Below are 115,055 nucleotides of genomic sequence, written 5' to 3'. Positions count from 1 at the left end.
CACGTAGCTTGGCAGTTCGCTGCGGCCACGTACGCCACCGAAGGCAGAACCACGCCAGACCCGTCCGGTCACCAACTGGAAAGGACGGGTGGCAATTTCCTGACCGGCGCCGGCAACGCCGATGATCACCGACTCGCCCCAGCCCTTGTGGCAGCATTCCAGCGCCGCACGCATCAGTTGCACGTTACCCACGCACTCGAAGGAGAAGTCGACGCCGCCATCGGTGAGGTCGACGATGACTTCCTGGATTGGACGGTCGTAGTCTTTCGGATTGACGCAATCGGTGGCGCCCAGTTGCTTGGCAATCTCGAACTTGCTCGGGTTGATATCCACGGCAATGATCCGCGAAGCCTTGGCCTTGACTGCACCAATAATCGCCGACAAGCCGATGCCACCAAGGCCGAAGATGGCCACGGTGTCACCCGGCTTGACCTTGGCGGTGTTGAGCACCGCGCCGATACCGGTGGTCACGCCGCAACCGAGCAGGCAGACCTTCTCCAGCGGCGCTTCTTTCTGGATCTTGGCCACGGAGATTTCCGGCAGCACGGTGTACTCGGAAAAGGTCGAGGTTCCCATGTAGTGGAACAGTTGCTGGCCTTTGTAGGAAAAGCGCGTAGTGCCATCGGGCATCAGGCCCTTGCCCTGGGTGGCACGGATGGCCTGGCACAGGTTGGTCTTGCCGGAGCGACAGAATTTGCACTGACCGCATTCGGGGGTGTACAGCGGGATTACGTGATCGCCAACGGCAACCGAGGTCACGCCTTCACCAATGGCCTCAACGATGGCGCCGCCTTCATGGCCGAGGATCGACGGGAAGATGCCTTCGGGGTCGGCACCGGACAAGGTGTAGGCATCGGTATGGCAAACGCCGCTGGCGACCACGCGCAACAGCACCTCGCCAGCCTTGGGCATGGCCACGTCGACCTCGACGATCTCCAGCGGTTTCTTGGCCTCGAAGGCAACGGCGGCACGGGACTTGATCATCAATCTTCTCCAGCAAAGGGACAGTTCAGGCTGGCAGTGTAATTCATCGATATTTGATGAATAATCCAGACAAAGACAAAACATTATTGCCGTACAGGGATAATCAATGAGCAATCGCTGGGAAGGCATCGACGAATTCGTCGCCGTGGCCGAGGCAGGCCAGTTCACCGCTGCTGCCGAACGGTTAGGGGTCTCCTCGTCCCATGTCAGCCGGCAGATCGCCCGCCTGGAAGAGCGCCTGCAAACCCGCCTGCTGTACCGCAGCACCCGGCGGGTCACCCTGAGCGAAGCCGGGCAGACCTTCCTGCAACACTGCCAACGCCTGCAAGATGGCCGCGAAGAAGCCTTGCGCGCCATGGGTGACTTGACCGGCGAACCCAAGGGCCTGCTGCGCATGACCTGCGCCGTGGCCTATGGCGAGCGCTTCATCGTCCCGCTGGTGACACGCTTCATGGCGGCGTATCCACAATTGCGGGTGGATATCGAACTGAGCAACCGCACCCTGGACCTGCTGCATGAGGGCATGGACCTGGCGATTCGCCTGGGCCGCCTGCAAGACTCGCGGCTAGTGGCCACGCGCCTGGCGCCACGGCGCATGTACCTGTGTGCGTCACCGGCGTATCTGGAACGCTACGGCCGGCCCCATAGCCTTTCGGAGCTGGCGCGGCACAATTGCCTGATCGGCAGTTCTGACAGCTGGGCTTTGCAACAGGACGGGCGGGAAATCAACCAGCGGGTACAAGGCAACTGGCGCTGCAACAGCGGCCAGGCGGTGCTGGATGCGGCGTTGCAGGGAATGGGGCTGTGCCAGTTACCGGACTATTACGTGCGCGAACACCTGCAAGGTGGCGAGTTGGTGTCGCTGCTCGAGGCCCATCAGCCGCCAAACACAGCGGTGTGGGCCCTGTATCCGCAGCAGCGACACTTGTCACCGAAAGTGCGGCGGCTGGTTACCTATCTGAAGGAGGGGTTACTTGAGCACTACGCGCAGTGACCGCTAGAGGCGTTTGCCGATACTCATCTACCCTGCCGCCAGACTGAGTCACCGACATGCGAGGCGCGGAAAAGCTGCCCACACCTTCAGCTATGACCAAGGTGGCTTTGACGCCCGTTGCCCCTGAGCCCATACCCGCTAATATCGGCTCCTTTCGTAAGGACGTCGATGGCGGCACACTTTGCATGAAGGTCAATTGCCCTTGAGTGAAAGGTTTGAACTGCGGGCTACTGATGGGTCCGGCCGCTGTAAGGGTTTGCTGTTTTCCATCCAGTCCACGAACCGGAAATGCATGATGAGATCCATGCTTTGGGGATGGCCCCGTCACTTGCACCTGCGTCAACGTGCCCACACCTGCATTTGGCTGACGGGAAGCGGGGACCATGGTCGAGAGTGGCCGCTTGAAGGCCGAATCTGAAATCGCTCGCCCATGCTGCTGCCCTGCAACTGCTCTCAGGGCTGACGTAGGTATACCATCGATCTGACTGTTCGTTGGCCCGGCTGCAATAGCGCGTTTGTGAGCCTCCAATTGCGCTGCTTGCCTCGACAGGGTAGCCCGCTCATAACTCTGCATGTTGAACGCCGCTGCTTGTGCATTGTGCTGCAGCTGTTCAGCCTTGCGTCGTTCATCTGCCGCGACATTGGCGAGAAACTCCGAACTTGGTACCGCGGCATCTTGCGCTTTGCGCTGTCTACGCTGCTCTGTGGCCTCTTCTAACCCGTGCCCAAACCGAGCAAGACTTTGCGCACTTTCCCGGTCAAGGCGTGCATTGCGCATCTTTCGCTCATGCTCCCGCGTGACGGCCTCACGTATTGGGGAGATCACAACACCTACCTGCGGCTTGCGATCCTCAGCGGTACGGCTTTCGAGCCAGTCGAGACCTAACGATGCTGGATCTGTTATTGATGGAGCAAGTTTGATCTTGAAATCCGGTGATTTAATCGCTTCACGCAATTGCACTTTAAGGTTGTCGAACTTGATTCTGGCATCTGCGCCGGGCCCGTTGTTTCCTCTCATATTCAGGGCAAAGGCTACTCCAGTGTCCGTTTGCCGTCCCAACAGACGGCTCAGGCCGCCAGGCTTTTTGGTCATACCCAACAACGTGGCAATTCTTCCCTGCTCTCCAGGCAGGGCCCATGCGCAGCTGTTTACCAAGTTGATCATAGCCAACACCGCTTTTTCCTGAGCGGGGTGCTGATGCTGCCTGGCAATTGCTACTGCCAGCGTATCCGAAGTTTCAAACAGCGACTCGAGAGCCCCCCTGGCCATACCTGCCCTCTCGCCGACGGGGGCATTGGCAATTAAATGAGACATGCGTTGCAGGGCGAACGCCAGTGGCGCACTGGGTTCAGTACGCGAGCAGTAGGAGGGCTGTTTCAGACACGAACTTAACAGGCGACGCAAAAGCTTGGTTTGCGCCAATGCCCTGAACTGAACGTCTGGCTGCTGGGCGTCCAGACTCTGCAGCATCGCCATCAGCCCTTCCGGCTGCCCACTCCCGGCCTCGACGCCCGGCTTTAGTGACGAGCCTGGCGCCGCACTAACTATGTTCTTCGTAGTGTCAGGGCCGATCACCACTGATGCCTGTGGCGCGGTATCCGGAATCGATGCCAAACCCAGGCGGGCCTCTGCATCCTCGAGCACGGCTCTGTCTGCCGAGGACAGCGCTCGGACAAAATCATCCCTCAGCGCCTGGCCGCTAACGTTTAAACCGTCAGCCAAGGCATCCGTGAAGCAGAGCCCGCTAGGGGCAATATTCACGACACGGGTCTGGCCCCTGTCAAGGTATATGCCTGTTTCACTGCTTTTGAAGGAAAATGAACCTTCACTCCCCGGACTCAGGCGATTGTAATGATTGCGATTGCCGGTATTTTCACGGTCGGATGCATTCACAAACTCAAGAACAATAGGCGTTCGGCCATCCGGAATGCGCAGCAGCGTGTCTACGCAGATCATCTGCCCCAATGGATCGATGGGGTCGGACATTAACCGACCTTGCGCATCGGTGATCACCACGAAGCTCCCGCTGTCGTGAAACAGCGGGGCCAGCGAAATCAGAGAGGGCACAGCAGCAAAACGGTCGTCGCGCCAGGCTGAGGGGTCGTTGATGGTGTTCAGTAACCAGGTCACGTTGTTGCCTGGATTTGGAAGCCCGGGCATCAGGACTGCAGAGACGACTGATGACGGATGGCGGCTTTGTGTTTTTCCTGGTATGACGTTCGGCTTCTCATCAGAGTTGACTGTACTTGACCTTAAGGGTGGAATCTCGCCCCATTGATAGCCTTCATGCTTCCCTATACAGAAAAATTCATGCTCATTATTGTTCAACTGATCCATGGCCGTTAACAGCGTGCACTTTTCCAGTTTGCCACTGCTTAGCAGGCGCCCTGCATGCTGCAAGATGAGTTGCGGGACTGAAATAAATTCTGGCTTGGAAACGTCAACCGCTACTTCTACCAGCACCTTATTATCAGATAAAAAACCCTTCGCGTTGGTGGCCTCTGAACTAAACGACATAACTGCGCCATGACTACCGTGCCCAGCTGTATGTTGAAAGAGTTTTACAAGATAATCATCGAAGCTTTCCGCATCATCACCGGACGTATTTCTTAACACCCCTCGTTCATTGACATCATTTTCTGAAGAATGATGAGCGCGGTAGAGACTGCCGCCCTTGACCTTGTAATCGACCTGCCTCAGCTTTTCTTCCGAATCGAATATCACATCTTTTGTTCTGGCCCCGCCCATCGTCGACTCATCATCTGCCAATTCTGCCTGCACAGCCTGGAACTCAATAACATCACGATCATTAAAGAACGAGGTTAACGACACTGGCCTGGCTTCGGGCTCAGGCAGCAACCCGATTGTCCGCATCGAATGCGCTGCAGTACCTACCATTTTATCCATAACATCCCTCATCACCGGCCATCAGCCATGCGTCCGCAACTGCTCAGAGGGAGGTACGGGCAAGCACTAGTTTCAGCGTCCGAAAAGTAGCGACATTATCGTAAGGTATTGAGCGCAAGAAGGAGGAAGCCATTCCTACTTGAAAAGGGGTGTCGCCAGTGGCCCGTACAGGCCACTAGTGATTCTATGGGGCGGGCTTGCACTGCAATCAGCGTTTGGCCCAACGCTGGCGCAGCCACTCCAGATCTTCCGGGCGGGTGACCTTGATGTTGTCGCTGCGCCCTTCGATCAGCCGTGGCGCCTGCCCCGCCCATTCAATGGCCGAAGACTCGTCGGTAATCGCCACATCGGCCACCAGGCTGTCGGCCAGAGCCCGGTGCAGGGCGCCAAGGCGGAACATCTGCGGGGTGTAGGCTTGCCACACTGTGCTACGGTCAATGGTGGCGCTCACCCGGCCATTGGCATCGGCGCGCTTGAGGGTATCGCGCGCCGGTACCGCCAGCAGCCCGCCGACCGGATCATCGGCAAGCTCGGCCAGCAGGCGGTCAAGGTCACTGCGTGCCAGGTTCGGCCGGGCGGCGTCGTGCACCAGCACCCAGTCGTTGTCTGCCGCGCCCTGGGCGTGCAGCAGCAACAGGGCATTGAGCACGGAGCCTGCGCGCTCACGGCCACCTTCGGCGCGTTGAATGCGTGTATCGCTGGCGCAGCGCAAACCGGGCCAGTAAGGATCGTCAGCGGCAACGCTGACCACCACCCCTTTGACACAGGGGTGATCAAGAAAACAGTCGAGGCTATGCTCGAGAATGGTCTGCCCACCCAGTTGCAGGTACTGCTTGGGACGGTCGGCAGCCATGCGGGCACCGACGCCCGCGGCAGGAATCACGGCCCAGAAGGCCGGCAAGGTCTGGCTCATTGGGCAAGCTGGTAGAGGGTTTCACCCTCCTTGACCATACCCAGTTCGTGGCGAGCCCGTTCTTCAACGGTTTCCATACCTTTCTTCAACTCCAGCACTTCGGCGTCAAGCACGCGGTTACGCTCCAGCAGACGCTCGTTTTCAGCGTGCTGGTCAGCGATCTGTTGCTTGAGTTCGGTGACCTGGGCCAGGCTGCCGTTGCCCACCCACAGACGATACTGCAGGCCACCGAGCAGCAGGAGCAAGACGAGGAACAACCAATAAGGACTGCGCATCAGGGTATCCAGTGGAAAAGACCGCCACATCTGCAGGTCGCTGATGGCACGAAGCCTGGCCGAAGCCAGGCTTTGTGTTCAGACACCTGCGGCAGGGGCTTACGAACGATCAGTATGACCGCTCGGCGCCGCTTTGCTGCTGTCTTTTTACCATCTCTTGCTTAGCCGCGAAACTCGGCACGGCCACGGTACACAGCCTTGCTGCCCAGTTGCTCTTCGATACGCAGCAGCTGGTTGTACTTGGAGACGCGGTCGGAACGGCACAGCGAACCAGTCTTGATCTGGCCAGCAGCAGTACCCACGGCCAGGTCGGCAATGGTCGAGTCTTCGGTTTCGCCCGAACGGTGCGAGATTACCGCGGTGTAACCGGCAGCCTTGGCCATCTGGATGGCTTCCAGGGTTTCGGTCAGCGAGCCGATCTGGTTGAACTTGATCAGGATCGAGTTGCCGATGTTCTTGTCGATGCCTTCTTTGAGGATCTTGGTGTTGGTCACGAACAGGTCGTCACCGACCAGCTGCACCTTCTCGCCGATCTTGTCGGTCAGGATCTTCCAGCCAGCCCAGTCGGACTCGTCCAGGCCGTCTTCGATCGAGATGATCGGGAAACGCTCGGTCAGGCCTTTGAGGTACTCGGCAAAACCTTCAGCGTCGAAGGATTTGCCTTCGCCGGACAGGTTGTATTTACCGTCTTCGTAGAACTCGCTGGCGGCGCAGTCCAGAGCCAGGGTCACGTCGGTGCCCAGTTTGTAGCCTGCGTTGGCCACAGCTTCAGCGATGGCGCCCAGGGCGTCTTCGTTGGAAGCCAGGTTCGGCGCGAAGCCACCTTCGTCACCCACAGCAGTGTTCAGGCCACGGGCCTTCAGCACAGCCTTGAGGTGATGGAAAATCTCGGTGCCCATGCGCAGGCCATCGGAGAAGGTCTTGGCGCCAACCGGCTGGACCATGAACTCCTGGATGTCGACGTTGTTGTCGGCGTGCTCGCCGCCGTTGATGATGTTCATCATCGGAACCGGCATCGAGTACTGACCTGGGGTGCCGTTGAGGTTGGCGATGTGCGCGTACAGCGGCAGGTCCTGATCCTGGGCAGCAGCCTTGGCAGCAGCCAGAGACACGGCGAGAATGGCGTTGGCGCCCAGGGTAGCCTTGTTCTCGGTACCGTCCAGCTTGATCATGGCGAGGTCGAGGGCTTTCTGGTCAACCGGATCCTTGCCCAGCAGCAGGTCACGGATCGGGCCGTTGATGTTGGCAACTGCCTTCAGCACGCCCTTGCCCATGTAACGGCTCTTGTCGCCATCACGCAGCTCCAGCGCTTCGCGCGAGCCAGTGGAAGCACCGGACGGCGCGCAGGCGCTGCCGATGATGCCGTTGTCGAGCAGCACGTCCGCTTCTACGGTAGGGTTACCACGCGAATCGAGAACTTCACGACCTTTGATGTCGACGATTTTTGCCATTGTTGTAAGCACTCCAGAATTGACGAAAACAACGCAGCTGAGAAAAATCTTGCCGCTCGCCGGGCAATTTGAAACAGGCAGGCCCAGCGAAAGCAGACCCCTGACCCGAGGGTCAGAGGTTGAACGGGGGGTACTTTACCGGAGAATCGAGGATTACGCGGTTTCTACCGTCGGAAAACTCTTCACCAGATCATCAAGTTGCTTGAGCTGGGCCAGGAAAGGCTCCAGTTTGTCCAGGCGCAGGGCGCATGGACCGTCACACTTGGCGTTGTCCGGATCCGGATGCGCCTCGAGGAACAGGCCAGCCAGGCCCTGGCTCAGGCCCGCCTTGGCCAGGTCGGTGACCTGGGCACGGCGACCACCGGCGGAATCGGCGCGACCACCCGGCATCTGCAGGGAGTGGGTCACGTCGAAGAACACCGGGTACTCGAACTGCTTCATGATGCCGAAGCCGAGCATGTCCACGACCAGGTTGTTGTAACCGAAGCTCGAACCACGCTCGCAGAGGATCAACTGATCGTTACCGGCCTCTTCGCACTTGCTCAGGATGTGCTTCATCTCCTGGGGTGCGAGGAACTGCGCCTTCTTGATGTTGATCACCGCGCCGGTCTTGGCCATGGCAACCACCAGGTCGGTCTGGCGCGAGAGGAAGGCCGGCAACTGGATGATGTCGCAGACCTTGGCCACCGCAGCAGCTTGCTCGGGCTCATGCACGTCGGTGATGAGCGGCACGTTGAAGGTTTTCTTGATCTCTTCGAAGATCTTCATCCCCTCTTCCAGGCCTGGGCCACGGTAGGAGTTGATCGACGAACGGTTGGCCTTGTCGAAGCTGGCCTTGAACACGTAAGGGATACCGAGCTTTTCGGTAACCCGCACGTACTCTTCGCAGACCTTCATGGCCAGGTCACGGGATTCCAGCACGTTCATGCCGCCGAACAGGACGAACGGCTTGTCGTTGGCGATCTCGATGTTACCGACGCGAATGATCTTCTGGGTCATGAATCAGGCCTTGTTCTTTTGAGCCAGTGCCGCCTTGACGAAGCCGCTGAACAGCGGATGACCGTCACGCGGGGTCGAGGTGAACTCCGGGTGGAACTGGCAAGCGACGAACCATGGATGATCCTGGGACTCGACCACTTCGACCAGCGCGCCGTCGCCGGAACGACCGGAAACCTTCAGGCCGGCGTCGACCAGCTGAGGCAGCAGGTTGTTGTTCACTTCGTAACGGTGACGGTGACGCTCGACGATCACGTCCTTGGCGTAGCAATCGTGGACCTTGGAGCCGCTTGAAAGCTGGCACTCCTGGGCGCCCAGGCGCATGGTGCCGCCCAGGTCGGACGCTTCGGTACGGGTTTCGACCGCGCCGGTTGCGTCTTCCCACTCGGTGATCAGGCCGACGACCGGGTGGCCGCTGTTGCGATCGAACTCGGTGGAGTTGGCATCTTTCCAGCCCATGACGTTACGGGCGAATTCGATGACCGCCACCTGCATGCCCAGGCAGATGCCCAGGTACGGGACCTTGTTCTCGCGAGCGTACTGCACGGCAGTGATCTTGCCTTCGACGCCACGCAGGCCGAAACCGCCCGGGACCAGGATTGCATCGGCGCCTTCGAGCAGGCTGGTGCCCTGGTTCTCGATGTCTTCGGAGTCGATGTAGCGCAGGTTGACCTTGGTGCGGTTCTGGATGCCGGCATGGCTCATCGCTTCGATCAGCGACTTGTAGGCGTCCAGCAGCTCCATGTACTTGCCGACCATGGCGATGGTGACTTCGTGCTCGGGGTTGAGCTTGGCGTCGACGACCTTTTCCCACTCGGACAGGTCGGCACCGTTGCATTGCAGACCAAAACGCTCGACGACGAAGTCATCCAGGCCCTGGGCGTGCAATACGGCCGGGATCTTGTAGATGGTGTCGACGTCTTCCAGGGAGATCACCGCACGCTCTTCGACGTTGGTGAACAGAGCGATCTTGCGACGCGAGGAGACATCCACCGGATGGTCGGAGCGGCAGATCAGCACGTCAGGTTGCAGGCCGATGGATCGCAGCTCCTTGACCGAGTGCTGGGTCGGCTTGGTCTTGGTCTCGCCAGCGGTGGCGATGTACGGAACCAGGGTCAGGTGCATCAGCATGGCGCGCTTGGAGCCCACTTCGACGCGCAGCTGACGGATAGCTTCGAGGAACGGTTGCGACTCGATGTCACCCACGGTACCGCCGATTTCCACCAGGGCCACGTCGGCGTCGCCAGCACCCTTGATGATGCGGCGCTTGATCTCGTCGGTGATGTGCGGAATGACCTGGATGGTCGCGCCCAGGTAATCACCACGGCGCTCCTTGCGCAGCACGTGCTCGTAGATACGGCCGGTGGTGAAGTTGTTGTTCTGGGTCATGGTCGTGCGGATGAACCGCTCGTAGTGGCCCAGGTCCAGGTCGGTTTCGGCGCCGTCGTGGGTGACGAACACTTCACCGTGCTGGAACGGGCTCATGGTGCCCGGGTCGACGTTGATGTACGGGTCCAGCTTGAGCATGGTGACCTTGAGCCCCCGCGCCTCCAGGATGGCCGCCAATGAAGCCGAGGCAATGCCTTTCCCCAATGAAGAAACAACACCGCCCGTGACGAATATGTAGCGCGTCATGAAAAACCCTAGAAGTCTGCGTTAAAGCGGTCAGTGCCGCCGGGGAAAGCGAAGGAAGGCCGAAGCCCCCGATCACCTGCGTCAATCACAGTGCATCTTAAAAAACTGCCGCGTCTGGTCACACCGGGGCTTGGATACCCGGTTAGGAGCTCGCTAAACATTTTTAGAATCGCCCAGCAAAAAACTGCTTGGTAATCGGCAACTGCTGTGATTTCGGGGAAGCCACAGAAGCTGTATCAAGAAGGGAGCGTAGTCTACCCGAAAGTGCCTTTCATCTCAAACCTTGCTCGCTCGTCGGCGCATGCCAGTGCAATTGCCAGTCGCCCTGGCTCAAACCCGGCAGGTTGGCCACCGCCAGCAATTGCTCGCCGCAATACAGCAACGGCAGGCGCGCGCGGACAAACGGCGGCAGCTGTGACTCGTTGAGCAGGCGCTTCAGATCACGCTGGCCACGGCCGTTGATTGCCAGGGTTTCGCCACCCTGGCGGTAGGCAATATGCAAGCTCCCCTGCGGCAACGTGCCGCTGAGGCTGACGCTGCCGTTACGGCTCAATACCAGCGGTTTACCTGGTTCAACCCAAAGCTGCTGGCCGCTCGGAACGCTCAGCCAATCACCGGCCAGCCACCAGATTCGCTCACTGCTGCGATGCAGCTCACCGTCGGTCAGGCGCCACACTGGCCGTCCGTCGGATGCCGCGTCGCGCAGGGCGTCCCAGCCAGCCCAGTGACGGCTATCGGGCAAGCGTGTGCGCTGGGCCAGCCAATGCTGCAGGGCGTTGCGCTGACGAGCCGGGGATAGCTGACGCAGCACCTCCAGATCAAGCAAGTCCAGGCCAAGCCAGCCGAACGGTGCCGCAGTTGCGGCCCGGGCCAGATCCTCAAGGGCCAGCTCATCGAGCAGGCCCTGGGCCTCACTCAGGTGTTCCGCGCTGCGTGCCAGGTTTTGCGCCGTTTGCGGCCAACGCTGCAACAACACAGGGAAAACCTGGTGGCGCAGGTAATTGCGGGAGAACTGCGTGTCGTCATTGGATGGATCCTCGATCCAGGTCAACTGCTGTGCTTGAGCGTAGCGCCGCAGTTCATTGCGCGAAACGCCCAGCAACGGCCGCACCAGCATGCCCTGGCCTAACGGTCGCTGCGCAGGCATGGCGCTCAAGCCGCGCAGGCCGGCTCCGCGCAACAGGCGAAACAACAGGGTTTCGGCCTGGTCTTCGCGGTGCTGACCGGTCAGCAGGATTTCACCGGCCCCCATGACCTGGGCAAAGGCTGCGTAGCGCGCCTCACGGGCGCCCTGCTCGATGCTGGGGCCTGGGCTGACCTCAACCCGGATGATCTGCAGTTCGACGCCCAGACCGTCACACAAGCGCTGACAATGGTCCGGCCAGGCGTCAGCCGCAGCTTGCAAGCCGTGGTGGATGTGGATGGCGCGGATCGGAGGCAAGGTTTGCTGACGCGAAAGCGTTGCCAGCAGGTGCAGAAGAACAGTGGAGTCCAGGCCGCCAGAGAGGGCGATGGTCCAGGAGGGGGCGTTCAGGTAGGGGGCAAGCTTGGTGTGAAGATCAATCATCAGCGTCGACCCGTTTGATCGCGGGGCAAGCCCACTCCCACAGAGCTCTAGGCAAACTGTGGGAGCGGCGGTGCGACGACTCGACTTGACCCGCGATTGTCAGATCAGAGCCCGTAGCTCATCAGACGGTCGTAACGGCGCTTGAGCAGCGCGTCGTTGTCGAACTTCTTGAGCATGTCGAGTTGCTCGATCAGCTCGCCGCGAACGTTGCCGGCCATCTTCGCCGGATCACGGTGCGCGCCGCCCAGAGGTTCGGCAATGATCTTGTCAACGATGCCCAGGCCTTTCAGGCGCTCGGCGGTGATACCCATGGCTTCGGCAGCATCCGGGGCCTTTTCGGCGGTTTTCCACAGGATCGAGGCGCAACCTTCCGGCGAGATCACCGAGTAGGTCGAGTACTGCAGCATGTTCAACTGGTCGCACACACCGATGGCCAGTGCACCACCGGATCCGCCTTCACCGATAACAGTGGCGATGATCGGGGTTTTCAGGCGTGCCATGACCCGCAGGTTCCAGGCGATCGCTTCGCTCTGGTTGCGCTCCTCGGCGTCGATGCCAGGGTAGGCGCCCGGGGTGTCGATGAAGGTCAGGATCGGCATTTTGAAGCGCTCGGCCATTTCCATCAGGCGGCACGCCTTGCGGTAGCCTTCAGGGCGCGGCATGCCGAAGTTGCGGCGCACCTTTTCGCGCACTTCGCGGCCCTTCTGGTGACCGATGACCATCACCGGCTTGTCGTCCAGACGGGCGATACCACCAACGATGGCAGCGTCATCGGAAAAATGACGGTCGCCGTGCAGCTCGTCGAACTCGGTGAAGATGTGCTCGATGTAGTCCAGGGTGTACGGGCGACGCGGGTGACGCGCCAGGCGGGCGATCTGCCAGCTGGTCAGATTGCCGAAAATGCTCTCGGTCAGGGTGCTGCTCTTGTCTTGCAGACGGGCAATCTCATCGCCGATGTTCAGCGAGTTGTCATTGCCAACCAGGCGCAGCTCTTCGATCTTGGCTTGCAGGTCAGCAATCGGCTGTTCGAAATCCAGAAAATTCGGGTTCATAGGCATCCGTCTTGGGTCTACGGCCAGGCGGCCGGCCGGTTGATCCGTTTGGCGCCCTACCTTAAGGGATCAGGCGCATTCAGGTCGAGATTAAAAATTCATCGATATTGCAAAAAGACGTTCTCACGTCCGAACTGGTCACGCAGGGCCTGAATCAGGCCATCGGCAGGGTCGATACGCCAGCTTTCGCCGAACTGCAACATGGCCTTGGCATCGCTACCGGTGTATTCCATGGTGATCGGGCAGGCGCCGCGATGGCGCTTGAACAGCTCGCCCAGCCAATTCAGCCGATCGCCCTTGAGGGCGTCGCTGTGTACTTTCAGGCGCAGGCTTTCAGCCAGATTGGTGCGCGCATCTTCCATGCTCATCACCCGTTTGACCCGCAGGCGCAAGCCGCCAGAGAAGTCATCGTTGCTGACCTCGCCTTCCACCACCACCATAGCATCGGTCTGCAGCAGCGCCTGGTTGGCCATGAAGGCATCGGCGAACAGCGACGCCTCGATGCGCCCGGAACGGTCGTCGAGGGTGACGAAGCCCATCTTGTCGCCCTTCTTGTTCTTCATCACGCGCAGGGCGATGATCATCCCGGCAACGGTCTGAGTATCGCGCGCAGGCTTGAGATCGATGATGCGCTGACGGGCAAAACGGCGGATCTCGCCTTCGTACTCATCGATCGGGTGACCGGTCAGGTACAGCCCCAGGGTGTCCTTTTCACCGCGCAAGCGCTCTTTGAGCGTCAGCTCACGGGCCTTGCGATGATTGCCATAGACATCGGCATCCTCTTCGACAAACAGCCCGCCAAACAGGTCGGCGTGGCCGCTGTCGGCGGTGCGCGCGGTCTGTTCGGCAGCCTTGATCGCCTCTTCCATCGCCGCCAGCAGCACCGCGCGATTGCGGTCGATGTTGGCCTGGTAGGCCTTGAGCTCGTCGTGGAAGTGCGGGCCCAGGCGGTCCAGCGCGCCACTGCGGATCAGTGCGTCGAGGGTGCGCTTGTTGATACGTTTGAGATCGACCCGCTCGCAGAAGTCGAACAGATCCTTGAACGGACCGCCTGCCCGGGCTTCGACGATGGCCTCGACCGGCCCCTCGCCCACGCCCTTGATCGCACCCAGGCCATAGACGATGCGGCCATCGTTATTGACGGTGAACTTGAAGTCGGAAGTATTCACATCCGGCGCATCGAGGCGCAGCTTCATGCTGCGCACTTCCTCGATCAAGGTCACGACCTTGTCGGTGTTGTGCATATCCGCCGACAGTACCGCCGCCATGAACGGCGCCGGGTGGTGCGTCTTGAGCCAGGCGGTCTGGTAGGACACCAGGCCGTAAGCGGCGGAGTGAGATTTGTTGAAGCCGTAACCGGCGAACTTCTCTACCAGGTCGAAAATGTTACCGGCAAGGTCCGGATCGATATTGTTGCTGGCACAACCTTCGATGAAACCACCGCGTTGCTTGGCCATTTCCTCGGGTTTTTTCTTACCCATGGCCCGGCGCAGCATGTCCGCACCACCGAGGGTGTAGCCAGCCATGACCTGCGCGATCTGCATCACCTGTTCCTGGTACAGGATGATGCCGTAGGTCGGCGCCAGAACCGGCTTGAGGCCTTCGTACTGGTAGTCCGAATGCGGGTAGGCAAGTTCGGCGCGACCGTGCTTGCGGTTGATGAAGTCATCCACCATGCCCGATTGCAGCGGGCCGGGACGGAACAACGCCACCAGTGCGATCAGGTCTTCCAGGCAGTCAGGCTTGAGCTTCTTGATCAGCTCCTTCATGCCCCGCGATTCAAGCTGGAACACCGCCGTGGTTTCGGCTTTTTGCAGTAGTTCGTAGGTCTTCTTGTCATCCAGCGGGATGAAGTCGATATTCAGGTCGTCCAGGCCTTGCTTGGCCTGCTCGCGGTTGATGGTTTCCATCGCCCACTTGATGATGGTCAGGGTCCGCAGGCCGAGGAAGTCGAACTTCACCAGGCCCGCGGCCTCGACGTCATCCTTGTCGAACTGGGTGACCAGGCCGCCGCCCTCTTCATCACAGGCGATCGGCGAGAAGTCGGTGAGTTTGGTCGGGGCGATCACCACACCACCGGCATGTTTACCGGTACCGCGACAGACACCCTCGAGCTTGAGGGCCATGTCCCAGATTTCCTTGGCGTCCTCGTCGGTCTTGAGGAAATCGCGCAGGATCTCTTCCTGCTCGTAGGCTTTGTCCAGGGTCATGCCCACTTCGAAGGGGATCATCTTCGACAGGCGGTCGGCCAGGCCGTAGGATTTGCCCTGCACCCGCGCGACGTCACGCACCACCGCCTTGGCCGCCATGGTGCCAAAGGTGATGATCTGGCTCACCGCGTTGCGTCCGTAGGCGTCGGCCACGTATTCGATGACCCGGTCGCGGCCGTCCATGCAGAAGTCGACGTCGAAGTCGGGCATGGAGACCCGTTCCGGGTTGAGGAAGCGTTCGAACAGCAGGTCATAGGCCAGCGGATCGAGGTCGGTAATCTTCAGGACATAGGCAACCAGCGAGCCGGCACCCGAACCCCGGCCCGGGCCGACCGGCACACCATTGTTCTTGGCCCACTTGATGAAGTCCATAACGATCAGGAAGTAACCGGGGAAGCCCATCTGGATGATGATATCCAGCTCGAACTTCAGCCGGTCGAGGTAGACCTGACGCTTCTCTTCGTAATTTGGCGTGGTTTCTTTTGGCCACAGTACCGCCAGACGCTCTTCCAGGCCTTCGTGGGAGACATGGCGCAGGTAGTCATCGATGCCCATGCCGTTGGGCGTCGGGAAGTCCGGCAGGAAGTGCTTGCCCAATTGCACCTGGATGTTGCAACGCTTGGCGATTTCAACCGTGTTGGCAATCGCCTCGGGCAGGTCACTGAACAACTCGGCCATTTCTTCGGGGCTTTTCAGGTACTGCTGGTCACTGTAGTTGCGCGAACGCCGCGGGTCGTCCAGGGCCCGACCTTCACCGATGCACACGCGGGTTTCGTGGGCGTCGTAGTCGGACTGCTTGATAAAGCGCACATCGTTGGTGGCTACCAGCGGCGCGTCCAGCTTGTCGGCCAGGGCCACGGCGGCATGCAGGTATTCTTCGTCACCGGCGCGGTTGGTGCGCTGAACTTCGACATAGAAGCGCTGCGGGAACATCTGCATCCAGTCGCGCAGCAAGGCTTGGGCTTCATCCGGGTTGCCGTTGAGCAACGCCATGCCGATGTCGCCTTCCTTGGCCGCCGACAAGGCAATCAAGCCTTCGCTGGCCTCGGCAATCCACTGGCGCTCGATGATCACCAGGCCATTGCGCTGGCCATCGACCCAGCCACGGGAAATCAGTTCGGTCAGGTTGCGGTAGCCCTGGGCATCCATGGCCAGCAGGCAGATACGCGACAACGGCGCATCCGGATCGCTGTTGGCCAGCCACAGGTCGGCGCCGCAGATCGGCTTGATGCCGGCGCCCATGGCGTTCTTGTAGAACTTGACCAGCGAGCACATGTTGCTCTGGTCAGTAACCGCGACCGCCGGCATGTTCATCGCCGCCAATGCCTTGGCCAGCGGCTTGATCCGCACCAGGCCATCGACCAGCGAGAATTCGGTGTGCAGGCGAAGATGAACGAAAGTGGCCGACATGGTGATCCTATAGCAGCACAAAACAACAAGGCCCGGATTGTACCGGGCCTTGATCAAAACAACAGCCAGTGTGGGGCAGTCCTGACGTGTGACGCCCGCCTCGCCCGGTCAGACCTCGGCGAACCCGCCACTGAGCGCATCGCGGGCCTCGAAAGCGGCACGCACCGGTGCGAAGGAGCGCCGGTGAATCGGCGTCGGTCCCAGGCGCGCCAGGGCTTCGAGGTGCACCGGCGTCGGGTAGCCCTTGTGCCCACCAATGCCGTAGCCGGGGTAAATCAGCTCGAAGGCGGCCATTTCCCGGTCACGGGTAACCTTGGCCAGGATCGACGCTGCGGCAATCGCCGGCACCTGGCTATCACCCTTGACCACCGGCGCCGCTGGCACCGACAACTGCGGGCAGCGATTGCCGTCGATCAGCGCCAGTTTCGGCGTCACGCTCAGGCCTTCGACCGCACGCTGCATGGCCAGCATGGTGGCATGAAGGATGTTCAACTGGTCGATTTCCTCGACTTCGGCACGGGCAATGCAAAAACTCAGCGCTTTTTCACAAATTTCGTCAAAAAGCTTTTCACGCTTGGCTTCGGTGAGCTTTTTCGAATCGTTGAGCCCCAGAATCGGCCGTTGCGGGTCGAGAATCACTGCGGCGGTAACCACAGCGCCACACAGTGGGCCACGGCCCACTTCATCGACACCGGCGACCAGGTCCTCGACCAGGTTGAAGTCCAATCCCATTTGCATCTATCAGCTTTCCAGCAGGGTCAGCACCGCGTCAGCTGCCTGGTTCGAGGCATCGCGGCGCAAGGTACGGTGGATCTGGTCAAAACCTTCGGTCTGTTGCACACCACCGCGCACCAGTGGCGCCAGGGTCTGGGCCAGGGCCTCGGCGGTGGCTGCTTCCTGCAGCAACTCGGGCACCAGCATGCGCTGGGCCAGCAGGTTGGGCAGGGATACGTACGGGCTTTTAACCAGGCGTTTCAAAATCCAGTAGGTCAGCGGCGCCAAACGGTAGGCCACCACCATCGGCCGCTTGAACAGCAAGGCTTCAAGGGTCGCGGTTCCGGAGGCGATCAGCACCGCATCGCAGGCGGCCAGGGCCTGATGCGAGCGACCGTCGAGCAGGGTCACTGGCAAGTCGCGGCCCTGGAGCATCTGCTCAAGCTGGGCACGACGCTCGGCATTGGCGCAAGGGGAAACGAAACGCACCCCAGGCACCAGTTCGCGCAGACGCTGGGCGGTATCGAGAAATAGCGCACCCAGGCGGCCAACCTCACCGCCACGGCTGCCGGGCATCAGGGCAACCAACGGCCCCTCTGGCAGGCCCAGCTGTTCACGGGCAGCGGCACGGTCAGCGTCCAGCGGGATGCTGTCGGCCAGCGGATGACCGACAAAGCGCACCGGCACGCCCTTCTCTTCATAGAACCGGGCTTCGAACGGAAACAGCGTGAGCATCAGGTCGCAGCCTTCGCGAATCTTCAGCACGCGCTTCTGCCGCCAGGCCCATACCGACGGGCTGACGTAATGCACGGTCTTGATCCCGGCCTTGCGCAGGTTCAGTTCGATGTTGAGGGTGAAATCCGGCGCATCGATGCCGATGAACACGTCCGGGCGCTCGGCGATCAGGGTCTGGATCAGCTCCTTGCGGCGCTTGAGCAACTCGCGCAGGCGCCCTAGCACCTCCACCAGGCCCATCACCGCCAGACGCTCCATCGGGAAGTACGAGGTCAGGCCTTCTGCCTGCATCAACGGCCCACCCACGCCAATGAAACGCACCTGCGGATGACGCGCCTTGAGCGCGCGCATCAACCCGGCGCCGAGAATATCGCCGCTGGCCTCTCCCGCCACCAGCGCTACACAAAGCTCGGCCATATCAGCGGGTGATGCCGCGGGTGGAGTTCTGGATCGACTTGAGGAACACGTCGACTTCAGGGAACTGGCTAGCAGGCTCTGCCAGCTCGGCAATCGCCTGCTCGACAGTCAGGCCCTGGCGGTAGACCACCTTGTAGGCCCGGCGCAGGGCATGAATAGCGTCTTCGCTGAAACCACGACGGCGCATACCCTCGAAGTTCATGCTGCGCGCCTCGGCCGGGTTGCCGAACACGGTGACATAGGCCGGTACATCCTTGCCGATCGCCGTGCCCATGCCGGAAAAGCTGTGGGCGCCGATATGGCAGAACTGATGCACCAGGGTGAACCCGGAGAGGATCGCCCAGTCGTCCACGTGCACATGGCCCGCCAATGCGGTGTTGTTGACCAGGATGCAATGGTTGCCAATGACGCTGTCATGGCCGATGTGGGCATAGGCCATGATCAGGTTGTGATCGCCCAGGGTGGTTTCCGCGCGGTCCTGCACGGTGCCACGGTGGATGGTCACGCCCTCGCGGATCACGTTGTGATCGCCGATCACCAGGCGCGTGGCTTCACCCTTGTACTTGAGGTCAGGGGTGTCTTCGCCCACCGAGGAAAACTGGTAGATGCGATTGTGCCGACCGATGCGGGTCGGCCCCTTGAGAACCACGTGCGGACCAATGACGGTCCCCTCGCCGATCTCTACCCCGGCACCGATGATCGACCAAGGGCCTACCTCGACACCCTCGGCAAGCTTTGCCGAGGGGTCGATGATTGCCCGAGGGTCAATCAAACTCATAGTTTACGTTCCGCACAGATGATCTCGGCCGAGCATACCGGCTTGCCATCGACCGACGCCTGGCATGCGAACTTCCAGATCTGGCGCTTGCAGCTGATGAACTTGGCCTCGAGGATCAACTGGTCACCCGGCAGCACTGGCTGGCGGAAGCGCAGTTTGTCGGAACCGACGAAGTAGTACAGGGTACCGTCCGCAGGTTTCACGTCGAGCATCTTGAAGCCAAGGATACCGGCCGCCTGGGCCATGGCTTCGATGATCAGCACACCCGGCATGATCGGGTGCGCCGGGAAGTGACCATTGAAGAAAGGTTCGTTGATGCTGACATTCTTGTAGGCACGAATGCGCTGGGCCTCGACGTCCAGTTCCACTACCCGGTCCACCAACAGGAACGGGTAACGGTGAGGCAGGTATTCGCGAATCTCGTTGATGTCCATCATTTCGGGGGGAAGCCTGTAGTAAAGATAGGGAGCGCCGGTTTTCACACGGCGCTCCTTTAGCAAATCAAAGAGACAGTCTAGGGCTGCTCACGCTTGATCAGGAAATGGTATCAGCCTTCTGATGAAGCATTATCGCCGGAGGTCACGGCGGCGATACGCTTTTCCAGCTGTTGAAGGCGTTTTGACATCTCATCCAGCTGGCGAATTCGTGCAGCGCTTTTGCGCCACTCGCCCAGCGGTTGCATCGCCGTACCGGAAGAATAAGCGCCCGGCTCGGTAATCGAGCGGGTGACCATGGTCATGCCGGATACGAAAACGTTGTCGCAGACATCAATGTGCCCAACCATGCCGACACCGCCGGCAATGGTGCAGTGCTTGCCGATCTTGGTACTGCCGGAAATACCGACGCACGCCGCCATCGCCGTATGATCGCCGATCTGCACGTTATGGGCGATCTGAATCTGATTGTCGAGTTTTACCCCGTCACCAATACGGGTGTCGGCCAGGGCGCCGCGGTCAACCGCAGTATTGACCCCGATCTCGACATCGTCACCGATGCTCACGCCACCGATCTGGGCGATCTTTTGCCACACGCCCTTCTCATTGGCAAAGCCGAAGCCTTCGCCACCGATCACCGCGCCGGACTGGATCACCACCCGCTTGCCGATGCGCACGTCGTGGTACAGGGTTACCCGCGGGGCCAACCAGCCGCCCTCACCGATCACGCAACGTGCACCGATGAAGCACTGGGCACCAATGGTCACGCCCGGACCGATCTGCGCACCGCTCTCGATCACCGCGCAGGCACCAATACTGGCACTGGCATCCACCTGGGCATCGCTGGCTACCACGGCGCTGGGATGAACTCCCGCTACAGCCCTGGGCTTTGGATCGAACAGGTGGGAGATGCGCGCATAGGCGAGATACGGGTCGGGAACGATCAGCGCATTGCCGGCAAAGCCTTCGGCGTCGTCTGCCTTGAGCAGGATCGCTGCTGCGTGACTGTCACCCAGGTACTTGCGGTACTGTGGATTGGCGAGGAAGCTCAACTGCCCCGGCCCGGCTTCCTGAAGGGTCGCCAGGCCAGTGATCTCCAGCTCCTCGGGGCCACTGAGGGTGGCGCCGAGGAACTCGGCCAGCTGGCCGAGTTTCATGGTCACGGTCATGATCAACGGGACTGATTCATACGCTCGATGACCTGGCGGGTGATGTCGTACTGAGGTTTGACATCAATCACCGCGCCACGCTCGAGAACCAGGTCGAAACCGCCTTTCTTGATCACTTCTTCAACCGCGCCGTCGAGTTTTGGCTTCAGTTGCTTGAGCATTTCGCGATCGGCTACGGCCTTGGACTCGTTCAGTTCCTTGGACTGGAACTGGAAGTCACGGGCTTTCTGCTTGTATTCCAGCTCCAGGCGCTCGCGCTCAGGCTGGGCCATCTTGTCGCCACCGGCACGAATGCGGTCGGCGATGCCCTTGGCGCTGCTTTCCAGGTTCTTCAGCTTGGTCAGTTGCGGACCAAACTTCTTCTCGGCATCAACGGCGTACTTCTTCGCCGCGTCCGACTCCAGCAGGGCCATTTGATAGTTCAGCACCGCTACCTTCATTTCGGCGAAAGCCGGGGTTGCGATCAGGGTCGCAGCCAGTACTGCCAGTTGAGTCAACTTACGCACGATGCACTCCTACAGAATCCGTTGTCGTTAGCAAGGGGCAGACCTTAGAAGGTCTGACCCAGAGAGAATTGGAACACCTGGGTATCGGCTTCGTCCGGCTTCTTGATCGGCATCGCCAGGCTGAAGCTCAGCGGACCGAGTGCAGTAATCCAGGTTACGCCCAGGCCGACGGAGCTGGCCAGGCCCGACAGGCCGACCTTCTCGCAGTCCGGCTTGGAACCGCAGTTGGTGTCGAAAACGTTACCCACATCCCAGAAAACAGAGGTGCGCAGCGAGCGCTGGTCCTTGACGAACGGCAGCGGGAACAGCAGCTCTACACCACCCTGAACGAGGACGTTACCACCGAACGGCAGTGGATCCTGGTCCGGGTCGGCAATGGTGCCTTCGTTACCGGTCTTGTCAAAACCACGGCTCGGGGTACTACGCGGCCCCAGGCTGCTGTCCTTGAAACCACGTACCGAGTTGAAACCACCCGCATAGTAGTTCTCGTAGAACGGCAGGCCGGAAGTCGAACCGAAACCGTCACCATAGCCCAGCTCGGTGTGCAGGCGCAGGGTGTAGTCGTTGGTGATCGGCTTGAACAGCTGGCCACGGTAATCGAGTTTGAAGAACGACAGGTCGCTACCCGGAGTGGTGGCTTCCAGCACCAGGCTTTGCGAGTGACCACGGGTGGCCAGCACGCCCTTGTTCAGGGTCGACTCGGACCAGCCGGCCGACGCCTTGAAGTTCAGGTACTTGTCGCCTTCGTCTTTGACGAAGTCGAAGATCTCGTCGACGGTGTATTTACCGGTCTTGATCTCGTCCTGCTGTACGGTCAGGCCGAAGGTCAGGCGCGAGGTTTCGCTGATCGGGTAGCCGACGCTGACACCAGCACCCAGGCTATCGACCGCGTAGCTGGCCACATCGACGTCGAGGTCGTCGTAGTCGGTGGTGCGATAGAAGGCGTTGTAGCCCAGGCTGACGCCGTCGGCAGTCCAGTAGGGGTCCACGTAGCCGAAGTTGTAGCGGCTCTGGTATTCACTGCGGGTCAGGCCGATGGACACCTTGTTACCGGTACCCAGGAAGTTGTTCTGGCTGATCGAACCACCGAGGATCAGGCCGGCGCTCTGGGCGAAACCGACGCTGGCGGTAATCGAACCGGAGGCTTGCTCTTCAACGCTGTAGTTGACATCGACCTGGTCGTCGGTACCCGGTACGGCCGGGGTTTCGACGTTGACTTCCTTGAAGAAGCCCAGGCGCTCCAGACGGGTCTTGGACTGGTCGATCAGGTAGGTCGAAGCCCAGCCGCCTTCCATCTGGCGCATCTCGCGACGCAGCACTTCGTCTTCGGACTTGGTGTTGCCGCGGAAGTTGATGCGGTTGACGTAGGCACGCTTGCCCGGGTCGACCACGAAGGTGATATCGACGGTGTGATCGTCATCATGCGGCTGCGGCACGCCGTTGACGTTGGCGAAGGTGTAGCCTTCGTTACCCAGACGGCGGGTGATCAGCTCGGAGGTGGTGGTCATCACCTTGCGCGAGAACACCTGGCCCGGTTGCACCAGCAGCAGCGACTTGACCTGGTCTTCCGGCACCTTGAGGTCACCGGAGAGCTTGACGTCACGAACGGTGTACTTCTCGCCTTCGTTGACGTTGACGGTGATGTAGACGTGCTTCTTGTCCGGGGTGATCGACACCTGGGTGGAAGCGATGTCCATGTTGATGTAGCCGCGGTCCAGGTAGTAGGAACGCAGACGCTCCAGGTCACCGGAAAGTTTTTCGCGGGCGTACTTGTCATCGTTCTTGAAGAACGACAGCCAGTTGGTGGTCTTGAGTTCGAACAGGCCGATCAGGTCTTCATCAGGGAAGACGGTGTTGCCGACCACGTTGATATGCTGGATCGCGGCAACGGTGCCTTCGTTGATCTTGATCTTCAGGCCCACACGGTTGCGCGGCTGCGGCACCACTTCGGCGTCAACCTCGGCCGAGTAGCGGCCTTGGGCAACATACTGGCGTTGCAGCTCGTTACGCACACCTTCAAGGGTGGCACGCTGGAAGATTTCACCTTCGGACAGACCGGACTGTTTCAAGCCCTTCATCAGGTCTTCGGTGCTGATCGCCTTGTTGCCTTCGATCTCGATGCTCGACACCGAAGGACGCTCGACCACGGTAATGATCAGGACGTTGCCGTCCCGGCTCAGTTGGATGTCCTGGAAGAAACCGGTCTTGAACAGGGACCGGGTGGATTCCACCAGGCGCCGGTCATCGGCCTCATCGCCGACGTTCAATGGCAAGGCACCAAAAACGCTGCCCGCGGAAACCCGCTGCAGACCATTGACACGAATATCGGAGATGGTGAAGGACTCGGCGTGAACTTCAGCGATCATCAGTACGGCGAGAACCGCAGTTAGCAGCAGACGTTTCATGAAGTCCTTTCTTATTCCAACTGGCAATAAACGACCCGTCGCGGGACGCGACAGGTTCGCAATTGAGCGAAGCGTTACAGTCGACCCAAATCGTTGATCAGGGCAAGCAACATCACCCCGACTACCAAACTGATACCGATCTGGATCCCCCAACCTTGCACCCGATCCGAGAGCGGACGACCACGCGCCCACTCAATCAGGTAGAACAGCAAATGCCCCCCATCCAGTACAGGAATGGGCAGCAAGTTAAGAACCCCCAGGCTAATGCTCAGGTAGGCGAGGAAATTCAGGAAATCTCCAACGCCGGACTGGGCCGAAGCGCCCGCCACTTTAGCAATGGTTATCGGTCCGCTCAAGTTTTTTACCGAGAGCTCGCCGAACAGCATTTTCTTCAGCGATTCGAGGGTCAGGACACTCATGTTCCAGGTCCGTGAAAGCCCCTCCCCTACAGCCTCCAGCGGCCCGTAACTGACCTCGCGCAGCATGGCATCCGGCCACTTCACTGCCTTGACCCCGGCCCCCAGATAGCCCTTGGCCGAAGCACCTTCACCGCGACTGGCCAGAATGACCGGCAGTTGCAGTGGCGCACCGTCACGCTCGATGCCCAGGACGATCTTGCTGCCTGCACGACCACGCACGGTATCGACCACTTGCTGCCAGTCGCTCAACGCCTGACCATCCAGGGTCAGCAGGCGGTCGCCGGTCTTAAGCCCTGCCGCCTGGGCCGGGCCTTTCGGATCAAGTTCGGCCAGCACTGGCGGCAACGCCGGACGCCAAAGGCGCAAGCCCAGCGAACGGATCGGATCCGGCTCGTCGGCACCCTTGAGCCAGTTGTTCAGGGTCAGCACATGAGGGCTGTCGACCGTCGCGCCCTCGTCACGCACACTGATGTGCAACTGGCCACTCTCGCCCAGGCGGCGGATGAGCTGCAGATTGACCGCTGCCCAGCCGCTGGTTGGCTTGCCATCAATCGAAACAATTTCCTGACCGGCTTTGAGCCCGGCCACTTCGGCAATACTGCCGGCCTCGACCCCACCGATGACCGGGCGCTCTTGCTGGGTACCGACCATGGCCAGGATCCAGAAGAAGAAAATAGCCAGGAGAAAGTTGGCAACCGGCCCCGCCGCAACGATCGCAATACGCTGACGCACACTCTTGCGGTTGAAGGATTGCTCAGCCTGATCGCGAGGCACTTCACCTTCACGCTCGTCGAGCATCTTCACATAGCCGCCCAACGGGATGGCCGCGACCACGAACTCGGTGCCATGGCGGTCATGCCAGCGCAGCAACGCCGGGCCAAAGCCTACGGAAAAACGCAAAACCTTGACGCCGCAACGCCTGGCCACCCAGAAGTGGCCGAATTCGTGAAAGGTGACCAGCACACCCAATGCCACCAGGGTGCCGATAATCATGTAGAGCGCACTCATGTCTTTCTCCGAATGACGTTCAGCGGCACCGCGCCCGACGCACTAAAGCGCCAGACCTCAGCGGCCGTGATGAGCCAACCATTGTCCGGCCAGTTGCCGCGCGCGCTGATCGGCGACAAACACCGCTTCGAGCGACTCGACTGCAACCACCGGCTCCTGATCGAGCACTTGTTCGATCATACTCGCGATCTCCGGGAAGCGGATGCGCCGCTGGAGAAAAGCCTCCACCGCCACTTCATTGGCCGCGTTGAGCATGGCCGGCGCGCTGTTGCCCGCCTCTGCGGCCTCACGGGCCAGGCGCAGGCAAGGGAAACGCTGCTCGTCCGGCGCCTTGAAGTCCAGGCGCGCAACCGCGAACAGGTCCAGTGGCGCCACACCCGAATCGATACGTTCCGGCCAGGCCAGGGCGCTGGCGATCGGTGTACGCATATCCGGGTTGCCCAACTGGGCCAGCACCGAACCGTCAACATAGTCGACCAGCGAGTGAATCACGCTTTGCGGGTGCACCACCACCTCGACCTGGCTGGGTCGTGCATCGAACAGCCAGCACGCCTCGATCAGTTCCAGGCCCTTGTTCATCATGCTGGCCGAGTCAACCGAGATCTTGCGCCCCATGGACCAGTTCGGATGGGCGCAAGCCTGCTCCGGACTGACATCCATGAGCTCGGCCATCGGCGTTTCGCGAAACGGCCCGCCCGAGGCAGTCAACAGGATGCGGCGTACCCCAACCTGGGCCAGGCCGCGAGCATAATCACCCGGCAGGCACTGGAAGATCGCATTGTGCTCGCTGTCGATCGGCAGCAGCACCGCGCCACTGCGCCGCACCGCCTGCATGAACAAGGCGCCGGACATCACCAGTGCTTCCTTGTTGGCGAGCAACACCTTCTTGCCCGCCTCGACCGCCGCCAGGGTTGGCCGCAGGCCGGCGGCGCCGACGATCGCGGCCATGACCGCATCGACCTCGGCAGCAGCGGCCACCTGGCACAGGCCTGCTTCACCGACCAGCACCTCAGTGGCCGAACCCGCAGCCGCCAGGCCTTCGCGTAACTGCTGCGCAGCCTCGGCCGAAGGCACCACGGCAAACACCGGAGCATGACGCAAGCACAACGCCAGCAGCTCTTGCAGGCGGGAGTAGCCACTCAGGGCGAACACCTGGTAGCGATCCGGATGACGGGCAATCACATCAAGGGTGCTCAGACCGATCGAGCCGGTCGCACCCAGTACGGTAATACGCTGCACCCCGCTCACATCACGCCCCAATTGGCTGCCCAGAGCAGCACCGCAAATACCGGGATCGCGGCGGTCAGGCTGTCGATGCGATCCAGTACGCCACCGTGACCAGGCAGCAGGTTGCTGCTGTCCTTGATCCCCGAGCGACGCTTGAACATGCTTTCGGTCAGGTCACCGACCACCGAGACCAGCACCACGACGGCGGCGCCGAACAGGCCAAGCATCAACTCGCCAACGCTCCAGCCGCGGTACAGACCCACTGCCGCAGTGATCACCAGGCTCAGGGCGAGGCCGCCATAGACGCCCTCCCAGCTCTTGCCCGGACTGACCTGCGGGGCCAGCTTGCGCTTGCCGAAGGCGCGGCCGGAGAAGTACGCACCGATGTCCGCCCCCCAGACCAACACCATCACCGCCATGATCAGCCAGTTGCCCAGCGGCCATTGTTTGAGCAGCACCAGGCCTTGCCAGGCTGGCAGCAGGATCAGCAGACCGATCAGCAGGCGACAGGCAGCACTGGCCCACAGCTCGCTGCTGCGCGGGTAGGTCAGCACCAACCAGGTTGCCAGCCCCCACCACAGTACCGAAGCCCCCAGCACCCAGGGCGCCAGCTCCTGCATCAGATAGAGCAGCATCAGCAACCCTGCGACCACCGCAGCGTAGGCGACCCGCAGGGTTTGCGCGACCAGACCGGCCAGGCGTGCCCACTCCCAGGCCCCCAGGGTCACCACCACTCCGATGAACAGAGCGAAATCAACACCGTTCAACAGGAAGAAGCCACCCAAGGCGATCGGTAACAGGATCAGCGCAGTAATAATGCGTTGTTTAAGCATTAAGCACGGGCTCCAGCTTCAACCTGCTCGCTGGTTTTCCCGAAGCGGCGCTGGCGCGAAGCGAAATCGGCCAGCGCGGTACGCATGGCCTCGTGTTTGAAGTCCGGCCAGAACAGGTCGGAAAAGTACAACTCGGCGTAAGCCAGTTGCCACAGCAGGAAATTGCTGATGCGGCGCTCTCCGCCGGTACGAATGCACAGGTCGGGCAGCGGCAGGTCACCCGTGGCCAGGCAGGTCTGCAGCAGCTCGGGGGTGATGTCCTCCGGACGCAGGTGACCGGCCTGGACTTCACGCGCCAGGCGCTGGGCGGCCTGGGCGATATCCCACTGACCGCCATAGTTGGCAGCGATCTGCAGAATGAAGCGGTTAGCGCCTGCGGTAAGCGCTTCGGCCTCGCGCATGGCAGCCTGCAGCTCAGGGTGGAAGCGTGAGCGATCACCGATGATACGCAGGCTGATGTTGTTGTCATTGAGGCGCTTGGCTTCCCGGCGCAAGGCCGAGAAGAACAGCTCCATCAACGCCCCGACCTCTTCGGCCGGGCGCTGCCAGTTTTCACTGGAGAAGGCGAACAGGGTCAGCACCTCGACCTTGGCCTCGGCGCACACCTCGATGACCGCGCGCACCGCATCCACACCGGCCTTGTGCCCGGCTACACCGGGCAACAGACGCTTCTTCGCCCAGCGATTATTCCCATCCATGATGATCGCGACATGGCGCGGCACCGTCGGGGACACACCTTGCTTGGTCTTTTCCATTAAAAAAAGTCCCGGCCCTTAAACGGCCATCAGGTCCTTTTCTTTCTGCTTGACGGCAACTTCGATCTCGGCCACGAATTTGTCAGTCAGCTTCTGGATGTCATCAGCGGCGCGACGCTCGTCGTCTTCGCTGATCTCCTTCTCCTTGACCAGATCCTTGAGCTGGCTCAGCGCATCACGACGGATATTGCGCACGGCAATACGACCGTCTTCAGCGGCGTCGCGCGCCTGCTTGGTGAAGCCCCTGCGGGTCTCTTCAGTCAGGGCCGGCATGGAAATCAGCAGCAATTCGCCCAGGTTGGTCGGATTGAGGTTCAGGCCTGCACTGCCGATCGCCTTGTCGACTGCGCCCAACATGTTGCGCTCGAATGCCACGACCTGCAGGGTACGCGCATCTTTCACGGTGATACTGGCCACTTGCTTGATCGGCGTATCGGCACCGTAGTAAGGCACCATGACACCTTCCAGAATGCTAGGGTGCGCCTGGCCGGTACGAATTCGGCTAAAGGCGTGCGCCAGGGATTCCAGCGATTTCTGCATGCGCTCTTGCGCGTCCTTCTTGATTTCGTTGATCATTTTTGAACTTCCTCGATCAGAGTTCCTTCCGCGCCGCCATGCACGATGTTCAGCAGGGCGCCGGGCTTGTTCATGTTGAAGACGCGCAGTGGCATCTTGTGGTCGCGGCACAGGCAGATTGCCGTCAGGTCCATCACGCCCAGCTTGCGATCCAGTACTTCATCGTAGGTCAGATGATCGAACTTCTCGGCATGCGGGTCTTTGAATGGATCTGCAGTGTATACACCATCGACCTTGGTTGCCTTCAATACCACATCAGCATCGATTTCGATGGCGCGCAGGCAGGCTGCGGAGTCGGTAGTGAAGAACGGGTTGCCGGTACCGGCAGCAAAGATCACAACTTCTTTGGCGTTCAGGTGACGCATGGCTTTGCGACGATCATAGTGATCGGTAACACCTACCATGGAAATCGCCGACATGACGATCGCGGTGATGTTCGCCCGCTCCAGCGCATCGCGCATGGCCAGGGCGTTCATTACCGTCGCCAGCATGCCCATGTGGTCGCCAGTGACGCGGTCCATGCCGGCTGCACTGAGCGCCGCGCCACGGAACAGGTTGCCACCACCGATCACCAAGCCTACCTGAACACCAATGCCGACCAGTTGGCCGACTTCCAGCGCCATGCGATCCAGGACCTTGGGGTCGATCCCGAACTCTTCCGAGCCCATCAGGGCCTCGCCGCTAAGCTTGAGTAGAATGCGTTTATAGCGAGCTTGATAACCACTGCCCTGCTGAGCCATTGCGAATCTCTCCTGCGGCGTTTGTATAAAAATCTGGGCCGGCTGTTTTCAGCCTGCTAACTGTAGCGTGGCGCAGCGACTGCGCCAGCGCCAAGCGGTCTCGTAAACCGCTCGCGCTTTGACAAAGAGGCTGCGCGCGTGAGCGGGCAGCCTCTTGGGGGCGACAGAGGTGAGTCTGTCTTACTGCTTGGCAGCAGCCAGCTGTGCGGCAACTTCTTCAGCGAAGTTGTCGACTGGCTTCTCGATGCCTTCGCCTACTTTGAAGTAGGTGAAGGAAACGATTTCAGCACCGGCTTTCTTGGCCAGATCGCCGACCTTGACTTCCGGGTTCATGACGAAGGCTTGCTCGACCAGCGAAGCTTCGGCCAGGAACTTCTTGATACGACCGTCGATCATGTTGGCGACGATGTTCTCAGGCTTGCCTTTCATCTTCTCTTCGTTCAGCTGCAGGAACACAGCCTTCTCGCGCTCGATTGCTTCAGCGGAGACTTCCGATGGATTCAGGAACTCTGGGTTGCTGGCAGCCACGTGCATGGCGATTTCTTTGGCCAGCTGGACGTCGCCGCCCTTCAGGACAACAGCAACACCGATCTTGTTGCCGTGCAGGTAGGTGCCGACAACGTCACCTTCAACACGTACCAGACGACGGATGTTGACGTTCTCACCAACCTTGGCAACCAGGGCTTCACGCGCTGCTTCACGGGAAGCGATCAGCGGAGCGGCATCGGTCAGCTTCTCGGCGAAAGCCTGTTCAACGCTTTCAGCGACGAAGTTTTTGAAGTCATCTTGCAGAGCCAGGAAGTCGGTCTGCGAGTTGACTTCCAGCAGGACGGCGGACTTGTCGTCGGCCTTGATGGCGATTGCGCCTTCAGCGGCAACGTTGCCAGCCTTTTTGGCGGCCTTGATGGCGCCCGAAGCGCGCATGTCGTCAATGGCTTTTTCGATGTCGCCGCCAGCCTTGGTCAAGGCCTTTTTGCAATCCATCATGCCTTCGCCGGTACGCTCACGCAGTTCTTTGACCAGTGCTGCAGTAATCTCTGCCATTTCAAATTCCTCTTGGATAGGTTTTCAACCATTCCACCCGATACTTGACGGGCGTTCAATTCTGTAAATCCACTCATCAGCACTCATGCGGTAACAAGATTGCAACGGCGATACTGACAAGAGGATTTCAAGGTGGCAAAAAGGGGGCAAAGCCCCCTTTTCGCGTGCCGAGTAGACGCCAGGCGTCAATTACTCAGCAGCTGGTGCTGCTTCTTCGGCGTACACTTCGGTACCGCCAGCAACGTTGTTGCGACCACGGATAACGGCGTCAGCCATCGAACCCATGTACAGCTGGATAGCGCGGATGGCGTCATCGTTACCTGGGATGATGTAGTCAACACCTTCCGGGCTGGAGTTGGTATCGACAACGCCGATGACCGGAATGCCCAGCTTGTTGGCTTCGGTGATTGCAATGCGCTCGTGGTCAACGTCGATCACGAACAGGGCATCAGGCAGGCCGCCCATGTCCTTGATACCACCCAGGCTGCGATCCAGTTTTTCCAGATCACGGGAGCGCATCAGCGCTTCTTTCTTGGTCAGCTTGGTGAAAGTGCCGTCTTCGGCCTGGGTTTCCAGGTCGCGCAGGCGCTTGATCGAAGCGCGGATGGTTTTGTAGTTGGTCAGCATGCCGCCCAACCAGCGGTGATCGACGTACGGCGATCCGCAACGTGCTGCTTCTTCAGCAACGATCTTGCCAGCCGAACGCTTGGTGCCGACGAACAGAATCTTGTTTTTGCCCTGGGCCAGACGCTCGACGAAAGTCAGTGCGTCGTTGAACATTGGCAGGGTTTTTTCAAGGTTGATGATGTGAATCTTGTTGCGCGCACCGAAAATGTACTTACCCATTTTCGGGTTCCAGTAACGGGTTTGGTGACCGAAGTGCACACCGGCCTTCAGCATATCGCGCATGTTGACTTGGGACATGATAGTTCCTTGATAAGTCGGGTTGGGCCTCCACGTATCCCAATGACCAACCCGCGACCCGAAGATCTTAGGCACCCAGGTCATCGTGTCGACACGTGTGTGGGTTTAGTGCTTGCAGGGGCTATCCCCGGCAAAGCGGCGCATTTTATACCACACACGCCCGCCAAACGGAACCCGAATTACCAACGAAGCGCACAGGCTTTTGCACATGCCGGCCATTGGCGCCAGAATGCCCCTATATAAAGGCTGTATCAGCGCCATGGCCGCCTGAACCGCGCCCGGCTCTGTTAGAATCCGGCCTTTCCCCAGATTATTAGCGCCTCGCTGCGCCGTAGAGAGCCTGCAATGACCGTTACCATCAAAACCGCCGAAGACATCGAAAAGATGCGCATCGCCGGCCGCCTGGCCGCCGAAGTCCTGGAGATGATCGAAGAGCACGTCAAGCCCGGTGTCACCACCGAAGAACTCGACCGCCTGTGCCATGACTATATCGTCAACATCCAGAAAGCCATCCCGGCGCCGCTCAACTACAAGGGTTTCCCCAAGTCGATCTGTACCTCGGTCAACCATGTGGTCTGCCACGGCATCCCGGGCGACAAACCGCTCAAGGATGGCGACACCCTGAACATCGACGTCACGGTGATCAAGGACGGCTACCACGGTGATACCAGCCGCATGTTCCACGTCGGCAATGTGCCAGTCTGGGCCGAACGCCTGTCCCAGATCACCCAGGAATGCATGTACAAGGCCATCGAACTGGTCAAGCCGGGCTGCCGCCTGGGCGATATCGGTGAAGTGATCCAGAAGCACGCGGAAAAGAACGGCTTCTCGGTGGTGCGCGAATTCTGCGGCCACGGCATCGGCAAGGTGTTCCATGAAGAGCCGCAGATCCTCCACTACGGCCGCGCAGGCACCGGCATCGAACTCAAGGAAGGCATGACCTTCACCATCGAGCCGATGATCAACCAGGGCCGCGCCGACACCAAGGTGCTGGGCGACGGCTGGACCGCCATCACCAAGGACCGCAAGCTCTCGGCCCAGTGGGAACACACCCTGGTGGTGACCGCGACCGGTTACGAGATCTTCACCCTGCGCAAAGACGACACCATTCCTCGCACATCGGCCTGACCTACAGGAAAGCCCCTCGATGCCCCAGGTGGATCCCGAGCTGTTCGATCGCGGCCAGTTCCAGGCGGAACTGGCCCTCAAGGCAAGCCCCATCGCGGCCTTCAAGAAAGCCATCCGCCAGGCCGGCGAGGTGCTCGACAACCGCTTTCGCAGCGGTCGCGAGATCCGCCGGCTGATCGAAGACCGCGCCTGGTTCGTCGACAACATCCTGCAACAGGCCTGGAACCAGTTCACCTGGAGCGAAGACGCCGATATCGCCCTGATCGCCACCGGTGGTTATGGGCGTGGCGAACTGCACCCTTATTCCGACATCGACCTGCTGATCCTGCTCGACAGCGCCGATCACGAGGTGTTTCGCGACTCGATCGAACGCTTTCTGACCCTACTCTGGGATATCGGCCTGGAAGTGGGTCAAAGCGTACGCTCGGTCGAAGAATGCGCCGAACAAGCCCGCGCCGACCTGACGGTTGTCACCAACCTCATGGAGAGCCGCACCATCGCCGGCCCCGAGCACCTGCGCCAGCGCATGCTCGAGGTCACCAGCACCGCCCATATGTGGCCGAGCAAGGAATTCTTCCTGGCCAAGCGCGCCGAGCAAAAGGCCCGGCACCACAAGTACAACGACACCGAATACAACCTGGAGCCCAACGTCAAGGGCTCGCCCGGGGGGCTGCGCGACATCCAGACGGTCCTGTGGATCGCCCGCCGCCAATACGGCACTCTCAACCTGCACGCCCTGGCCGGCGAAGGCTTCCTGCTGGAAAGCGAGAACAACCTGCTGGCCTCGTCCCAGGAGTTCCTGTGGAAAGTGCGCTACGCCCTGCACATGCTCGCCGGGCGCGCCGAAGACCGCCTGCTGTTCGACCACCAGCGCAGCATCGCCGCCCTGCTCGGTTTTGGCGACGAGAACCCCAAGCGCGCCATCGAACAGTTCATGCAGCAGTATTATCGGGTGGTCATGAGCATCGCCGAGCTCAGCGACCTGATCATCCAGCACTTCGAAGAAGTCATCCTGGAGGACGACAGCGGCAGCACCCAGCCGCTGAATCCGCGCTTCCAGGTGCACGACGGCTACATCGAGGCGGTACGCACCAACGTCTTCAAACGTACACCGTTCGCCATGCTGGAAATTTTCGTGCTGATGGCCCAGCACCCGGAAATCAAGGGGGTGCGCGCCGACACCATCCGCCTGCTGCGCGAACACCGGCACCTGATCGACGACGAGTTCCGCAACGATATCCGCAACACCAGCCTGTTCATCGAACTGTTCAAGTGCGAGATCGGCATCCACCGCAACCTGCGCCGGATGAACCGTTACGGCATCCTCGGCCGCTACCTGCCGGAGTTCGGCCTGATCATCGGGCAGATGCAGCATGACCTGTTCCACATCTATACGGTCGACGCGCACACCCTCAACCTGATCAAGCACCTGCGCAAGCTGCAGTACACGCCGGTATCGGAGAAGTTCCCGCTGGCCAGCAAGCTCATGGGCCGCCTGCCCAAGCCGGAGCTGATCTACCTGGCCGGCCTTTACCATGACATCGGCAAGGGCCGTCAGGGCGACCATTCCGAGCTGGGCGCGGTCGACGCCCAGGCGTTCTGCCTGCGTCACCAGCTACCCAACTGGGACAGCCGCCTGATCGTCTGGTTGGTCCAGCATCACCTGGTGATGTCGACCACCGCGCAGCGCAAGGACCTCTCCGATCCGCAGGTGATCTACGATTTCGCTCTGCTGGTGGGTGATGAAACCCGCCTGGACTACCTCTACGTGCTGACCGTGGCCGATATCAACGCCACCAACCCGAGCCTGTGGAACTCCTGGCGCGCCAGCCTGCTGCGCCAGCTCTATACCGAAACCAAGCGCGCCCTGCGCCGCGGCCTGGAAAACCCGCTGGATCGCGAAGAACAGATCCGCCAGACCCAGACCGCAGCCCTGGACATCCTGATTCGCGAAGGCACCGACCCGGACGACGTCGAGCAACTGTGGTCGCAACTGGGGGATGACTACTTCCTGCGTCACACTGCCGCCGACGTGGCCTGGCACAGCGACGCCATCCTCCAGCAGCCGGCAGATGGCGGGCCGCTGGTGCTGATCAAGGAAACCACCCAGCGTGAGTTCGAAGGCGGCACACAGATCTTCATCTATGCCCCCGACCAGCACGATTTCTTTGCTGTGACCGTAGCAGCCATGGACCAGCTCAACCTGAACATCCATGACGCCCGGATCATCACCTCGAGCAGCCAGTTCACCCTCGACACCTATATCGTGCTCGACAACGATGGCGGCTCGATCGGCGACAATCCCACGCGGGTCAAGCAGATTCGCGACGGATTGACCGATGCCCTGCGCAACCCCGACGACTACCCGACCATCATCCAGCGCCGGGTGCCGCGCCAGCTCAAGCACTTCACCTTCGCCCCGCAGGTAACCATCCATAACGATGCCCAGCGCCCGGTGACCATTCTCGAACTCAGCGCTCCCGACCGCCCTGGCCTACTGGCGCGGATCGGCAAGATTTTCCTGGAGTTCGACCTGTCGCTGCAAAATGCCAAGATTGCCACCCTGGGCGAGCGGGTCGAAGACGTGTTCTTCATTACCGACGCCGACAACCAGCCCCTGTCCGACCCGCAACTGTGCAGCCGCCTGCAGGATGCGATCGTCGAGCAACTGCGCGTCGACCAGGCGACCGGGGTACCCTTGACCCGCCTGACCCTATGACCGTTTGACGAGACCTTGCGCCGATGAACAACGCTTTGAATCAGCTTCAGCCCTACCCGTTCGAGAAACTCCGCGCGCTGCTCGGTAGCGTCACGCCTGCGGCGGACAAACGCGCCATTGCCTTGTCGATCGGTGAGCCCAAGCATGAGTCGCCGGCGTTCGTCGCCCAGGCCCTGGCTGACAGCCTCCAGCAAATGGCGGTGTACCCGAGCACCGTCGGCCTGCCAGCCCTGCGCCAGGCCATCACCCGCTGGTGCGAACAGCGCTTTGGTGTACCGGCCGGGTGGCTGGATGCCGACAAGCACGTGCTGCCGGTCAACGGCACCCGCGAAGCGCTGTTCGCCTTCACCCAGGCGGTGGTCAACCGTGGCGATGATGGCCTGGTGATCAGCCCCAACCCGTTCTACCAGATCTACGAAGGCGCAGCGCTGCTGGCCGGTGCGACCCCGCACTACCTGCCGTGCCTGGACAGCAACGGCTTCAACCCGGACTTCGACGCGGTGTCGGCCGAAATCTGGCAGCGCTGTCAGATCCTGTTCCTCTGCTCCCCAGGCAACCCCACCGGCGCCCTGGTGCCAATGGATACCCTGAAAAAGCTGATCGCCCTGGCGGACCAGTACGACTTCGTGATCGCTGCCGACGAGTGCTACAGCGAGCTGTACTTCGACGAGCAAAGCCCGCCACCCGGCCTGCTCAGCGCCTGCGTGGAGCTGGGCCGCAGCGATTTCAAGCGTTGCGTGGTGTTCCACAGCCTGTCCAAGCGTTCCAACCTGCCAGGCCTGCGCTCGGGCTTCGTGGCGGGTGACGCCGAGATCATCAAGCCGTTCCTGCTCTACCGCACCTACCACGGCTGCGCCATGCCGGTACAAACCCAGCTGGCGAGCATTGCTGCCTGGAACGATGAAGAACACGTGCTGGCCAACCGCGACCTGTACCGCGAGAAGTTCGATGCGGTGCTGGAAATCCTCGCCCCAGTGCTCGATGTGCAGCGCCCGGACGGCGGCTTCTACCTGTGGGCCAAGGTGCCAGGCGATGACGCCGTGTTCACCCGCGATCTGTTCCAAGCCCAGCATGTGACCGTGGTGCCAGGTTCGTACCTGTCCCGCGAGGTGGACGGCGTCAATCCGGGCGCCGGGCGGGTACGCATGGCGCTGGTGGCGCCATTGGCCGAATGCGTCGAGGCGGCCGAGCGGATTCGCGCGTTTGTGAAAGGCTAAACAAGGGAAGGATCCGAAGTTTCTGCTCAGTGCAACTGTCATTTCTACCAGTTGCCGCGCTTCGCTCCAGCTGTCAGTTTAGCTTGGCGATTTGGTTTCTACGTCGCAAATCCATTTTGCTGAACGGGACAATGACCATGACCGAGTTGACAGATGACCAGTTGGATCGGGCAAAAAAGGCATTCGACAGCCTCGACTCCAATTGCGACGGTAAAGTGAAAGTGGCTGAATTTGTTAATATAGCAGAACGCTATTTTGAGAAACACGAAATAGAACAGCTGCTTAAAGAGGCAAACCCCAACAATGATGATGAGATCAGTTTCGAGGAGTTTCTTGAGGACTACAAAAAAGACCTCTAACGTTGGAAGCGTTGCAAAACTGACTCAGTTCAATAAGGGCAGTAGCCCACTACCAATAGCACTCTACCTCCAAGTAAGAGCATGTGCTTTCACTTGGAGGTAGCCCCAGACCTACTTCACCGCCCCCAGATTCGCCTCGCTCATATCCAGCTCGCCCAGCACCTGGCGCACCACGTCATCACCGATCTGGTGCTGGCGATGCAGGTTGTACAGTTCCAGACGCTGGGCCCGTAGCGCACGCAGGCGCAAGCGTCGCTCCAGTTGATCCATCTGCGCGGCCAGGGCCTGGGCTTCGGCGCTGTCGTTGAAAGTATCGAGCTGATGCCGGTACTCAGCCATCAACCGCGCCTTGAGCTCGGCCGCCAGCGCCGCCTGAGAAGCATCCAGCGCCGTACCGGCCTCAGTCAGATCTTCAGCTTCCAGGGCGTGAATCGCCGCCTCGGCGGTGCGGCGCCAAGTATCCTGAGCCTCCTGGCGCAGGGCGTCGTCAGGGCTCTTGCTGACACCACGCAACAGCAGAGGCAAGGCAACGCACGCTGACACCAGCGACAGCAGAATCACCCCGGCAGCGATGAAAATCAGCAAGTCGCGCTCAGGGAAATCCTTGCCGGCACTGATCAACAGCGGCACCGACATGACACCCGCCAGGGTCACCGCCCCGCGCACGCCACCGACGGTCAACAACCAGCAGGAACGGGCGTTAGCCACCGGTACCAGATTCTCCTTGCCGCGCCAGCGACGGATCACGCCAATCAAGCGCCAGATGCTCTGCACCCAGATAAAGCGCAACGCCAGCAGCACCGCGAAGATCGCTACCACATCCAGGCAACGCCACAGCAAAGTCGGCCACAGCGAAGCTTCGTGACTGGTCACCGCCTTGATGATGTCGGGCAGTTGCAGGCCCAGCAGCAGGAAAATCAGGCCGTTGAACGCGAACTCCAGCAGCGACCAGACACTTCGGTTGAGCAGGCGCGTGCTGGTCTGCCGGGGCAGCAGGTCGAGCCAACTCTGCATCATCCCCGCCGCCACCGCCGAAAGAATCCCGGAGGCGCCCAGGCGCTCGGCCAGCACATAAGCGGCAAACGGCAGCAGCAACATGAACACTACATGGGTGGCCGGGTCATCCCAGCCGCGGGCGATCATCCAGGCCCGCAGACGCCCGACCAGCCAGCTCAGGGCCACACCAATGGCCAGGCCACCCACCGCGACCAGGACAAAAGTCAGGCTGGCTTGGGCCAGGGAAAACACACCGGTAATCGCCGCCACCAGGGCGAACTTGAAGGTCACCAGGCCCGAGGCGTCGTTCATCAGCGCCTCCCCCTGAAGCATGTGCATCAAGGGCGTCGGCAGGCGGTCCTGGGTAATGGCCGAAACCGCCACGGCATCGGTCGGCGACAGTACCGCGGCCAGGGCAAAGGCCACTGGCAAAGGAATGCTGGGCAGGATCCAGTGAATGAAATAACCGGCACCGACCACGGTAAACAACACCAGGCCAACAGCCAGGGTCAGGATCGGCCCGCGCAGCCGCCAGAGGTCACGCTTGGGCATCCGCCAGCCATCGGAAAACAGCAACGGCGGCAAAAACAAGAACAGAAACAATTCCGGGTCAAGGGCCACGTGCAGGCCCAGGGTTGGCCACGCCAGCAAGGCACCTGCGGCGATCTGCACCAGCGGCAACGGCAGCGGGATCATGCGCCCGACCAGTTTGGAAACACTCACCAGCATCAGCAGGATGAGAACGGTGTAGGCTGATTGCATGCAGCGAGTCCTGTTCAATTCAATCGCTTTCAATAGCCGATGCTGGCCTGGGCACGGCACTGCCATTGAAACGACATATTAGCCGCTTAGGCTGCCGGCGCACCGCTGCACAAAAGTCGCAGAACCGCCCAAAACCTGTAACACAATGCTACAAAGTGACGTGGCGACGCCAACCCAAAGCCGTCGACCGTGGCATAATCCTTCACCATTTTTTCCCAGGAGGGGCAAGCATGACCAAACGCGACACGCCATTGCACCTTTATGGAATCAAGGCCTGTGACACCATGAAGAAAGCCCGCACCTGGCTCGAAGATCAAGGCCAGAGCTACGACTTCCATGACTACAAGACCCTGGGCATCGACCGTGCGAGCCTTGAGCGCTGGTGCGATGAGCATGGCTGGCAAACAGTACTCAACCGTGCTGGTACCACCTTCCGCAAACTCGAAGAAGCCCAGAAGGCCGATCTCGACCAGGCCAAAGCCATCGAACTGATGCTGGCCCAACCGTCGATGATCAAGCGCCCGGTGCTCGACCTCGGGGGGCGGACCCTGGTCGGCTTCAAGCCTGATCTGTACGCGGCCGCCCTTCAGTAACCCGGCGCCGAGCTTTCATTCAATTTCGCAAGAGGTAACTGCATGTCCACTACCCTGTTCAGCCTGGCCTTCGGTGTCGGCACCCAGAACCGTCAAGGCGCCTGGCTGGAAGTGTTCTACGCGCAACCACTGGTTAACCCGGCTGCCGAACTGGTCGCGGCCATTGCCCCGGTTCTGGGTTATGAAGGCGGCAACCAGGCGATCGCCTTCAGCACCAGCCAGGCCGCCCAACTGGCCGAAGCCCTCAAGGGCGTCGATACCGTGCAAGCCGCACTGCTGACCCGCCTGGCCGAAAGCAACAAGCCACTGGTGGCCACCCTGCTGGCCGAAGACGCCGCCCTGACGTCCACCCCGGAAGCCTACCTGAAGCTGCACCTGCTCTCGCACCGCCTGGTCAAGCCGCACGGCCTGAACCTGGCCGGCATCTTCCCGCTGTTGCCGAATGTGGCCTGGACCAGCCAGGGCGCCGTCGACCTGGCAGAGCTTGCCGAACAGCAACTCGAAGCGCGCCTCAAGGGCGAACTGCTGGAAGTGTTCTCGGTAGACAAGTTCCCGAAGATGACCGACTACGTGGTCCCTGCCGGCGTTCGTATCGCCGACAGCGCCCGCGTGCGCCTGGGCGCCTACATCGGCGAAGGCACCACCATCATGCACGAAGGCTTCGTCAACTTTAACGCCGGCACCGAAGGCCCAGGCATGATCGAAGGCCGCGTTTCGGCGGGCGTCTTCGTCGGCAAGGGCTCGGACCTGGGCGGCGGTTGCTCGACCATGGGCACCCTGTCCGGTGGTGGCAACATCGTGATCAAGGTCGGCGAAGGCTGCCTGATCGGTGCCAACGCCGGTATCGGCATCCCGCTGGGCGATCGCAACACCGTCGAGGCCGGCCTGTACATTACCGCTGGCACCAAGGTGAACCTGCTGGACGAAAACAACCAACTGGTCAAGGTGGTCAAGGCCCGCGACCTGGCCGGCCAGACCGACCTATTGTTCCGCCGCAACTCGCTCAATGGCGCCGTGGAGTGCAAAACCCATAAGTCGGCCATCGAGCTGAACGAAGCGCTGCACGCCCACAACTAAGTGGTACCATCGGGTCTGGCCTAACGCCAGGCCCGATTTTCAGGTCCGATCATCATGTTCCAGCCCTCTCCCTGGCGCGCTGACTTTCCAGCCATCGACGCCCTGCAACGGCAGCACCAGACCTACCTGGACAGCGCCGCTACCACGCAAAAACCGCAAATCCTGCTCGATGCCCTGAGCCACTATTACGGCCATGGTGCTGCCAATGTGCACCGTGCCCAGCACTTGCCCGGCGCCCTGGCGACCCAGGCCTTCGAACGTAGCCGAGAAAAAGTCGCCGGCTGGCTGAATGCCGCCGACCCGCAACACATTATCTTCACCCATGGTGCTACCTCGGCCCTGAACCTGCTCGCCTACGGGCTTGAGCCACTGTTCGAGGCTGGTGACGAGATTGCCATCAGCGCCCTGGAGCACCATGCCAACCTGCTGCCCTGGCAACAGCTGGCGCAGCGCCGCGGCCTCAAGCTGGTGGTCCTGCCACTGGACAGTCGCGGCCTGATTGACCTCGACATCGCCCTGCAACTGATTGGCCCGCGTACCCGGGTGCTGGCGCTCAGCCAACTGTCCAACGTGCTCGGCGCCTGGCAGCCGCTGGCGCCGCTGCTGGCCCACGCCCAGGCCCAAGGCGCGTTGACCGTGGTCGATGGGGCCCAGGGGGTGGTCCACGGCCGTCACGATGTGCGGCAACTGGGCTGCGATTTCTATGTGTTTTCCAGCCACAAGCTGTATGGCCCGGACGGTGTCGGCGTGCTCTACGGCCGCCCCGAAGCCCTGGCGCGCCTGCGCCACTGGCAGTTCGGCGGCGAGATGGTGCAGATTGCCGATTACCACAGCGCCAGCTTTCGCCCGGCGCCCCTGGGCTTTGAAGCCGGCACCCCACCCATTGCCAGCGTGATTGGCCTGGGCGCCAGCCTGGACTACCTGGTCGGGCTCGACACCAATGCAGTCGCCGAGCATGAAGCCGGCCTGCACCGCCATCTGCTGCGCGGCCTGAACGATCGCGAAGGTATCCGCCTGCTCGGCCAACCGCACGTGGCCCTGGCCAGCTTCGTGGTCGACGGCGTGCACAACGCTGATCTGGCCCATATGCTCACCGAGCAGGGCATTGCCGTACGCGCCGGTCATCACTGTGCCATGCCGTTGTTGAAAAGCCTCGGCCTGGACGGTGCAATCCGCGTGTCCCTGGGCCTGTACAACGACTCCGACGACCTGCAGCGTTTCTTCCAAGCCCTGGATCAGGCCCTGGAGTTGCTGCGATGAGCCTGCCGATAGCCGCGCTGCAAGCCCTGGACGCCTTCGAACAAGCGGCCGGCTGGGAACAGCGCGCACGGCTGCTGATGCAATGGGGCGAGCGCCTGGCGCCCTTGAGCGAAGAGGAAAAGTCCGAGTCCAACCGTGTGCATGGCTGCGAAAGCCAGGTCTGGCTGGTGGCCGAGCAACAGAATGGCCAGTGGCGCTTCAAGGGCGCCAGTGACGCACGGATCATCCGCGGCTTGCTGGCGCTGCTGCTGGTGCGGGTCGAAGGCTTGTCCAGCACAGAGCTCAAGCAACTGGACCTGCCCGCCTGGTTCAATCAGCTGGGCCTGGGCCGCCAGCTCTCGCCGTCACGCAGCAACGGCCTGAATGCCGTGCTGCAACGCATGGCTCAACTCGCCGCCGACGCCTGAGCCTTGCGCTCGTGCGGGCGACGGGCGCCAGCCACCAGCTTTTCCACTGCCTTGCTGGCGGCGACCATGCCGAAAGTCGCAGTGACCATCATCACCGCGCCAAAACCACCGGAGCAGTCCAGCTTGACCCCTTCGCCAACGAAACTTTTCTGCAGGCAGACGCTGCCGTCACCTTTGGGGTAGCGCAGCTGCTCGGTGGAGAACACACACGGCACGCTGTAGTTGCGGGTCACCGTGCGGGAAAACCCATAGTCGCGGCGCAAGGTGGAGCGCACCCGCGAGGCCAGCGGATCGTTGAAGGTCTTGTTCAGGTCGGCGACGCGGATCTGGGTCGGGTCGATCTGCCCACCGGCACCACCTGTGCTGATAATGGTGACTTTGTGCCGCTTGCACCAGCCGATCAGCGCGGCCTTGGCCATGACGCTGTCGATGCAGTCGATGACGCAGTCGATATGCTCGCCGATGTACTCGGGCAGGGTCTCCTTGGTGACGAAGTCGACCACCGCATGCACTTTGCACGCCGGGTTGATCGCCCGCAGGCGCTCGGCCATGACCTCGGCCTTGGCGCGGCCAATATTGCCTTCCTGGGCATGCAACTGGCGATTGGTGTTGCTTACGCAGACATCATCGAGGTCGAACAGGGAGATTTCGCCTACACCGCTACGGGCCATGGCTTCAGCCGCCCAGGAGCCGACCCCGCCGATACCGACGATCGCCACATGGGCCTCGCGCAAGCGCTGCAGGCCGTTGTCACCGTACAACCGAGCGACACCGGCAAAACGTGGATCTTCTGTACTCATGGCCCAACCCCGAAAAAACCGGCGCGCATTATAGGCCTCTTGCGGCGCAATGGCATCCCACGGGCGACCAACGCCCGAGCCGTGCATTGGTCAAGGTAGTTGTAATCCTGCTTTAATGTCCCATGCAATCCAAAGACTTGGACGACAAAAGTACGGGCTGAGAACTTCAGGCGCTGAAGCCGATCCAATCTTCTGCGCCAACCTGTTCCCACGCTGCCTGGGCAGGAAGCACACAGGATTCGCGCCCTCGGGCGCCCGCCCGTTCCACCTTTCGGAACCCCAACTATCTATGTCATCGCGTAAATTTGGTATCAACCTGGTCATAGTCATGGCTATTGCCGCGCTATTCACCGGGTTCTGGGCGCTGGTCAACCGCCCGGTTTCCGCCCCAAACTGGCCGGAGCAGATTTCCGGTTTCTCCTACTCGCCGTTCCGCCTGGGCGAGAGCCCGCAGAAGGGCCAGTACCCCAGCGAGGATGAACTGCGCCAGGACCTGGAGCAGCTCAGCAAGCTGACCGACAGCATCCGTATCTATACGGTGGAAGGCACCCAGGCAGATATTCCGCGCCTGGCCGAAGAGTTCGGCCTGCGCGTGACCCTGGGGGTGTGGATCAGCCCGGACCTTGAGCGCAACGAGCGAGAAATCGCCAAAGCCATCGAACTGGCCAACAGCTCGCGCAGTGTCGTGCGGGTGATGGTCGGCAACGAAGCGCTGTTTCGCAAGGAGATCACCCCTGAAGCCTTGATCCAGTACATGGACCGGGTGCGCGCGGCGGTCAAGGTGCCGGTGACCACCAGTGAGCAGTGGCACATCTGGAAAGAACATCCGGAGTTGGCCAAGCACGCTGACCTTGTGGCGGCGCACATCTTGCCGTACTGGGAATTCATTCCGATGAAGGATGCCGGCCAGTTCGTGCTGGACCGCGCCCGCGACCTCAAACAACAATTCCCACGCAAACCCTTGCTGCTGTCGGAGGTCGGCTGGCCGAGCAACGGCCGCATGCGTGGCGGCGCCGAGGCCACCCAGGCCGACCAGGCCATCTACCTGCGTACCCTGGTCAACAAGCTCAACCGCCAGGGTTACAACTACTTCGTCATCGAAGCCTACGATCAGCCGTGGAAGGCCAGCGACGAAGGCTCGGTGGGCGCCTACTGGGGCGTGTTCAACGCCGCCCGCCAACAGAAGTTCAACTTCGAAGGCCCGGTCGTGGCTATCCCGCAGTGGCGCGTGCTGGCGGTCGGTTCGGTGGTACTGGCGATGCTTTCGCTGACCCTGCTGCTGATCGACGGCTCGGCCCTGCGCCAGCGCGGGCGGACCTTCCTGACCTTCATTGCCTTTCTCTGTGGTTCAGTGCTGGTGTGGATCGGTTACGACTACAGCCAGCAATACAGCACCTGGTTCAGCCTGACCGTGGGCTTCTTGCTCGCCCTGGGCGCCCTTGGCGTGTTTATCGTGCTGCTGACCGAGGCCCATGAACTGGCCGAAGCCGTGTGGATTCACAAGCGCCGTCGGGAGTTCCTGCCGGTGCAGGCCGACGCCGCCTACCGGCCGAAGGTTTCGGTGCATGTGCCGTGCTACAACGAGCCGCCGGAGATGGTCAAGCAGACCCTCAATGCCCTGGCGGCGCTGGATTATCCGGACTACGAAGTCCTGATCATCGACAACAACACCAAGGACCCGGCGGTCTGGGAGCCGATCAAGGCCCACTGCGAAATGCTCGGCGAACGCTTCAAGTTCTTCCACGTCGCGCCCCTGGCCGGCTTCAAGGGCGGCGCGTTGAACTACCTGGTCCCGCACACTGCCAAGGATGCCGAAGTGATCGCGGTGATCGACTCGGACTACTGTGTCGACCGCAACTGGCTCAAGCACATGGTGCCGCACTTCGCCGACCCGAAAATCGCCGTGGTGCAATCGCCCCAGGATTACCGTGATCAGAACGAAAGCACCTTCAAGAAGTTGTGCTACAGCGAATACAAGGGTTTCTTCCATATCGGCATGGTCACCCGCAACGACCGCGACGCGATCATTCAACATGGCACCATGACCATGACCCGGCGCTCGGTGCTCGAAGAGCTGGGCTGGGCCGACTGGTGTATCTGTGAGGACGCTGAGCTCGGCCTGCGGGTGTTCGAAAAAGGCTATTCCGCAGCGTACTCCCATGAAAGCTATGGCAAGGGCTTGATGCCCGACACCTTCATCGACTTCAAGAAGCAGCGCTTCCGCTGGGCCTATGGCGCCATCCAGATCATCAAGCGCCATGCCGCAAGCCTCTTGCGCGGCAAGGACTCGGAGCTGACCCGTGGCCAGCGCTACCACTTCCTTGCCGGTTGGCTGCCGTGGATCGCCGATGGCATGAACATTTTCTTCACTGTCGGCGCCCTGCTGTGGTCGGCGGCAATGATCATCGTGCCGCAGCGGGTCGATCCGCCGCTGCTGATTTTCGCGATTCCGCCGCTGGCACTGTTCGTGTTCAAGGTCGGCAAGATCGTGTTCCTCTACCGCCGTGCGGTGGGTGTGAACCTCAAGGACGCCTTCGCCGCGGCCCTGGCCGGCCTTGCGCTTTCGCACACCATCGCCAAGGCGGTCCTGTATGGCTTCTTCACCAGTAGCATCCCGTTCTTCCGCACACCGAAGAACGCCGACAGCCATGGCCTGCTGGTGGCGCTGTCCGAAGCCCGTGAGGAGCTGTTCATCATGTTGCTGCTGTGGGGTGCCGCGGCCGGGATCTACCTGGTCCAGGGTCTGCCGAGCAACGACATGCGCTTCTGGGTGACCATGCTGCTGGTGCAGTCGCTGCCGTACCTGGCGGCGCTGATCATGGCCATGCTGTCGTCGCTGCCCAAGCCTGTGGATGCTGCGCAGCCGGCCCAGGCCTCCTGAACTTGGGATACTGTAGGAGCGGGCTTGCCCCGCGATGCGATGCTGGTTGAAAGGCCGCAATCGCGGGGCAAGCCCGCTCCTACAGGCGTCCAAATTGCTATAAGATAACCCCCCTCGAATTCGTGCCCTGCCTTGCCCCGGAGCTCCCCATGACGGCCCCAGCCGACCTCTCGCCTACCCTTGAACTGGCCTGCGACCTGATCCGTCGCCCTTCGGTGACCCCGCTGGACTTCGACTGCCAGAAACAGATGATGCAACGCCTGGGCGAAGCCGGCTTCATGCTCGAACCGATGCGGATCGAAGACGTTGACAACTTCTGGGCCACCCACGGTACCCAGGACGGTCCGGTACTGTGCTTCGCCGGCCACACCGACGTGGTCCCGACCGGCCCGGTGCAGGCCTGGCAGAACGACCCGTTCGACGCCCTGATCGATGCCGACGGCATGCTCTGCGGACGCGGCGCGGCCGACATGAAGGGCAGCCTGGCGGCCATGGTGGTCGCCACCGAGCGCTTCGTCGCCGACTACCCGAACCATCGCGGCAAGGTCGCCTTCCTGATCACCAGCGACGAAGAAGGCCCCGCCCACCACGGTACCAAGGCTGTGATCGAGCGCCTGTCCGCCCGCAACGAGCGCCTGGACTGGTGCATCGTTGGCGAGCCCTCGAGCACCACGCTGGTTGGTGACGTGGTCAAGAACGGCCGTCGCGGCTCCCTCGGCGCCAAGCTCACCGTGCGCGGCATCCAGGGCCATGTCGCCTACCCGCACCTGGCGAAAAACCCGATCCACCTGGCCGCCCCGGCCCTGGCGGAACTGGCAGCCGAGCACTGGGACGAAGGCAATGCGTTCTTCCCGCCCACCAGCTTCCAGATATCCAACCTCAACTCCGGCACCGGCGCCACCAACGTGGTACCGGGCGAGTTGACCGCGCTGTTCAACTTCCGTTTCTCCACCGAGTCGACAGTCGAAGGCCTGCAGCAGCGCGTTGCCGCCATCCTCGACAAGCACCAGCTGGACTGGCACGTGGATTGGGCGCTGTCGGGCCTGCCGTTTCTCACCGAACCGGGCGACTTGCTCGACGCGGTATCGGCCAGCATCAAGGCGGTCACCGGCCGTGAAACTCAGGCCTCGACCAGCGGCGGCACCTCCGATGGGCGCTTCATCGCCACTCTGGGCACCCAGGTGGTCGAACTGGGCCCGGTCAACGCCACCATTCACCAGGTCAATGAGCGGATCCTGGCCAGCGACCTCGATGTGCTGACCGAAATCTACTACCAGACCCTGACCCGGTTGCTTGCCTGATGCTCACCTGCCCGATCTGCAGCGCCGCGCTGAGCACCCTCGACAATGGCGTGGCCTGCCCGGCCGGTCACCGTTTCGACCGTGCCCGCCAGGGTTACCTGAACCTGTTGCCGGTGCAGCACAAGAACAGCCGTGACCCGGGTGACAACCAGGCCATGGTCGAGGCGCGTCGCGACTTTCTCAACGCTGGCCATTACGCGCCGGTAGCCCGGCGCCTGGCCGAACTTGCCGCTGAACGCGCACCCGCGCGCTGGCTGGATATTGGCTGTGGCGAGGGTTACTACACCGCGCAAATCGCCCAGGCGTTACCGCAAGCCGATGGCTACGCCCTGGATATTTCCCGCGAAGCGGTCAAGCGGGCCTGCAAGCGCAACCCGGCGCTGACCTGGCTGGTGGCAAGCATGGCCCGGGTGCCGCTGGCCGATGCCAGCTGCCAGTTCCTGGCCAGTGTCTTCAGCCCCCTGGACTGGCAAGAGGCCCTGCGCCTGCTGAGCCCTGGCGGCGGCCTGATGCGCGTCGGTCCGACCAACGAGCACCTGATCGAATTGCGCCACAAGCTCTACGATGAAGTGCGCGACTACGCCGACGACAAGCACCTGGCGCTGGTGCCTGCGGGCATGCAGCACGCCCACAGCGAAACCCTCACATTCCGCCTGAGCCTTGCCGACAGCAAGGCCCGCGCCGACCTGCTGGCCATGACCCCCCATGGCTGGCGTGCCAGCGCCGAAAAACGCGCGCGCGTCATCGAGCAGGCCGAACCTTTCGAGGTCACGGTATCGATGCGTTACGATTATTTTGTGCGCCAAGACTGAGCGTACCCGGAGCCCCTATGCGCCAACCCGATATCGAGATTTACCTGAAAGACGCTGATGTCGATCACAAACAGATTGCTGCCTGGCTCGGCGCAGCGCTCGGCCCGTGCAGCGACTGGCAACAGAAAGGCCAGACCTACAAGTGCAAGGCCGGTAACATTCCGGTTACCTGGTTACCGAAGGCTGTGGGCAAATGGAACAGTCTGTACCTGGAAAGCGACCAGACGCCGTGGGACGACGACATTGCCTGCGCTCGCGCCGCCTTCGCCGCGCTGAACGTCGAAGTACGCTGCGCACCGGGTAGCTGGGTCGAAGAAGAAGGTGAAGAAGATGCCGATCGCTGGATCCGCATCAGTGCCGACGGTGAAGAAGAAATCACCTGGCGCACACAATAGCGACACACCATGAACCTCAAGCTACAAGCCTGGCACGGTCAGCTTGCAGCTTGGGGCTTGAAGCTTTACAAGCCGACTACATCTTCAGCCTGCAGACCTTTCTGCCCTTGGGTCAGGTTGTATTCGACCTGTTGCCCCTCGATCAGGGTGCGATGACCCTCACCACGAATGGCACGGTAGTGAACGAACACGTCCGCGCCATCTTCACGCTGAATGAAGCCATATCCTTTGGCGTCATTGAACCACTTTACACTTCCAGTCTCACGAGACGACATCTGAACTACTCCGGATTTTTATTTTGGAATCGCCTTGCTTGCAAAGGGGTCACCACCCTCTGCGGGCGCAGCTTGCGCAAATCTGTTGCAAGCGGCGGACCGAGTATATGCCACACTTAAATTATTTTTCATGACCGGGGCGCTTTTTGCTGAACTTGCGCAGATACGGCACACTAACGCCCTGAGCAATTACTCGAAAATCTCATCCAGAGCACACACCGTATGACCCGTTCCCCCTTGCGCCGCCTGATTTTCGGCGCCTTGCGTCGCCTGTTGTACCTGTGGGTTCGCTCCGAGACCATCAACCAGTCATCCTTCACCCTGAACCTGGATCGTAGCCGGCCGGTGTTCTATGCCCTGCAATCGCCATCGCTGACCGACCTGGCCGTGCTTGATCGCGAGTGCACCAAAGCCGGGCTGCCACGCCCGGTGCTGCCCGTGGCCGTCGGCACGCTGCACGAGCCCGCCGCGTTCTTCTACCTGACCCCCGAACCCGACTGGCTCGGCCGCCAGGACAAACGCGGCGCACCGCCGACCCTGGCGCGGCTGGTCAACGCTGTAAGCCAGCACGCCGAAGAAGACGCGCAGATCATTCCCGTCAGCGTGTTTTGGGGACAATCACCTGCCAGCGAATCCAGCCCCTGGAAACTGTTGTTCGCCGACAGCTGGGCGGTAACCGGGCGCCTGCGCCGCTTGCTGACCGTGCTGATCCTCGGGCGCAAGACCCGCGTGCAGTTCTCGGCACCGATCCACCTGCGCGAGCTGGTGCAACACAACAAGGGCCACGAGCGCACTGTGCGCATGGCCCAGCGCCTGCTGCGCGTGCACTTTCGCAACCTCAAGACCGCCGTTATCGGCCCGGACATCTCCCACCGGCGTAACCTGGTCAAGGGCCTGGTTCACGACCCGCTGGTACGCCAGGCCATCCTTGATGAAGCAGAACGCGAGAAGATCCCTCTGGCCAAAGCCGAAGCCCAGGCCCTGCGCTACGGCAACGAGATCGCCTCAGACTACACCTACACCGCGATCCGCTTCCTCGAAGTGGTGCTCAGCTGGTTCTGGAACAAGATCTACGACGGCATCAAGGTCAATCATATCGAGCAGGTTCAGGGCATCGCCCCGGGCCATGAAGTGATCTACGTGCCCTGCCACCGCAGCCATATCGATTACCTGTTGCTGTCCTACCTGCTGTTTCGCAACGGCCTGACCCCGCCGCACATTGCCGCCGGGATCAACCTCAACATGCCGGTGATCGGCGGCCTGCTGCGCCGGGGCGGGGCGTTCTTCATGCGCCGAACGTTCAAGGGCAACCCACTGTACACCGCAGTGTTCAACGAATACCTGCACACCCTGTTCACCAAGGGTTTCCCGGTCGAGTACTTCGTCGAAGGCGGTCGCTCGCGTACCGGACGCATGCTCCAGCCGAAAACCGGCATGCTGGCGATTACCCTGCGCAGTTTTTTGCGCTCATCGCGCACGCCGATCGTCTTCGTGCCGGTGTACATCGGTTATGAACGGGTCCTGGAGGGCCGCACCTACCTGGGCGAACTGCGCGGGGCGAGCAAGAAGAAAGAGTCGATTTTCGACATCTTCAAAGTCGTCGGTGCACTCAAGCAACGCTTTGGCCAGGTGGCGGTCAACTTCGGCGAGCCGATCCGCCTGGGCGCCTTCCTCGACCAGCAACAACCGGGCTGGCGTGAGCAGGAACACGGCCCGCAATTCCGCCCGGCCTGGCTCAACGAGACCACCTCACGCCTGGGCGAGAAAGTCGCCCAGCACCTGAACGAGGCCGCGGCGATCAACCCGGTCAACCTGGTGGCGCTGGCGCTGCTTTCCACCAGCCGCCTGGCCCTGGATGAACGCGCCCTGGCACGGGTACTGGACCTGTACCTGATGCTGCTGCGCAAGGTGCCCTACTCGCCACACACCACTTTGCCCGAGGGCGACGGCCTGGCCCTGATCAGCCACGTCAAGGGCATGGACCTGCTGGCCGAGCAGAGCGATGCCTTGGGCAAGATCCTCTACCTGGACGAGCAAAACGCTGTCCTGATGACCTACTACCGCAACAACGTGCTGCACATCTTCGCCCTGCCGGCCCTGCTGGCGAGCTTCTTCCAGAGCAGCTCGCGAATGAGCCGCGAGCTGATCCTGCAATACACCCGCGCACTGTACCCGTACTTGCAGTCGGAGCTGTTCATTCGCTGGGAGCTTGAGGAGCTGGACGCGATCATCGACCAGTGGCTGGAAGCCTTCGTCGAACAAGGCCTGCTGCGTTTCGAGAACGGTGTCTACCTGCGCCCGGCGCCGAGTTCGCGGCAGTTCGTGCTGTTGACCCTGCTGGCCCGAGCCATTACCCAGACTCTGCAGCGCTTCTATATGGCCACTGCCCTGCTGCTCAACAGCGGCCAGCACAGCCTGAGCGCCGAAGCGCTGGAAGACCTGTGCGTGATCATGGCCCAGCGCCTGTCGATCCTGCATGGCCTGAACGCACCGGAGTTCTTCGACAAGACCCTGTTCCGCCACTTTATCCAGACCCAGATCGAGCAAGGGGTATTGCGCCCGGACGCCAATGGCAAGCTGGGTTACCACGAAAAACTCAGCGAACTGGCCGAAGGCGCAGCCAAACGCGTGCTGTCGGCGGAAGTGCGCCTGTCGATTCGCCAGGTGGCCCTGCACCGCGAAGACAGCCAGGAGCCTGTCACGGTGTAATCCTTCTACCTGCCAGGTAGACCCCAGGAGGCTCAGGATGCGCGTGCATTCAACCCTCCTGGAGATACCTGCGATGAGCAACACTGATTTCAACACCCTCAATGTCACCCTGCTGTTTGCGGCAACACGCCTGGGCTTGCCCGAAGGCGTCAAGGTCACCCTCAACCTGGCTGATGTTTCCCGGGCCGACGCCCCGGCTATCATGCTTTCCGAACAAGCCCTGGTGATAGGTCGACGCGCGGTTTCGTTCAACATTCGGTTACAGTACGACAGCCACCTGGTGGATGAGCGTAGTACCTATGCCCTGCAGGCCCGGATTGAACACGAAGGCAAGCTCCTGCTGACCAATACCGATGCCCATACCGTCATGCTTGATGGCTCTGACGGCGATGTGACCATGGTACTGAAACAAGTTCGCTGAAAAATCCGTTAAAGTCCGTACGCGTGCCCACCTGGCAAACGTACGGACTACGGAGAATCCATGAAAAAACTCTTTATGCTGTGTTGCGCCTCCATGCTCGCAGCCTGTTCCACACCTGCGCCCAACGGCAAAGCCAGCCTGGATGGCGAGGTCTTCTACCTGCAGCGCATGGCCCTGCCACCCGCTGCGACCCTCAGCGTCGCTCTGCAAGACGTCTCGCTGATGGACGCCCCGGCGGTAACCCTGGCCAGCCAGAGCGGCCCGGTCAAAGGCAATGTTCCGCTGCCCTTCCATTTGAGCTACGACCCGGCCCAGGTCAAGCCCGGCCACCGCTATGCGATCAGTGCGCGGATTGAACTGGACGGCAAGCTGCTGTTCATCAACACCGAACACCATGGCGTACAGCTTGATGGCTTTGATCCGCAACCGCTGCGGATCAAAGTCGATGCCGTTCGTTGATTGATTGTTTTACTTCGCATAAGGATGCTGCCATGTTCCGCCCTGCTCTAACCTTCACCGGCCTGTGCGCCGGCCTGCTGCTGTCCGCCAGTGCCCTGGCCCTGTCGCTGGGCGATCTGTCGCAAAAAGATGCCTCCTCAGGCCTCAAGGATGCACTGACCCAAGGTGCCCAGGTTGCAGTGAAGCAACTGGGTACTCCCGGTGGTTTCAGCAATAACCCGGATGTGCGTATCGAATTGCCGGGCAACCTTGGCAAAGTGGCCAAGAAGATGAAGGCCTTCGGCATGGGCGCTCAGGTCGATCAACTCGAAGCCAGCATGAACAAGGCCGCCGAGGCTGCCATGCCGCAAGCCCAGGCCCTGCTGGTCGATGCCGTGAAGAAGATGACCGTGGACGATGCCAAGGGCATCCTCAGCGGTGGTAACGACTCGGCTACCCAGTACCTGAGCAAGACCAGCCGCGAGCAGATCCGCGCCAAGTTCCTGCCGATCGTCAAAAAGGCCACCGATCAGGTCGGCCTGGCCCAGCAGTACAACAACTTCGCCGGCCAGGCGGCGACCCTGGGTGTACTGGATGCAAAGAGTGCCAACGTCGAAGGCTACGTTACCGAGCAAGCACTCAACGGCCTGTTCGAGATGATTGCCAAGCAGGAAGAAACCATCCGCCAGAACCCGGCGGCTGCGGCTACGAGCATTGCCAAGAAGGTGTTTGGCGCGCTCTAAATGCATCGCGGGGCAAGCCCGCTCCCACAATGGCCTGTGGGAGCGGGCTTGCCCCGCGATGAGACCCTCAGGCCTTCTTCACCCTGAACCACGCCGCATACAGCGCCGGCAGGAACAACAGGGTCAATGCCGTCGCCACGATCAAGCCACCCATGATCGCCACCGCCATTGGGCCGAAGAACACGCTGCGCGACAGCGGGATCATCGCCAGCACTGCCGCCAGCGCGGTCAGGACGATCGGCCGGAAGCGCCTTACCGTCGCCTCGATAATCGCCTGCCAGCGGTCCAGCCCGGCAGCAATGTCCTGCTCGATCTGATCGACCAGGATCACCGAGTTGCGCATGATCATCCCTGACAAGGCAATGGTCCCCAGCATCGCGACAAAGCCGAACGGCTGGCGGAACACCAGCAGGAACAGGGTCACGCCGATCAGCCCCAGCGGTGCGGTGAGGAACACCATCACCGTGCGCGAGAAGCTGCGCAACTGCAACATCAGCAAGGTCAGCACCACGACGATGAACAGCGGTACTCCGGCGTTCACCGATTTCTGGCCGCGGGTGGAGTCTTCCACCGTGCCACCCACTTCCAGCAGATAGCCATCAGGCAGTTCGGCACGCACCGGTTCCAGAGTCGGGAGAATCTGCTGAACCAGGGTTACCGGTTGTTCCTTGCCGTAGATATCGGCGCGCACGGTGACATTGGGCAGGCGGTTGCGGTGCCAGATCACGCCTTCTTCAAAGCCGTACTCCAAAGTTGCCACCTGCGACAAGGCAACGCTTCGGCCGTTGTCGGTCGGCACCGCCAGGCTCGGCAGGTTGGCAAGCTCGCTGCGCTCCTGGGGGGTGCCGCGCAGGAGGATCTCGATCAGCTCATTGTCTTCGCGGAACTGGCTGACCGCAGAGCCGGTGAGCGAGCTTTGCAGGAACTTGGCCAGGTTCACCGTACTCACTCCCAGGGCGCGGGCGCGGTCCTGGTCGATATTCAGGTAGACCACCTTGCTTGGCTCTTCCCAATCCAGGTGGACGTTGACCACATGGGGATTCTCGCGGACCTTGGCGGCCACCTTGCGGGCCAGGGCGCGGACCTGCTCGATGTGCTCGCCGGTCACCCGGAACTGCACCGGGTAACCCACGGGCGGGCCGTTTTCCAGACGCGTTACCCGTGAACGCAGGTCGGGGAACTGTTCATCCAGGGTAGTGATCAACCAGCTGCGCAGTTGCTCGCGTTCCTCGATGGTTTTTGCCAGCACCACGAACTGGGCGAAACTCGCCGCCGGCAGTTGCTGGTCCAGCGGCAGGTAATAGCGCGGCGAACCGGTGCCGACATAGGCCACATAGTTGTCGATGCCGGTGCGTTCCTTGAGCATGGCCTCCAGGCGTTTAACCTGGTCGGCGGTATTGCTCAGCGAGGCACCTTCGGCAAGTTTCAGGTCAACCATCAGCTCCAGGCGCCCGGAGGCCGGGAAGAACTGCTGGGGCACAAAACGGAACAATAGAATACTGCCGACGAACAGCGCGATGGTCGCCACAATCACCGTCTTGCGCCGTTCCACGCACCAGCCGACCAGACGGCGGACACGCTGGTAGAACGGTGTGCCGTAAGGGTCCGGGCCACCTTCGGCAGTGCCGTGCTTGGCCGCATGCAACTTGGCCAGGTCCGGCAGCAGGCGCTCGCCCAGATAGGGCACAAACACCACTGCAGCAATCCACGAGGCGAGCAAGGCAATGGTCACCACCTGGAAGATCGAGCGGGTGTACTCACCTGTCCCGGACTGCGCGGTGGCAATCGGCAGGAAGCCTGCGGCGGTGATCAGGGTGCCGGTCAACATCGGGAAGGCGGTGCTGGTCCAGGCGTAGCTGGCCGCCTTGAGCCGGTCGAAGCCCTGCTCCATCTTGATCGCCATCATCTCCACGGCAATGATCGCGTCATCCACCAGCAAGCCCAGGGCCAGTACCAGCGCACCGAGGGAAATCTTGTGCAGGCCGATGCCGAAGTAGTACATGGCGGCAAAGGTCATCGCCAGCACCAGCGGAATGGCCAGGGCCACCACCAGGCCGGTGCGCATCCCTAAGGAGAAAAAGCTCACCAGCAAGACAATCGCCAGGGCCTCGACCAGCACCTGGACGAACTCGCCCACGCCGGTCTTCACCGCTGCGGGTTGATCGGACACCTTGCGCAGCTCCATGCCGGCCGGCAAGTTGTGAGCGATGCGGGCGAACTCGGTTTCCAGGGCCTTGCCCAATACCAGAATATCGCCACCGGCCTTCATCGATACCGCAAGGCCGAGGGCATCTTCGCCCATGAAGCGCATGCGCGGTGCGGGCGGGTCGTTGAAGCCACGGCGCACATCGGCCACATCGCCGATGCGGAAGGTGCGATCAGCCACACGGATCGGGAACTGCTGGATCTGCTCGACCGTGGTAAAGCGCCCGCTGACGCGCAGTTGCAAACGCTCGCTCGGGGTTTCGAAGAAGCCTGCGGTGCTCACCGCGTTCTGCTCTTCCAGCGCCTGCTGCACCGCCGCCAACGGCAGGCCCAAGGTAGCCAGCTTGAGGTTGGACAGCTCAATCCAGATCTTCTCGTCCTGCAGCCCGAGCAGTTCGACCTTGCCGACGTCCTTGACCCGCTGCAGCTGGATCTGCACCCGATCGGCGTAGTCCTTGAGCACCGCATAGTCGAAGCCGTCGCCGGTCAGCGCGTAGATATTGCCGAAGGTGGTACCGAACTCGTCATTGAAGAACGGCCCCTGAATGCCTTGCGGCAAGGTGTGGCGAATGTCGGCGACCTTCTTGCGGATCTGGTACCAGAGCTCGGGAATATCGGCCGAATGCATCGAGTCGCGGGCCATGAAGGTGACCTGCGATTCACCGGGCCGCGAGAACGAGACAATCTTCTCGTACTCGCCGGTTTCCATCAGTTTCTTTTCGATGCGCTCGGTCACCTGGCGCGAGACTTCCTCGGCACTGGCGCCCGGCCAAAGGGTGCGAATGACCATGGCCTTGAAGGTAAAGGGCGGGTCTTCGCTCTGCCCCAGCTTGGTGTAGGACAGCGCGCCGACCACGGCGAGCAAAATCATCAGGAACAGCACGATCTGCCGATTGCGCAAGGCCCAGGCGGAAAGGTTGAAACCCATCGGGACTTACTCCTTGGCCGCCAGATTTACCACGCGATTGGAACGATCTACCGGACGCACCTGCTGCCCCTCCAGGAGCACATGTACGCCGGCGGCCACTACCCAGTCCGAGGCATTCAGGCCTTCGAGCACCGGTACGCTGTTTTCACCGTAGGCACCCACCCGCACCGGCACGCGCTTGAGGGTGTTATTGGCATCGACGCGCCAGACAAACGTCTGGCCGTTCTCGGCGGTCAGGGCCGAGAGCGGCACCGCCAGGGGCACCTGATCGGCGTGCTGGATGTACACCCGGGCACTCTGGCCAAGCTCGGCTGGCACCTTGCCAGCGGTAAACGCGATCCGCGCGGCGAAGGTCCGCGAACGCGGATCAGCCGACGGCGACAGCTCGCGGATACGGCCGTTGAAGCGTTGATCCGGTTGCGACCAGAGCTCCACCGACACCGTCTGGCCGACTTTGAAACGCCCGAAGTTCTGCTCCGGCAGACCGATCAGCACCTCGCGCTCACCATCGGCGGCCAGGGTGAACACGGTCTGGCCGGCGGCCACCACCTGGCCGACTTCGACCTGGCGCTTGGCAATCACGCCATCCTGAGAGGCCCGCAGCACTGCGTACTCAGCCTGGTTGCCTGCCACGTCGAACTCGGCGCGCACCTGCTTGAGACGGGCCAGGCCTGCGCGATAGAGGTTTTCGGCATTGTCGAATTGCGAATGGCTGACCATTTGCCGGTCAAGCAAGGTCTTGTAGCGGTCGCGCTCGGCCTTGACCAGAGTCAGGTTGGCTTCGGCGGCGGCCAGTTGGGCCCGGCTGGCCTCCAGTTGCAGGCGTACATCCTGGGGATCGAGCTCGGCCAGCGCTTGTTCGGCCTTGACCCGCTGCCCTTCCTCGACCAGGCGTTTGCTGACCTTGCCGCCAATCCGGAAGGCCAGTTCCGGCTCAAAGCGCGCTCGCACCTCGCCGGGGTAGCTGTCGGCGGCGGCGCTGGCCGGCTGCGGCTGCACCACCATGGCGGGACGAAGGGAAGTCTGCGGTGCGCTTTCCTGCCCACAGGCAGCAAGCAGCAGCACAAGACCGACGGGCAAAGCGAGGGGCAAGGCATGGCGCAACATGATGAATGACCTTTCGCGAATGGCGCTTTGAATATTTATACTGACGGGTATATTAAATCAGGGAGCCGGACCGGGGAAGCAGCTCAGCGCGAGAAATCCCATATTTTCCCGGGAGCAGCGCGTCGATATTTGCCCGCCGAAAAGCCGGTCGCGATGTACCATGTGCACTTACTGGAATCTGTAATTTTTCACTCATGCCCAACGTCATCGCTGCTCCCGGTCCCGGCCGGCCCAAAGACCTGGCAAAACGCCAGGCCATTCTCGACGCTGCCAAAGCGCTGTTCCTCACCCTTGGCTATGCCAACACCAGCATGGATGCGGTCGCGACAGCGGCAGGTGTGTCAAAACTCACGGTCTACAGCCACTTCACCGACAAGGAGACGCTGTTCTCCTCGGCCATCGTCGCCACCTGCACCGCGCAGTTGCCCGAACTGATCTTCGAGCTGCCCGAGGGCGTGCCGCTGGATCAGGTGCTGCTCAAGATCGGTCGAGGTTTTCAGGCGCTGATCAGCAGCGACCTGTCGGTCAAGCTGCACCGGCTGATCATGGCCCTGGGCAACCAGGACCCCAAACTCAGCCAGATCTTCTTCGAGGCGGGCCCGATGCGGGTCCTGCACGAGATGGAGGCGCTGCTGCGCCAGGCGGATGCACGCGGGTTGCTGCGCATCGAGCTGCCGGCTAACGCCGCCGAGCACTTCTTCTGCCTGCTCAAGGGCGCGGCCAACTTCCGCCTGTTGCTCGGCTATGGCCCGGCGCTGGATGCCGAGGCCGCCGAGGCCCACGTGCAGGAAGTGGTGGCGCTGTTCATGCGCGCCTACCGGCCTTAAGCCTTGAGGGCTTTTTTCGGGTAGATATCGTAGCGGCTGGATTTGCCTTCCAGGCAGTGGCTGGGCTTGGGCCCGTCGATGACCGGCGCCTTGCGCGGGCGCTTGACCACCACCCGGTGGCTGGCCAGGGCCAGGGCCGCTTCGAGCAGCGCCGGAGCGTCAAGATCATCACCGACCAGCGGGCGGAACACGCGCATCTCTTTCTTCACCAGCGCGCTCTTGTCGCGGTGCGGGAACATCGGATCAAGGTAGATCACCTGAGGCGGTTCGCCCTGCCAGTTGCGCATGTGTTCGATGGCGTTGCCGGTGAGCAAGTGCATGCGCGCGACGATCGGGCCCACTTGCGCATCGCTGCGGGCACGGGCCAGGCCATCCTCAAGCAAGGCGGCAACCAGCGGCTGGCGCTCGATCAGGGTCATCTGGCAGCCCAGGCTGGCCAGCACGAAGGCGTCCTTGCCCAGCCCCGCCGTAGCGTCGAGCACCTGCGGGCGTACGCCTTGGGCGATCCCCACGGCCTTGGCGATCATCTGCCCGCTACCGCCGCCAAACACCCGCCGATGGGCCGCCGCGCCTTCGACAAAATCCACCCGCACCGGCCCCGGTGCTTGCGGGCCCAACTGCTGGATCTGCAGGCCGTCGGCGCCGACCTGCACGGCGAAGCCGGCGTTGTCGTCGCAAAGTGGCAACGCCAGGCGCTGCGCCCACTCGCAAGCCTGGTCCTGAAAATCAGCCGTCAACGCCTCGACCCGGATGCCGCCGTCCGCCAGTTGCTCCACCATCAAATCCTGTACTCAAAAAAATTAAATGATCGTCGGCCGCGGCCGATATACGAAGTATTCGCTATTTTGCCAGACCAGACCCCTCTGCGACTGCCATGACCGACATTCTTCAGCTCAACTCAGGTTATATCTCGCCCGTCGGCGACTATGGCCGGCACAATACCCAGGCACTGGGTGGCGTCAGCCACCTGTGGCAGGATTTTTTTGCCCGCGCCCTGGCTGAGCAGCAAGGTGAAGACGGCGCGGCAACCAGCGTGGTCGCCGAGCAGTTCGACAAGGTCACCGGCGAGCCGCTGGGTGGCGCTAAGGTGCTGGCGCAGATCCACAACCAGCGTTTGTGCAATGTTCAAGACACCGAGCTGGCACCGCCGGAGCCGCTGTTCCTGCCGATTGCCGAGTTCGAACCCGAACTGCTGGAAAAACTCGCCCCGCCCTTCAGCGCCGCCGACCTGATCGAGCAACAGCGCCAACTGGACATCAGCAACACCTGGGTTCGCCCGGTGGTGATGAGCCAGGGCCATCCGCTGCCCGAGCCTGGCCCGGCACCACTGGCCAAGCCGCTCTACCTGCCGATCGCCGAGTTCGACCTGGACCTGCTGGACAAGGCTGCCGAGCCCTTCGACGAGGCAACCATGGCCGTGCAGCAATCGCAGCTGGACTTCGACAATCGCTGGGCCCGCCCGGTGGTGCTGAACAACGTGCGCGTCGCGGCCTGATCGTTAACGGCAGATCTGCCAAAAACCCATGTCCAGGTGAAAGTGATTACGGTGCGCGGCATTATAGTCAGGCCCCAGCACGGTATTGAAACTGTCACAGGCGCTGGCGTGCACATCCTTTAGAAACTTCGCTTTGACGCCCTCCCCCGGCCAGTCCTTGAGCAACTCAATACGCTGCCCATCGGCCAGGCGAAAGCCGGCAATATCCAATGCATTGGCCGTGGCATGCTGGCTTAAACGGCCGATCTTGCGGTTGTACATGTTGCGACAGGCAAAACTGCCCAGGTGATCGACCTGCACCACCGGCAGGGCAAAGGCACGCTGCGCCGCCGGTTGCAGGGCGTGGCGCTCGAACAGCGCATAAGCCACCGCCAGCGGGCAACTGGCAACGAAACTGCTGCTCAGGCGCACCGACGAGCCCTCGACCCGCACCACGTTTTCCAGCGGGCAGGGCACATTGGCCGGGCTGTCGGCCAGCTTGCGGTAACGTAGATCCGAGGTCGCCAGCGCCTGCGCGCACAACTGCGGGTTATCCTCCAGGCGGCCCAGCTTGTAAGGCGTGAGCAGATTCGGCGGCTGGCGCACATCCAGCGCCGCCCAAGGGTTCCAGGCATCGGGCAGGCGCCAGGCAGCGACGCTTAGGGTAATGAGCAGCAGGCACAGTACAGCAAGCAATCCTTTGCGCATTATCGATCAACGCCTGAACAACTGGTTAAGTTGCGCAAACGACAGCGCCTGCTCGGCATAGTCAAAACGGCCATCGTCGCGAATACATTGCGCGGCATTGAAGAACGCACCATAGGCCGCCCGCGCCAGGGACGAACCAACGCTGATGCGCTTGACACCCAGGGCCTGGAGTTCAGCGAAGCTCAGTTGCACACCGCTCAGGCCCATGACCACATTGACCGGTTTGGGTGCCACCGCCTGCACCACCCGGCGGATCTCCTCAGCCGTGCGCAGGCCCGGGGCATACAGGACATCGGCGCCAGCTTCGGCGAAGGCCTGCAGGCGGGCAATGGTATCGTCCAGGTCGATACGTCCGTGCAGCAGGTTCTCCGCGCGGGCACAGAGCATGAACGGGAACTCCAGGCTACGGGCTGCGGCGACTGCCGCTTCGACTCGCTCCACGGCGTGATGGAAGCTGTAGATCGGATCATCGCTATTGCCGCTGGCGTCTTCGATCGAGCCGCCGACCAGGCCGACGGCAGCGCCCTGCAGGATCGCTGCGGCGCAGCCCTTGGGATCATCGCTGAAACCGTTCTCCAGGTCAGCGGCCACTGGCAACGCCGTGGCATCGACAATGGCGCAGGCGTTGTCGAGGGTCTCATCCAGGGACACTGCCCCTTCGCCATCCGGGCGCCCCAGGGAGAACGCCAGGCCCGCGCTGGTGGTGGCCAGCGCCTCGAAGCCGAGGCTGGCCAGCAACTTGGCGGAGCCTGCATCCCAGGGGTTGGGGATGACGAAGGCGCCGTCGCGCTCATGCAGGGCTTTAAAGGCTTGGGCACGCAGGGTTTGCACATCCATGATCACGACTCCCGGGCAGGCGACAGGACGTTCAGAGCAGACCGAGTTGTTCGGCTTCAGGCGTCCGGTCCAGTTCAGGCAAGGCCGCAAGCCCCGGCAGGCGTTCCATCAGGCCCTGATGAAAACGCCGGGCCAGAGCAGCAGCCTGACGATTGTCGGCAGTATGCAGGAAAACATAAGGGCTGCGTCCCTCCTCGATCCAGGCCGCGACCTTGTCCAGCCACGGCAACAGGAACGGCTCGTTGGCCGCAAGTTCGGGGTGGCCGATGAAGCGGATCTGCGGATGCTGGGTAAAGGCGGTCGGACGTGGCGGCACCCGCGGCTTTTTCGACTGGGCGTGGAGCACCTCGGGGCTGCGCGAGGTGCAGCTGAACAGGGCCCGGGGGTCCAGGCAGATACGTTCCACGCCGCGCTCGAGCAGCAAACGGTTGAGCAAGCGCTCTTCATCGCCCTTGCTGAAGAACGCCGCGTTGCGCACCTCGACGGCGACCGGCACGCCCGCCTCGTCGATAAAGTTCATCAGCTCGCCGAGGCGCGCCGGGCCAAAACTTGCCGGCAGCTGCAACCAGTACGGGGCAACGCGCGCACCCAGGGGCTTGAGCAATTCGATAAAGGCTTGGGCTGCGGCCAACTGACCGTGCAGATCACCGCTATGACTGATATCACCGGGAAACTTGGCGGTGAAACGAAAATGCGCGGGCATCAGCTGCGACCAGCGTTCGATGGTCGCTGTCGCCGGGCGGGCATAAAAGGTGGTGTTGCCTTCTACTGCGTTGAAGACCTGGCTGTAGAGGCCGAGAAAATCGCTGGTTTTAGCGTCAGACGGATACAGGTAGTCGCGCCAGGCGTTCTCACTCCAGGACGGACAACCGACAAAATAGGGCAGCGTGGACAGACTCATCCATCAAATGTACAGGTCCAGCCCCAGCACTTCCATCTCCCAGTCGACGAAACCGGCAGTGGCCAGGTAGCTGGCCAGGGCATGGGCGGTACGCTTGTTGCGCGCCCGCGGGAAGATCATGTCCTGAGGCCGCGCTGGCAAGCCGCCCGTACGCGCCTGCCCTTGGCTGGCGCTGGCTTGCGCCTGCACCTCGAATTCGCCCGGCAGTGCCTCGTCGTCCACGTCATCGCTACGCAGCGGCGCTTTGCGCGGGGCTCGCTTGATGGGGTAGGACTGTGAGGAAAAACCGTCGATACGCATGGCGATCTACTCAGGAGCAATGATGGCAATTTAGCAGCATCGCTGATCCTTCGCTAATGCCCGATTGATAACTGGACCACAGATCGGGCAAAAGGTTTTATTTGGCTTGGGAATAACCGACGAACTGCACTCAACGCGCTTTCGGCGTGGCAACTTTGTCGCGCAGGTACACCGGTTGTGCCTGATCGGCAACAATCGCCTCGCCGCGCTGCCAGGCAAACGTCGCCAGGCTCAGCAGGTCCTGGGCGTGGGGCAACAGGCTGGCATCCTGGCCGCTGACCTTGACCGCCAGACGCTCGGCATAGCCCCAGCCAGTGCCGGCACCGAACCAGTCGCCGCTGGCGCCGGCTGGCAAGGCAACCTGCTCCGGCGGCAGCACTGCCTCACGGCCTTGCAGGCGCATTTCACCGTCGACGTTCTGATAGCAACCCCAGTAGACCTCGTCCATGCGTGCATCGATCGCCGCCGCCACTTGCTGTACGCCCTGCTCACGCAGGGCACGCTGGGCCAGCACGGCCAGGTTGGACACTGGCAATACCGGACGCTCCAGGGCAAAGGCCAGGCCCTGAACCACGCCAATGGCAATGCGCACCCCGGTGAAGGCACCCGGGCCACGGCCAAAGGCGATGGCATCGAGCTGTTGCAGGGTGACGCCGGCATCGGCCAGCAGTTGCTGGATCATCGGCAACAGCTTCTGCGCGTGCAGGCGCGGGATCACCTCATAGTGGCTGGAAACCTTGCCATCATGCAGCAGGGCGACGGAGCAGGCTTCAGTGGCGGTATCGAGGGCCAGCAAGGTGGTCATCGGGGCTTCCAGGGACAAGAAAAAAGAGCGGCATTATAAACAACAACGGCCCGCAAGCGGGCCGTTGTCTGCACTACCGAGCGTCGATCAGCTCAGTGCGGCCAGGACCTTGGCGGTAATGGCATCAACCGAGCCCACGCCTTCGATATGGCTGTACTTCGGCTTGCCAGCGTTGGCAGCCGAGAGTTTCTGGTAGAAGTCCACCAGTGGCTTGGTTTGGTCGTGGTAGACCGACAGACGATGACGCACGGTTTCTTCCTTGTCGTCATCGCGCTGGATCAGGTCTTCGCCGGTGACGTCATCCTTGCCTTGCACCTTCGGTGGGTTGTACTGGATGTGGTAGGTACGACCCGAAGCCAGGTGCACGCGGCGACCGGCCATGCGACCGACGATCTCTTCGTCGTCGACGGCGATCTCGACCACGGCGTCGATCTCGACACCCGCAGCCACCATGGCCTCAGCCTGTGGAATGGTGCGAGGGAAACCGTCGAACAGGCAGCCTTTGGCGCAGTCAGGCTGGGCGATGCGTTCCTTGACCAGGTTGATGATCAGCTCGTCGGAGACCAGTTGGCCGGCATCCATGACCTTTTTCAGTTCCAGGCCCAGCGGGGTGCCGGCCTTGACCGCTGCACGCAGCATATCGCCGGTGGAAATCTGTGGAATGCCGAACTTCTCGGTGATGAACTTTGCCTGAGTACCTTTACCGGCCCCGGGAGCTCCCAGCAGAATTACGCGCATCTCGTGCTCCTCATTTTTTTGTAAGCAAATCAGTGGGTTTGCCACACAGGGCCAATCCCGGAATTTGGGTGATGATCGTAATTTCGATCAAAAGGCTGCTCAAGATACACAGCGCCCGCAAGCCACACAAGCGCTCGAAAGTCGGATAAACCCGCGCACAGTAGCCGTCTTGAGCACAGGTTGCGCCGGGCGCAACCTGTTGCTTTACAAGCACTCTGCCCTACTTGTGGCAAGCCGCGCACAGTCGGCTTGCGCACTCAGCCGGTGTTGCGCAGCCCCGCCGCGATCCCGGCCACGGTCACCAGCAAGGCCTGCTCCAACGGGCTATCCAGAGCGGCTTCACGCCCACGCGAGCGCGCCAGCAGTTCAGCCTGCAATAGATGCAGCGGGTCCAGATAGGTGTTGCGCAGGCGGATGAATTCCAGGGTCTCGGGGCTGTGCGCCAGTAGCACCGGCTGCCCGGTCAGCCCCAGTACCACCTGGCACGCCTGCGACAATAGGTCGCGCAAATGTGCACCCAAAGGTCGCAGTTCTGGTTGCACCAGACGTTCGTCGTAGGAGCGGGCAATATCGGCATCGGCCTTGGCCAGGACCATTTCCAGCATGTCGATGCGTGTGCGGAAAAACGGCCACTGCTCGCGCATCTCAGCCAGCAAAGGCCCCTGTCCGCGAGCCAGGGCATTGTTCAATGCCGCTTCCCAGCCGAGCCAGGCCGGCAACATCAGGCGGGTCTGGGTCCAGCCGAAGATCCACGGGATCGCCCGCAGGCTTTCGATGCCGCCGGCGCGGCGCTTGGCCGGGCGGCTGCCCAGCGGCAGGCGCCCCAGTTCCTGCTCGGGGGTGGACTGGCGGAAATACTCGACGAACTCGGGGTTGTCGCGCACCACACCACGATAAGCCTTGACGCCATCGGCGGCCAACTGGTCCATCAGTTCACGCCAGGCCGGTTGTGGTGGCGGCGGTGGCAGCAAGGTGGCTTCGAGCACTGCCGCCAGGTAGAGGTTGAGGTTCTGCTCGGCAATGTCCGGCAGGCCGAATTTGAAGCGGATCATCTCACCCTGCTCGGTGGTACGAAAACGCCCGGCGACAGAACCCGGTGGCTGCGACAAGATCGCCGCGTGGGCCGGGCCACCGCCACGGCCGACGGTACCGCCACGGCCGTGGAACAGCAGCAGTTCGACCTGCTGTTCGCGGCAGATGCGCACCAGGGTTTCCTGGGCGCGGTACTGGGCCCAGGCCGCCGCCGTGGTACCGGCATCCTTGGCCGAATCGGAATAACCGATCATCACTTCCTGCGGGCCGTGCAGCCCGGCGCGATAACCCGGCAGGCCGAGCAGGCGCGCCATCACCGGGCCGGCGTTGTCCAGGTCGGCCAGGGTTTCGAACAACGGCACCACGCGCATCGGCCGCAGCACACCGGCCTCTTTGAGCAACAGTTGTACCGCCAGCACATCGGAAGCGGCGCCGGCCATGGAGATCACGTAGGAGCCCAGCGAAGTCGCTGGCGCGGCGGCAATCTCACGGCAGGTGGCGAGCACTTCGGCGGTGTCGGCCTGGGGTTCGAAATGGCCTGGCAGCAATGGCCGACGACTGCTCAGTTCTTGCTGCAAGAAGGTGATCCGCTCCTCTTCATCCCACTCGGCATAACGGCCAAGGCCCAGGTACTCGGTGATTTCGCTCAGCGCCGCCGTGTGCCGCGCGGCGTCCTGACGTACGTCCAGGCGTACCAGGAACAGGCCGAACGTCACCGCGCGGCGCAGGCAATCGAGCAGCGGGCCGTCGGCAATCACGCCCATGCCACAGGCGTGCAGCGACTCGAAGCACAACTGCAAAGGCTCGAACAGCTCGCGGTTGTCTTGCAGTACCTCGGGCGCAGGCGCCTGCGCGGCAGTCAACGAAGCCTGGGCCCAGGCCCGGGTAACCCGCAGGCGCTCGCGCAACGGCTTGAGCAACGCCCGGTAGGGCTCGGCTGATTCGCCCACCTGGGCCCTGAGCGCTTCACTGGCTTGTTGCATCGACAGCTCGGCGGCCAGGGCATCGATATCACGCAGAAACAGGTCAGCGGCCATCCAGCGCGCCAGCAACAGCACTTCGCGGGTGACGCGCGCGGTGACATTGGGGTTGCCGTCACGGTCACCGCCCATCCACGAAGCAAAGCGGATCGGCGCCGCTGCCAGTGGCAGGTGCAGGCCGGTGGCCTGGTGCAAGGCTTTATCGACCTTGCGCAGGTGGTGCGGGATAGCCTGCCAGAGTGAATGTTCGATCACCGCAAAGCCCCACTTGGCTTCATCTACCGGGGTCGGCCGGGTGCGGCGGATTTCTTCGGTGTGCCAGGCTTCGGCGATCAGGCGTTGCAGGCGCTCGCGGATTTGCTCGCGCTCGGCGGGCGTCAGGTCGCGGTGATCCTGGGCCGCCAATTGTGCGGCTATGGCGTCGTACTTCTGGATCAGGGTGCGCCGCGCCACTTCGGTGGGGTGGGCGGTCAACACCAGTTCGATACTGAGCTTGCCCAGTTGCCGGGCCAGGGCATCGTCGCTGTGCCCGGCGGCCTTGAGCCGCGCCAACAGTTCGGGCAGCACCCGGGCCTCGAAGGGTTCGGGCTGGCCGGCGTCGCGACGGCGAATCAGCTGGTACTGCTCGGCGATGTTGGCCAGGTTGAGAAACTGGTTGAAGGCCCGGGCCACGGGCAGCAGTTGCTCTTCGGCAAGGTCATTGAGGGTCGAGCTCAGTTGCTCGGCAGCGCCGCTGCGGTCGGCCTTGGCACTGCGGCGGATGTCCTCGATGGTCTGCAAAAACGCTTCGCCGTGCTGTTCGCGCACGGTGTCGCCCAACAACTCGCCCAACAAATGAACATCTTCACGCAAGCGCACATCGATATCAGTCATCAGCCCTGTCTCCGGCATTCGGGAAAACCGCTCTGGGTCCAGAGTGCCGCAGTCACGGCCGAGCTTCAAGGCGCAGCCATGGCTGAACTATTCTGAATGCAGGCACACAGGAGAACATCATGAAAATCCGTGACCTTGCCCAGCATTGGGAACAACACGCCAAAGGCTCGCTGAGCCCCACCGGCCACCTCCTGCACCTGGACATGGAGGCCGCGGCGCGCCTGGCAGCCCTGGCCGAGATGTACCCCAAACGCCTGCCTGAAGAGCTGCTCGGCGAACTGCTGGGGGCAGCGCTTGAAGAGCTGGAAGCGAGCTTTCCCTATGTCCAGGGCTCGCAAGTGATAGCCACCGATGAAGAAGGTGATCCGCTGTATGAAGACATCGGGCCGACCCCACGATTTCTCGCCCTGTCACGCCGTTACCTGCACGAATTGAGTAGCGCCAAAGAGGTCAAAAACCCTTGATTGACCCTACCCGCGCAGGCGCTCGCGAACCGCAGGAAGACCTGAAAGTTCAACGAAAAACCCACTGACCAATCAGTCAGAAAAAACCGCGAACAGGCGGAAATTTTTTCTGAACTATTCAAAAAAGCCTTCGGTCACAGCCAATAGCCATCACGGCAAAACCCACGCAGAACCGGGCCAGAGCCCCCCCCCGGAAGCTGATCGGTTGCGCTGATGGACTGTTACGGAATTCGTTGTTCATCAGGAGTGATCCAATGGAGCTGACTACCATGAAGACCCGTACCGCAACCCCCTCATCCACTCACCTGCGCAAGCTCAAGCTGGCCGCGCTGGCACTGGGCAGCAGCCTGGTCCTGGCCGGCTGTGCCGGTAACCCACCCACCGAGCAGTACGCTGTCACGCAATCGGCGGTCAATTCTGCTGTCAGTGCCGGCGGTACCGAGTTCGCCGCCGTCGAAATGAAGGCCGCGCAGGACAAGCTCAAACAGGCGGAAATCGCCATGCACGACAAGCACTACGACGACGCCAAGCGCCTGGCCGAGCAGGCCGAGTGGGATGCCCGCGTCGCCGAGCGCAAGGCCCAGGCGGCCAAGGCCGAGAAAGCGGTACAGGACGCCCATCAGGGTGTTCAGGACCTGCGTGAGGAAGGCATGCGCAGCGTCGAATGACGCCCGCTTGCCGACCCGTGCATTCGTAATCGATCAAAGGATGAACCATTATGCGTAACCACGTGATGATCCCAGCCCTTCTGGCCCTGAGCGTTGGCCTGGCCGCCTGCTCGACGCAGCCGAACGCCAACCTGGAATCGGCCCGGACCAACTTCTCTGCCCTGCAGAGCAACCCCCAGGCCACCAAGGTCGCGGCCCTTGAAACCAAGGAAGCCCAGGACTGGCTGAACAAGGCCGACAAGGCCTACATGGACAAGGAGGACCAGAAGAAGGTCGACCAACTCGCCTACCTGACCAACCAGCGGGTTGAAGTGGCCAAGCAGACCATTGCCCTGCGCACCGCCGAAGGCAACCTGAAAAACGCTGCAGCCCAGCGTGCCCAGGCCCGCCTCGATGCCCGCGACGCACAGATCAAGAAGCTGCAGGACAGCCTCAATGCCAAACAGACCGACCGTGGCACCCTGGTGACCTTTGGTGATGTGCTGTTCGACTTCGACAAGGCCACGCTCAAGAGCAGTGCCTACCCGAACATCACCAAGCTTGCGCAGTTCCTTCAGGAGAACCCTGACCGCAAGGTGATTGTCGAGGGTTACACCGACAGCAAGGGCGGCGCCAACTACAACCAGTCGCTGTCCGAGCGGCGCGCGGCTGCCGTGCGCATGGCGCTGGTACGAGCAGGGGTAGATCCGGTACGGATCGTAGCCCAGGGTTACGGCAAGGAGTATCCGGTTGCCGATAACACCAGCAACTCGGGGCGCGCGCAGAACCGTCGGGTGGAAGTGACCATCTCCAACGACAACCAGCCGGTGGCGCCGCGGTCGGTCAGCCAGTTGAATTGAGGGTTGTGCTACCGGCCTCATCGCGGGGCAAGCCCGCTCCTACGTGTGTAGGAGCGGGCTTGCCCCGCGATGCTTTTATTCCTGGATTTCTTGCGGAGTCTCTTGCCCCAGGCAGCGCACCGCCTGCTTCTTGCTGTTCACCAGCACGCCGGTCAGCCCTTTCTGCGCGGTGTCGAACAACACCAGTACGCCATCAACGCATTGCGCAACCTGAGTAGCCGGCTGCAGGGAAATCTTGTAATCCTCACCTGGAATGGTCTTGAGCATGGTGAAGTCGGACAACAGCAAGGCATCCTCCGGCTTGGCGAAATGCAGGTACCCGTAGTACCACAGGGCACCCACGGTACCGATGATGCTGCAGAAACCGGTAATGATCAGCGGGATGGCGTTGCGTTCTTCACTCATTGCGACTTCTCGTCAGGGTAATTGGGGACTTCGGCCAGGCGCCGCAGCCCGTTGAAATGGCTCGGGTCGTCCAGAAAGCGCAACATGACCTGACGCCAGGTCTTGTCGGCAAAGGTCTGCACATGCCCGCCACGGGTCAGCTGTAACACCCGAGGCGGTGGCGCAGCCTGATACAACTGGATGCCGTTGGCCAGCGGCACGATAGGATCGTCGATGCTGTGGAAGAACAGCTTGGGTGGGGTCTTGATCCGCGCAATCGAATGGATCGCGCTGTCGCCATCGGGCACCAGCCACGACAACGGCACCTGCAGTGGCCAGGTCATCCACGAATTGCTCAAGGCAAAGCGTCCGACCTGGCGATAGCTGGCCGGCACGCCATCGAAAACCATGGCCTTGAAACGCTCGGCCTGGCGCGGGTGCTCGGCCAGGTAATGAATGGCCAGCGAACCGCCCAGGCTCTGGCCGAGGAGGATCTGTGGCTTGCCCTGCACCTGGGGCGCGTTGTCCAGCCAGTCCAGCGCAGCGGCGATGTCCTGATACACCTCGGGCAGCCTGGGCTTGCCCTCGGACAAGCCATAACCGCGGTAGTCGAGCAACAGCACCTGGTAGCCCTGCTCGGGCAACCACCAACTGCCGCCCAGGTGCCAGGCCAGGTTGCCGCCGTTGCCATGCAGGTGCAGCACCGTGCCCTTGACCTCGACACCGGCCTTGGCCGGCAGCCACCAGCCGTGCAGGCGGGTGCCGTCGGCCGCAGTCAGGGTAATGTCGCGGTACGCGAGTTTGGCTTTCTCGGGGGTAAACGGCTGGCCAGGCTCGGGATAGAACAACAGCGAACTGCAACCACCCAGACTCAGCAGCACCAGCAGCAGGCCCAGGGGCCTGCGCCATGCATCAGAGAATGTTCGAGTAATCGGCTTCAATCCGGTCCAGGCTCAGGTGGTTGAGGAAGTTGGAGAAACACATCCAGGCCGACAGCGCGTTGAGGTCGCGAAACTGCTCCGGCAGGTACTTGGGCGGTTCGACCAGGCCTTCATCGACCAGTTGGCGCAAGGTGCGCATGTCTTCAAGGGTGGTCTTGCCGCAGAACAACAAGGGGATCTGTTCGAGCTTGCCCTTGCGCACGGCCAACTGAATATAGTTGTAAACCATGATAAAGCCCTTGAGGTAGGACAAGTCCTTGGTAAACGGCAGACCGTTGGGCACCGATCCACGGAATACCCGGCTGGCGTTGCCGTAGCTTTCGGCCATCTCGAAGCCCTGGGCGCGGAAGAATTCGTAGACCTGCATGAAGTCCGCCCCCTCCTCGACCATGTGGATGGCGCGGGTGCGGTTGGTCAGCTTGCGCAGGCGGCTGGGGTAGGAGGCAAAGGCGATCACCTCCATGAGAATCGCCAGGCCTTCCTGGGTCACGGTCGATGACGGCGGGCCCTTGGCCAGGAAGGTGCAGATCGGCTGGTTCAGGCCGTTGAGCGTGGTGCCGACGTGCACCAGGCCTTCATGCACCTCCAGCGCGCGCACATCGCGGCTGTTGAACATGGCGTCGGCGCGGATCTTGATGTAGTCGGCGCCGGCAGCGGCGTCGGCAACGATACCGTCGGACTCGAACACCCGGATGGTGTCCTCGGCTTCGTTGAACACCTTGTTCAAACGGCCCTGAAGCAATTCCACCGCCTGCTTGGCGGTGAGGTTCTTTGGCTCGTCCTTGAGGTCGCCACGGCCATCGATGTTGTTCAGGTAGTCCGAGAGCATCAGGCCCAGGTCGGCCAGGGTCGGGTCGCCGGCATGAAAAGCGTCGGAGGCGGCGCCATACAGCTCCTGGGAGATCAGGCCGAAATCCTCGGTGCCGCGCGCCTCCAGCATGCGCACCACCATGCGGTATTCCTTGCACATGCGCCGCATGATCTGCCCAACCGGGTTGAACTGGCCCAACTGGCGAGTGATATCGCGTTCGATGTTCTGGAACTCGAGCTTGACTGCCGCCGAGTCGAACGACAACGGTCGCCCCTGGTAGTAGGCGCGGTCAACCGCCGGCATCTGCTTGCCCTTGGCCTTGAGAAACCCCTGGCGGATGCTGTCGTCCCACTTCACCGCATCGAGCACGCGAATGGGCGTTTGCGCCAGGACAATGCGATCAGACAGGGCACGTATCGTCTGCTGGTACTCGTCCACCCTACACTCCTTGATTGGCTCTATTACTTGCCGGCCCGCTTGAAGCGCGCCACTTCGACGAACAGGTCGGAGTTGGCCGGGTCATCCAGGTAGGCCATGACCCGCTCCACCGGGCTGTCGATCAGCACGCCATCGCCGTTGTCCTCCGGCACCGCATAGGTTCGGCCGCTGAGTTCTTTCTTCTGTACTGCCTGGTTGACCTGTTCGACGTCGAGGTTGTAGATCACCAGCTCCTTAGCGTCGACCACGTCGAAGCCGCCAATCAGGAAATTGCCGCCAAGGCGCTTGGGCACACCGGCCGAGAGGTACCAGCGATTGCCATGCCGGGACACGGTGAAGGCGTACTCGTCGCGTTTCTTGTCCTTGCCGGTGGTCACCGCCTTGTAGGCATTGCCGCCGCTACGGCTGATCTGCAGGGTCAGCGGCTCGCCCCAGGCGTCCTTGCTGGTCCATTTACCGAGCAGCGCCCGGGGCGCCGCCTCGTTGCTGGGAATCGGCTCGTTGAAGGTGACCAGACAACCGCCCAGCAGCAAGAACGACAATGCCAACAGCAGGGTTCTGGCTTTCATCAACCTCTCCTTGAAATAGGTTCGCGTCTTACACCGACGCCAGCACCAGATGCAGGTACCGGGTAAGAATAGCGAGCTTCGGCGCTTCAGCCTGGGCCTGTTCGGCGTCGAGCAGGCCCTGATATTCCATCTGCTCGATAATCGCCGTCAACACCAGGGCATCCTGTTGTGGCTGATGCGAGCCTACCACTTGCAGGATCTGCACCGCACCGCGCAGCAGAATCTGCTCGTGCAGCTTGACCAGTTCGGCCAGCCGCGGGCACAACAGCGCCTCCTGGCGAAAGGCCTGCTCGGCCATCAGAAAGTCGCGGCGGTTGTACAACTGGCGCTGCACATAGTCACAGGTCATCTTCGCCACTTCATCGGCCAGGCGCGCCCGCCACTGCGGGCTGCCATCGTCCTGGGCGAGCAACTGACGCAGCACCACCTCGGTGTTTTCCCAGAGTTTGGCCAGGTACGCGGCACTGCGTTCCACATACTGGGCAAAGGTGTCAGTGAGCAGGTCTTCGATGTCTTTGAAGTAATAGGTGGTGGCCGACAAGGGCACCCCGGCCTCGGCCGCCACCGCGCGGTGACGAACCCCGCGCACACCGTCACGCACGACGATGCGCATGGCTGCATCGAGAATCTGCTGGCGGCGCAGTTCACTGCCTTCACGGCTGGCCTTGCGGCCCTGGTACTGCACGCTTTCGGCCACCGCTGTAGCCACGCCGGCGGCACCTTGTTGAGTCATTGCGGGAGTCACTGCTGGTCTACCCCAAAACTTGGATCCGATAAATGAATTTCTTGCAGGCATGAAAAAGCCGCCCCGGAAGGCGGCTTGTTCAGTTCACTCAGGCCTCTGGGCGCATATGCGGGAAGAGGATCACGTCGCGAATCGACGGCGAGTTGGTCAGCAGCATCACCAGGCGGTCGATGCCGATGCCTTCACCGGCGGTTGGCGGCATGCCGTACTCCAGGGCGCGGACGAAGTCGGCATCATAATGCATGGCTTCGTCGTCACCGGCGTCCTTCTCGGCCACCTGGGCCATGAAACGCTCGGCCTGGTCTTCGGCATCGTTGAGCTCGGAGTAGGCGTTGGCGATCTCGCGACCACCGATGAACAGCTCGAAACGGTCGGTGACGTTCGGGTTGTCGTCGTTACGACGGGCCAGCGGCGAGACTTCGAACGGGTACTGGGTGATGAAGTGCGGCTGCTCCAGCTTGTGCTCGACCAGCTCTTCGAAAATCATCACCTGCAGCTTGCCCAGGCCTTCGAAGCCAAGCACTTTGGCGCCGGCCTTCTTGGCGATGGCGCGGGCCTTGTCGATGTCGTTGAGATCGTCAGCGGTCAGCTCGGGGTTGTACTTGAGGATCGAGTCGAACACCGACAGGCGCACGAATGGCTCGCCGAAGTGGAACACCTTGTCACCGTACGGCACGTCGGTGCTGCCCAGTACCAACTGCGCCAGTTCGCGGAACAGCTCTTCGGTCAGGTCCATGTTGTCTTCGTAGTCAGCGTGGGCCTGGTAGAACTCGAGCATGGTGAACTCGGGGTTGTGCCGGGTCGAAACGCCTTCGTTACGGAAGTTGCGGTTGATTTCGAAGACTTTCTCGAAGCCGCCAACCACCAGGCGCTTGAGGTACAGCTCCGGAGCGATACGCAGGAACATCTGCAAGTCCAGCGCGTTGTGGTGGGTTTCGAACGGCTTGGCCGCGGCACCACCCGGGATGGTTTGCAGCATCGGCGTCTCGACTTCAAGGAAGTCGCGGGCCATCAGGAAGTTGCGGATGTGGGCAATGACCTGCGAGCGGACGCGGAAGGTGTGACGGGTTTCTTCGTTGACCATCAGGTCGACGTAGCGCTGGCGATAGCGCTGCTCGGTGTCGGTCAGGCCGTGGTGCTTGTCCGGCAGCGGACGCAGCGACTTGGTCAGCAGGCGCACGCTGGTCATCTCGACGTACAGGTCGCCCTTGCCGGAACGGGCCAGGGTACCTTCGGCGGCGATGATGTCGCCCAGGTCCCAGGTCTTGACCGCAGCCAGGGTTTCTTCAGGCAGGGTCTTGCGGTTGACATAGACCTGGATGCGCCCGGTCATGTCCTGGATGACCATGAACGAGCCACGGTTGAGCATGATGCGCCCGGCAACCTTGACCGGAATCGCTGCAGCTTCCAGCTCTTCCTTGGTCTTGTCGACATACTGTTTCTGCAGGTCGTTGCAGTAGCTGTCACGGCGGAAGTCGTTGGGGAAGGCATTACCCTTGGCGCGTTCGGCAGCAAGTTTTTCCTTGCGCAGCGCGATCAGGTTGTTTTCTTCCTGTTGCAGGTCTTGCGGGTCGAGTTGTACGTCGCTCATGTCGTCAATTTTTCCATCTGGATTCAGTCTCCCCTGCCTGTGGCAGGGGATCGCGGGACAAACCCGCTCCCTCAGGGAACGGGCCGGTCGCCTTACAGGCCTTGCTTGAGGCTGGCCTCGAGGTATTCGTCGATATCGCCGTCGAGCACCTTGTCGCAGTCGCTGCGCTCGATGTTGGTGCGCAGGTCCTTGATTCGCGAGGCGTCGAGCACGTACGAACGGATCTGGTGACCCCAGCCGATGTCCGACTTGCTGTCTTCCAGGGCCTGGGAGGCAGCGTTGCGCTTCTGCATTTCCAGCTCGTACAACTTGGCCCGCAGCATTTTCATGGCGGTGTCTTTGTTGGCGTGCTGGGAGCGTTCGTTCTGGCAGCTGACCACGGTGTTGGTCGGCACGTGGGTGATACGCACCGCCGAGTCGGTGGTGTTTACGTGCTGACCACCGGCGCCCGAGGAGCGGTAGGTGTCGATGCGCAGGTCCGACGGATTGATCTCGATCTCGACCTTGTCGTCGATCTCGGGCGACACGAACACGGCCGAGAACGAGGTGTGGCGGCGGGCGCCGGAGTCGAACGGGCTCTTGCGTACCAGGCGGTGCACGCCGATCTCGGTGCGCAGCCAACCAAAGGCGTACTCGCCCTTGATGTGCACGGTAGCACCCTTGATGCCGGCGACGTCACCTTCGGACAGCTCCATGATAGTGGCGTCGAAGCCGCGCTTGGAGGCCCAGCGCAGGTACATGCGCAGGAGGATGTTGGCCCAGTCCTGGGCTTCGGTGCCGCCGGAGCCGGCCTGGATGTCCAGGTAGGCGTTGTTCATGTCCATTTCGCCGCTGAACATGCGACGGAATTCCAGCTTGGCGAGCGAGGCTTCGAGGCCTTCGAGCATCTCGACGACATCGTTGACGGCGCTTTCGTCGCCCTCTTCAACGGCCATGTCGAGCAGTTCGCGCGCATCGGTCAGGCCGCTGGCCATCTCGTCCAGGGTCTCGACGATCTGGGCCAGCGCAGAACGCTCGCGGCCCAGTTCCTGAGCGTATTCAGGCTTGTTCCAGACGTTCGGGTCTTCGAGTTCGCGGTTAACTTCGATCAGGCGCTCATGCTTGTGATCGTAGTCAAAGATACCCCCGAATGGACTCGGAGCGCTCGGTCAGGTCCTTGATGGTGTTCAGGATCGGTTGGATTTCCATGGGCGGGCAGCTCTCGTGCGTATTCTGTAGAAAAGCCGGAGAGTATAACCGAGTCTGAAAGCCGACGGCAGCCCGTCTAGCGGCTACCGCTGCTCCTACAGCGTCAATCCACGCCGACCTGATTGCGCCCATTGTTCTTGGCCAGGTACAGACCTTTGTCCGCCGCCGAAATCAGCTGCCGGCAATGGCTGCCGATGCTCGGGGTCAAGGTCGCCAGGCCAATGCTGACGGTCAGGCAGGAGTCGGGGTTGGGCATGGTGTGGGCGATGTTCATGGCCTCCACCGTCTGGCGCAGTTTCTCGGCAATCAGGCGCGCCCCGCCCGGCGAGGTATTGGGCAGTACCAGGGCGAATTCCTCACCACCGTAACGGGCTGGCAGGTCGCTGGGTCGGGCGCAGGACGCACGAATGGCTTCGGCGACCTTGCGCAATGCCTCATCCCCGGCCAGGTGGCCAAAGGTGTCGTTGAATGACTTGAAGTAGTCGACATCGACCATCAACAGCGACAACTGCGCCTGCTCGCGCATGGCCCGGCGCCATTCCAGTTCGAGGTTTTCGTCGAAGTGGCGACGATTGGAAAGCCCGGTGAGGCCGTCGGAGTTCATCAGCCGTTGCAATACCAGGTTGGTGTCGAGCAACTGCTGCTGGCTGACGCGCAGGGCCCGGTAGGCCTCGTCCCGTTGCAGCAGGGTCAGGTAGGAGCGCGAGTGGTAGCGGATACGCGCCACCAGTTCGATGTTGTCCGGCAGTTTCACCAGGTAGTCGTTGGCCCCGGCGGCGAAGGCCGCACTCTTGACCAGCGGGTCTTCCTTGGTCGACAGGACGATGATCGGGATGTCCTGGGTGGCCGGGTTGCTACGGTACTCGCGCACCAGGGTCAGGCCGTCCAGGCCGGGCATGATCAGGTCCTGGAGGATTACCGTAGGCTTGATTCGCACCGCCTGGGCCACCGCCTGGTGCGGGTCGGCGCAGAAGTGGAAGTCGATGTTCTCTTCGTGAGCAAGGCCACGCCGCACCGCTTCGCCGATCATTGCCTGATCGTCGACCAAGAGGACCATCGCCGAATTTTCATTCATGGTCGGAAAACCGTCGAGCGGTAAATCATTCATGCGCTGTCACCTGGTCACTGCCGGCCAGCCGGCGTGGCTCAATACATATCGTCATTTTGGAAAAATTTCCATCAATCGCGAGGCGATTCGCTCCAATGGGCGAATCTCCACGGCGGCGTCTATCGCGGCGGCTGCCTTGGGCATGCCATACACCGCGCTGCTCTGCTGATCCTGGGCAATGGTCAAAAAGCCCTGTTGGCGCATCAGCTTCAGGCCCTGGGCGCCGTCGCGCCCCATGCCGGTGAGCAATACGCCGACCGCGTCGCCGCGCCAGTAGCGGGCCACGCTTTCAAAAAATACGTCGATGGAGGGCCGGTAGATTTCGTTTACCGGCTCTGCGGTATAGGCCAGGTTGCCGTTCTTGAGCAAGCGGATGTGGTGGTTGGTACCTGCCAGCAGCACCTGCCCCGGTTGCGGCGGCTCACCTTCACGGGCCAGGCGCACGTCCAGGCCCGAGGCGCTGCTGAGCCATTCGGCCATGCCGGCGGCGAACACCTGGTCCACGTGCTGGACCAGCACGATGGCCGCCGGAAAGCTGGGCGGCAGGCCCTTGAGCAGCACTTCCAGAGCGGCCGGGCCTCCAGCCGAGGAGCCGATGGCTACCAAGCCCTGGCGCTGGGCGGCCTCACGCACCGGCGTGGACATGGCCCGGGGCAGGCTGCTGCGCTGCTGGCCGATCAGCCAGCCGATATTGAGGATCTTGCGCAACAGCGGTGCTGCCGCCTCGCGCGGATCGCCGGCGCCCAGAGCCGGGGTATCGACCACGTCGAGGGCGCCATGGCCCATGGCCTCGAACACCCGGTGAACGTTCTGTTGACGGTCGACGGTGACGATCACGATGGCGCATGGTGTGTCGGCCATGATCCGCCGGGTTGCCTCAACACCATCCATGACCGGCATGATCAGGTCCATGAGGATCAGGTCCGGCAATTGCTCGGCACACAGCCTGACCGCCTCGGCGCCATTGCCGGCGACCCAGATCACCTGGTGGGCCGGTTCAAACGCCAGCGCCCGGCGCAAGGCCTCCACGGCCAAGGGCATGTCGTTGACGATGGCGATTCTCATCCCTGCGCTCCCCCGATCAGCTCGACGACGGCGTCGAGCAAGGCATCATCGTGAAAACTGGCCTTTGCCAAATAGTAGTCGGCCCCGGCGTCTAGTCCACGGCGACGATCTTCTTCGCGGTCTTTGTAGGAAACCACCATGACCGGCAGCGATTGCAGGCGGCTGTCACGGCGCAGCAAGGTGACCAATTCGATGCCGTCCATGCGCGGCATGTCGATGTCGGTGATCAGCAGGTCGAAATCCTCGCTGCGCAAGGCGTTCCAGCCGTCCATGCCATCGACTGCGACGGCCACGTCGTAGCCCTTGTTGCTCAGCAGCTTGCGCTCCAGCTCACGCACGGTCAGCGAGTCATCGACCACCAGCACGCGCTTGCGCGCCGCTTCGCGCACGCTGCGCTGGCCACGTTCGATACGCTCAAGGCGACCGGTGCTGAGGAGCTTTTCCACCGAACGCAGCAGGTCTTCGACGTCGATGATCAGCACCACCGCGCCGTCATCGAGCAACGCCCCGGCGGAAATGTCCTGGACTTTGCCCAGGCGCGCATCCAGCGGCATCACCACCAGCACCCGCTCGCCGATCAGACGCTCGACCGCCACGCCATAGAGCATTTCACGCTCGCGAATCACCACCACCTTGATGCTCTGCCCGTCCGCCTGGCTGGGTGGGCGGTTGAGCAGCTGGCTGGCCGAAACCAGGCCAATATGCCGACCTTCGTGCCAAAAATGCTGGCGGCCTTCGATCTGCACGATCGCATCAGCCGGCAGTTCCAGGGTGCGTTCGATATGCGCCAGGGGGAAAGCATAGGCCTCGGCGCCGACCTCGACCACCAGGCTGCGCACCACCGACAGGGTCAGTGGCACTTCCAGGTGAAAGCAGCTGCCCTGGCCACTGCTCTGGGTCAGCTCGATCGAGCCACGCAACTGGCGAACCATATGCTGAACAGCATCCAGGCCGACACCCCGACCGGACACTTCCGTCACCCGGTCACGCAGGCTGAAGCCGGGCAGGAACAGGAACGTCAGCAGTTCGGCCTCGCTCATCTGCGCCACGGTCTGGGCGGGTGACAACTGGCGTTCGACGATGCTCTGGCGCAAGTGCGCAAGGTCCACACCACCGCCATCGTCACTGATCTCCAGCACCAGCAGCCCGGCCTGGTGCGAGGCGCGCAGGCGGATCTGCCCTTCCAGGGGCTTGCCAGCCACCAGGCGCCGTTCGGGCGACTCGATGCCATGATCGACGGCATTGCGCAGCAAGTGAGTCAAGGGTGCTTCGAGCTTTTCCAGCACATCGCGGTCAACCTGGGTTTTCTCGCCGTCGATATCCAGGCGCACCTGTTTGCCCAGCGAGCGCCCCAGATCGCGAACCATGCGGCTTTGTCCGGTCAGCACATCGGCAAACGGACGCATGCGGCAGGCCAGCGCGGTGTCATAGAGCAACTGGGCGCGTTGGCTGGCCTGCCAACCGAACTCATCCAGATCCGAGGCCTGCTGCAGAAGTATTTGCTGGGTTTCGCCGAGCAAACGCTGGGCCTGGGCCAGAGCATCCTGGACTTCCGGGCTCTGACCGCTGCTTTCCAGTTGCTGCTTGAGGCCATCCAGAGCACGGATGCTTTGCCCGTGCATGCGTTTAAGGCGCTGCAGGGTGGCCAGGTAGGGTTTTAGACGCTGGGTTTCGACCAGCGACTTGCTCGACAGGTCGAGCAGGCTGTTGAGCCGTTCGGCGGTGACCCGCAGCACCCGTTCGCCACCCTCACCGGTGCGCTTGCCGGCACGCACCGGCGCCGCTTCGGCTTCGGTGTCCACAGTGGGTGGTTCAACGGGCTGTGACTCTGGCAGTGATTCTGGCTCTGGCAATGGCGCAGGCGGCGGTACAACGGCGGGCGCAGGTTCCGCGCCCGGGTCGAGCAACGCCGCCATCTGCACCAGAAAAGTCTGCACCGCCGCATCAATACTGGCGTCTCCCGGGGTGGCGATGCGCATCAATAGGTCAGTGCCCTGCAACAGTGCGTCGATATGCTCCGGACGCAGCAGCAACCGGCCTTCCTGGGCGCCGACCAGGCAGTCCTCCATCACATGGGCGACGCTGACCCCGGCATCGACGCCGACGATCCGCGCCGCCCCCTTGAGCGAGTGCGCCGCACGCATGCAGGCTTCAAGCTGATCGGCCTGGGTCGGGTTGCGCTCCAATGCCAGCAGCCCGGCACTGAGTACCTGGGTCTGGGCTTCGGCCTCCAGGCTGAACAGCTCGAGCAACGAGGCATCGCGCATTTGCTCTGGGGTCATGACAGGCTCCGATTCACTGCAGACAGCACTTGATCTTCATCCAGCACGCGGACGCTACGCCCGCGCCATTGCAGCACAGCAGCGGTGAACCGGGCTTCGCCCTGCTCCGCCGCCAGGCGGTTGGGGTCCAGGCCATGGATACCGTCAACCTCATCGACCTGAACCACCACCGAACCCGCTGCAGCGGCAATGATCAGCATACGCGGCATGACCCGCGCCGAGGTGGCGGCCGCCGCCTGCGACTCCAGGCCGAGCAGATCGCCCAGTGACAAACACGGCACCAGCGCGCCACGGACATTGGCCACGCCATGCAGCACCCGTGAGCGCTGGTGCGGCAGGGAATGCACCTGCTGCAGTGGCGCGACCTCGACCAGGCAGCGGGTGGCCAAGGCCAGCCACTCCTCGCCCAGGCGAAACAGCAGCAACGAGCGGCCACTGCTGGCTTGCTCAGGCGCTTCGCTCTGTTCGTGGGCGTCTTGTGACAGCGAGTAACGATCCAGCAGGCGCGTCGCCGCTGCCGCATAGACCTCGCAGTTGCGGCAATGAACATGTTCGTCGAGCAGCGGGCAGCTTTTGTCGCCATGTACGCCGATACGGTTCCAGCAGTCGTCGATGCTGGCGGCATCACTGGCGACCAGTTGCACGTCGTTGTCCCCCATCATTGTTCAGACTCCCGGTCGGCGCGCCGTGCGGCCCGTTCCTGCAGGCGTCGGGCGCCTGCGACATCACCTTGAGAGGCCAGCAGCGCGGCCAGATGCACCAACGCCTCCGAATGCTGAGGGTCGAGGTACAGCGCCTTGCGGTAGTGGCTCAGGGCGTCAGCGCCGTCGCCGGCGGTGTCGCTGAGCAAACCCAGCCAGTAAAACACCTGGGCATTGGGCGGGTACTGCTGCAAAAAGAGGGCGCAGGCCGCCTGGGCCTCTGCGCTGCTACCGGCATTGGCCAGCCGAGCGATCTTCGCCAGCAATTCGCCTGCCGATTCCTGGGCAACGGACCTGGCTGGCGGCGGGGCGATCGGCTTGATCTTGCGCACGCTCACCGGGGCCGGGCGCGGTACGCTGGCGGCGCTCACCGGCACCGTCAACGGCAGAGCAATGGCCAGCGGCTTGCTCGGCGGCGCCAGCTCCATCTCGGTCTGGCGCACGTAGGCGAAAGACTGGGCAATGCCCACCGGGCGCATGCCCATGCGCGCCAGCAGGCTACCCTCGGCCGGGCCGATAAACAGTACACCCTGCTCATGGATCAGGCTCTTGAGCACCTCGAACACCCGCTGCTGGGTGGGCACGTCGAAGTAGATCAGCAGATTGCGGCAGAACACAAAGTCGTAGCTGCCTTCCCTGGCGTTGAGCGCGGGGTCCAGCACATTGCCGACCTGCAACTTGACCTGCTGGCGGACTCGTTCGTCCAGGCTTTGGCCCTCTGCGGTTTCGCTAAAGTGCCGCTCGCGAAAGTCCAGGTGCGACCCGCGGAACGAGTTGCGCCCATACAGCGCCTGTTCGGCGCGGCCAATGGAGTTGGGGCTGATGTCCATGGCGTCGACCCGAAAGCTGTGCGCCGCCAAGCCGCCGTCGAGCAGGGCCATGGCGATCGAATACGGCTCTTCGCCAGTGGAGCACGGCAGGCTGAGGATGCGCAGTGCACGCATGCCGGCCAGCTCGGCCAGGCGTTTGCGCGCCAGGGTCAGCAGGGCGTTGAAGGACTCCGGATAGCGGAAGAACCAGGTTTCCGGGACGATCACCGCCTCAATCAGCGCCTGTTGTTCCTGGCTCGACTGCTGCAGCCTGAGCCAGTAATCATCGAGGTCACGGGCCTCGACGATCGAGCAGCGCTGACGCAATGCGCGTTCAATCATGGGGGCACCGACCGAGGCAACATCCAGGCCGATGCGATCTTGCAAAAAACGAAAAAACCGCTGTTCGCCGCTCATGCCTGCCCCTCGCCGCTGGCCACATTCTCAGGCGGGAACAACAGCTGGCGCACCTCGGCGCGCAGCAGGTCCTGCACACCAATACGCTGCAGCAGGCCGTGGGCGTCCTCACGCACCAGCCCCAGGTAAGGTGCCTGCTGGTTGTCCAGGCCATAGGGCTGGAATTGAGCAGGATCGCAGCGCAGGGTATCGGTGGCTTGTTCGAGGATCAGCCCCAGCAGCAAATCCGGGCGCAACGGATCGACACGGTAATGCACCAGCACCAGGCGTGTACTGGTGCGCACCGGCGCCGGCCGGCCGAAGCTCAAGGCGCCGACATCGATGACCGGCACCAGCGTGCCACGATGGGCAAGCACCCCGGCAACCCACTCCGGAGCCTGGGCGATCGGCTTGAGGGGCAGGCGCGGCAGCACTTCGGCCACTTCATGGGCATCCAGGGCAAAGCGCTGGTCACCAATGCGGAACACCAGGTACAGAGTGCCGTGGACAGTCACGTCCTGTTTGCGGCGAGGCTGAAGGTCGTTCATCAGCAGGTCAGACTTTGAACCGCGACACGCCGCCACGCAGGCCGGTGGCCACCTGGCTCAGCTCGTCGATGGCAAAGCTGGCCTGGCGCAACGACTCCACCGTCTGGCTGCTGGCGTCGCCCAGTTGCGCCAGGGCGTGGTTGATCTGCTCGGCGCCAGTGGCCTGGGCCTGCATGCCTTCGTTGACCATCAGCACCCGTGGCGCCAGGGCCTGGACCTGATGAATGATCTGGGTGAGCTGCTCGCCGACCTGCTGCACTTCGAACATGCCGCGGCGCACTTCCTCGGAAAACTTGTCCATGCCCATGACCCCGGCGGACACCGCCGACTGGATCTCGCGGACCATCTGCTCGATGTCATAAGTGGCCACTGCGGTCTGGTCGGCCAGACGCCGCACTTCGGTGGCGACCACGGCGAAACCGCGGCCGTATTCACCGGCCTTTTCTGCCTCGATGGCGGCGTTGAGCGAGAGCAGGTTGGTCTGGTCGGCGACCTTGACGATGGTCACCACCACCTGGTTGATGTTGCCGGCCTTCTCGTTGAGGATCGCCAGCTTGTTGTTGACCAGGTCGGCCGCGCCCATGACCTGGTGCATGGTTTCTTCCATGCGCGCCAGACCTTGCTGGCCGGAGCCTGCGAGGATCGAGGCCTGGTCGGCGGCGGACGTCACTTCGGTCATGGTCCGCACCAGGTCGCGAGAGGTCGCGGCGATTTCCCGCGAGGTGGCACCGATTTCGGTGGTGGTGGCGGCCGTTTCGGTGGCGGTCGCCTGCTGCTGCTTGGAGGTGGCGGCGATCTCGGTCACCGAGGTGGTGACCTGCACCGACGAGCGCTGGGCCTGGGACACCAGGTTGGTCAGTTCGCCCATCATTGCGTTGAAGCCGGTTTCCACCGCGCCGAATTCGTCCTTGCGGTCCAGGTTCAGGCGCACGCTGAGGTCGCCGCCGCTGAGTTTGTCCAGGGCATGGACGATCCGCTGCATCGGTGCGGAGATCGCACGCATCAGCACCAGGCCGCAAAGGGTCGCGGCGACAATGGCCAGCAACAACGAGACGATCATGCTGAACTTGGCCGTGGCCACGGCGCTGACGATGGAATCGGTGGCGTTCTCGGCGGAATGGCGATTGCGCTCGATCACCCCGTTCAGGTGTTTGCGGCCATCGACCCAGGCCGGCGTCAGAACCTCGGCGAGCAGGCGCTGGGCCTCGGCATAATCCTGCTTGCGGTAGGCCTGCAGCACGGTATCGACCGCTTTGAGGTAGGCCACCTCGAGCTGGCCGAACTGGTCAAAGCTGGCCTGGTCGTCCTTTTCACGGATGGTTGTCTGATAGCTGGCCATGTGCTGCTTGAGGCGCTCTTCAAAGCCCTTGTACAACTCCATGTCGGCCGAGGTGATCTCGCGGTGGTTGCTCAGCCCCACCAGTTGCTGGGTCAACACATAACTGTCGACCCAGGCGCTACGGATCATGGAGCTGTAGTAGACGCCAGGGATGCTGTCGGTTCGCACCGCTTCCTCGCCGGACTCTATGGCCACCAGTCGCGAATAGGCGGCGACCACCATCAGCGACATGATGGCGATAATCACGGCGAAGCTCGCCAGGATCCGTTGGCGCAAGGTCCAGTTTTTCACAGTCAGCCCTCAAATATTCTACGCGAGCAGGAAAAATGGGCAGAGTATAGCCCAGCGACTGCGCGCATTTGCGGCTGACTTAACGGCTGGATCAGGCCAAACGGGCTAGATACTGGCCATTAGCCCGATTTCATTGACCGGCAGCAAGTTTTACCTGATTTTCCAGCTCGATCTTGAGTGCCGGATCGAGCTTGAGCTGGCGCGCCAGTTCATCCAGGTAGGCGCGCTCCATGAAGTGCTCCTCGTCCACCAGCATGACGCTGGCGATGTACATCTCGGCGGCCATTTCCGGGGTGCTGGCGGCGCGCGCGACATCGGCCGGGTCAAGCGGCTTGTTCAGCTCGGCGTGCAGCCAGTGCTGCAGCTCCTGGTCACTGGAGAGCTTGACGAATTCGCCTTCGATCAACGCCCGCTCGCGCTCATCGACATGGCCATCTGACTTGGCTGCGGCCACCAGCGCCTTGAGGATCGCCTGGCTGTGTTGCTCGGCCTGGGCCGGCGGCAGGCGGTCGAGGGTTTGCGGCTCGCCCTGGGCCGTTGCGCCCTGCTTGGCCTGCCAGTTGCCATAAGCCTTGTAGGCGATCACCCCAAGGGCGGCCAGGCCACCGTAAGTCAGGGCCTTGCCGCCGTACTTGCGGGCCTTCTTGCTACCCAGCAGCAACCCCATCGCACCTGCAGCCAAGGCACCGCCCCCAGCACCGGAAAGCAGGCTGCCAAGGCCACCACCGCCCTTGCCGCCAAGCAAGTCGCCAATACCGCCGGTTTTGCCGGCGGCACCTTTGCCGGCCTGGTTCTGCAGCAGGTCCTGGCCGGATTTGAGCAGTTGATCGAGCAAGCCACGGGTGTTCATGAGGCATCTCCAGGGGAGCAAATAAACCCCAAGAGTACTGCTGCTGGCTGAAGCGAAGCTGAATGCATTTGCTTCCAGATGTTGCCCAAGACCGGGCTACGCTGGAGCCAGGCAACAGCGACTACGCTTAAACCAGCTATACCTGCACTTTCACTGCCCCGCGATAATTCCAACAAGAGGGAACACCATGTTCGTGCACAAAACCGCCATGCTCTGCGCCCTGAGCACCGCCCTGCTGGCCAGCGCCAGCCTGCAGGCCGCCGACCCCTTGAAAGCCGTGGGCGCCGGCGAAGGCCAACTGGATATCGTCGCCTGGCCGGGTTACATCGAACGCGGTGAAAGCGACAAAGCCTACGACTGGGTGACTGGCTTCGAGAAAGAATCCGGTTGCAAGGTCAACGTCAAGACCGCCGCCACCTCCGACGAGATGGTCAGCCTGATGACCAAGGGCGGCTATGACCTGGTCACCGCCTCCGGTGACGCCTCGCTGCGGCTGATCGCCGGCAAGCGTGTGCAGCCGATCAACACTGCGCTGATCCCCAACTGGAAGAACCTCGACCCTCGGCTCAAGGATGGCGCCTGGTACGTGGTCAACCAGCAGGTGTACGGCACGCCCTACCAGTGGGGCCCGAACGTGCTGCTGTACAACACCAACGTGTTCAAGCAGGCGCCCACCAGTTGGGGCGTGGTCTTCGAGCCGCAGAACCTGCCGGACGGCAAACCGAACAAGGGCCGGGTCCAGGCCTACGACGGGCCGATCTACATCGCCGATGCCGCGCTGTACCTGAAATCGGCCAAGCCCGAACTCGGCATCCAGAACCCTTATGAACTGAACGAAACCCAGTACAAAGCAGTGCTCGACCTGCTACGCCAGCAGCAACCGCTCATCCATCGCTATTGGCATGACGCCACGGTGCAGATGAGCGACGTCAAGAACGAAGGCGTGGTCGCCTCCAGTTCCTGGGGCTACATGGTCAATGGCCTGCAAGCGGACAAGCAACCTGTGGCCTCGACCATCCCCAAGGAAGGCGCCACCGGCTGGGCCGACACCACTATGCTGCACAGCGAAGCCAAGCACCCCAACTGCGCCTACAAGTGGATGGACTGGTCGCTACAGCCCAAGGTCCAGGGAGACGTCGCCGCCTGGTTCGGCTCGTTGCCAGCGGTTCCGGCGGCGTGCAGCGGCAGTGAACTGCTCGGTGCCGAAGGCTGCAAGACCAATGGGTTCGACCAGTTCGACAAGATTGCCTTCTGGAAGACCCCTCAGGCTGAAGGGGGCAAGTTCGTGCCCTATAGCCGCTGGACCCAGGACTATATTGCGATCATGGGTGGCCGTTAGGGCCTCATCGCGGGTCAAGCCCGCACACAGAGCGGGCTTGCCGGTTTTCCTGGAGCTTTGCACCATGACCCTTGCAGTGCAGTTCACCAATGTCTCGCGAACCTTTGGCGAGGTCAGGGCCGTTGACCAGGTGTCGATCGACATCCACGACGGCGAGTTCTTCTCGATGCTCGGCCCCTCGGGGTCGGGCAAGACCACCTGCCTGCGCCTGATCGCAGGCTTCGAGCAACCCAGTGCCGGTTCGATCCGTATTCATGGCGAAGAAGCGGCGGGCTTGCCGCCCTACCAGCGCGACGTCAATACGGTGTTCCAGGACTATGCCCTGTTCCCGCACATGAACGTGCGCGACAACGTCGCTTATGGGCTGAAGGTGAAAGGCGTGGCCAAGGCTGAACGTCACGCCCGCGCCGAAGAAGCCCTGGCCATGGTCGCCCTGGGCGGTTATGGCCAACGCAAGCCGGCCCAGCTCTCGGGCGGCCAGCGCCAACGCGTGGCCCTGGCCCGGGCGCTGGTCAACCGCCCACGGGTGCTGCTGCTCGACGAACCGCTGGGGGCACTGGACCTGAAGCTGCGCGAGCAGATGCAGGGCGAGCTGAAAAAACTGCAACGCCAGTTGGGCATCACCTTTATCTTCGTCACCCATGACCAGACCGAAGCGCTGTCGATGTCGGACCGCGTCGCCGTGTTCAATCGCGGCCGTATCGAGCAGGTCGATACCCCGCGCAACCTCTACATGAAACCGGCAACCACCTTTGTTGCCGAGTTCGTCGGCACCTCCAACGTGTTGCGCGGTGCACTGGCGCAACAGCTCAATGGCAGCCAGCAGCCGTTCTCGATCCGCCCGGAACACATTCGTCTGGGTGATCAACCGGCCGCCAGCAACGAAATCCAGGTCAGCGGCCGGCTTCACGATATCCAGTACCAGGGCAGCGCCACCCGCTACGAGCTGCAGCTGGACAACGGCCAGTTGCTCAGCATCAGCCAGGCCAATAATCAATGGCAGGAACACGCCACGCCCTGGCAACCCGGCCAACGCCTGCAGGCGTGTTGGGCCCGCGAGGCGATGACGGCGCTGCAGGAAACCTTGCCCGGCGAGGGGCACTGACATGAGCCAGGCCACGCCGACAGCCACGCGGCGCTTGTCCAACCTGCTCTACCGGCGGCCCAACCTGTACCTGGCGCTGCTGCTGGTACCGCCGCTGATCTGGTTCGGCGCAATCTACCTTGGCTCGCTGTTGAGCCTGCTGTGGCAGGGCTTCTATACCTTCGACGACTTCACCATGGCGGTGACCCCGCAGTTGACCCTGGGCAACTTCACCGCCCTGTTCAACCCATCGAACTTCGACATCATCCTGCGCACCCTGAGCATGGCCATTGCCGTATCCATCGCCAGTGCCACCCTGGCCTTCCCGATCGCCTATTACATGGCCCGCTACACCAGCGGCAAGACCAAGGCGTTCTTCTATATCGCGGTGATGATGCCGATGTGGGCCAGCTACATCGTCAAGGCCTACGCCTGGACCTTGCTGCTGGCCAAGGGCGGCGTGGCCCAGTGGTTCGTCCAGCAACTGAGCCTTGCACCTGTGCTGCAGTTCATTCTCGAGATTCCCGGGGTGGGTGGCAGCACCCTGTCGACCTCGCACCTGGGGCGTTTTCTGGTGTTCGTCTATATCTGGCTGCCGTTCATGATCCTGCCCATCCAGGCTTCACTGGAGCGCCTGCCGCCATCATTGCTGCAAGCCTCGGCAGACCTTGGTGCCAGGCCGCGGCAGACATTTACCCAAGTGATCCTGCCGTTGTCGGTACCGGGTATTGCCGCAGGTTCGATCTTCACCTTCTCACTGACCCTGGGCGACTTCATTGTCCCGCAACTGGTCGGCCCGCCCGGCTACTTCATCGGCAGCATGGTCTACGCCCAGCAGGGCGCCATCGGCAACATGCCCATGGCCGCCGCGTTCACCCTGGTACCGATCGTGCTGATCGCCATCTACCTGTCGATGGTCAAACGCCTGGGGGCCTTCGATGCACTCTGAGCGCGCCTCGATCGGCCTGCGCCTGGCGGCCTGGGGCGGGCTGGTGTTCCTGCACTTCCCGATCCTGATCATCTTCCTCTATGCCTTCAACACCGAGGACGCCGCCTTCAGTTTTCCGCCCCAGGGTTTCACCCTGAAGTGGTTCAGCGTGGCGTTCTCGCGCCCGGATGTGCTGGAGTCGATCAAGCTGTCGCTGCAGGTCGCCTGCCTGGCCACGCTGATCGCCCTGGTGCTTGGCACCCTGGCTTCGGCGGCGCTGTACCGGCGCAGCTTTTTCGGCAAGGAAAGCATTTCGCTGATGCTGATCCTGCCCATTGCCCTGCCCGGGATCATCACCGGCATCGCCCTGCTGTCGGCGTTCAAGACCTTGGGCATAGAACCGGGGATCTTCACCATCGTCGTCGGTCACGCCACCTTCTGCGTGGTGATCGTCTACAACAACGTCATTGCACGCCTGCGGCGTACCTCACAGAGCCTGATCGAAGCCTCGATGGACCTGGGTGCCGACGGCTGGCAGACCTTCCGCTACATCGTGCTGCCCAACCTTGGCTCGGCATTGCTGGCCGGCGGCATGCTGGCTTTTGCCCTGTCGTTCGATGAAATCATCGTCACCACCTTCACCGCCGGCCACGAACGCACCTTGCCGATCTGGCTGCTCAACCAGTTGAGCCGGCCGCGCGATGTGCCCGTCACCAACGTGGTGGCCATGCTGGTGATGCTGGTGACCATGCTGCCGATTCTTGGCGCCTATTACCTGACCCGTGGCGGCGAAAGCGTTGCCGGCAGCGGCAAATAACTCCTGGAGGAGCAAAACCATGCAAACCCGACTGTTGATCAACGGCCAACTGGTTGAAGGCGAAGGCGCAAGCTATCCGGTACTCAACCCGGCGCTGGGCACGGTGCTGGTGGAGGTCAACGAGGCCAGCGAGGCCCAGGTCGATGCCGCCGTGCGCGCCGCCGACCGCGCCTTCGACAGCTGGTCGCAGAGCACGCCCAAAGAGCGCTCGCTGTTGCTGCTCACGCTTGCCGACACGATCGAGGCCCACGGCGAAGAGCTGGCCCGGCTGGAGTCGGAGAACTGCGGCAAGCCCTATGCCGCCGCGCTCAACGACGAGATCCCGGCCATCGCCGATGTGTTCCGATTTTTTGCGGGCGCTACCCGCTGCCTGGGCGGCTCGGCGGCGGGCGAATACCTTCCGGGGCATACTTCGATGGTCCGCCGCGACCCGCTGGGCGTCGTCGCCTCCATCGCACCCTGGAACTACCCGCTGATGATGGTGGCCTGGAAGATCGCCCCGGCACTGGCTGCCGGCAATACCGTGGTGCTCAAGCCCTCCGAGCAGACGCCGCTGACCGCCTTGCGCCTGGCCGAACTTGCCAGCCAGTTATTCCCCGCCGGCGTGCTGAACATCCTCTTCGGTCGCGGCCCGAGTGTCGGCACGCCGCTGGTGACCCACCCCAAAGTGCGCATGGTGTCGCTGACAGGTTCCATCCCCACGGGCGCCAACATCATCGCCAGCACCGCAGGCAGCGTGAAGCGCATGCACATGGAGCTGGGCGGCAAGGCACCGGTGATCATCTTCGATGATGCCGATATCGACGCCGCAGTCGACGGTATCCGCACCTTCGGTTTCTACAACGCCGGCCAGGACTGCACGGCGGCTTGCCGGATCTATGCCCAGAGCGGCATCTACGAGCAGTTCGTCAACAAGCTCGGCAAAGCCGTAGCCAGCATCAAGTGGGGTTTGCAGAACGACCCGGACACCGAACTCGGCCCGCTGATCACCGCCCAGCATCGCGACCGGGTGGCGGCCATGGTCGAACGGGCGATTGCCCTGCCGCATATCCGCCTGGTGACCGGTGGCAAGTCGGTGGCCGGTGATGGCTTCTTTTTTGAACCCACAGTGCTGGCCGATGCCCAGCAGGACGACGAGATCGTCCGCCGTGAAGTGTTCGGGCCTGTGGTCTCAGTGACCCGTTTCGACGATGAAGAGCAAGCCCTGGCCTGGGCCAAAGATTCGGACTACGGCCTGGCGTCGTCGCTGTGGACCGCCGACGTCGGTCGCGCCCACCGGGTCTCGGCGCGCTTGCAGTACGGCTGTACCTGGGTCAATACGCACTTTATGCTGGTCAGCGAAATGCCCCACGGCGGCCAGAAATTGTCCGGCTATGGCAAGGATATGTCCATGTACGGGCTGGAGGACTACACCTGCATCCGGCATGTGATGTTCAAACATTAAGGTAAGGACACCCATGGAAATCACCCGACGCGACTTCATCAACGGAGTCGCCATCGGCGTTGCAGCAGGCTTGACCCCGCTGCAACTGCTTCAGGCTGCGCCCAGCGCTCGCTACTATCCACCGGCACTGACCGGCTTGCGCGGCAGCCATGTCGGCGCGTTCGAAGTCGCCCACCAGATGGGCTGGGAGAAGAAAACCTTCGAAACCGACGCCCTGCCAATCAGCGAAAAATATGACCTGGTGGTGGTTGGCGGCGGCATCAGCGGCCTGGCGGCAGCTTTCTTCTACCGCGAAAAGCATCCCGCAGCAAAGATCCTGATCCTCGAGAACCACGACGATTTCGGTGGCCATGCCAAGCGCAACGAGTTCAGTGCAGGCGGCAGGATGATCCTCGGCTATGGTGGCAGCGAAGCCTTCCAATCGCCCAATCACCTGTACAGCAAAGAGGTCAATGGCCTGCTGCAAAAGCTCGGGGTGGATATCAAGCGCTTCGAAACCGCCTTCGACCGCAGCTTCTATCCGGACCTGGGCCTGTCGCGCGCGGTGTTCTTCGACAAGCAAACCTTTGGCGAAGACAAACTGGTCAGCGGCGACCCAACGCCGATGGTCGCCGATGACATCGCCCCCGAGCAGCTCAACGCCCGACCTGTTCGCGAGTTCATCAACGACTTCCCGTTACCAGAGCAAGACCGCAAGGCTTTGATCGAGCTGCACGAGGCGCCCAGAGACTACCTGGCCGGCAAGTCGCTCGAGGACAAGACCGCCTACCTGGAAAGCACCAGCTACCGCGACTTTCTGCTCAAGGACGTAGGCCTGTCGCCAACAGCGGTGAAGTACTTCCAGGGCCGTACCAACGATTTCATGGCCTTGAGCATCGATACCGTGGCCGCCGCCGATGCCTATTACGTCGGCTTTCCCGGTTTTGCCGCGATGAACCTGGAGCCGGTCAGCGAGGAAGCCAAGGCGGAGATGGAGGAGCCCTACATCTATCACTTCCCCGATGGCAACGCCTCGGTAGCTCGCTTGCTCGTGCGCAGCCTCATACCAAAGGTGGCGCCAGGCAACAACATGGAAGATATCGTGCTCGCCAACTTCGACTACAGCCAGCTCGACCGCCCCGGGCAGCCGGTGCGCCTGCGCCTGAACAGCACGGCCGTCAGCGTGCGCAACGTCGATGGCGCTGTCGATGTCGGCGTAAGCCGCGGCGGGCAACTGACCCAGGTGCGCGGCAAGCACTGCATTCTGGCGTGCTACAACATGATGATCCCCTATCTGTTGCGCGACCTGTCGGCTGAACAGGCCCACGCCCTGAGCCAGAACGTCAAATTCCCGCTGGTGTACACCAAGGTCATCGTGCGCAACTGGCAAGCGTTCCAGAAACTTGGCGTGCATGAAATCTACGCCGCAACCCAGCCCTACAGCCGGATCAAGCTCGATTACCCGGTGAGCCTGGGTGGCTACGAGCACCCGCGTGACCCGGCGCAGCCCATCGGCCTGCACATGGTCTACGTGCCGACCAGCCCCGACAGCGGCATGAACAGCCGCGACCAGGCCCGCGCCGGGCGCGGACGGCTGTACGGTACCTCGTTCGAAGTACTGGAAAGCCAGTTGCGCGACCAGTTGCAACGCATGCTTGGCCCGGGCGGCTTTGACCACGACAAGGACATTCTGGCGATCACCGTCAACCGCTGGCCCCACGGTTATGCCTGCTTTAGCAATACCCTCTACGATGATCCCGAGCAAACCGAACAGTGGATAGCCCTGGCGCGCAAGCCGGTCGGCAAGGTCAGCATCGCCAACTCCGATGCGGCCTGGAGCGCCTATGCCCATGCGGCGATTGATGAGGCGTGGCGGGCGGTGGGGGAGCTGGGCTGAATCCAGGAGACCTCCTTCATCCACTAAAGCTTCGTCCTACGGCCGTCCCATTGCTGCATGGCTGACGGTATCATAGTCTGATACCATGAATAATAATCAGCGCAGTACGCTGAAGTCGATCTTCAGCAAACCGTTACCCAACAATCTGGAATGGGCTCGCATCGAATCATTACTGGTCGGTGCGGGGGCCCGGGTAATCGAAGGCAGAGGCTCGCGTGTGCGCTTCGAACTCAACGGGGTGATCGCGACGTTCCATCGCCCTCACCCGGATAAAGATGCCAAGCCCTATCAGATCCGCGATGCGCGGTTGTTTCTGGAACAGGCAGGAGTGACCCCATGAATGTCATGAACTACAAAGGCTATGCCGCCCGTATCGAGTACAGCGATGAAGACCAATTGCTAATCGGCCATGTCGCCGGCATACGCGATGTGATCGGCTTTCACGGGCAATCGGTTGCGCAATTGCGCAACGCTTTCGAAGAAGCCGTGGATGACTATCTCCAGACCTGTGCGCGCCTGGGACGTGAGCCGCAGAAAGCCTACTCCGGGAAACTGAGCTTGCGCCTGGAGCCGACGCTGCACGCCAGTGTCGCGCAAAAGGCTGAACTGGCTGACAAGAGCATCAACCAGTGGGTCAGCGATGTATTGAGCCAGGCGGCGCATGCCTGAGGGCCTCATCGCGGGGCAAGTCGGGTCGCCGCATCGCCGCTCCCACAGCTGACTCAATCGCGTAAATCGGACTCGTGTATCGGCTGTTCGCGGCTGGTTGCGCGCTGGTACTGCGCCGGCCACACCGCTTTGTTGCCACCCAGGTCGTCATCGGCGTGCAGCGGCCAGTAAGGATCGCGCAGCAACTCGCGGGCGAGGAAAATGATGTCGGCCTGGGCTGTGCGCAAGATGGTTTCAGCCTGCATAGGGTCGGTAATCATGCCAACCGTCCCGGTAGCGATCCCCGCCTCTTCGCGCACCTTGGCCGCAAACTGGGTCTGATAGCCCGGCCCAGTGGGAATCTCGGCCTTCACCGAGGTGCCGCCGGACGACACATCGATCAAATCCACGCCCAACGCTCTCAAGCGCTTGGCCAACTCCACGGTTTCATCCGGGTTCCAGCCATCCTCCACCCAGTCGGTGGCCGATAGCCGGACGAACACCGGCAGCTCTTGCGGCCAGACCTTGCGCACCGCTTCGCTCACTTGCAGGGTCAGACGGATACGGTTTTCGAAGCAACTGCCGTACTGGTCGCGCCGCTGATTGCTCAGGGGCGAAAGAAACTGGTGCAACAGGTAGCCATGCGCGGCATGCACCTCGACCACCTTGAAGCCTGCCTGCAGAGCGCGCCGGGCGGCATCGGCAAAGGCCTGAATGATCTCATCGATCTGCTCTTCGTTCAGTTCGGTCGGTGCGGTGTGCTCCGGGTCGAAGGCAATCTTCGAGGGCCCCACTGGTACCCAGCCGCCCTCTTCCACCTTGACACTGCCATGCTTGCCCAGCCAGGGCCGATGGGTGCTGGCCTTGCGTCCGGCATGGGCCAGCTGGATGCCTGGCACTGCGCCCTGGGCGGTGAGAAAACGAGTAATGCGTTGCAGCCCTGGGATCTGCTCGTCGTTCCACAAGCCCAGGTCCTGCGCGGTAATGCGGCCGTTGGCGGTCACCGCCGTGGCCTCGGTGAAGATCAAGCCCGCCCCCCCCACGGCGCGGCTGCCCAGATGCACCAGGTGCCAGTCATTGGCCAGGCCGTCGACACTGGAATACTGGCACATGGGCGACACGGCAATACGGTTGGGCAAGTTCAGATGGCGCAGGGTATACGGCGCAAGCAGCAGGCTCATGGGGCACCTCTCAAATCAAGTGGTAAGGCTCCAGGTGGTTGACCGGCCGACTACAGAATCTTCCCCGCAGGTTCTTCGACCCATCATTCGAAGCCTAGACCACTTTGCCCCGCGAGTTCAGCGCGGCTCGATATGCGCGATCATCAACTGCACGCTTTCCTGGCCGCGAAACTCGTTGACGTCGAGCTTGTAGGCCAGCTCAACCCAGCGCACCGTCGGGTTGGGCCAGACTTCGCGGTCGATGCCAAAGGCAATACCGTCGAGCTTGAGCGTACCGCACTCGCTCTTGAGCACCACCTTCAGGTGCCGCTCACCGACAACCCGCTGCTCGACCAGTTGGAACACGCCGTGGAACAACGGTTCGGGGAAGTGCTGGCCCCAAGGCCCGGCATGGCGCAAGGCACGGGCCAGCTCCAGGTGAAACTCCTCGACCGCCAGGGTTCCGTCGGAGAGCAGGCGGCCGGTGAGGTCTTCTTCACGCAACTGGCGGCGGGTTTCTTCGTCAAAGGCCTGGGCAAACGCCGGAAAGTTCTCGGCCGGTAGCGACAGCCCGGCGGCCATGGCATGCCCACCGAATTTGCTGATCAGTTGCGGATGACGCGCCGCCACGGCGTCCAGTGCATCGCGAATGTGAAAGCCCGGTACCGAACGTGCCGAACCCTTGAGCATGCCCTCTCCCGCATCGGCAAAGGCAATGGTCGGGCGGTGGTAACGCTCTTTGAGGCGCGAGGCGAGGATGCCGATCACCCCCTGGTGCCAGTCGGGCTCGAACAGGCACAGGCCGAACGGCATCGATTCCAGCGGCAGGTCCTTGAGCTGGGCCAGGGCTTCGCGCTGCATGCCCTGCTCGATAGACTTGCGGTCCTGGTTCAGTTCGTCGAGCTGACCGGCCATTTCCCGTGCCAGGTTGGCATCGTCGCTGAGCAGGCACTCGATGCCCAGGCTCATGTCGTCCAGGCGACCGGCGGCGTTGAGCCGTGGACCGAGAATAAAGCCAAGATCGGTGGAGGTGATGCGCAGGTGATCGCGGCGGGCCACCTCCAGAATGGCCTTGAGCCCCGGCCGCGCGCGCCCGGCACGAATTCGCTCAAGGCCCTGATGGACCAGGATGCGGTTGTTGGCATCCAGCGGCACCACGTCGGCAACGCTGCCCAGGGCCACCAGATCAAGCAGTTCACCGATGTTCGGTTGCGCCGCGTTGGCGTAATGGCCCAGGCTGCGCAAGCGCGCGCGCAAGGCCATCAGCACGTAGAAAATCACTCCGACGCCGGCCAGCGCCTTGCTCGGGAACTCGCAGCCCGGCTGGTTGGGGTTGACGATGGCATCGGCTGCCGGCAGTTCATGGCCGGGCAAGTGGTGGTCGGTAACCAGTACTTTAAGGCCTGCTGCCTTGGCCGCGGCCACCCCTTCGACGCTGGAGATGCCGTTGTCGACGGTGATCAGCAACTGCGGCTGGCGCTGCAGGGCCACCTCGACGATCTCCGGCGTCAGGCCGTAGCCGTACTCGAAGCGGTTGGGCACCAGGTAGTCGACATGGGCGGCACCGAGCAGACGCAGGCCAAGCACGCCGACGGTGCTGGCCGTGGCACCGTCAGCATCAAAGTCGCCGACGATAAGGATGCGCTGGCGTTCTGCTAGCGCCGTTACCAGCAGGTCGACCGCAGCCTCAATGCCCTTGAGCTGCTGGTAAGGCAGCAGGCGCGCCAGGCTTTTATCCAGCTCGGTTGCCGATTGCACGCCACGGGCGGCATACAGACGGGTCAGCAACGGTGGCAGGTCGCCAAGAAATGGCAGCGTGGACGGCAACGGGCGGGGATCGATACGCATGGGGCGATAGGGCTTCTCGTCAATCAGGAATGTTCGGCCGGGACGGATGGGCGATCAACGCTCGCCCATCAGCCACTGCAGCTGGACTTCGTGCTGGCCGCGGTCGTCGGTGACGAACACCGTACCTTCACTGATCATCACGTCCCACTTGATGGCGCGCGGCATGTCCTTGGCCAGGGTTTCCAGTACCTCCTGGGGTACGGCGGCGATGTTCAGGTTTTTCAGGTTCTTGACCCCAGGCAACACCTTGGTTTCCCACACCCGCAGGCTGCCATAGGCCAGCAGGCTGGTGCGCTCGGTGCGGCGCGAGCACCAGGTCAGGCGATCGGCATCCGGCTGGCCGACTTCGATCCAGTGCAGGATGCGATCGTCCAGGCTCTTTTCCCACACCGCTGCTTCGTCCACATCCGACAGGCCGCGACCAAAAGCCAACTGCTCGTTGTACCACAGGGCGTAAGCCAGCAGACGCACGGCCATGCGCTCTTCGGTTTCCGACGGGTGACGGGCGATGGTCTGCTTGACGCTTTCGTACACGCCACGATCGAGGTCGGTGAGGTTCAGTTCAAACTTGTAGGTGGTGGACGGCTGGGCCATGGACGGGCTTCTTGCGACAAGGAAAGTCGCCCAGTCTAACCGATCCGTATGTTCCTTGCGCCGCGGCAGTATCTGGGCGGCCTCAGCTATGATAAAAACGGAGGCCCTGACCCGCTGCCACGGATGCCTTATGCCTACGCCCAGCAAACCGCTCGCCGGCCTCAAAGTCATCGAACTCGGCACCTTGATCGCCGGCCCGTTCGCCTCGCGGATTTGCGCAGAATTCGGCGCGCAAGTGATCAAGGTCGAGTCACCCGATGGCGGTGATCCATTGCGCAAATGGCGCAAGCTGTATGAAGGCACCTCGCTGTGGTGGTTCGTCCAGGCCCGCAACAAGCAGTCGCTGACCCTCAACCTAAAACATGCCCAAGGGCTGGAGATTCTCAAGAAGCTGCTCACTGAGGCAGACATCCTGATTGAAAACTTCCGCCCCGGGGTGCTGGAAAAACTCGGCCTGGGCTGGGACGTGCTGCACGCCCTCAACCCAAAGCTGGTAATGGTGCGCCTGTCCGGCTTTGGCCAGACCGGACCGATGAAAGACCAGCCCGGCTTTGGCGCCGTCGGCGAGTCGATGGGCGGGCTGCGCTACATCACCGGGTTCGAGGATCGCCCTCCGGTACGCACCGGCATCTCCATCGGCGACTCGATTGCGGCCTTGTGGGGCGTCATCGGCGCGCTGATGGCCTTGCGTCATCGCGAGGTCAACGGTGGCCAGGGCCAAGTGGTGGATGTGGCCTTGTATGAAGCGATCTTCGCCATGATGGAAAGCATGGTGCCGGAGTTCGACGTGTTCGGTTTTATCCGTGAGCGCACCGGCAACATCATGCCCGGCATCACCCCCTCTTCCATTCATACCAGCGCCGATGGCAAGCACGTGCAGATCGGCGCCAACGGCGATGCGATCTTCAAGCGCTTCATGCAGGCGATCGGTCGCGACGACCTGGCCGACGATCCGACGCTTGCCAGCAATGACGGCCGCGACCTGCGCCGCGATGAGCTGTACACGGTGATCGACCGCTGGGCGCGGACACTGCCGCTGGATACGCTGGTGCAGGTGCTCAATGACGCCCAGGTGCCGGCCAGCCGCATCTACAGCGCCGAAGACATGTTCAGCGACCCGCAGTTTCTTGCCCGCGAGATGTTCCTGCAGGGCAAGCTGCCAGACGGCAAGCCGTTCAAGATGCCCGGCATCGTGCCCAAGTTGTCGGACACCCCGGGCTCCAGCGAATGGGTCGGCCCTGAGCTGGGCGCCCACACCGACCAACTGCTGGCCCAACTTGGCTACGATGCTGCGGCCATTGCCCAGCTGCGAGCGCAAGGTGCGGTCTGAACACATCGCTTGATTCCCATACAAGGGTGGAGACCTGGACATGACCTATGGCTGGATGCGTCGTGGGTTGCCGTTGTTGCTAGGCATGTTGCTGAGCCTTGGCCTGCCCGCGTCGGCATCGGCCAAGGAGCGTTTGTTCTGGTTGCTGCGCGACTTGCCGCCACTGACCATTTTTGAAGGCACAGGCAAGGGCCAGGGGGTAATTGATCAGTTGCTGCCGCTGCTGATCGAACAGATGCCCGAGTACGATCACAGCATCCTCAGGGTCAACCGCGCACGGGGCATCCAGATGCTCCAGGGCTCAACCTTCACCTGCGACCCTACCCTGCTGTGGACACCCGAGCGGGCGCGCTATGTGCACTTCTCGATACCCAGCCTGGGCATACTCAGCAGTGGCCTGGTGGTCCGGCGTAAGGACCAGCGCCTGCTCGAACCCTATCTGCAGGGCAATCAGGTCGACCTGCGTACCCTGCTCGGCAGCACCTCGCTCAAGCTCGGTGTAGTTGCCCAGCGCAGTTATAGCCCGGCCGTGGATGAACTGCTCAAGACCCTGCCCGACAGCACCCTCAGCCGCCACTATGGCAATGACGCGGTAACCAGTCTGCTGCAAATGCAGCAGCATGACCGCCTGCAACTGGTGCTCGGTTACTGGCCTGAAGTGCGCTACCTGCTGCAGCAGCAAGGCTGGCCCACCGATGACTATGCCTTCTACCCGATCCAGGGCGTCGAGCAGTACCAGTTGTTGCGCGTCGGCTGCTCCAACACGCCCTTGGGACGTGAGGCCATCAGCCATATCAACACGCTGTTGCTGCCGCTGCGCAATGACACCTTGCCGGATCTGTACGCCCAGTGGCTGGCACCGCAAATGCGTGAGCAGTACATGCACGACAGTCTGCGCCTGTTTGGCGAACAGCACTGAACCCTGACCTGACTCGAACCCCAGGCAAAAAGAAACCCCGAACGGTGGGGAGGCCGCCCGGGGCTAAACACAAGCCCATCGGGGCCTGGCACGACAGCTTCACGACATCGGAGCAAAATCCCGATCAGCTGCCCTTGTAAGGTCTGATTGCCCTCGCCGGCAAAGGTTCCATCATGCCCCGGCAGACAGATCGAAGTCACACCCGGTGCCCAGGCGTACCAGCCTGACTAGATAAGGCGCCAATGCTGCGCCGAGCAACAATCTGATACATTCCACCTCACTCATTGTTTACCTACCTGCCCAGAAGGGGTCTATCAACGGCTCGGAGCCTGCCTGTGATCAATCCTGCCCCAGGTGAACTGCGGATCATCCTTGCCGATGACCACCCGATCTTTCGCATCGGCTTGCGCGCCGTACTTGAACAGATTCCAGCGCTGCGGGTGATCGCCGAGGCTGGCAGCCCGCTGGAGCTCACCACGTGCCTGCAAACCCTGGAATGCGACGTTCTGGTAACCGACTTCATGATGCCGGTCGAGGAGCAGAACGATGGCCTGAAGCTGCTCGAACAACTGCGCCGGCACTACCCGCAGCTCCCCATCCTGGTGGTCACCATGCTCAACAATGCCGGGTTGTTCCGGGCCATGCTGGCCCTGGGCGTCAATGGCCTGCTGAGCAAGGCCAGCCTGGCCGACGAACTGCCGCAGGCAATCGCGCGCCTGCGCCACGGCAAGACCTTTCTCGCCGAGTCGGTACAGCAATTGTTGTTGCAAGATGGCGCGGTTCGCGAGGACCTGGTTCGTCACCAGGCGGCGTTGTCACCGCGGGAGCTGGAAGTTGCGCGCCTGCTGGCCGTCGGCCATACGGTCGGGCAGATCGCCGCCCTGCTCAACCGCAGCAAGCAGACCGTCAGCAGCCAGAAGGTCAATGCCATGCGCAAGCTCGGCCTGGCCAATGATGCCGCGCTGTATCTCTATCTGCAGGAGCATGGCTTGAGCTGACGCCGGTTCAGGCTCTGCGGCGAAGGCCGGCTTCGCCTGGCTCACGCGCCAGTATCCATTGGCACAGGGCGTCACCGGGCATCGGCCTGGCAATGAAGTAGCCCTGCATGACCGGGTTGCCCAGGGCCTTGATCGCCATCAGGTCATCCACCGTCTCTACGCCTTCAACCACCACCTTCAGTTCCATGCGCCGGGCCATGATCAATGCGCCCGCTACCACCGCCGCCTTGCGACCGTCCTCGGCCATGCCGCGGACGAACTCGCTGGGCAGCTTGAGTTCGCTGAATGGCAGTTCCAGCAGGCGCTGCAGATTGGAGACGCCCATGCCGAAGTCGTCGATGGACAATTGGCAGCCGAGGATACGCAGGTGCAGCAAGCCCTCGAGCTGGCGACTGTCGAGCTGGCAGCCATCGGTCTCGATGACTTCCAGGGTCAAGGCACTGGCCGGCACAGCATGACGCTTGAGCAGGGCAACCACCTGCTCGGCGAAATCGACTTGAACCAGCATTTGCGGAGCGATGTTCACCGCCACCGGCAAGGCTTGCCCACCCCGCAATTTCACCTGGGCACTGAAGGCCAGGGCCTGGTCGAGCACATGCCAGCTGAGCATCTCCAGCAGGCCAGCGCCCTCGACCAACGGGAAGAACTGCCCCGGGCTGAGCAGGCCAAGGCGCGGGTGCTGCCAGCGCACCAGCGCCTCGACCCCGGCCAGGCCGCCGTCGAAAGCCACTTTGGGTTGATAGTGCACCACCCATTGCGCCTTGCTTTGCGCCACCTCGGCGCCGGACAGGGCCAGCAGTTCGGTGTGCCCGGGTGGCGCAAGCGCCTGCGCGCAGTCGTCCGGTTCATCCAGATAACGCCGTAGTAGCTTGTGCAACGACACGCTGCAGGCTGGCTTCTGCATGCAGCCGAGCACGCGCAGCCCCAACTGCCGGGCCAGGTCGCCGACACCATCGAGTACCGCGCGCTCGGCACCACTGAGGATGATCAGGGCCGATGCCAGGCCGCTGTCGGCCAGGTGGCGGATCAGCTCCAGGCCATCCTGACCGTCCAGGTGCAAATCGCAGATGGCAATATCGACACGACCACGGCGCGACAAGGTCTGCCGTGCACCTTCGACCGACTCTGCAGTGAGCACATCGAAGACGCCATTGGCGTTGAGCATCTGATGCAAGGCCATCAGTTGGAATGGATGATCCTCAAGAATCAGAACCTTCAGTGAGTGCATGAGCTTTTCCCCGCAGTAGCCGAACCGTACAACAGCACACTGCCACTCTAGGAAACTCAGCCTCAGACGCCCATAGGACTTGTCCTAAAGTTGTGGCGACATTTTCAACGATTCCAGCTCAATATTCGTCTGTAGCTGAATTATCGCCGCCTCCAGCGCCCGCCATGCGCGCTCGCTCAAATCGCCGGACTTCGCCAGGCTGGCGCTTTCCAATTGCGCGCACGCCTGTGCCAACGGCACCGCATCGATCAGGCAAGCCACGCCCTTGAGCCGGTGCAATGACGCCCCGACACGCTCCCAGGCTTGGCCGGCAACAGCATCCGCAAGCAAGGTCGATTCCTCCTTGAGGTTCTTCAGCAACTCGTCGAGCATGCGCTGCAGCATCGCCGTGTTGGCCTGGGTCATCTTTTGCAGGGTCTGAATCCTGAAGCTGTGCTGCGGCGCCAATTCATCGATGACCCAAGCCAGGCGCTCGAGTGCCACGGGTTTGACCAGGCATTCATCCATCCCGGCCTCAAGGCAACGGGCGCGCTCCTCTTTCATGGCGTTGGCTGTGCAGCCGACGATGGCGATGGTCGGCCGCTGGCTACTGTGCTCCTGGCGGCGCAGGTTCCGGGTCAGCGCGTAGCCATCCATCACCGGCATGTTGCAGTCGGTCAGCAGCAGCTCGAAATCACCTTGCTGCCAGGCGTCCAGCGCCCGTTGACCGTTCTCTACGGTCACCACGTTGTGACCGAGAAATTCAAGCTGCTGACGCAGCACCAGGCGACTGGCAGAGAGGTCATCGACCACCAGGATCCGCCGCGCCGGGCCGCTGCTGCGCCTCGGCGCGCTGACGCTCGGCTCGGGTTGCGCCGCCACGTACTCCAGCTTCAGCTCGACACTGACCTCAGTGCCTTTGCCCAGCTCACTGCGCAGGCTGATGCTACCGCCCATCAACTCGACCAACTGCCGGCAAATGCTCAGGCCCAGGCCCGAGCCGCCATACTCGGCCGCAGAATCTGCCTGGACAAATGGCTGAAACAGCTCGCGCTGCTGCTGGGCACTGATGCCAATACCGGTGTCGCGCACGCACAGCCTGAGGCCGACACCCTGCAGGTCATCGCGACCGCTGCGGCTGACCTGCAGCTCCACCCCACCCGCGTGGGTAAACTTCAAGGCGTTGCCCAGCAGGTTGACCAGCACCTGGCGCAAGCGCACCGGGTCAAACCAGTACACCCCTTCGGCGTCACTGGCCAACTGCAGCTTCAGGCCCAAGCCCTGCCCCAGTGCTTGGACGTGAAACTGTTCGATGATGGCATTGAGAAAGGGCTTGAGCGCTCGCGCCTGTGGCTCAAGGTCCAGGCTGCCCGCCTCGATGCGGGCCAGGTCGAGACTGTCGCCAATCAGGGCAATCAGCTCGCGGGCTGATTGGTGAGCGGTCTCCAGCCCTGGCGAAGGTTGCTGCCCCCGTGCCAGGGTGGTTTCCCGCTCAAGTTCCAGCAGGCCGATAATCACGGCCATGGGCGTACGGATTTCGTGGCTCATGGTGGCCAGGAAAGCGCTCTTGGCCTGGTTGGCCTGCTCAGCCTGGCGACGCGCCTGGACCAGCGCCGCTTCCAGTTGCTTGCGCTCGGTGATGTCGATCCAGCCGCCCAGCAAACCTTGCAACTGGCCATCGGCACTGTAGAACGGTACGGTCCACTGATAGGCATCGAAGCGCTGACCGTGGAAATCGACTCGCCGATCGATGAAAACCGGCTTGGGGTCTTTGAGCAGCTCGAGGTAATCGCCGTGCAGCTGTTTTGCCAGCTCTGCGGGAATTACCTCGATATCGGTCAGACGGCGGCCCTTGACGTCTTCCAGCTTTAACGCGAAGACCGCTTCATAGCTCTTGTTGCAAGTGATCAGGCGTCCCTGCAAGTCACGGACATAGATCGGATTGGGAATGCCGTCGAGCAAGGCGCGCTTGAACGCCAGCTGGTCGTTGAGCGCCTGTTCGGCCACTTGCCGCTGGCGGATCTGCGCGCGCAAACGGCTGCTCCAGATCAGCGACAGCAAACCAAACAGCAGCGCTGCGGCCGCCGCCCAGTAAACCCAGCGCGGGATCCGTTGCCAGGCCGGCGCAGGGGGGGCCAGTGCGCCCAGCCACTTCATGCGCACCGTGCGCAGTTCGGCGACCGGGAAGGCTTCCAGGGCTTTATTGAGAATGCTCTGCAACTGCGGCAAATCGCGGCGCACCGAAAAACGGTCCGGCGCCCACTTGCCCTCCACCCCGCGCCCAACCTTGAGCACAGGGTCATTGCCGACCACGCTGTAGGCGCCAATTTCGCTGTCAATGGTGGCCATGGCCTCGCCGCTGCGCACCTTGTCCCGCGCCTGTTCCAGGGAGTCCACCGACAACAGGCGAATGCCGGGGTGGTCCTGGCGGATGGTGCTTTCCAAGGCGTGTTGCGCCGGCAACGCCAGGGTCTGGCCGGCCAGTTCGTCCAGGGATGTCAGGCCCAGCTGTGGCTGACGCACGATGAATACCCAGCTCTGCCCGCCTATGGAGTGGGTGAAATCGAGAAACTCGCGGCGCTCCGGAGATTCGCTCAGGGTGGTGCTCATCTGCGCCTGGCCGCTCTTGAGCATGTCCAGGCCCTGGACAATCGAGGTAGACGGGGCATAGACGAATTTCAATCCAGTCATCTGCGCGATGGTCGCCAGCACGTCACTGTTGAGGCCAACCCAGTCACCCTGGCGATTGCGGAACAGATAGGGTGGGTACTGACTGCTCACCACGGTAATCGCCGGATGGCTGGCAATCCACTCGCGCTCGGCCAGGGTCAACTCGACCCGCCGATGGGCCACATCCGAGCCCAGCCCGGAGGTCCAGCGCCCCAGAATCTCATGCCGCACCGCCTCATCGAGACTGGCCAGGGCATCGTTGAACATCGCCTGCAGCAGCCGGTCTTCAGCACGCATGGCAAAGGCGAAGCCGATCGGCGGCAAGGCGCTGGGGCCGACCACCTGCAAGCCCAGGTAGGGCCGCAAGGCATTGAAGGCGCGGATGATGATTTCGTTGCCGATAAATGCATCGGCCTCACCCTGATTCAGTGCCTCCAGGGCGCTGCTGAGATTGGGTGCCAGCAACACTTGGCTGTCGGGGTAGACACGCTGTATCACCCGGGTGTCAGCGTAACCGTCGAGCAGGACCAGCTTCATCCCGGCCAATGTCGGCGGCGGCAGTGGCGCACCACCGCGCACCACCACCATCGAGCGGTCCGGGATGTAATCGTCGGAGAACGCCAGGCCCGGTACGCTGCGCTCGAAGCCATTGGCACTGGTCAGCACATCGATCTGCCCGCGCTGCAAGGCGTCGATGGCTTGCTCTCGCTTGGCGAAAGCCTGCACCTGGGTTTTCACCCCCAAGCGCTCGACGATCAGGCTCAGGTAGTCGGCACTGATGCCCTGGTAGCGATTACGGTCAATGGTGATATCCACCGGCTCGTAATCGGCAAAGGAGATCCCCACCCGCAACACCCGCGCCGTGCCCAGCCACTGCTGCTGCGCACGGGTCAAGGGCAGAGGCTCGAGCGCCATGAACGGCGGCGCCAGGGTAAAGGACAGGCTCTGCGCGGCCTGGGCGCCTTGCCCCATACAGAGTCCCAGCAAACAGACCCATAACAGCCCTGCTGCGCGACGACGTCCTGTGCTCATTGATACCCCTGATCCGTTGCTGCAAACCAATGCCAGTGTAGAAACAAAAAAGCCCGTCAGGGACGGGCTTTATGGGTGCCGATCAGTCGATCAGAGCGGCTTGCCACGATTGCCATGCTGGCTGACAAAGGCCTGAACGGCTTTCAGGTCATTGGCCAGCACCGTGCATTTCTCGTCACGGCTGAACAGATCGCTCAGGTGTGCGGGCAGCTCCAGGGCCTTGCCGACACCGGCCTTTTCCACAGCTTCCGGGAACTTGACCGGGTGCGCGGTGCCCAGCACCACCATCGGCGTATCCAGGCTACGGCGGCACTCGCGGGCGGCCTTGACGCCGATCGCAGTGTGCGGGTCGAGCACCTCGCCCGTCTGGGCGAAGACTTCGGCGATGGTTTCGCAGGTTTGCGCGTCATCTACCGCCAGCGAGTCGAACAGCTTGCGTGCTTCGGTCCAGCGATCCTGCTCGACACTGAAGCCGCCACCCTGCTTGAAGTTGTCCATCAGCCCGGCGATCGCCGCGCCATTGCGACCGTGCAGGTCGAACAGCAGACGTTCGAAGTTCGACGAGACCATGATGTCCATGGACGGCGACAGGGTCGCGTGCAGGGTTTGCTTGACGTACTGGTTGCCGCTCATGAAGCGGTGCAGGATGTCGTTGCGGTTGGTGGCGACGATCAGCTGGCTGATCGGCAGGCCCATGTTGCGTGCCAGGTAGCCGGCAAAGATGTCGCCGAAGTTGCCGGTCGGCACCGAGAACGCCACCGAGCGCGCCGGGCCGCCCAGCTGCAGGGCCGCATGGAAGTAGTAGACGATCTGGGCCATGATCCGCGCCCAGTTGATCGAGTTCACCGCCACCAGGCGAGTGCCCTTGAGGAAGCCCTGGTCAGCGAAGCTGGCCTTGACCATTTCCTGACAGTCGTCGAAGTTGCCTTCGATGGCGATGTTGTGGATGTTCTCGCCGAAGATCGTGGTCATCTGCCGGCGCTGAACTTCCGACACACGCTGGTGCGGGTGAAGAATGAAGATGTCGACGTTGTCGCAACGGCGGCAGCCTTCGATGGCCGCAGAACCGGTGTCACCGCTGGTGGCGCCGATGATCACCACGCGCTCGCCACGCTTGGCCAGCACATGGTCGAGCAGACGGCCAAGCAGTTGCAGGGCAAAATCCTTGAACGCAAGCGTCGGGCCGTGGAACAGTTCCATGACCCACTCGTTGCTGCCCAGCTGACGCAGCGGCGCGACCGCGGCGTGGGCGAACTCGCCGTAGGTTTCTTCAAGAATCTTCTTGAAGTCGGCATCTTTGATGCTGCCGGTGACGAACGGGCGCATCACCCGGAAGGCCAGCTCGTGGTACGGCAGGCCGGCCCAGGAGGCGATTTCTTCCTGGGTGAAACGCGGCAGGTTTTCCGGCACGTACAGGCCGCCGTCGCTGGCAAGACCTGCCAGCAGCACGTCTTCAAAATTCAGGGCCGGTGCCTGGCCGCGGGTACTGATGTAACGCATGACCTAAATCCTCTAACGCAAAAGACGGCTCAGTTGAGTTGTTCGACGCGGATACGCACCACGTTGCCGACCACATCCTGCAAAGCTTCCAGGGCGGTGATGGCGTCGTTCATGCGCTGCTCGATCACTCGGTGAGTGAGCAGGATCATTGGCACCAGGCCGTCCTGTTCCTCGACTTCCTTCTGCATGATCGACTCGATGTTGATACCGCGCTCGGAGAGGATGCTCGCCACCTGGGCCAGCACGCCCGGGTGGTCCTTGGCCTGGATACGCAGGTAGTAGGCGCTTTCGCAGGCTTCGATCGGCAGGATCGGGTGGGCCGACAGCGAGTCCGGCTGGAAGGCCAGGTGCGGCACGCGGTTCTCCGGATCGGAGGTCATGGCGCGGACCACGTCGACCAGGTCGGCCACCACCGACGAAGCAGTCGGCTCCATGCCGGCACCGGCGCCGTAGAACAGGGTGGAGCCGGCCGCATCACCGTTGACCATCACCGCGTTCATCACGCCATTGACGTTGGCAATCAGGCGGTCGGCCGGGATCAGCGTCGGGTGCACGCGCAGCTCGATGCCATTGGCCGTGCTGCGGGCTACGCCCAGGTGCTTGATGCGGTAGCCGAGCGCTTCGGCGTAGTTCACATCCGCAGTGGTCAGCTGGGTGATGCCTTCGGTGTAGGCCTTGTCGAACTGCAGCGGGATACCAAAGGCGATGGACGCCAGGATGGTCAGCTTGTGCGCGGCATCGATGCCTTCGACGTCGAAGGTCGGGTCGGCTTCGGCGTAACCCAGGGCCTGGGCTTCGGCCAGCACGTCGGGGAACGCACGGCCTTTTTCGCGCATTTCGGTAAGGATGAAGTTGCCGGTGCCGTTGATGATTCCGGCCACCCAGTTGATCCGGTTGGCCGAAAGACCTTCACGGATCGCCTTGATCACCGGGATACCGCCGGCCACAGCCGCTTCGAACGCGACGATGACACCCTTCTCGCGGGCCTTGGCGAAGATTTCATTGCCGTGCACGGCAATCAGCGCCTTGTTGGCGGTGACCACGTGCTTGCCGTTGTCGATGGCCTTGAGCACCAGTTCACGGGCGATGGTGTAGCCGCCGACCAGCTCGATGACAATGTCGATTTCCGGGTTCGTGGCAACCTCGAACACATCAGCGGTAATGGGGGTACCGGTAATCTGGCAATTCGGGTTTGGCGAACGCATGGCAATCTGTGCCACTTCAATACCACGCCCGGCACGGCGGGCGATCTCCTCGGCGTTACGCTGAAGTACATTGAAGGTACCGCCACCGACGGTCCCCAACCCACAGATGCCTACTTTGACCGGTTTCACTGTGAACTCCCCATGAAACGACCGGCTGGCAGCCGATCGTGAAACTGCCGTTACCCAAGGCAACGGCTTGCGATTGAATTACTTGGCCAGGGCCAGCTTGGCCACTTGCGGCGCCGGCTGGTAGCCCGGAATCACCTGGCCGTTTTCCAGGACGATGGCCGGCGTGCCATTGACGCCGATCGACTGGCCCAGGGCGAACTGCTTGCCGACCGGGTTGGCGCACTTGGCAGCCTTGATTTCCTTGCCGTCGACCATTTTGTCCAGCGCCGCCTTGCGGTCGCTCGAGCACCAGACCGCCTGCAACTGCTCGTCACCCGGCGAGCCCAGGCCCTGGCGCGGGAAGGCAACGTAGCGCACTTCGATACCGCGACGGTTGAGCTCCGGTACTTCGGCGTGCAGCTTGTGGCAGTACGGGCAGGTGGTGTCGGTAAACACGGTGATGTGCGACTTGGTTTCGCCCTTGGCAGGATAAACCACCATCTCGGCCGCTGGAATGGCATTGATGGTCTTGGCGATGGCCTGCCGTTCGGTTTTCTCGGTCAGGTTGACCGGCTTGCCGTCCTGGATCTGGAACAGGTAGCCCTGCATGACGAACTGGCCGTCACCACTGGCGTACAGCACCCGACCGCCTTCGAGCTTGACTTCATACAGGCCGTTGAGCGGGCTGCTGGCAACGCTGTCGACCGGCACGCCCAGCTCAAGGGACTGCAGGGTCTTGCGGATCGCCTGCTCGGCGTTGTCGGTGGCAGCGGCAAAGGTACTGACCAGCGCCAGGGCGGCGGCGGCGAAAATCTGGGTCACGCGCATGGGAACTCCTGAGGGCGGACAGGGGCCGGATGCAGCACGCCCGTACTGAAAACGGGGTGTCATTGCGGCCCTCGGTGCAAACCGGTCAAGCCTAACACAGAAGGTCAGCCATGGCCGACCATGACGCGCCCGTCAAGCACAATCCTGCGCAACCCGGTTTCTAGGGAAAGTACTGACTGCAGACCGGCATCAACTCAATCTGGGATTGCCCGGGTTTGAGTTTGGCCTGCAGTTTCTGTGGGTCAGCAGCAAACTCAAAGATGTTCACTTCAAGCCCCAGCGCCCTCGCCTGCTCCAGTTCTTCCAGTGCAACCGCTCCGCCTCCCATAGCCAGCAACTCGCCGTTTTTCTGGGCAGGGTAAAGTGTGTAGGAATACCCCTCCGCACTTTTTACCTGCCAGGTATTGCCAGGATCCTCAACAAAGGCCACGTTTTCTTCTTCAATCGCTACCCCCCACTCCCGCGCCGCCGCAGAAACGATGCCGAGCAAAGTTACCTTTTCCTTCAGGTCGGCCTTGTCCTGTACCAACTCGTAGATCTCACCGATACCATCTTTGGTAGCGCCAATGACCACATTGATACCTTCCGGATGTTCAGCTAGAGCCTTCTCGATGATCGCCTGAGCTTTCTGTCGCATACCCGGCAAATCGGCATACCCCAATGCTGAATAACCAACAAATACCAACGAGTGTCGATCCCCGAGTAGCGCGTCCAGTTGCTCAGTCACGCCATCGGCAGTCGGCATCGAACCAAGCGCAATACCATCGTTGCGATCATAATGGGTCGATCTCAACGAGGTCTGATCTGTTCTGGGAAAGGAATCTGGAGTGGACACATTACTTACGTGCATCTGCAATCGCCTAGAGTGATGAGAACTCGACATTACAAATCTCATTGCAAATATTCTGTCAGAAATCGTCGTTTATCCCCGCGGATGATGCTGCGCATGCAACTCTTGCAGCCGTGCCCGCGCCACATGGGTGTAGATCTGCGTGGTCGACAGGTCGCTGTGGCCCAGCAGCATCTGCACCACCCGCAGGTCGGCACCGTGGTTGAGCAGATGGGTGGCAAAGGCATGGCGCAGGGTATGCGGCGACAGGCTCTTGTCGATACCGGCCACCAGCGCCTGGTGCTTGATGCGGTGCCAGAAGGTCTGGCGGGTCATCTGTTCGCCGCGCTGGCTGGGAAACAGCACATCACTGGGACGCCCACCCAGCAGCTCGTTGCGACCATCACGCAGGTAACGCTCGATCCATACCACCGCCTCTTCACCCATGGGCACCAGGCGCTCCTTGCTGCCCTTGCCCATCACCCGCAGCACGCCCTGGCGCAGGTTGACCTGGTCCAGGGTCAGGCTGACCAGTTCGGTCACGCGCAGGCCACAGGCGTACAGCACCTCGAGCATGGCCCGGTCGCGCTGGCCAATCGGCTCACTCAGGTCCGGTGCCAGCAACAGTGCCTCGACGTCAGCCTCCGACAGGGATTTGGGCAGCGGCCGACCCAATTGCGGCATCTCGACCTGCAGGGTCGGATCGACCGCGATCAGCTTTTCCCTCAGCAGGTAGCGATAGAAGCCGCGCACCCCCGAGAGGAAACGTGCCGTCGAGCGCGGCTTGTAGCCCTGCGCCAGGCGCCAGGCCAGGTGATCGAGGATCAGTTCGCGCCCGGCACTGGGCAGCTCGACGCCCTGCTCCTTGAGCCAGCCATTGAACAGTGCCAGGTCACTGCGGTAGGAGTCGCGGGTGTTATCAGCCAGGCCCTTTTCCAGCCACAGGGCATCGAGGAACTGATCAATAAGCGGATGTTCGATAGCGGGCATGACACCTCTGCGGCAGGCGACGTAAACGAAAAATTGCCGCTAGTCTTCCATAACACTGCCAGCATAGGGAGCCCGAATGAACGAACAACAGATATTGCTGGCATTTGGCGGGATAGGGCTGGCGGCGTTGTGCTGCCAATGGCTGGCCTGGCGCCTGAAGCTACCGGCGATCCTGTTCCTGCTGCTCAGCGGCATTCTCGCCGGCCCCGTGCTGGGCTGGCTCGACCCACAAACACTGTTCGGCCCGCTGCTGATGCCGCTGGTGTCGCTGGCAGTGGCGCTGGTCCTGTTCGAAGGCAGCCTGACCCTGCACCTGTCGCAATGGCAAGACATCGGCAGCGTGGTGCAGCGCATGGTCACCCTCGGCGCGCTGTCGACCTGGTTGGTGATCACCCTGGCGACCCATTGGCTGCTGGGGTTCGACTGGATGCTGGCTACCCTGTTCGGCACCCTGACCCTGGTCACCGGGCCGACCGTGATCATCCCGATGCTGCGGGTGGTGCGGCCCAAAGCGACGATTGCCAACATCCTGCGCTGGGAAGGCATCGTCATCGACCCGATCGGCGCCCTGCTGGCGGTGGTGGTTTACAGCTTCATCATTGCCAGCGCCGCTGGGGATGGCTTGAGCCATAGCCTGCTGACCTTTGCCGGGGTGATTGTCTGCGGCAGTGCTTTTGGTGTCGCCGGTGGCTGGCTGCTCGGCCAGGTCATGCGCCACCAGTGGCTGCCGGAGTATTTGCACAACCTGGCCTCGCTGGCAGCAGTGCTGGGGATTTTCATTGCCGCCAACCAGGTGATGCACGAATCGGGACTGCTGGCGGTCACCCTGATGGGCATGTGGCTGGCCAACATGAAGGGCGTGGATGTGCGGCAAATCCTGCATTTCAAGGAAAACCTCAGCGTGCTGCTGATCAGTGGGCTGTTCATCCTCCTGGCGGCGCGCCTGGACCTCGACGCCCTGATCGGCCTGGGTCCCGCGGTGCTGGCCTTGCTGCTGATCATCCAGTTCATTGCCCGGCCGCTGAACGTCGCGCTGTCGACCTTCGGCTCGCAATTGAACTGGCGCGAACGCGCCCTGCTCGCCTGGATCGCCCCACGCGGCATCGTTGCCGCAGCGGTGTCGGCAATTTTTGCCATTCGCCTGCACGAGGCCGGGCATCAAGGCGCCCTGTTGCTGGTGCCGCTGACCTTCGCCGTGATCATTGGTACCGTGGTATTGCAGAGCGCCACCTCACGCCCCTTGGCACGCCTGCTCAAGGTTGCGGAACCGGCGCCCAGCGGCTTTCTGATCATCGGCGCCAACCCGCCGGCCCGGGCCATAGCCAAGGCGCTGCAGCAACTCGACTGCCGGGTGCTGCTGGCCGACTCCAGCTGGGAAAACATCCGCGCCGCACGCATGGAGGGGTTGCCGACCTATTTCGGCCACCCTGCCTCGCAACATGCCGATGCTCACCTGGACCTGGTCGGCCTGGGCCATCTGCTGGGCCTGTCACCCGCTGGAGAGCTCAATACCCTGGCCTGCACGCGCTTTCGTCATGACTTTGGGGCGCAGCGGCTGTTCGTCCTGGCCAGTGGCCTGGAGGCCAAGCGCAGCGACAAGCACCGGGCCAGCGACGAACACCGCGGGCAGACGCTGGGGAGCCAGCCGCTGACCTATGGGCAGTTGGCTGCAATGCTGCACAAGGGCGCCGAGCTGTACAGCACCAACCTCACTGATGGCTTTGCCTGGGCGGATTACCAAGCGCTGCATGGAGACCGGGCAAACATGCTGTTTGCCCGGGATGGCAGTGGCTGGGTGCACGTGTTCGGACCAGACAGCGTGCTCAAGCCGGGGCCCGGTTGGACGTTGGTGGCGTTGGTTCAGCCCGCTCCTACTGGGTAATCAGAAGCCTGGCAAGACAGGTACCGGGCGCTTGTCTTCATCGATGGCGACAAAGCTGAACAGGCCATGAATGGCCTTTTCGCGGCTGTCGCAGCTCATGCTTTCGACAAACACCTCGACCTCGACCTTGAGGCTGGTGTTACCCACCGCGACCACCCGCCCGACCAGCTCGACGATGGAGCCGGCGGCAATCGGATGCTTGAAGTCGATACGGTCGGTCGACACGGTCACCAGCGGCAAACGACAGAAGCGTGTAGCGGCGATGAACGAAACTTCGTCCATCCAGGCCAGCGCGGTGCCGCCGAACAGGGTGTTGTGGTGGTTGGTGGTGGACGGGAATACCGCCTTGGTCACGCGGGTCACCGACAGTTCGGTGCGGCGTTCGATTTCCTGCTCTCTGGGGCTCATGGGCTTCACATAGGACGACAAAATTCAGACAACAAAAAAGCAGCCCGAAGGCTGCTTTTTTCGCATGGTGGCCGTAGCCACCGGTCAAGCTGTCCTCAGGACAGTTTTTCCTTGATGCGAGCGGCTTTACCGGACAGGTCGCGCAGGTAGTACAGCTTGGCTTTACGCACGTCACCACGACGTTTCACGGCCAGGCTGTCGATTTGCGGGCTGTAGGTCTGGAAAGTACGCTCAACGCCAACACCGTTGGAGATCTTGCGAACAGTGAAAGCACTGTTCACACCACGGTTACGCTTGGCAATGACAACGCCTTCGAAAGCCTGCAGACGCGAACGATCGCCTTCCTTCACTTTCACCTGAACGACAACGGTGTCGCCCGGGGCAAAGGTCGGGATCTCTTTGGTCATCTGCTCTGCTTCGAGTGCAAGAATGATTTTGTTGGTCATGCTGTGCTCCTAAGGTAAACCAATTGGATTTACCATCGATACGTTAACTATCGTCCCGCTCACGGAGGTATTCCGCCAGCAGCTTCTTCTCTTCTCCAGAAAGTGAGCGACTTTCCAGAAGATCGACGCGTCGTTCATAGGTCCGCCCAAGGGACTGCTGTAAACGCCATCGCCGGATGTGTGCATGGTTGCCACTAAGCAACACGTCGGGAACACGCTGATCCGCATACACCTCAGGTCGGGTGTAGTGCGGGCAATCAAGCAGACCATCGGTGAAGGAGTCTTCCTCCGCCGAGTCCGCATGCCCTAAAGCTCCGGGCAGCAGCCGTGTAACCGCATCGATCAGGACCATCGCCGGCAGCTCGCCGCCAGACAGGACATAGTCTCCAATCGACCACTCTTCATCGACATGAGCCTCGATAAAGCGCTCGTCGATGCCTTCATATCGACCGGCTATCAGAATCAACGATTCGTGCTTCGCCAGGTCTTTGACCGCCGACTGAGTCAGCTTGCGGCCTTGCGGGCTCAGGTAAATCACCTTCGCCGCCTCTCCGGTTGCCTGCCTGGCATTCACCAGGGCATCTTCCAGAGGCTTGATCTTCATCACCATGCCCGGACCACCGCCAAACGGCCGATCATCCACCGTGTGGTGACGATCTGTGGTGTAGTCCCGCGGGTTCCAGCAGGTCAGTTGCAACAACCCCTGTTTCACCGCGCGGCTGGTAATGCCGTACTCACTGATGGCCGAGAACATCTCGGGGAACAGCGTGATGACGTCTACGCGCAGGCTAGCCATTGCTTAGAAGTCCGCGTCCCATTCGACCCTCATTTCGCCTGCAGCCAGATCGATCTTCAACACGCATTGCCCGGTATAGGGCAACAGGCGTTCTCGATCATCCAGGCTGCCCGCGCAGGGCTTGACCACCATTACATCGTTCGCGCCGGTCTCCAACAGGTGATCAATCTTGCCGAACAGTTGTTCGTCCTGATTGATGACTTTCAGACCCACCAACTGGTACCAGTAGTACTCATCGGCAGACAGGTTGGGCAAAAGGCTACGCGAGATACAAATCTCATAACCGCTCAGAAGACGGGCTTCATCACGATCGTCGAGGCCTTTGAGCTTGGCGACCAGGTCCTTTTGAGTGGAACGGCCACTGACCAGCTCTACCTGTTTTACCTTGCCTTCGTGCCGAAGCGTCCAGTTCGGGTAATCCAACAGGTTTTCAATCGGATCGGTAAAGGAAAAGACCTTCACCTCGCCGCGAACGCCGTGAACCGAAAAAATCTTGCCGACAACGATCAGGTCATCAGCTTTTTCTGGCGTCGCGTTCATACTGTTCAGGCAGCAGCCTTGGCAGCATCTTTCAGCAGTTTTGCAACGCGCTCGGATGGCTGTGCGCCAACGCTCAGCCAGTGAGCAACGCGGTCTTGCTTAACGGACAGGCGAACTTCCTGGCCACGAGCGATAGGGTTGAAGAAACCAACCTGCTCGATGTGCGAACCGGTAACCGGGTTACGCGAGTCGGTCACGGTCAGGGTGTAGAATGGGCGCTTTTTAGAGCCACCACGGGCAAGACGGATGGTTAGCATTGAACATCGTTCCTGTAGTCGGTGCTGCAAATCATAATGCACAGCGGGCACACGGGTGCCCGAAAGGCCGCATATTCTCAAGGAATACACGGACTTTTGCAAATGCCTTTTTACGCAGGGTAAAAAGGCCTGCCTGTCGATCTGCTGTTAGTGCCGCCTCTCTATATAAGGCAGCGTTTTCCCGCCACGGCGGGATTCTGATCGGCGGCCCGTTTCCAGGCCATCGATCCGAATGGGGTTACAGCTTGGGCATGCCGCCGCCAGGCATCATGCCACCGAGGCCGCGCATCATCTTGGCCATGCCGCCTTTGGCAGAAAACTTCTTCATCATCTTCTGCATTTGCTTGTGCTGCTTGATCAGACGGCCGATATCCTGCACCTGGGTGCCGGAACCGAGGGCGATACGGCGTTTGCGCGAACCGCTGATCAGCTCAGGGTCGCGGCGCTCGGCCGGGGTCATCGAGTTGATGATCGCTTCCATCTGCTTGAATTGCTTTTCGGCGGCGCCCTGGGCGCTGCCCATCTGGGCCAGGTTGACGCCGCCGATGCTCGGCAGCTTGTCCATCAGGCCGCCCAGGCCACCCATGTTCTTCATTTGTTGCAGCTGGTCGCGGAAGTCTTCGAGGTCGAAGCCCTTGCCCTTCTTCAGCTTCTTGGCCAGTTTGTCGGCCTTTTCCTTGTCGAGGGTCTGTTCGGCCTGCTCGATCAGGCTGAGCACGTCGCCCATGCCCAGGATGCGCGAAGCGATTCGGTCCGGGTGGAACGGTTCGAGCGCTTCGCTCTTCTCGCCCATACCGATGAACTTGATCGGCTTGCCGGTAATGGCGCGCACCGACAACGCAGCACCGCCACGGGCGTCACCGTCGACCTTGGTGAGGATCACACCGGTCAGTGGCAGCGCATCGCCAAAGGCCTTGGCCGTATTGGCGGCGTCCTGACCGGTCATGGCATCGACCACGAACAGCGTCTCGATCGGCTTGACCGCGGCGTGCAGGTCCTTGATCTCGGTCATCATCTCGGTGTCGATGTGCAGACGACCGGCGGTATCGACGATGACCACGTCGATGAACTTGAGCTTGGCTTCGCGAATCGCCGCTTCAGCGATAGCCACCGGCTTCTGGCTGATGTCCGACGGGAAGAAGGTCACGCCGATGTCGCTTGCCAGGGTTTCCAGCTGCTTGATCGCCGCCGGACGGTAGACGTCGGCCGACACCACCATCACGGTCTTCTTCTTGCGCTCCTTGAGGAAGCGCGCCAG

Annotated in this window: 103 protein-coding genes (2 of these 103 only partly in view); 34 read left to right on the top strand and 69 right to left on the bottom strand. The window is 62.0% G+C overall.

Going from position 1 to position 115,055, the window contains the following annotated elements; all coding sequences use genetic code 11:
* On the bottom strand, positions 1-984 hold the 5' portion of the coding sequence (locus EXN22_RS07535) for an S-(hydroxymethyl)glutathione dehydrogenase/class III alcohol dehydrogenase (RefSeq protein ID WP_130263475.1). Its footprint begins 129 nt before the window's first position; only the first 984 of its 1,113 coding nucleotides appear in the window; its start codon is at positions 982-984; its stop codon lies beyond the left edge, outside the window.
* Between the two features lie 106 nt (positions 985-1,090).
* On the opposite strand from EXN22_RS07535, the gene EXN22_RS07530 reads away from it, so the two are divergent.
* Positions 1,091-1,978, top strand: a complete 888-nt coding sequence (locus EXN22_RS07530) for a LysR substrate-binding domain-containing protein (protein WP_130263474.1) — start codon at positions 1,091-1,093, stop codon at positions 1,976-1,978.
* Here the strand turns inward: EXN22_RS07530 and EXN22_RS07525 are convergent.
* From EXN22_RS07525 to rpsB, 24 genes are all read right to left on the bottom strand, one after another.
* Complete coding sequence (locus EXN22_RS07525) at positions 1,935-4,886, bottom strand: hypothetical protein (protein WP_130263473.1); 2,952 nt, start codon at positions 4,884-4,886, stop codon at positions 1,935-1,937. The two genes, EXN22_RS07530 and EXN22_RS07525, sit on opposite strands and share 44 nt — an antisense overlap.
* 208 nt (positions 4,887-5,094) lie before the next feature.
* Complete coding sequence (ispD, locus tag EXN22_RS07520; RefSeq protein WP_130263472.1) at positions 5,095-5,799, bottom strand: 2-C-methyl-D-erythritol 4-phosphate cytidylyltransferase; 705 nt, start codon at positions 5,797-5,799, stop codon at positions 5,095-5,097.
* Entirely contained in the window at positions 5,796-6,074 is a 279-nt protein-coding gene (ftsB, locus tag EXN22_RS07515) for a cell division protein FtsB (protein ID WP_038996723.1), read from the bottom strand. Before ftsB ends, ispD begins: the two co-directional genes overlap by 4 nt.
* Before the next feature lie 161 nt (positions 6,075-6,235).
* On the bottom strand, positions 6,236-7,525 hold the full coding sequence (gene eno / locus EXN22_RS07510) for a phosphopyruvate hydratase (protein WP_130263471.1): 1,290 nt from the start codon (positions 7,523-7,525) through the stop codon (positions 6,236-6,238).
* Between the two features lie 153 nt (positions 7,526-7,678).
* Positions 7,679-8,524: a 3-deoxy-8-phosphooctulonate synthase gene (kdsA, locus tag EXN22_RS07505; protein ID WP_130263470.1), complete on the bottom strand. Its 846-nt coding sequence runs from the start codon at positions 8,522-8,524 to the stop codon at positions 7,679-7,681.
* A 3-nt stretch (positions 8,525-8,527) separates the two neighbouring features.
* Positions 8,528-10,156, bottom strand: a complete 1,629-nt coding sequence (locus EXN22_RS07500; protein ID WP_130263469.1) for a CTP synthase — start codon at positions 10,154-10,156, stop codon at positions 8,528-8,530.
* Between the two features lie 271 nt (positions 10,157-10,427).
* Positions 10,428-11,723: a tRNA lysidine(34) synthetase TilS gene (gene tilS, locus EXN22_RS07495; RefSeq protein ID WP_130263468.1), complete on the bottom strand. Its 1,296-nt coding sequence runs from the start codon at positions 11,721-11,723 to the stop codon at positions 10,428-10,430.
* A gap of 104 nt (positions 11,724-11,827) precedes the next feature.
* Entirely contained in the window at positions 11,828-12,775 is a 948-nt protein-coding gene (locus EXN22_RS07490) for an acetyl-CoA carboxylase carboxyltransferase subunit alpha (RefSeq protein WP_130263467.1), read from the bottom strand.
* Positions 12,776-12,873: 98 nt separating this feature from the next.
* On the bottom strand, positions 12,874-16,395 hold the full coding sequence (gene dnaE, locus EXN22_RS07485) for a DNA polymerase III subunit alpha (protein ID WP_130263466.1): 3,522 nt from the start codon (positions 16,393-16,395) through the stop codon (positions 12,874-12,876).
* A 108-nt stretch (positions 16,396-16,503) separates the two neighbouring features.
* A complete protein-coding gene (gene rnhB, locus EXN22_RS07480) occupies positions 16,504-17,133 on the bottom strand; it encodes a ribonuclease HII (RefSeq protein ID WP_130263465.1) in 630 nt (209 codons plus the stop codon).
* Between the two features lie 3 nt (positions 17,134-17,136).
* Positions 17,137-18,261, bottom strand: a complete 1,125-nt coding sequence (gene lpxB / locus EXN22_RS07475) for a lipid-A-disaccharide synthase (protein WP_130263464.1) — start codon at positions 18,259-18,261, stop codon at positions 17,137-17,139.
* Between the two features lies 1 nt (position 18,262).
* Positions 18,263-19,039 carry an acyl-ACP--UDP-N-acetylglucosamine O-acyltransferase gene (gene lpxA, locus EXN22_RS07470; protein WP_130263463.1) on the bottom strand — a complete coding sequence of 259 codons (777 nt, stop codon included), beginning with the start codon at positions 19,037-19,039 and terminating at the stop codon, positions 18,263-18,265.
* The gene (gene fabZ / locus EXN22_RS07465; RefSeq protein ID WP_130263462.1) at positions 19,036-19,476 is read right to left on the bottom strand and encodes a 3-hydroxyacyl-ACP dehydratase FabZ; all 441 of its coding nucleotides are present in this window, start codon (positions 19,474-19,476) and stop codon (positions 19,036-19,038) included. Before fabZ ends, lpxA begins: the two co-directional genes overlap by 4 nt.
* Before the next feature lie 110 nt (positions 19,477-19,586).
* A complete protein-coding gene (lpxD, locus tag EXN22_RS07460) occupies positions 19,587-20,642 on the bottom strand; it encodes a UDP-3-O-(3-hydroxymyristoyl)glucosamine N-acyltransferase (protein ID WP_130263461.1) in 1,056 nt (351 codons plus the stop codon).
* 2 nt (positions 20,643-20,644) lie between these two features.
* Complete coding sequence (locus EXN22_RS07455; protein ID WP_038996736.1) at positions 20,645-21,148, bottom strand: OmpH family outer membrane protein; 504 nt, start codon at positions 21,146-21,148, stop codon at positions 20,645-20,647.
* A gap of 44 nt (positions 21,149-21,192) precedes the next feature.
* Entirely contained in the window at positions 21,193-23,553 is a 2,361-nt protein-coding gene (bamA, locus tag EXN22_RS07450) for an outer membrane protein assembly factor BamA (protein WP_130263460.1), read from the bottom strand.
* A 74-nt stretch (positions 23,554-23,627) separates the two neighbouring features.
* Entirely contained in the window at positions 23,628-24,980 is a 1,353-nt protein-coding gene (gene rseP, locus EXN22_RS07445) for an RIP metalloprotease RseP (protein WP_130263459.1), read from the bottom strand.
* Between the two features lie 57 nt (positions 24,981-25,037).
* On the bottom strand, positions 25,038-26,228 hold the full coding sequence (gene ispC, locus EXN22_RS07440) for a 1-deoxy-D-xylulose-5-phosphate reductoisomerase (protein ID WP_130263458.1): 1,191 nt from the start codon (positions 26,226-26,228) through the stop codon (positions 25,038-25,040).
* Complete coding sequence (locus EXN22_RS07435) at positions 26,225-27,040, bottom strand: phosphatidate cytidylyltransferase (protein WP_130263457.1); 816 nt, start codon at positions 27,038-27,040, stop codon at positions 26,225-26,227. The genes ispC and EXN22_RS07435 overlap by 4 nt, the downstream gene beginning before the upstream one ends.
* Positions 27,040-27,795 (bottom strand): polyprenyl diphosphate synthase, encoded by a 756-nt coding sequence (uppS, locus tag EXN22_RS07430; protein WP_130263456.1) that lies wholly within the window; start codon positions 27,793-27,795, stop codon positions 27,040-27,042. The genes EXN22_RS07435 and uppS overlap by 1 nt, the downstream gene beginning before the upstream one ends.
* 18 nt (positions 27,796-27,813) lie before the next feature.
* Entirely contained in the window at positions 27,814-28,371 is a 558-nt protein-coding gene (gene frr, locus EXN22_RS07425; protein WP_130263455.1) for a ribosome recycling factor, read from the bottom strand.
* Complete coding sequence (gene pyrH / locus EXN22_RS07420) at positions 28,368-29,111, bottom strand: UMP kinase (RefSeq protein ID WP_016392310.1); 744 nt, start codon at positions 29,109-29,111, stop codon at positions 28,368-28,370. Before pyrH ends, frr begins: the two co-directional genes overlap by 4 nt.
* 180 nt (positions 29,112-29,291) lie before the next feature.
* Positions 29,292-30,155, bottom strand: a complete 864-nt coding sequence (tsf, locus tag EXN22_RS07415; protein WP_130263454.1) for a translation elongation factor Ts — start codon at positions 30,153-30,155, stop codon at positions 29,292-29,294.
* Between the two features lie 189 nt (positions 30,156-30,344).
* Positions 30,345-31,079 carry a 30S ribosomal protein S2 gene (gene rpsB / locus EXN22_RS07410; RefSeq protein ID WP_130263453.1) on the bottom strand — a complete coding sequence of 245 codons (735 nt, stop codon included), beginning with the start codon at positions 31,077-31,079 and terminating at the stop codon, positions 30,345-30,347.
* 345 nt (positions 31,080-31,424) lie between these two features.
* On the opposite strand from rpsB, the gene map reads away from it, so the two are divergent.
* From map to EXN22_RS26150, 4 genes are all read left to right on the top strand, one after another.
* Positions 31,425-32,207, top strand: coding sequence for a type I methionyl aminopeptidase (gene map / locus EXN22_RS07405; protein ID WP_130263452.1), 783 nt, complete (start codon positions 31,425-31,427; stop codon positions 32,205-32,207).
* A 19-nt stretch (positions 32,208-32,226) separates the two neighbouring features.
* Positions 32,227-34,926, top strand: a complete 2,700-nt coding sequence (locus EXN22_RS07400) for a [protein-PII] uridylyltransferase (RefSeq protein WP_130263451.1) — start codon at positions 32,227-32,229, stop codon at positions 34,924-34,926.
* A 23-nt stretch (positions 34,927-34,949) separates the two neighbouring features.
* Complete coding sequence (dapC, locus tag EXN22_RS07395) at positions 34,950-36,143, top strand: succinyldiaminopimelate transaminase (RefSeq protein ID WP_130263450.1); 1,194 nt, start codon at positions 34,950-34,952, stop codon at positions 36,141-36,143.
* Positions 36,144-36,280: 137 nt separating this feature from the next.
* The gene (locus EXN22_RS26150) at positions 36,281-36,502 is read left to right on the top strand and encodes an EF-hand domain-containing protein (RefSeq protein ID WP_165392193.1); all 222 of its coding nucleotides are present in this window, start codon (positions 36,281-36,283) and stop codon (positions 36,500-36,502) included.
* 111 nt (positions 36,503-36,613) lie between these two features.
* Here EXN22_RS26150 and EXN22_RS07385 read toward each other — a convergent pair whose 3' ends face one another.
* On the bottom strand, positions 36,614-38,260 hold the full coding sequence (locus EXN22_RS07385) for a Na+/H+ antiporter (protein ID WP_130263448.1): 1,647 nt from the start codon (positions 38,258-38,260) through the stop codon (positions 36,614-36,616).
* A gap of 230 nt (positions 38,261-38,490) precedes the next feature.
* On the opposite strand from EXN22_RS07385, the gene EXN22_RS07380 reads away from it, so the two are divergent.
* The 4 genes from EXN22_RS07380 to EXN22_RS07365 are packed head-to-tail and all read left to right on the top strand — an operon-like array spanning position 38,491 to position 41,597.
* Positions 38,491-38,853: an ArsC family reductase gene (locus EXN22_RS07380; protein ID WP_130263447.1), complete on the top strand. Its 363-nt coding sequence runs from the start codon at positions 38,491-38,493 to the stop codon at positions 38,851-38,853.
* Positions 38,854-38,895: 42 nt separating this feature from the next.
* On the top strand, positions 38,896-39,930 hold the full coding sequence (gene dapD / locus EXN22_RS07375; RefSeq protein WP_130263446.1) for a 2,3,4,5-tetrahydropyridine-2,6-dicarboxylate N-succinyltransferase: 1,035 nt from the start codon (positions 38,896-38,898) through the stop codon (positions 39,928-39,930).
* Between the two features lie 54 nt (positions 39,931-39,984).
* Positions 39,985-41,190: an aminotransferase class V-fold PLP-dependent enzyme gene (locus tag EXN22_RS07370; protein WP_130263445.1), complete on the top strand. Its 1,206-nt coding sequence runs from the start codon at positions 39,985-39,987 to the stop codon at positions 41,188-41,190.
* Positions 41,187-41,597 carry a SufE family protein gene (locus tag EXN22_RS07365; RefSeq protein ID WP_130263444.1) on the top strand — a complete coding sequence of 137 codons (411 nt, stop codon included), beginning with the start codon at positions 41,187-41,189 and terminating at the stop codon, positions 41,595-41,597. The genes EXN22_RS07370 and EXN22_RS07365 overlap by 4 nt, the downstream gene beginning before the upstream one ends.
* Here EXN22_RS07365 and tcdA read toward each other — a convergent pair.
* Positions 41,576-42,397, bottom strand: coding sequence for a tRNA cyclic N6-threonylcarbamoyladenosine(37) synthase TcdA (gene tcdA, locus EXN22_RS07360; RefSeq protein ID WP_130263443.1), 822 nt, complete (start codon positions 42,395-42,397; stop codon positions 41,576-41,578). The genes EXN22_RS07365 and tcdA overlap by 22 nt on opposite strands.
* Positions 42,398-42,686: 289 nt before the next feature.
* On the opposite strand from tcdA, the gene EXN22_RS07355 reads away from it, so the two are divergent.
* The 4 genes from EXN22_RS07355 (at position 42,687) to EXN22_RS07340 (ending at position 47,786) form a co-directional block, all read left to right on the top strand.
* Positions 42,687-45,278 carry a glycosyltransferase gene (locus tag EXN22_RS07355; protein ID WP_130263442.1) on the top strand — a complete coding sequence of 864 codons (2,592 nt, stop codon included), beginning with the start codon at positions 42,687-42,689 and terminating at the stop codon, positions 45,276-45,278.
* A 149-nt stretch (positions 45,279-45,427) separates the two neighbouring features.
* The gene (gene dapE / locus EXN22_RS07350; protein WP_130263441.1) at positions 45,428-46,579 is read left to right on the top strand and encodes a succinyl-diaminopimelate desuccinylase; all 1,152 of its coding nucleotides are present in this window, start codon (positions 45,428-45,430) and stop codon (positions 46,577-46,579) included.
* A complete protein-coding gene (locus EXN22_RS07345) occupies positions 46,579-47,391 on the top strand; it encodes a putative RNA methyltransferase (RefSeq protein ID WP_130263440.1) in 813 nt (270 codons plus the stop codon). The genes dapE and EXN22_RS07345 overlap by 1 nt, the downstream gene beginning before the upstream one ends.
* Positions 47,392-47,408: 17 nt before the next feature.
* The gene (locus tag EXN22_RS07340) at positions 47,409-47,786 is read left to right on the top strand and encodes a hypothetical protein (RefSeq protein WP_130263439.1); all 378 of its coding nucleotides are present in this window, start codon (positions 47,409-47,411) and stop codon (positions 47,784-47,786) included.
* A gap of 65 nt (positions 47,787-47,851) precedes the next feature.
* On the opposite strand, the gene EXN22_RS07335 is transcribed toward EXN22_RS07340, so the two are convergent.
* Positions 47,852-48,061 carry a cold-shock protein gene (locus EXN22_RS07335; protein WP_130263438.1) on the bottom strand — a complete coding sequence of 70 codons (210 nt, stop codon included), beginning with the start codon at positions 48,059-48,061 and terminating at the stop codon, positions 47,852-47,854.
* 222 nt (positions 48,062-48,283) lie between these two features.
* On the opposite strand from EXN22_RS07335, the gene plsB reads away from it, so the two are divergent.
* The 4 genes from plsB to EXN22_RS07315 all read left to right on the top strand — a co-directional run bounded on the left by plsB (position 48,284) and on the right by EXN22_RS07315 (position 52,372).
* A complete protein-coding gene (gene plsB / locus EXN22_RS07330) occupies positions 48,284-50,770 on the top strand; it encodes a glycerol-3-phosphate 1-O-acyltransferase PlsB (protein WP_130263437.1) in 2,487 nt (828 codons plus the stop codon).
* Between the two features lie 73 nt (positions 50,771-50,843).
* Positions 50,844-51,191 (top strand): YbaY family lipoprotein, encoded by a 348-nt coding sequence (locus EXN22_RS07325; RefSeq protein ID WP_165392192.1) that lies wholly within the window; start codon positions 50,844-50,846, stop codon positions 51,189-51,191.
* Between the two features lie 60 nt (positions 51,192-51,251).
* Positions 51,252-51,650, top strand: a complete 399-nt coding sequence (locus EXN22_RS07320) for a YbaY family lipoprotein (protein WP_130263435.1) — start codon at positions 51,252-51,254, stop codon at positions 51,648-51,650.
* Between the two features lie 32 nt (positions 51,651-51,682).
* Positions 51,683-52,372 (top strand): DUF4197 domain-containing protein, encoded by a 690-nt coding sequence (locus tag EXN22_RS07315; protein ID WP_130263434.1) that lies wholly within the window; start codon positions 51,683-51,685, stop codon positions 52,370-52,372.
* A gap of 67 nt (positions 52,373-52,439) precedes the next feature.
* Here the strand turns inward: EXN22_RS07315 and EXN22_RS07310 are convergent, their stop codons facing one another.
* Positions 52,440-55,505, bottom strand: coding sequence for an efflux RND transporter permease subunit (locus tag EXN22_RS07310; RefSeq protein ID WP_130263433.1), 3,066 nt, complete (start codon positions 55,503-55,505; stop codon positions 52,440-52,442).
* 6 nt (positions 55,506-55,511) lie between these two features.
* Positions 55,512-56,612 carry an efflux RND transporter periplasmic adaptor subunit gene (locus tag EXN22_RS07305; RefSeq protein WP_130263432.1) on the bottom strand — a complete coding sequence of 367 codons (1,101 nt, stop codon included), beginning with the start codon at positions 56,610-56,612 and terminating at the stop codon, positions 55,512-55,514.
* A gap of 194 nt (positions 56,613-56,806) precedes the next feature.
* On the opposite strand from EXN22_RS07305, the gene EXN22_RS07300 reads away from it, so the two are divergent.
* Positions 56,807-57,439, top strand: coding sequence for a TetR/AcrR family transcriptional regulator (locus EXN22_RS07300; protein ID WP_130263431.1), 633 nt, complete (start codon positions 56,807-56,809; stop codon positions 57,437-57,439).
* Here EXN22_RS07300 and EXN22_RS07295 read toward each other — a convergent pair.
* Complete coding sequence (locus EXN22_RS07295) at positions 57,436-58,218, bottom strand: class I SAM-dependent methyltransferase (protein ID WP_130263430.1); 783 nt, start codon at positions 58,216-58,218, stop codon at positions 57,436-57,438. The genes EXN22_RS07300 and EXN22_RS07295 overlap by 4 nt on opposite strands.
* Positions 58,219-58,313: 95 nt before the next feature.
* Between EXN22_RS07295 and EXN22_RS07290 the strand changes: the two genes are divergently transcribed.
* Entirely contained in the window at positions 58,314-58,934 is a 621-nt protein-coding gene (locus EXN22_RS07290; RefSeq protein ID WP_130263429.1) for an energy transducer TonB, read from the top strand.
* Positions 58,935-58,937: 3 nt separating this feature from the next.
* Here EXN22_RS07290 and EXN22_RS07285 read toward each other — a convergent pair whose 3' ends face one another.
* The 7 genes from EXN22_RS07285 to ppc form a co-directional block, all read right to left on the bottom strand.
* Positions 58,938-59,621 carry an extensin-like domain-containing protein gene (locus EXN22_RS07285; protein WP_130263428.1) on the bottom strand — a complete coding sequence of 228 codons (684 nt, stop codon included), beginning with the start codon at positions 59,619-59,621 and terminating at the stop codon, positions 58,938-58,940.
* Positions 59,622-59,627: 6 nt separating this feature from the next.
* A complete protein-coding gene (locus tag EXN22_RS07280) occupies positions 59,628-60,458 on the bottom strand; it encodes an isocitrate lyase/PEP mutase family protein (RefSeq protein ID WP_130263427.1) in 831 nt (276 codons plus the stop codon).
* A gap of 31 nt (positions 60,459-60,489) precedes the next feature.
* Positions 60,490-61,359, bottom strand: coding sequence for a DUF72 domain-containing protein (locus tag EXN22_RS07275; protein WP_130263426.1), 870 nt, complete (start codon positions 61,357-61,359; stop codon positions 60,490-60,492).
* Between the two features lie 3 nt (positions 61,360-61,362).
* Entirely contained in the window at positions 61,363-61,659 is a 297-nt protein-coding gene (locus EXN22_RS07270; protein WP_130263425.1) for a hypothetical protein, read from the bottom strand.
* Positions 61,660-61,789: 130 nt separating this feature from the next.
* A complete protein-coding gene (gene tsaB, locus EXN22_RS07265; RefSeq protein WP_130263424.1) occupies positions 61,790-62,464 on the bottom strand; it encodes a tRNA (adenosine(37)-N6)-threonylcarbamoyltransferase complex dimerization subunit type 1 TsaB in 675 nt (224 codons plus the stop codon).
* A gap of 87 nt (positions 62,465-62,551) precedes the next feature.
* Positions 62,552-63,202, bottom strand: a complete 651-nt coding sequence (gene adk / locus EXN22_RS07260) for an adenylate kinase (protein ID WP_130263423.1) — start codon at positions 63,200-63,202, stop codon at positions 62,552-62,554.
* Positions 63,203-63,459: 257 nt separating this feature from the next.
* The gene (gene ppc, locus EXN22_RS07255; RefSeq protein ID WP_130263422.1) at positions 63,460-66,087 is read right to left on the bottom strand and encodes a phosphoenolpyruvate carboxylase; all 2,628 of its coding nucleotides are present in this window, start codon (positions 66,085-66,087) and stop codon (positions 63,460-63,462) included.
* Between the two features lie 119 nt (positions 66,088-66,206).
* On the opposite strand from ppc, the gene EXN22_RS07250 reads away from it, so the two are divergent.
* The 3 genes from EXN22_RS07250 to EXN22_RS07240 all read left to right on the top strand — a co-directional run bounded on the left by EXN22_RS07250 (position 66,207) and on the right by EXN22_RS07240 (position 68,058).
* The gene (locus EXN22_RS07250) at positions 66,207-66,551 is read left to right on the top strand and encodes a pilin assembly protein (RefSeq protein WP_130263421.1); all 345 of its coding nucleotides are present in this window, start codon (positions 66,207-66,209) and stop codon (positions 66,549-66,551) included.
* Positions 66,552-66,805: 254 nt separating this feature from the next.
* Positions 66,806-67,219 (top strand): DUF4398 domain-containing protein, encoded by a 414-nt coding sequence (locus EXN22_RS07245; protein WP_130263420.1) that lies wholly within the window; start codon positions 66,806-66,808, stop codon positions 67,217-67,219.
* A gap of 50 nt (positions 67,220-67,269) precedes the next feature.
* Positions 67,270-68,058: an OmpA family protein gene (locus EXN22_RS07240; protein ID WP_130263419.1), complete on the top strand. Its 789-nt coding sequence runs from the start codon at positions 67,270-67,272 to the stop codon at positions 68,056-68,058.
* Positions 68,059-68,133: 75 nt separating this feature from the next.
* On the opposite strand, the gene EXN22_RS07235 is transcribed toward EXN22_RS07240, so the two are convergent.
* The 15 genes from EXN22_RS07235 to EXN22_RS07165 form a co-directional block, all read right to left on the bottom strand.
* Positions 68,134-68,463 carry a hypothetical protein gene (locus EXN22_RS07235; RefSeq protein ID WP_130263418.1) on the bottom strand — a complete coding sequence of 110 codons (330 nt, stop codon included), beginning with the start codon at positions 68,461-68,463 and terminating at the stop codon, positions 68,134-68,136.
* Positions 68,460-69,383 carry an alpha/beta hydrolase gene (locus EXN22_RS07230; protein WP_130263417.1) on the bottom strand — a complete coding sequence of 308 codons (924 nt, stop codon included), beginning with the start codon at positions 69,381-69,383 and terminating at the stop codon, positions 68,460-68,462. The genes EXN22_RS07235 and EXN22_RS07230 overlap by 4 nt, the downstream gene beginning before the upstream one ends.
* The gene (locus EXN22_RS07225) at positions 69,355-70,632 is read right to left on the bottom strand and encodes a flavohemoglobin expression-modulating QEGLA motif protein (RefSeq protein WP_130263416.1); all 1,278 of its coding nucleotides are present in this window, start codon (positions 70,630-70,632) and stop codon (positions 69,355-69,357) included. Before EXN22_RS07225 ends, EXN22_RS07230 begins: the two co-directional genes overlap by 29 nt.
* A gap of 23 nt (positions 70,633-70,655) precedes the next feature.
* Positions 70,656-71,201: a hypothetical protein gene (locus EXN22_RS07220; protein ID WP_130263415.1), complete on the bottom strand. Its 546-nt coding sequence runs from the start codon at positions 71,199-71,201 to the stop codon at positions 70,656-70,658.
* Positions 71,202-71,229: 28 nt separating this feature from the next.
* The gene (locus EXN22_RS07215; protein ID WP_130263414.1) at positions 71,230-71,934 is read right to left on the bottom strand and encodes a TetR/AcrR family transcriptional regulator; all 705 of its coding nucleotides are present in this window, start codon (positions 71,932-71,934) and stop codon (positions 71,230-71,232) included.
* A 100-nt stretch (positions 71,935-72,034) separates the two neighbouring features.
* On the bottom strand, positions 72,035-73,537 hold the full coding sequence (gene lysS / locus EXN22_RS07210; protein ID WP_130263413.1) for a lysine--tRNA ligase: 1,503 nt from the start codon (positions 73,535-73,537) through the stop codon (positions 72,035-72,037).
* Positions 73,538-73,629: 92 nt separating this feature from the next.
* A protein-coding gene (gene prfB / locus EXN22_RS07205) for a peptide chain release factor 2 (RefSeq protein ID WP_130263412.1) occupies positions 73,630-74,725 on the bottom strand; the annotation gives its coding sequence in 2 pieces (ribosomal slippage) (positions 73,630-74,652 and positions 74,654-74,725; 1,095 coding nt in all).
* A 103-nt stretch (positions 74,726-74,828) separates the two neighbouring features.
* The gene (locus EXN22_RS07200; RefSeq protein WP_130263411.1) at positions 74,829-75,833 is read right to left on the bottom strand and encodes a response regulator; all 1,005 of its coding nucleotides are present in this window, start codon (positions 75,831-75,833) and stop codon (positions 74,829-74,831) included.
* 51 nt (positions 75,834-75,884) lie between these two features.
* Positions 75,885-76,898: a chemotaxis response regulator protein-glutamate methylesterase gene (gene cheB / locus EXN22_RS07195; protein WP_130263410.1), complete on the bottom strand. Its 1,014-nt coding sequence runs from the start codon at positions 76,896-76,898 to the stop codon at positions 75,885-75,887.
* A complete protein-coding gene (locus EXN22_RS07190) occupies positions 76,895-79,180 on the bottom strand; it encodes a hybrid sensor histidine kinase/response regulator (RefSeq protein WP_130263409.1) in 2,286 nt (761 codons plus the stop codon). Before EXN22_RS07190 ends, cheB begins: the two co-directional genes overlap by 4 nt.
* Complete coding sequence (locus EXN22_RS07185) at positions 79,177-79,842, bottom strand: chemotaxis protein CheW (RefSeq protein ID WP_130263408.1); 666 nt, start codon at positions 79,840-79,842, stop codon at positions 79,177-79,179. The genes EXN22_RS07190 and EXN22_RS07185 overlap by 4 nt, the downstream gene beginning before the upstream one ends.
* Positions 79,839-81,107 carry a CheR family methyltransferase gene (locus tag EXN22_RS07180; protein WP_130263407.1) on the bottom strand — a complete coding sequence of 423 codons (1,269 nt, stop codon included), beginning with the start codon at positions 81,105-81,107 and terminating at the stop codon, positions 79,839-79,841. The genes EXN22_RS07185 and EXN22_RS07180 overlap by 4 nt, the downstream gene beginning before the upstream one ends.
* Positions 81,104-81,634, bottom strand: coding sequence for a chemotaxis protein CheW (locus tag EXN22_RS07175; RefSeq protein WP_130263406.1), 531 nt, complete (start codon positions 81,632-81,634; stop codon positions 81,104-81,106). The genes EXN22_RS07180 and EXN22_RS07175 overlap by 4 nt, the downstream gene beginning before the upstream one ends.
* 7 nt (positions 81,635-81,641) lie before the next feature.
* Positions 81,642-83,264, bottom strand: a complete 1,623-nt coding sequence (locus EXN22_RS07170; RefSeq protein WP_130263405.1) for a methyl-accepting chemotaxis protein — start codon at positions 83,262-83,264, stop codon at positions 81,642-81,644.
* A gap of 130 nt (positions 83,265-83,394) precedes the next feature.
* Positions 83,395-84,114: a tellurite resistance TerB family protein gene (locus EXN22_RS07165; RefSeq protein WP_130263404.1), complete on the bottom strand. Its 720-nt coding sequence runs from the start codon at positions 84,112-84,114 to the stop codon at positions 83,395-83,397.
* A 187-nt stretch (positions 84,115-84,301) separates the two neighbouring features.
* Here EXN22_RS07165 and ydcS point away from each other — a divergent pair, with 187 nt between their 5' ends.
* The 8 genes from ydcS (at position 84,302) to EXN22_RS07125 (ending at position 92,271) form a co-directional block, all read left to right on the top strand.
* Positions 84,302-85,453, top strand: coding sequence for a putative ABC transporter substrate-binding protein YdcS (gene ydcS, locus EXN22_RS07160; RefSeq protein ID WP_130263403.1), 1,152 nt, complete (start codon positions 84,302-84,304; stop codon positions 85,451-85,453).
* A gap of 64 nt (positions 85,454-85,517) precedes the next feature.
* The gene (locus EXN22_RS07155; RefSeq protein ID WP_130263402.1) at positions 85,518-86,558 is read left to right on the top strand and encodes an ABC transporter ATP-binding protein; all 1,041 of its coding nucleotides are present in this window, start codon (positions 85,518-85,520) and stop codon (positions 86,556-86,558) included.
* 1 nt (position 86,559) lies between these two features.
* Entirely contained in the window at positions 86,560-87,486 is a 927-nt protein-coding gene (locus tag EXN22_RS07150) for an ABC transporter permease (RefSeq protein WP_130263401.1), read from the top strand.
* Positions 87,476-88,282, top strand: coding sequence for an ABC transporter permease (locus EXN22_RS07145; RefSeq protein ID WP_130263400.1), 807 nt, complete (start codon positions 87,476-87,478; stop codon positions 88,280-88,282). Before EXN22_RS07150 ends, EXN22_RS07145 begins: the two co-directional genes overlap by 11 nt.
* 19 nt (positions 88,283-88,301) lie before the next feature.
* A complete protein-coding gene (locus EXN22_RS07140) occupies positions 88,302-89,726 on the top strand; it encodes a gamma-aminobutyraldehyde dehydrogenase (protein ID WP_130263399.1) in 1,425 nt (474 codons plus the stop codon).
* A 13-nt stretch (positions 89,727-89,739) separates the two neighbouring features.
* The gene (locus EXN22_RS07135) at positions 89,740-91,602 is read left to right on the top strand and encodes an NAD(P)-binding protein (protein ID WP_130263398.1); all 1,863 of its coding nucleotides are present in this window, start codon (positions 89,740-89,742) and stop codon (positions 91,600-91,602) included.
* An 85-nt stretch (positions 91,603-91,687) separates the two neighbouring features.
* Positions 91,688-91,942, top strand: coding sequence for a type II toxin-antitoxin system HicA family toxin (locus EXN22_RS07130; protein ID WP_130263397.1), 255 nt, complete (start codon positions 91,688-91,690; stop codon positions 91,940-91,942).
* Entirely contained in the window at positions 91,939-92,271 is a 333-nt protein-coding gene (locus EXN22_RS07125) for a type II toxin-antitoxin system HicB family antitoxin (protein WP_130263396.1), read from the top strand. The genes EXN22_RS07130 and EXN22_RS07125 overlap by 4 nt, the downstream gene beginning before the upstream one ends.
* A gap of 53 nt (positions 92,272-92,324) precedes the next feature.
* Here EXN22_RS07125 and EXN22_RS07120 read toward each other — a convergent pair whose 3' ends face one another.
* From EXN22_RS07120 to EXN22_RS07110, 3 genes are all read right to left on the bottom strand, one after another.
* Positions 92,325-93,431 (bottom strand): NADH:flavin oxidoreductase/NADH oxidase, encoded by a 1,107-nt coding sequence (locus tag EXN22_RS07120; RefSeq protein ID WP_130263395.1) that lies wholly within the window; start codon positions 93,429-93,431, stop codon positions 92,325-92,327.
* 117 nt (positions 93,432-93,548) lie between these two features.
* On the bottom strand, positions 93,549-95,258 hold the full coding sequence (gene recJ / locus EXN22_RS07115) for a single-stranded-DNA-specific exonuclease RecJ (RefSeq protein WP_130263394.1): 1,710 nt from the start codon (positions 95,256-95,258) through the stop codon (positions 93,549-93,551).
* Between the two features lie 54 nt (positions 95,259-95,312).
* Positions 95,313-95,852 carry a YaeQ family protein gene (locus tag EXN22_RS07110; protein ID WP_130263393.1) on the bottom strand — a complete coding sequence of 180 codons (540 nt, stop codon included), beginning with the start codon at positions 95,850-95,852 and terminating at the stop codon, positions 95,313-95,315.
* A 130-nt stretch (positions 95,853-95,982) separates the two neighbouring features.
* Between EXN22_RS07110 and EXN22_RS07105 the strand changes: the two genes are divergently transcribed.
* The 3 genes from EXN22_RS07105 (at position 95,983) to EXN22_RS07095 (ending at position 99,099) form a co-directional block, all read left to right on the top strand.
* Positions 95,983-97,182 (top strand): CaiB/BaiF CoA transferase family protein, encoded by a 1,200-nt coding sequence (locus tag EXN22_RS07105; protein ID WP_130263392.1) that lies wholly within the window; start codon positions 95,983-95,985, stop codon positions 97,180-97,182.
* A gap of 40 nt (positions 97,183-97,222) precedes the next feature.
* Positions 97,223-98,101 (top strand): TIGR02285 family protein, encoded by an 879-nt coding sequence (locus EXN22_RS07100; RefSeq protein ID WP_130263391.1) that lies wholly within the window; start codon positions 97,223-97,225, stop codon positions 98,099-98,101.
* 335 nt (positions 98,102-98,436) lie between these two features.
* Positions 98,437-99,099 carry a response regulator gene (locus EXN22_RS07095; protein WP_130263390.1) on the top strand — a complete coding sequence of 221 codons (663 nt, stop codon included), beginning with the start codon at positions 98,437-98,439 and terminating at the stop codon, positions 99,097-99,099.
* A gap of 7 nt (positions 99,100-99,106) precedes the next feature.
* On the opposite strand, the gene EXN22_RS07090 is transcribed toward EXN22_RS07095, so the two are convergent.
* The 7 genes from EXN22_RS07090 to xerD all read right to left on the bottom strand — a co-directional run bounded on the left by EXN22_RS07090 (position 99,107) and on the right by xerD (position 109,468).
* A complete protein-coding gene (locus tag EXN22_RS07090) occupies positions 99,107-100,327 on the bottom strand; it encodes an EAL domain-containing response regulator (RefSeq protein ID WP_130263389.1) in 1,221 nt (406 codons plus the stop codon).
* A gap of 84 nt (positions 100,328-100,411) precedes the next feature.
* On the bottom strand, positions 100,412-103,948 hold the full coding sequence (locus EXN22_RS07085) for an ATP-binding protein (RefSeq protein WP_233281687.1): 3,537 nt from the start codon (positions 103,946-103,948) through the stop codon (positions 100,412-100,414).
* A gap of 150 nt (positions 103,949-104,098) precedes the next feature.
* The gene (gene thrC, locus EXN22_RS07080; RefSeq protein WP_130263388.1) at positions 104,099-105,508 is read right to left on the bottom strand and encodes a threonine synthase; all 1,410 of its coding nucleotides are present in this window, start codon (positions 105,506-105,508) and stop codon (positions 104,099-104,101) included.
* Between the two features lie 29 nt (positions 105,509-105,537).
* Positions 105,538-106,842 carry a homoserine dehydrogenase gene (locus EXN22_RS07075; RefSeq protein WP_130263387.1) on the bottom strand — a complete coding sequence of 435 codons (1,305 nt, stop codon included), beginning with the start codon at positions 106,840-106,842 and terminating at the stop codon, positions 105,538-105,540.
* 78 nt (positions 106,843-106,920) lie between these two features.
* Positions 106,921-107,649, bottom strand: coding sequence for a bifunctional protein-disulfide isomerase/oxidoreductase DsbC (dsbC, locus tag EXN22_RS07070; protein WP_130263386.1), 729 nt, complete (start codon positions 107,647-107,649; stop codon positions 106,921-106,923).
* 160 nt (positions 107,650-107,809) lie between these two features.
* Positions 107,810-108,499, bottom strand: coding sequence for a hypothetical protein (locus EXN22_RS07065; protein ID WP_130263385.1), 690 nt, complete (start codon positions 108,497-108,499; stop codon positions 107,810-107,812).
* A 72-nt stretch (positions 108,500-108,571) separates the two neighbouring features.
* The gene (gene xerD / locus EXN22_RS07060) at positions 108,572-109,468 is read right to left on the bottom strand and encodes a site-specific tyrosine recombinase XerD (RefSeq protein ID WP_130263384.1); all 897 of its coding nucleotides are present in this window, start codon (positions 109,466-109,468) and stop codon (positions 108,572-108,574) included.
* A gap of 76 nt (positions 109,469-109,544) precedes the next feature.
* Here xerD and EXN22_RS07055 point away from each other — a divergent pair, with 76 nt between their 5' ends.
* A complete protein-coding gene (locus EXN22_RS07055; RefSeq protein ID WP_130263383.1) occupies positions 109,545-111,350 on the top strand; it encodes a cation:proton antiporter in 1,806 nt (601 codons plus the stop codon).
* Here the strand turns inward: EXN22_RS07055 and EXN22_RS07050 are convergent, their stop codons facing one another.
* From EXN22_RS07050 to ffh, 6 genes are all read right to left on the bottom strand, one after another.
* Entirely contained in the window at positions 111,351-111,758 is a 408-nt protein-coding gene (locus EXN22_RS07050) for an acyl-CoA thioesterase (RefSeq protein WP_130263382.1), read from the bottom strand. It abuts the gene before it with no gap.
* 95 nt (positions 111,759-111,853) lie between these two features.
* Positions 111,854-112,204 carry a 50S ribosomal protein L19 gene (gene rplS / locus EXN22_RS07045; protein WP_130263381.1) on the bottom strand — a complete coding sequence of 117 codons (351 nt, stop codon included), beginning with the start codon at positions 112,202-112,204 and terminating at the stop codon, positions 111,854-111,856.
* Between the two features lie 43 nt (positions 112,205-112,247).
* The gene (trmD, locus tag EXN22_RS07040; protein ID WP_038996822.1) at positions 112,248-113,000 is read right to left on the bottom strand and encodes a tRNA (guanosine(37)-N1)-methyltransferase TrmD; all 753 of its coding nucleotides are present in this window, start codon (positions 112,998-113,000) and stop codon (positions 112,248-112,250) included.
* 3 nt (positions 113,001-113,003) lie between these two features.
* The gene (gene rimM, locus EXN22_RS07035) at positions 113,004-113,540 is read right to left on the bottom strand and encodes a ribosome maturation factor RimM (RefSeq protein WP_130263380.1); all 537 of its coding nucleotides are present in this window, start codon (positions 113,538-113,540) and stop codon (positions 113,004-113,006) included.
* 5 nt (positions 113,541-113,545) lie between these two features.
* Positions 113,546-113,797, bottom strand: coding sequence for a 30S ribosomal protein S16 (rpsP, locus tag EXN22_RS07030; RefSeq protein ID WP_028942918.1), 252 nt, complete (start codon positions 113,795-113,797; stop codon positions 113,546-113,548).
* A gap of 238 nt (positions 113,798-114,035) precedes the next feature.
* On the bottom strand, positions 114,036-115,055 hold the 3' portion of the coding sequence (ffh, locus tag EXN22_RS07025) for a signal recognition particle protein (RefSeq protein ID WP_130263379.1). The gene runs 357 nt beyond the window's last position; the window shows 1,020 of its 1,377 coding nt (coding positions 358-1,377); the start codon falls outside the window, past its right edge; the stop codon is at positions 114,036-114,038.

The organism is Pseudomonas tructae (assembly GCF_004214895.1).
GTDB classification, from domain to species: Bacteria; Pseudomonadota; Gammaproteobacteria; order Pseudomonadales; family Pseudomonadaceae; genus Aquipseudomonas; species Aquipseudomonas tructae.
This window is presented reverse-complemented; position numbering and strand designations above follow the sequence as displayed.

Excerpts from the sequence above, each read along its gene's own strand:
- EXN22_RS07530 (WP_130263474.1), top strand. The coding sequence starts at position 1,091 with ATGAGCAATCGCTGGGAAGGCATCGACGAATTCGTCGCCGTGGCCGAG.
- EXN22_RS07525 (WP_130263473.1), bottom strand. The coding sequence starts at position 4,886 with ATGGATAAAATGGTAGGTACTGCAGCGCATTCGATGCGGACAATCGGG.
- ispD (WP_130263472.1), bottom strand. The coding sequence starts at position 5,799 with ATGAGCCAGACCTTGCCGGCCTTCTGGGCCGTGATTCCTGCCGCGGGC.
- ftsB (WP_038996723.1), bottom strand. The coding sequence starts at position 6,074 with ATGCGCAGTCCTTATTGGTTGTTCCTCGTCTTGCTCCTGCTGCTCGGT.
- eno (WP_130263471.1), bottom strand. The coding sequence starts at position 7,525 with ATGGCAAAAATCGTCGACATCAAAGGTCGTGAAGTTCTCGATTCGCGT.
- kdsA (WP_130263470.1), bottom strand. The coding sequence starts at position 8,524 with ATGACCCAGAAGATCATTCGCGTCGGTAACATCGAGATCGCCAACGAC.
- EXN22_RS07500 (WP_130263469.1), bottom strand. The coding sequence starts at position 10,156 with ATGACGCGCTACATATTCGTCACGGGCGGTGTTGTTTCTTCATTGGGG.
- tilS (WP_130263468.1), bottom strand. The coding sequence starts at position 11,723 with ATGATTGATCTTCACACCAAGCTTGCCCCCTACCTGAACGCCCCCTCC.
- EXN22_RS07490 (WP_130263467.1), bottom strand. The coding sequence starts at position 12,775 with ATGAACCCGAATTTTCTGGATTTCGAACAGCCGATTGCTGACCTGCAA.
- dnaE (WP_130263466.1), bottom strand. The coding sequence starts at position 16,395 with ATGTCGGCCACTTTCGTTCATCTTCGCCTGCACACCGAATTCTCGCTG.
- rnhB (WP_130263465.1), bottom strand. The coding sequence starts at position 17,133 with ATGCAAATGGGATTGGACTTCAACCTGGTCGAGGACCTGGTCGCCGGT.
- lpxB (WP_130263464.1), bottom strand. The coding sequence starts at position 18,261 with ATGGCCGAGCTTTGTGTAGCGCTGGTGGCGGGAGAGGCCAGCGGCGAT.
- lpxA (WP_130263463.1), bottom strand. The coding sequence starts at position 19,039 with ATGAGTTTGATTGACCCTCGGGCAATCATCGACCCCTCGGCAAAGCTT.
- fabZ (WP_130263462.1), bottom strand. The coding sequence starts at position 19,476 with ATGATGGACATCAACGAGATTCGCGAATACCTGCCTCACCGTTACCCG.
- lpxD (WP_130263461.1), bottom strand. The coding sequence starts at position 20,642 with ATGACCGTGACCATGAAACTCGGCCAGCTGGCCGAGTTCCTCGGCGCC.
- bamA (WP_130263460.1), bottom strand. The coding sequence starts at position 23,553 with ATGAAACGTCTGCTGCTAACTGCGGTTCTCGCCGTACTGATGATCGCT.
- rseP (WP_130263459.1), bottom strand. The coding sequence starts at position 24,980 with ATGAGTGCGCTCTACATGATTATCGGCACCCTGGTGGCATTGGGTGTG.
- EXN22_RS07435 (WP_130263457.1), bottom strand. The coding sequence starts at position 27,040 with ATGCTTAAACAACGCATTATTACTGCGCTGATCCTGTTACCGATCGCC.
- uppS (WP_130263456.1), bottom strand. The coding sequence starts at position 27,795 with ATGGAAAAGACCAAGCAAGGTGTGTCCCCGACGGTGCCGCGCCATGTC.
- frr (WP_130263455.1), bottom strand. The coding sequence starts at position 28,371 with ATGATCAACGAAATCAAGAAGGACGCGCAAGAGCGCATGCAGAAATCG.
- pyrH (WP_016392310.1), bottom strand. The coding sequence starts at position 29,111 with ATGGCTCAGCAGGGCAGTGGTTATCAAGCTCGCTATAAACGCATTCTA.
- tsf (WP_130263454.1), bottom strand. The coding sequence starts at position 30,155 with ATGGCAGAGATTACTGCAGCACTGGTCAAAGAACTGCGTGAGCGTACC.
- rpsB (WP_130263453.1), bottom strand. The coding sequence starts at position 31,079 with ATGTCCCAAGTCAACATGCGCGATATGCTGAAGGCCGGTGTGCACTTC.
- map (WP_130263452.1), top strand. The coding sequence starts at position 31,425 with ATGACCGTTACCATCAAAACCGCCGAAGACATCGAAAAGATGCGCATC.
- EXN22_RS07400 (WP_130263451.1), top strand. The coding sequence starts at position 32,227 with ATGCCCCAGGTGGATCCCGAGCTGTTCGATCGCGGCCAGTTCCAGGCG.
- dapC (WP_130263450.1), top strand. The coding sequence starts at position 34,950 with ATGAACAACGCTTTGAATCAGCTTCAGCCCTACCCGTTCGAGAAACTC.
- EXN22_RS26150 (WP_165392193.1), top strand. The coding sequence starts at position 36,281 with ATGACCGAGTTGACAGATGACCAGTTGGATCGGGCAAAAAAGGCATTC.
- EXN22_RS07385 (WP_130263448.1), bottom strand. The coding sequence starts at position 38,260 with ATGCAATCAGCCTACACCGTTCTCATCCTGCTGATGCTGGTGAGTGTT.
- EXN22_RS07380 (WP_130263447.1), top strand. The coding sequence starts at position 38,491 with ATGACCAAACGCGACACGCCATTGCACCTTTATGGAATCAAGGCCTGT.
- dapD (WP_130263446.1), top strand. The coding sequence starts at position 38,896 with ATGTCCACTACCCTGTTCAGCCTGGCCTTCGGTGTCGGCACCCAGAAC.
- EXN22_RS07370 (WP_130263445.1), top strand. The coding sequence starts at position 39,985 with ATGTTCCAGCCCTCTCCCTGGCGCGCTGACTTTCCAGCCATCGACGCC.
- EXN22_RS07365 (WP_130263444.1), top strand. The coding sequence starts at position 41,187 with ATGAGCCTGCCGATAGCCGCGCTGCAAGCCCTGGACGCCTTCGAACAA.
- tcdA (WP_130263443.1), bottom strand. The coding sequence starts at position 42,397 with ATGAGTACAGAAGATCCACGTTTTGCCGGTGTCGCTCGGTTGTACGGT.
- EXN22_RS07355 (WP_130263442.1), top strand. The coding sequence starts at position 42,687 with ATGTCATCGCGTAAATTTGGTATCAACCTGGTCATAGTCATGGCTATT.
- dapE (WP_130263441.1), top strand. The coding sequence starts at position 45,428 with ATGACGGCCCCAGCCGACCTCTCGCCTACCCTTGAACTGGCCTGCGAC.
- EXN22_RS07345 (WP_130263440.1), top strand. The coding sequence starts at position 46,579 with ATGCTCACCTGCCCGATCTGCAGCGCCGCGCTGAGCACCCTCGACAAT.
- EXN22_RS07340 (WP_130263439.1), top strand. The coding sequence starts at position 47,409 with ATGCGCCAACCCGATATCGAGATTTACCTGAAAGACGCTGATGTCGAT.
- EXN22_RS07335 (WP_130263438.1), bottom strand. The coding sequence starts at position 48,061 with ATGTCGTCTCGTGAGACTGGAAGTGTAAAGTGGTTCAATGACGCCAAA.
- plsB (WP_130263437.1), top strand. The coding sequence starts at position 48,284 with ATGACCCGTTCCCCCTTGCGCCGCCTGATTTTCGGCGCCTTGCGTCGC.
- EXN22_RS07325 (WP_165392192.1), top strand. The coding sequence starts at position 50,844 with ATGAGCAACACTGATTTCAACACCCTCAATGTCACCCTGCTGTTTGCG.
- EXN22_RS07320 (WP_130263435.1), top strand. The coding sequence starts at position 51,252 with ATGAAAAAACTCTTTATGCTGTGTTGCGCCTCCATGCTCGCAGCCTGT.
- EXN22_RS07315 (WP_130263434.1), top strand. The coding sequence starts at position 51,683 with ATGTTCCGCCCTGCTCTAACCTTCACCGGCCTGTGCGCCGGCCTGCTG.
- EXN22_RS07310 (WP_130263433.1), bottom strand. The coding sequence starts at position 55,505 with ATGGGTTTCAACCTTTCCGCCTGGGCCTTGCGCAATCGGCAGATCGTG.
- EXN22_RS07305 (WP_130263432.1), bottom strand. The coding sequence starts at position 56,612 with ATGTTGCGCCATGCCTTGCCCCTCGCTTTGCCCGTCGGTCTTGTGCTG.
- EXN22_RS07300 (WP_130263431.1), top strand. The coding sequence starts at position 56,807 with ATGCCCAACGTCATCGCTGCTCCCGGTCCCGGCCGGCCCAAAGACCTG.
- EXN22_RS07295 (WP_130263430.1), bottom strand. The coding sequence starts at position 58,218 with ATGGTGGAGCAACTGGCGGACGGCGGCATCCGGGTCGAGGCGTTGACG.
- EXN22_RS07290 (WP_130263429.1), top strand. The coding sequence starts at position 58,314 with ATGACCGACATTCTTCAGCTCAACTCAGGTTATATCTCGCCCGTCGGC.
- EXN22_RS07285 (WP_130263428.1), bottom strand. The coding sequence starts at position 59,621 with ATGCGCAAAGGATTGCTTGCTGTACTGTGCCTGCTGCTCATTACCCTA.
- EXN22_RS07280 (WP_130263427.1), bottom strand. The coding sequence starts at position 60,458 with ATGGATGTGCAAACCCTGCGTGCCCAAGCCTTTAAAGCCCTGCATGAG.
- EXN22_RS07275 (WP_130263426.1), bottom strand. The coding sequence starts at position 61,359 with ATGAGTCTGTCCACGCTGCCCTATTTTGTCGGTTGTCCGTCCTGGAGT.
- EXN22_RS07270 (WP_130263425.1), bottom strand. The coding sequence starts at position 61,659 with ATGCGTATCGACGGTTTTTCCTCACAGTCCTACCCCATCAAGCGAGCC.
- tsaB (WP_130263424.1), bottom strand. The coding sequence starts at position 62,464 with ATGACCACCTTGCTGGCCCTCGATACCGCCACTGAAGCCTGCTCCGTC.
- adk (WP_130263423.1), bottom strand. The coding sequence starts at position 63,202 with ATGCGCGTAATTCTGCTGGGAGCTCCCGGGGCCGGTAAAGGTACTCAG.
- ppc (WP_130263422.1), bottom strand. The coding sequence starts at position 66,087 with ATGACTGATATCGATGTGCGCTTGCGTGAAGATGTTCATTTGTTGGGC.
- EXN22_RS07250 (WP_130263421.1), top strand. The coding sequence starts at position 66,207 with ATGAAAATCCGTGACCTTGCCCAGCATTGGGAACAACACGCCAAAGGC.
- EXN22_RS07245 (WP_130263420.1), top strand. The coding sequence starts at position 66,806 with ATGGAGCTGACTACCATGAAGACCCGTACCGCAACCCCCTCATCCACT.
- EXN22_RS07240 (WP_130263419.1), top strand. The coding sequence starts at position 67,270 with ATGCGTAACCACGTGATGATCCCAGCCCTTCTGGCCCTGAGCGTTGGC.
- EXN22_RS07235 (WP_130263418.1), bottom strand. The coding sequence starts at position 68,463 with ATGAGTGAAGAACGCAACGCCATCCCGCTGATCATTACCGGTTTCTGC.
- EXN22_RS07220 (WP_130263415.1), bottom strand. The coding sequence starts at position 71,201 with ATGAAAGCCAGAACCCTGCTGTTGGCATTGTCGTTCTTGCTGCTGGGC.
- EXN22_RS07215 (WP_130263414.1), bottom strand. The coding sequence starts at position 71,934 with ATGACTCAACAAGGTGCCGCCGGCGTGGCTACAGCGGTGGCCGAAAGC.
- lysS (WP_130263413.1), bottom strand. The coding sequence starts at position 73,537 with ATGAGCGACGTACAACTCGACCCGCAAGACCTGCAACAGGAAGAAAAC.
- EXN22_RS07200 (WP_130263411.1), bottom strand. The coding sequence starts at position 75,833 with ATGAATGATTTACCGCTCGACGGTTTTCCGACCATGAATGAAAATTCG.
- cheB (WP_130263410.1), bottom strand. The coding sequence starts at position 76,898 with ATGAGAATCGCCATCGTCAACGACATGCCCTTGGCCGTGGAGGCCTTG.
- EXN22_RS07190 (WP_130263409.1), bottom strand. The coding sequence starts at position 79,180 with ATGACCCCAGAGCAAATGCGCGATGCCTCGTTGCTCGAGCTGTTCAGC.
- EXN22_RS07185 (WP_130263408.1), bottom strand. The coding sequence starts at position 79,842 with ATGATGGGGGACAACGACGTGCAACTGGTCGCCAGTGATGCCGCCAGC.
- EXN22_RS07180 (WP_130263407.1), bottom strand. The coding sequence starts at position 81,107 with ATGAGCGGCGAACAGCGGTTTTTTCGTTTTTTGCAAGATCGCATCGGC.
- EXN22_RS07175 (WP_130263406.1), bottom strand. The coding sequence starts at position 81,634 with ATGAACGACCTTCAGCCTCGCCGCAAACAGGACGTGACTGTCCACGGC.
- EXN22_RS07165 (WP_130263404.1), bottom strand. The coding sequence starts at position 84,114 with ATGAACACCCGTGGCTTGCTCGATCAACTGCTCAAATCCGGCCAGGAC.
- ydcS (WP_130263403.1), top strand. The coding sequence starts at position 84,302 with ATGTTCGTGCACAAAACCGCCATGCTCTGCGCCCTGAGCACCGCCCTG.
- EXN22_RS07155 (WP_130263402.1), top strand. The coding sequence starts at position 85,518 with ATGACCCTTGCAGTGCAGTTCACCAATGTCTCGCGAACCTTTGGCGAG.
- EXN22_RS07150 (WP_130263401.1), top strand. The coding sequence starts at position 86,560 with ATGAGCCAGGCCACGCCGACAGCCACGCGGCGCTTGTCCAACCTGCTC.
- EXN22_RS07145 (WP_130263400.1), top strand. The coding sequence starts at position 87,476 with ATGCACTCTGAGCGCGCCTCGATCGGCCTGCGCCTGGCGGCCTGGGGC.
- EXN22_RS07140 (WP_130263399.1), top strand. The coding sequence starts at position 88,302 with ATGCAAACCCGACTGTTGATCAACGGCCAACTGGTTGAAGGCGAAGGC.
- EXN22_RS07135 (WP_130263398.1), top strand. The coding sequence starts at position 89,740 with ATGGAAATCACCCGACGCGACTTCATCAACGGAGTCGCCATCGGCGTT.
- EXN22_RS07130 (WP_130263397.1), top strand. The coding sequence starts at position 91,688 with ATGAATAATAATCAGCGCAGTACGCTGAAGTCGATCTTCAGCAAACCG.
- EXN22_RS07125 (WP_130263396.1), top strand. The coding sequence starts at position 91,939 with ATGAATGTCATGAACTACAAAGGCTATGCCGCCCGTATCGAGTACAGC.
- EXN22_RS07120 (WP_130263395.1), bottom strand. The coding sequence starts at position 93,431 with ATGAGCCTGCTGCTTGCGCCGTATACCCTGCGCCATCTGAACTTGCCC.
- recJ (WP_130263394.1), bottom strand. The coding sequence starts at position 95,258 with ATGCGTATCGATCCCCGCCCGTTGCCGTCCACGCTGCCATTTCTTGGC.
- EXN22_RS07110 (WP_130263393.1), bottom strand. The coding sequence starts at position 95,852 with ATGGCCCAGCCGTCCACCACCTACAAGTTTGAACTGAACCTCACCGAC.
- EXN22_RS07105 (WP_130263392.1), top strand. The coding sequence starts at position 95,983 with ATGCCTACGCCCAGCAAACCGCTCGCCGGCCTCAAAGTCATCGAACTC.
- EXN22_RS07100 (WP_130263391.1), top strand. The coding sequence starts at position 97,223 with ATGACCTATGGCTGGATGCGTCGTGGGTTGCCGTTGTTGCTAGGCATG.
- EXN22_RS07090 (WP_130263389.1), bottom strand. The coding sequence starts at position 100,327 with ATGCACTCACTGAAGGTTCTGATTCTTGAGGATCATCCATTCCAACTG.
- EXN22_RS07085 (WP_233281687.1), bottom strand. The coding sequence starts at position 103,948 with ATGGGGCAAGGCGCCCAGGCCGCGCAGAGCCTGTCCTTTACCCTGGCG.
- thrC (WP_130263388.1), bottom strand. The coding sequence starts at position 105,508 with ATGCGTTACATCAGTACCCGCGGCCAGGCACCGGCCCTGAATTTTGAA.
- dsbC (WP_130263386.1), bottom strand. The coding sequence starts at position 107,649 with ATGCGCGTGACCCAGATTTTCGCCGCCGCCGCCCTGGCGCTGGTCAGT.
- EXN22_RS07065 (WP_130263385.1), bottom strand. The coding sequence starts at position 108,499 with ATGCACGTAAGTAATGTGTCCACTCCAGATTCCTTTCCCAGAACAGAT.
- xerD (WP_130263384.1), bottom strand. The coding sequence starts at position 109,468 with ATGCCCGCTATCGAACATCCGCTTATTGATCAGTTCCTCGATGCCCTG.
- EXN22_RS07055 (WP_130263383.1), top strand. The coding sequence starts at position 109,545 with ATGAACGAACAACAGATATTGCTGGCATTTGGCGGGATAGGGCTGGCG.
- EXN22_RS07050 (WP_130263382.1), bottom strand. The coding sequence starts at position 111,758 with ATGAGCCCCAGAGAGCAGGAAATCGAACGCCGCACCGAACTGTCGGTG.
- rplS (WP_130263381.1), bottom strand. The coding sequence starts at position 112,204 with ATGACCAACAAAATCATTCTTGCACTCGAAGCAGAGCAGATGACCAAA.
- trmD (WP_038996822.1), bottom strand. The coding sequence starts at position 113,000 with ATGGCTAGCCTGCGCGTAGACGTCATCACGCTGTTCCCCGAGATGTTC.
- rimM (WP_130263380.1), bottom strand. The coding sequence starts at position 113,540 with ATGAACGCGACGCCAGAAAAAGCTGATGACCTGATCGTTGTCGGCAAG.
- rpsP (WP_028942918.1), bottom strand. The coding sequence starts at position 113,797 with ATGCTAACCATCCGTCTTGCCCGTGGTGGCTCTAAAAAGCGCCCATTC.